Genomic DNA, 115,343 nt, shown 5'->3' with positions numbered 1-115,343 from the left:
TACTGTTAGTCTAAGTACTACACAGACTTTTATACATATGATGTTATTGTTTTAGGAGTATATAGGGGGAGAGAAAATGAGAAAGTTATTAACGGTAATTGGACTTACATTTTTAATGTTGGCTGGATGTAGTAATGGGAACTTTGAAAAAGCAATGGATGAGGGAAAGACTGCACTAACGAATAAAGAATATAAAACAGCCTTATCGTCATTTGAACGAGCGCTAGATGAGAAAAAAGATGATTCAGATGTAAAAGTACTTGTAGAACAAACGAAAGCAATGATTGAAGCAGTGAAGTTAAAAGAGGAAACAAAGGTAGAAGAGTCAATCAAGTCATTTGAAAAAGTAGAGAGCGTGAAGAATGGAAGTAATACGCTGTTAAAACAAGCGAAGGAAGAACGAACAGCATTACTAGCCATCTTAGAACAAAAAAAGAAATATAGCGAGCAACTGACGAAAAGTGAAGAGTTCATAAGTAAGAAAAATTATGCAGAAGCGAAAGAGATATTAGATAAGCTAGTTTCCGAAACGAAAGGTAACAAGAACTTTGAAGAATATAATAAAAAAGCTATAGGATTAGTTACTAAAATTGGTGAAGAGGAAAAAACTGCAAAGAGTGAAACAGCAGCACCGAAGGCACAAAAAACAGATGCAGGAACGAGTCAAAAAGTGGAGCCTGAAAAGAATCAAAAGGTAGCAACAGAAAAGAACCAAAAAACAGAGACAGAGAAGAATCAAAAGGTAGAGACAGGAAAGAATCAAGATGCATTTACTTTTGAGAAAGCTAAAGAATATATTAAAAATGAATATAAAGAAGAATATGATTACACGCTAGAGAATACGCAAGTAGAAAATGGAAAGAAATATTATCAAATAAGAGTGCGTACGACATATAAAATAGAAGGTGCAGCTGGATCAGGATTTACTGGTGTATTCAAAGTATTCGAAGATGGTACAATTGTTGAAGTGCACTAGATTGATGAAAAGAATATGATACAAAACAGTAATCTGTCAAAAATAGAGATAATAAAAAGGTATCCTTCAAGTACGAGGATACCTTTTTCCATTTTAAATCGTTCTTTATGACTAATCTTTAATTATTAATCCCAATAATGTTGCAAACTGAATAGCTTGATATGATGATACTTTACATCCTCTTAGATTGTTCACTGAAACGGTAAGTGTATCAAAATTAGAAGAACTAATATCTATTCCCTTCAGTGATGTTTGATCAAAATTTGCTTCGTCAAGGCTACATGAATTGAATTCAACTTTTTTTAGTTTACAGTCAAAAAAATCTGCATTATTTAATGAAGTTTCATTAAATATGATCTTTTCTAGTTTAGAATTTCCAAGTGAAGCTAAATTCAAAATTGAATTTTCAAATGTAACATTTCCTAAGCTAGATTCCGTAAAATTAACGCCAATTAATTTACTGTTTTTAAATTCGACTCTGTGAACAGAAGAGTTACTTAAATTAACATTTGATAAATCGCAGTTCTCAAAACAAACATCTGTAATATCAATATTGCTAAAGTCTGTATTGGTAAACTTACAATTTTTTATCACTGCATTATATAAACGCACTCTATCTACAGATTCATTTTCAAAAGTGGAATCGATGATTTCACACATTTCTAATGTTGAATCTTCTTCATAAAAAATATCATGAAAATTCTTTAAAGATAACTCTGGCGAAATTTTTGGTCTATCAATTTTCATATTATATCCTTCTTTCATTGAATTAGTTAGCTAGAAAAAGTGTATCATCTATTTTAACCTCTTTTTTAAATAAATTCGATGATTGTAATGGCACCTAGTAACTTTTCTAAGACTGCCAAGTTGATTTTTAAACTCACTTATTTATAATCTTTTCTTTTAAGATTTCCATATTTTACACGACCCATCTTTTATTATCCTTCCACTAACTTTAACGATAAAATAATAACGTCTCCCTTTAGAGGAGAGTCAAGAATAAGGGGGCAATATAAATTGGAAAATTTATTTTCTATTGGTGAAGTTGCTAATATGAAAGGCATTACAATAAAAGCTTTAAGATATTATCATCAAACAGGCATTCTTATCCCAGTATATATTGATGCAAAAACGGGTTATAGATACTATTCGGTAGATCAATTTGTTTATATTGATATAATTAAAGTTTGTAGAGCTTTGGGAACGAGTACGAAAGAACTGCAAAAAATTTTCACGGAAAAGAATATGGATGAATTATTAAAATTTTTAGCATTAAAAAGAGAAGAAACTGAGCAAAAGATAAAAGAGATGCAAGCAGTCATTCATACGATTGATAAACTAGATAATAGTGTACAAGTCGCTAAAAAGGTACTAGTACATAATCAAATAACAATACAGTATTTTGAGAAACGTTATATCGTCACTGCTCCATGCAAAGAAGTGGGTAATTTTAAAGAATTCCTTTATTATTCAGAGGTAGATAAAATTATTCAGGAGAGAAATTTAGAAACAACGATGGAGATTGGTATAGCATATACGGTTCATTCAAAATATAGATTTGAACCAAAGTATGCTTTTTCTGTGTTATGTAAATATGATTACACACAGAAAGAGCAAAATATAGATATCTTACCAGAAGGTAACTATTTAACGCTGGCCTATAAAAAGAATAATAAAGAAGAAAGTATGGAGAAATTAAAAGATTATATAGAGAAAAATAATGTAACAATTAAAAATTGCATTGAAGTGGAATTATTAGATGAGTTTTTTAGTACGGATTCTTACAGTTGCCAAATGCAATTGCTTATAGAGAATGAATGAATGAAAACGAACTTTAGAGTATACTCAGAAATAATATAAACTAGAAAATGAAGCTGGATTATGTAAGTACAATTGTTGAAAAGGTATCCTCACATACTTTGAGGATGCTTTTTTAGTATAAAAAAAGGCATCTAGCAAAAGTACTAGATGCAAATAAAAAACACAAGGGAAGACAAAATTCTTCCCTTTTCCCGTATGTAATTATATCAAAAAATTTATAAAAAACTAGCTTTATTTTTTATATAATTGATGTGTGAAGCCGTGAAAGGAAAAGATTACACTATTTTCGTAGTTTTTTGTTAAAAAAAGGAGCTGTATATATGATTAATTTTAAACCAGAAAATTTAAATCAATTATTAAAAGTGACGCTCATAAGTGCGAATAAGTCTTATGATGCGATTAAAGATTATGAGTTTACAAAAGAAGCAGTAGTATTCCGTATAGACTTCGAATATATTGACGTTTCTCTTATGATTGTAGATATGCTAGGAAGATCGGCGGCAAGATTTAACATTTTGCCATTTGCTAAACCAGATACGAATGAGATAGATTACATCCAGTTTCAAGTGTATTCGATTAATGAAGGGAATTTTAAAGAAATGCTTGATACGATGTAAAAAACTATAATTTTACAAAAATGTATATACCAACTAATATATAAGTAATACATTCATATAATTGGAGTGATGAGATGCAGCCGTTAGAAAGGGAGATTCATTCTAATATGCTGAAAGTGTGGCGAATTCACGCTTTAATTGGGGCGGCAGTTATACTAGCAGTCGTAATTGCGTATTTCTTTTTTATGATTAACTTTAACTGGTGGGGTTGGCTGTTCGGATTGTTAGTAACAGGCGCTATTACATTTATCCCGCTTGATTATTTTGTATTTCCAAATTTACGTCAACGCTATTATAGTTACAGATTAAATGAAGAAGAGATTGAGATTCAAAAGGGAATGTTCGTTGTAAAACGTGTACTTATTCCGATGATCCGTGTGCAGCACGTAACGATTGAGCAAGGGCCGATTATGAGAAAGTATAATTTAGCAGAATTACACATTTCAACAGCAGCAACTTCTCATAGTATTCCAGGTTTAACGAAAGAAGAAGCAGAACAGCTGAAAAGACAAATTGGAGAACTTGCGAAAGTGAGTTATAAGGATGTATAAGAGGCAGCATCCGATCACGATATTATTGGGCATTCGAATTTCGGGTTTATTTCCTTTTATCCTTCTTGTAATATTTCGCTCTGATGAAAATGAGCCTTGGTATTTATTTTATTTTGTTTTGTTGTTTCTTTTATTCGTGATGGCTATTTTCTCCGCTGTGAAATGGTATTTCAAAGTGTACTGGATTGAGAATAATATTTTACATATAAAGCATGGTGTGTTTGTAAAGAAAGAAAGCTACTTAAATAAAGAACGTGTGCAAAATGTTAGTACATCTTCTAATATCATTTATCAAATACTTGGACTGACAAAATTAAATATAGAAGTTGCAGGCGGCGGTAGTGAGCCAGAAGTGATGTTAGCTGGTATTAAAGAAGATGAAGCGAAGGAACTAATTGCTTTATTGCATAAAGAAAGAAGCGTTGTGGCTGAAGAGGTGCCTGCGGAAGAAGGTAGTAAGACAGTTTATCAGTTAAAAGCGAAAGAAATTTTATTCGCATCTATTACATCTGGTAGATTTGGATTAGTGTTTTCTATGTTAGTAATCCTTTACACAGAGTTTAATCAATTTCTACCAGAATGGCTCATCAATAAAGTGGAAGCGTATGTGATGGATAACGTTGTATATGAATTAATCGTTATGGCGGCAATTTTAATGGCAATTTCTTGGGTTATTTCAACAGCAGGCTATGCGTTAAAATATGCAAACTTTAAAATTGAGCGAAACGGAAATGAAATTCGCATCGTACAAGGGTTATTTGATAAGAAAGAGTTTGTGTTAAAATTGCACCGTATTCAAGCAATTACTGTGAAAGAAGGCATTCTCCGTCAGCCTTTCGGTTATTGTTCTGTGGAAGTAGAAGTCATTCAAAGTATAGAATCCGCTGGGAATGAAGTGATGCTACATCCTTTTATGAAGAAAAAGATGTGCAGCAGTTACTCGCATATTTACAGTTGCCGTATGAAATGGAAGAGGAAATCGTTCATTTACCGAAAGCGGCATTGCGCCGTTACATCATCATGGGCTGGATTACAACTGCTGTGCTCGCTGTGCCGATCGTTAGTGCGAGTATATATTTCAAACAATATATCGCGTTATTCACTCTTATCCCGCTATGTATCGGATTTACAATACTCGCATACGCTCGTTATACTAGTGGCGGTTATATGATGAGAGAAAATCAATTAACGATGGTGTACAGAGGTCTTGCGAAATATACAGGAATCATGCGTAGAAGGCATATTCAAGCGGTGGGGTACAATCAATCATATTTTCAAAAGAAAGACGAGTTATGTACAGCTGCCGTATCGGTAGCAGGGCATCGTTATAAAGTGAAGCACATGCGAAAAGAGGACACACTTCGTATATATAATTGGTACAAAGAAAAAGGAAACACCGGTGTGTAGTGGTGTTTCCTTTTTGTCATTAAATGGATATCTTTAGTCGAATCGTTGATATATTTCAAGATGTGATAGATATATTCGAAAAATCGTTGATATATTTCAAGATGTGATAGATATATTCGAAAAATCGTTAATATAATTTCACGCACTACTAGTGTTGTATTACTTTTTAATTAAACTAACACATCAAAAGTAGTCACAAAAGAAGGACGAGAGAAAATACTCTTTTGCTGTTCTGCATGTGGATGCACCTGAGCCTGGGCTTGTCCCTCTGCTTGTGCAGGACGTTTTTTATGAGCGTTTTCGAATGAACGTGATTCTGTCCAATCTTTAAAGTTTTGCTCTGTTTCCCACATTGTTAAGATGACATATGTATCGTTACTTAATGGGCGAAGAACACGGATTGCTTGGAAGCCAGGCTCATTTTCGATTAGGCCAGCGCGGTTTTTAAAACGATTTTCAAATACTGGTCGACCTTCGTCTGTTACAGAAATGTTGTTACAAACAATATAGCCAGGTTGTCCTTTAAATTCGCCAACAGCGTCTAACACGTCATACTGAAGTGCGGATTCTACAGATTCTTCTATATTTTCTTTATAAAACATATCTTTTTCATTATTTTTTGCAGTGAAATTTGCTTGTTCTAGAGGTGTTTCGTATGAAATAATAGCCTTCATTTTAATGCCCCCTTAATCGTTTTGTTTCTATTATATCAACTCTCGTAAAAAACTTCGAAGATTATATACATAAAGATACTTCTTTTTCAAATAATAAATGTACCATCATTTGGAAAGAAGGCCGATGTATGAAGAAAGTAAAGTGGACTTTATTAGGCGGCGTTGCAACGTTTTTAGTAGCAATTGTACTTTATAAACTTATTGTGTTAGCTGGTAGCTATATGATGGATGAAAAGCAGCTCGTTTTCCACTCTTCATCACGTATCGTTGACCAGAAAGGGAAAGAAATTACGAAATTATACGTAGAAAATAGAGAGCTTGTACCGATTGAGCAGATCCCAAAGTATGTGCAGCAGGCGTTTGTTGCGGTGGAAGATTCTCGCTTTTATGAGCATCAAGGAATTGATTATCCATCTATATTTCGGGCTCTCTATAAAGATACGTTAGCTGGAGAAAAGGTAGAGGGCGGTAGTACGATTACGCAGCAACTCGCTAAAAATGTCTTTTTAACTCGTGAAAAAACATTTACACGCAAATTGAAAGAAGTCGCAATTTCTCTTCAATTAGAGCAAAAATATACGAAACAGCAAATTCTTGAAATGTATATGAATCATATTTATTTTGGCCACGGGGCTTACGGTATTCAAGCGGCAGCAAAGTTGTATTTTAATAAAAATGTCGAGGATTTAACAGTAGAAGAAGGGGCAATGCTTGCAGGTCTTCCGAAATCACCAAACGGATATTCACCGTATTTCTCTCCAGAGAAGAGTAAGGAGCGCCGTGATCTCGTATTGTCACTTATGCATAGACAAGGTTATTTGACTGCCGAAGAAAGCGTTCGCTATCAAGGAAAGACAATTGCTCTATATAAAAACTTAGATGAGAATGAACTCGCATATATGCCGTATATTGATATGGTCATAGATGAAGCGGCTCGTTTATACGGATTGTCTCATCAAGAAGTACTTCGCGGAGGATATACGTTTGTCGTACCGATGGACGAAAAGGTTCAAAAGGTAGCGTATAACCAGTTCCAAGATGCAAGGAATTTCCCTGGTAAAGAAGAGGGGGCGCAAGGTGCATTTTTATTAATGGATAATCGTACGGGCGGGATTAAAGCTGCGATTGGCGGAAGAAAGTATGTCCCGAGAGGATTTAATCGTATTTTTGCAAAAAGGCAACCGGGCTCTGTTTTAAAACCACTTATCGTCTATGCACCAGCATTAGAAACGAAAAAGTATAATCCGTATTCGTTATTAACAAATGAAAAAGCTTCTTTTGAAGGTTATGAACCTCGAAATTACAATCGTCGATATACGAAAGAAATGACGATGTATGACGCGATTTTAGATTCAGCAAATGTACCGGCAGTTTCTTTATTAAATGAGTTAGGGATCGAAGAAGGAAAGCAATTTTTAGAGAAAGGAAATGTTCATATTGCAGATGCTGGGTTAAGTACAGCGCTTGGTGGGCTGAAAAACGGTGTTTCACCATTTGATCTTGTAAAAATGTATCGTGCATTTTTAGCAAACGGCAATATTATTGAGCCGCATGTTATTGATAAGGTGTTAAATAGACACGGCGCAGTCATTGGAGAATCGCCAAAAGTAGAGACGAAAATCTTCTCGAAACAAACAGCATGGTATATGACGAAAATGTTAGAAGGAGTTGTGAAGGAAGGGACAGCCAAAGTAGGTGTATATAACGGTGCGTTGGCTGGAAAAACGGGTACCACTTCAATTCCTAATGATGATAATGGAGCAAGGGATATGTGGTTTGTTGGATATACGCCGAATTTAGTGGGAGCAGTTTGGGTCGGCTATGATCACACGGATAAAGAGCACAAATTGCAAGGCGAAAGTGCAACTGCAACGAAGTTATTTAAGAAAATTTTAACGAAGGCAAATGTAGAACAGAAAGAAAAGTTTATGCAGCCAGAAGGTGTAGAAACGATTGGTGCCCCAATTCGTTTACGTAAGATTGAAGATGTAAAGATGAAACTATCATTTAGTCCTTTCGGTTTATTTAAAGCAAAATTAAGCTGGACACCACTTCCAGATGAAAGAATTATGTATCGAATTTATAGAGTGGAAAACGGAATTCATACGCATGTGAGTACTGTAACAGGTGTCGGAGAATATGAGGAAAAGTTTATTAACATATTCTCAAAACCGAGTTTTTACGTTGTGCCATTTAACACACAAACGAACCGTGAAGGAGAAAAGTCAAAAGTAGCTAAACCGTAGATTTTCTCTGTGTTATAATAAGAATGTTGTGAAAATAGTAAGCGGTTTTACGAATGTTTGTGTCAATTTCATGAACAACGTACATAATGTTATGCATTTTGTTTTTACAAGCTGTATAGTAAAAAAAGATAAATATCGGAATAGAACGTATTTAAAGCAAAAGCATTGGTAGGGAAGGGAGCAAGGGTCTTGGTAAGAACTATAAATGAGACATTTTTAAAAGCATGTAGGGGGGAACGTACAGAGTATGTACCAGCATGGTATATGCGTCAAGCAGGTCGTTCGCAGCCGGAATATAGAAAGATAAAAGAAAAATATTCTTTATTTGAAATTACACACAATCCAGAGTTATGTGCTTACGTTACAAAGTTACCAGTTGATCAATATAACGTAGACGCAGCAATTCTTTATAAAGATATTATGTCACCACTACCTGCAATTGGTGTGGATGTAGAAATTAAATCTGGTATTGGACCAGTAATCGATAATCCAATCCGTTCTTTACAAGACGTAGAAAAACTAGGGGAAATCAATCCAGAAGATGACGTACCGTACATATTAGATACGATTCGTTTATTAACGACAGAAATGTTAGACGTACCGTTAATCGGTTTTTCAGGAGCTCCATTTACGCTAGCGAGCTATATGATTGAAGGTGGTCCATCTCGTAACTACCATAATACGAAAGCGTTTATGTATGCAGAGCCGAAAGCTTGGTTCGCTTTAATGGATAAGCTTGCTGATATGGTTATTACATATTTAAAAGCGCAAATTAACGCAGGAGCAAAAGCAGTTCAAATTTTCGATTCATGGGTTGGAACAGTAAATGTAGCAGATTATCGCGTATTTATTAAACCAGCAATGGAACGTATTTTTGCAGAAGTTCGTACGATGGGTGTACCGATGATTATGCACGGCGTAGGAGCTGCACATTTAGTGAACGAATGGCATGATCTGCCTCTTGATGTAGTCGGTTTAGACTGGCGTTTACCGATTGAAGAAGCGCGTGCGCGTGGCGTACATAAGGCGGTACAAGGAAATATGGATCCTTCATTCTTATTAGCACCATGGTCAGTAATTGAAGAACATGTAAAAGCTATTTTAGATCAAGGGATGAAAGAGCCAGGTTACATCTTTAACTTAGGACATGGTGTATTCCCAGAAGTAAATCCAGATACATTAAAACGTTTAACTACATTTATTCATGAGTACTCTAAAGAACAGTTAGCGAAGTAAAGGAGATTGGCTGTATGAAAAAGAAAATCGGTTTGCTTGTAATGGCATACGGAACGCCATATAAAGAAGAAGATATTGAACGTTACTATACACATATTCGCAGAGGAAGAAAGCCAAGTCCTGAAATGCTAGAAGATTTAACAGAGCGTTACCGTGCAATTGGTGGTATTTCTCCTTTAGCTACTATTACATTAGAGCAAGCTAAAAAGTTAGAAATGAGTTTAAATGAACTGCAAGATGAAGTAGAGTACCACATGTATCTTGGTTTAAAACATATTGAACCGTTTATTGAAGATGCGGTACAAGCTATGCATAACGATGGAATAGAAGATGCAATTGCACTTGTTCTTGCGCCTCACTATTCTACATTTAGCGTGAAATCATATGTTGGACGAGCGCAAGAAGAAGCTGAGAAACTTGGAAACTTAACAATTCATGGCATTGATAGCTGGTATAAAGAACCAAAGTTTATCCAGTATTGGGTCGATGCAGTGAAAGGTATATATAACGGTATGTCAGAAGCAGAACGTGAAAAAGCAGTATTAATCGTATCTGCTCACAGCTTACCAGAGAAAATTATCGCACTCGGCGATCCATATCCAGATCAATTAAATGAAACAGCTGATTATATTGCAAGGGGCGCTGAAGTAGCGAACTATGCAGTAGGTTGGCAAAGTGCAGGAAACACGCCAGATCCTTGGATTGGTCCGGATGTACAAGATTTAACGAGAGAACTAAATGAAAAGTACGGATACAATTCATTCGTATATGCACCAGTTGGATTTGTTGCGGAACATTTAGAAGTTTTATATGACAATGACTTTGAGTGTAAAGTTGTAACGGATGAAATTGGCGCGAAATATTATCGTCCAGAAATGCCAAATGCTTCGGACGCATTTATTGACTGTTTAGCAGATGTTGTATTAAAGAAAAAAGAATCTGTATTGTAAGAAGAAAGGGGGAGCCTGCTTGAGGAAAAAAGTTGTGATCATCGGCGGTGGTATCACAGGATTAACAGCTATGTATCACTTACAAAAAGATATTCGTGAGAAGGACTTGCTGATAGATACATTACTTGTAGAAGCGTCGGGTAAACTTGGCGGGAAAATTCAAACCGTTCGAAAAGATGGATTTACAATTGAACGCGGACCGGATTCTTTTTTAGCACGAAAAGAAAGTGCGTCTAGATTGGTGAGAGAATTAGGTCTTGGCGATGAACTTGTAAATAATAAGGCCGGTCAATCATTTATTCTCGTAAACAATCGGTTACATAAAATGCCGAGTGGATCAATGATGGGAATTCCAACGCAAATTACGCCGTTTCTATTTTCCGGGTTGTTCTCCCCAATTGGTAAATTAAGAGCTGGTTTTGATCTGTTAATGCCTAGATCAAAACCAGTATCTGATCAATCACTCGGGCAGTTTTTCAGACATCGCCTCGGAAACGAAGTGGTTGAAAACTTAATAGAACCATTACTATCGGGTATTTATGCAGGGGATATTGATGAAATGAGCTTAATGTCGACATTCCCGCAAATGTATCAAATTGAGCAGAAACATCGCAGTATTTCACTCGGTATGCGTACGCTCGCTCCGAAAGAAGAGAAGGCTGAACCGAAAAAGGGAATCTTCCAAACGGTGAAAACAGGTTTAGAATCTATAGTAGAATCTCTCGAAGTAAAGATGCATGAAGGTACGATAATAAAGGGAACTCGCATTGAAAAAGTTGCAAAACTGGATGATGGTTACATGATTACTCTTAGTAACGGAAAAGAAATAGAAGCGGACGCCATCGTAGTGGCAAGCTCACATAAAGTATTGCCTTCTATGTTTGCGCAGTATAAACAATTTCGTTTCTTCCGCAACATTCCGTCCACATCAGTTGCGAATGTAGCACTTGCTTTCCCGAAATCAGCCATTCAGCGCGATATTGATGGAACGGGATTTGTCGTATCACGAAATAGTGACTTCTCCATTACAGCATGTACGTGGACACATAAAAAATGGCCGCATACAACGCCAGAAGGTAAGGTACTTCTTCGCTGTTACGTTGGACGCCCTGGTGATGAAGCGATTGTAGAACAAACAGAAGAGGAACTCGTTCAGCTCGTACTAGAAGACTTACGAAAGACGATGGATATTATAGAGGACCCGGAGTTTGCAATCGTAAGCCGCTGGAAAGAAGCGATGCCTCAATATACAGTAGGTCATAACGAGCGAATGAAAAAGCTTACAACATTTATGGAGAAAGAATTGCCAGGTGTGTACTTAGCTGGAAGTTCTTACGCTGGTTCTGGTCTGCCAGATTGTATTGGGCAAGGTGAGTTGGCAGCACAACGTGTGTTATCACATATTGAAAAAATAGTAGAATGTGAACGAGATGTTTTGAATGTATAAAAAACTACCACTTCTTAATGAAGTGGTAGTTTTTTTATTGGAAAATAGAAGTTTGTACCTTCCATATTCTATCTGTTTTTAGCATAAGTAATTTTTGTTTTAAACGTATAGCTGAGATTAATTTTTTGTAAAACTTGTCGAAATATAGTTCTATATAACGAATCATTTGTTATGATAGATATGCTGAGAAAATATGAAATAGGGAGAGGGAAATAGCTGTGAAGAAATTGTTAAGTGTCTTTTTATCATTATTACTATTGCTTTCATTTACTGGAACTTTAGCACAAGCAGAAGAAACTACTTCTATGTCGGTAGAAAAAGCAATTCAAGTATTCAAGCAGCAAGGGAAAACGAAGGGGATAGTGGAAGGATATATTGTCGGATATACGCAAAGTCCTTCTAAGTACACGAAGGATCCGGCTAAGTTTGACGACACAAATGTGGCAATTGCCGATTCACCAAACGAAACAAATCCAGATAAGATCATGCCTGTTCAGTTGCCAAAAGGCGATGTGAGATCGGCAGTGAATGTGAAAGATCATCCTGAAAATATTGGGAAGAAAGTTAAGTTGACTGGGACGCTTGAATTATATTTTAGTAGTCCAGGTTTAAAATCAGTAACAGCTCATAAGTTTCAAGGGGAAGAACAAAACCGTGTTAGCGATGTAGTGGCTTCACCTGACGGTGGGGAAGTTGCGAAAGGAACAGCGGTAACATTAACAACGAATACAGAAGGAGCAACAATTTACTATACGTTAGATGGTTCTAATCCTACAAATAAAAGTGTTCGCTATAACGGACAAATTGTAGTGAATGAAAGTAGTGTAGTGAAAGCAATCGCAGAAAAAGAAGGTCTTACTTCTTCAGAGATTTCGACATTTTCATTTATTATCGTAAACAATGAACCAGTTCGTATTCATGATATTCAAGGGAAATCACATATTTCTCCTTACAAAGGGAAGAAAGTAAACAATGTGGAAGGCGTTGTAACAGCGCTTGATAAAAATGGTTTTTATATAGAAGATAATAAACCGGATAATGATCCAGCTACTTCAGAAGGTATGTACGTATACAAAAAAGAGGAAAATGTAGCAGTTGGAGACCTTATTCAAGTTGATGGAGAAGTAGAAGAATATGTTGGCCCTGGATATGCAGAAAGGTTTGAAACAGACTTAACAACGACGGAAATTAAGGCGAGTCGCGTTGCTGTAATCGCAAAAGATCAACCTTTACCAGCACCAATAGTACTCGGAGAAAACGGTGTGAAAATTCCTGATCAAATTATCGATAATGATGCATTCGGTTTATTTGATCCAAATGAAGATGCAATCGACTTTTATGAAAGTATAGAAGGTATGCGCGTTACGATGCCAACACCAAAAATTATTGCACCTCAGAAAAACGGAAATTTATATGTAACAGTAAAAAATAGCGGGGATAAAGTAGTAACGAAATATGGTACACCTCTTTTAGATGAAAATCAATTAAACCCAGAGCGTCTTTCTGTAAAAGTATCTCGTGATTATGTAGCAAAAGTAGGAGATACTTTCAAAGGAGATATAACAGGGGTAGTAGGATATGATTACGGTTCGTTCCGTATTTCGCCAGTGACGGAATTACCATCTGTAGTGGACGGTGGATTTAAGCGAGTAGGGGCAAATATTCAGCCACGTCTTGATAAATTAACAGTTGCTACATATAACATTGAAAACTTCTCAGCAAATAAAAAAGAAACGACGGACGAAAAAGTAAAAGAGTTAGCGTATTCTATTAAATACAATTTAAAAATGCCAGATATTATCGGTGTAGAGGAAATGCAAGATAATAATGGATCAATTAATGATGGGACAACAGATGCTTCATTAAGCGCAAAACGTATCATTGATGCAGTTCTAGAAATTCGCGGACCGAAGTATGAGTATGTAGAAATTGCGCCAAGCAACAATCAAGACGGGGGAGCGCCTGGAGCTAACATTCGCGTCGGTTTCTTCTATAACCCATCACGTGTGAAATTAGCAGCAGTACCGAAGTTACTTGATAAAAATGTAGTTCGTATTGGAGACGAAAATGCATTATTTGATAGTACACGTAAACCGTTAGCAGCAGAATTTACATTCCAAGGACAAAACGTTGTTGTCGTTGCAAATCACTTAAACTCAAAACTAGGAGATGCAACGCCATTTGGAAAAGTGCAGCCGCTCGTATTAAAGAGTGAAGAAAAACGAATTCAATTAGCGCAAGAAGTAAATCATTTCGTACAAGGTATTCAGAAAAAGAATGCAAATGCACCTGTTGTTGTATTAGGTGATATGAACGATTTTGAATTCTCGAAACCACTAAAAGCACTAGAGGGAACAATCTTAAAAGATATGCTAAACACAGTGCCGAAAGAGAATCGTTACACGTACATTCATGAAGGGAATGCACAAGTGTTAGATCATATTTTAGTAACGAACAACATCGCACCGCACACAATTGTAGACCCAGTACACTTAAACTCAAACATTATGAAAGAGCATGGACGTGTAAGCGACCACGACCCAGTACTTGCTCAAATTGATTTGAAGAAAGCTTCTTAAAGTGAGAGAACGCTTAGGTAACTAAGCGTTCTTTTTTGTTTTTGCATCGTCATATAAATATAAAGAGGGGATTCTTTTTTTGTAATCTGACGATATAATTAATTGAATATTCTGTTTTATAGAAAGTGAGGTGTAGATATATGGTAGCCCAAATAAATGGGAAATTAATGAATCAACTAGCGATTTTTTTGAGTGTTTTTATATTGATTCAGTTTGTAGCTGATGTAACAGGTCTTACGCAATCACTAGGTATTCATTATTTAGGTACAATAAGGCAGAGCATCACTTATACAGCATTTGGTTTAGCTGTGATTTTTACTATATTGGGTATGAAAAAGGAATTAAGTAAGTATGCAATTATTTCTTTATGTTCGGCGATAGGAATACAAATAATTTATATAGTTGTTATTGTGGTTTTATGGATGTTGGCAGGGACACCGTAAAGTAGTGTTCGTTTTTTTATAGAAAAACCTATTATTATGAAGTGCACCTCCAATTGTTAGACACAGTCTAACAATTGGAGGTGCACTTTTATTCCGATTATTAGTCTTCACCAATCGGGCTTTTACGAGCAGTTGATTTCCCACCTGACTTCCTTGTATTCACTGAATTTTGAGGTGGGAATCTAGCTATTTAGAGCTTGATTTCTGTGGGGAATTTTAGGATTTCTTAAGCAAACTGTAGCGGTGATCATTTTATTTGGAAAATAGAGTGTAACTAATTGCAAAAGATTATATATAGAAACTCTTTTTTGTAAAATTCATGGTAAAATTAATTGAATATTCAGGTTTGTAAAAGGGGGGGCAACGATGCAGGTACAACTAAATGGAAAATTAATGAATCAAATCGCAATCTTTTTTAGTAGTATCGCCATGCTTCAGTTTATAGCTGAGGTAACAGGATTTACGCAAAATTTAGATATTACGTATAACTTAATAAATACAACAACGTCATATATAACATTTAGCTTGGCAGTGATTTTTACTTTAATAGGTGCAAGAAGAGAATTGAGTAAATATGCAATTATTTTATTATGTTTAGTAGTAGCTATTAAAGCGATTTATTTTGTAGCTGTTGTTATTTTATGGGGATTGGCTGGTACGCCGTAAATGAATAAAAAACCTAATTTCCAAGAAGACATGAGGAAATTAGGTTTTTATGCTTGAAACGCTTTTCTACACCGATCCCTTCTTTGCAATCTTCTTTTGTACCTTTTTCTATCACGCTGTACGCCTTTTATATACATGCATAGGCTGAAGAAGAAGAAGAAGGCACATTGTATCGTTAATATATACGATGACATGCCCTGTAACGGTTGCTTTGGATCATATAAATGAATAGGTGCTCCGCCTATTGAAGGGAGTATTGTATTTAGCAGGACGTAAGGAATGGAGGTAACTGCAAATGGAAACAGAATCGCCATATAGTCCTTTTGTGACCATGCAGATGCAGCAAGTCCTAAAAGAGCCATTAACCCTGCAAATAAAAAATTAATTCCGATATATACAATAATATAAGTGATGGGGGAGCCGTAATATAAGTTTGCGAACATCCCGTTGTCATTTATAATACCTGAACCCGCTGCGGGTGCTCCGTTTGGAATGGTTAATTTGCAAAATAATAATGATAAGATAAATGGAAACGTATAAAGAAGTCCTCCGCAAAAAAATGTAACGATATATTTCGTTACTGAATAAGGAAGTAACGAAATTTCTTTACTTATAAATGTCTTAAAACCATCTGATTTATCTGAGTTGTAACTTGTACTAAAGGGGAGACTTGCAATAACTGGCATTAATAATAAATAAACATCCATTTCATTGTCGCGAAATCCAATCCATTTAAAAGCCGTTGTTACAAACGCATCCGTTCCGTCTCCAATATAACGAATTACATAATAATAATGATAGATAGAGATAAGAGCTAATCCACTAAACATAATAATTAAAGAAACACGATTACAAAAAGCTTGCTTTATACTTAAACGAAGCGCACGCATCATGACTGAAAAAGCCTCCACTATTTTGATAAACTTGTCTATTTTCTATATTACTATTAATTGTAAAGATTTTCTTGTTTTTTTATTTGATTATTTGAAAAAGAGGAATTTTGTTGTTGCTAAGTAAGGTTTATCTATACATCTTAAGAACACCTTTTCTTTTTCTCTTTCCATCTGATACACTATGACAGTATTATATGAATGGACTGGAATTTTTTTATACTGGAAATAATAAAAAAGAGAACTTGTATAGAATGTAAGCGTGTGGTAATATCAAAGATGTACTGATTGACTATATTATCCAATTGGTCATTTTTGGAGGTGACGATGTGGCGATAGATCGAAAACGTTCTATTATTGAAGCTGCAACAAAGTCTTTTTCAGCGTTCGGTTATAAAGCAACAACGATGGATCAAGTAGCGAAGTTAGCGAATGTAGGAAAAGGAACGATTTATACTTTTTTCAAAAATAAAGAAGAGCTATTTGGCGAAATTATTTCTAATTTAATTACAGAAATGAAGCAAGTTGCAGAAAACGCAATTCGTTCAGATGTTTCATTTTTTGAAAATGTACATAAAGCATTATATAGCATCTTGGAATTTAGAAAAGAACATCAGCTCATGATTAAGTTAATTCAAGAAGAGCGCGATATGGGAACGAAAGAAGTACAAGAAGTGATGCAACAAGTAGATGTGGAAATCGTTTCTGTCATTCAATCGTATTTAAAGATTGCGATTGAAAAAGGTGAAATTAGCAAATGTGATCCAGAAATTACAGCATTTATTATGCTTCGCCTATACGTATCGCTCATTTTTGATTGGGAAAAAAATCATGAACCGCTAGAAAAAGAAAAAATTGCAGAATTATTTGAACTTTATTTATTAAAAGGATTGTCAAACTAAGATAATCCTTTTATTATTATAAAAAATGACCAATTTAACAAAATAGTCATATATTTATTTTAGGAGGGATAATATAAATATTCACTTCATAGTAAGGAACAGTTGCATAGTATAAATCCGGGGATAAGGCATATGTATGAATAAGTATAGCCTTTTTGTTTGGGTGAAAATGACTAAATGAACATTTTAGTCATTTTGATAAAGGGGGAGAAATGATGAAATGGAATCAGTTACTTCGTAAAGAGTTTACTGAAATTATAAAAAGTAAAAAAATATTAATTCCAATTATCGCGGTATTATTCGTACCAATTTTATATGCAGGTATGTTTTTATGGGCCTTTTGGGATCCGTATGAACAGTTAGATGATTTACCAGTTGCGGTAGTCAATTTAGATAAAGGTGCAGTATTTGATGGGAAACCAATTGAGGTCGGAAAAGGGCTCGTTGATAATTTAAAAGATAACACAAGTTTTAAATGGGAATTTGTAAGTGAAAAAGAAGCGGAAAAAGGAATGGAAGGCAGAAAATATTACATGTTAGTACGCATTCCTGATGACTTCTCAAATAACGCTACAACGTTATTAAAAGATGATCCGAAACCATTAAACTTAGAATACATTCCAAACGAAAGCTTAAACTTCTTATCTTCACAAATTGGTGGAACAGCCATTGAAAAAATTAAAGGTGAAGTAGCAAGTACGTTAACGAAAACATATGCAGAGAAAATGTTTGATTCCATTCAAGACGTCTCAAAAGGATTAGCAGATGGAGCGGAAGGTGCAAATAAACTGCACGACGGATCAAGTGAGCTGCATGATGGTTCAAGTAAAGTGACGGATGGCCTTCATACACTTCAAGGGAAGTCTGGGGAGATGAAGGATGGTGTAGGGAAACTATTTGATGGATCTGGAAGAGTGACAGTAGGTTTAAATACGTTAAACGGCAAAACAGGTGAGATGCAAATAGGTATCGGAAAATTAGTAGATGGCTCCGGAAAAGTAACAGATGGTTTACATGTATTAAATAGCAATGCAGGTATCGGAAAATTAGTAGATGGCTCTGGAATAGTAACAGATGGTTTACATGCACTAAATAGTAATGCGGGTATCGGGAAATTAGTAGACGGCTCCGGAAAAATAACAGATGGTTTACATCTATTAAATAGCAAAACAAGTGAATTGCGTGATGGATCTGAGAAAGTGACCGGTGGCTTGAACAAATTAGTAAGTAAATCCGGTGAATTAAAAACAGGAACAACTGATCTATCAAATGGTATGGGAAAACTTGCTGAAAGGAAAAGTCAATTAGAAAAAGGGTCTCAAGAAATTCAAAAGGGATTGCAAGATTTAAATAGTAACATACAAAAGTCTGCTGCAGGCTTAGAGGAAATGCAGTCGAAAGTTCCTTCTATATTGAATACAGTAAATGAGAAAATAGATGGAGCTGGGGCGAATGTAAATCAGTTAAATGAACTTACACAATCAACAGCAGGAGATGCCAAAAACGCAGCGCAAGAGGTAGCGAATTTACAAAAGCAAATTGAAAGTTTACCAAAAGAATATCAAGAGCAGTTACAACCATTCATAACAAGTGCTGTAAAAAGTACAGCGACAGTTCAGCAAAAAGCTGCCGTAGTAGCAGGTGGAACAAATAAATTAAATGAAGAAGTAAAACAATTAACAGGCGAAATAGATCAAAAAACAAGTGGATTGCAAAACACATTACCAAATCCAGCAGGGGTGAAAACTCTGGCGGGTGGTGTTGAGAAACTAACGAACGCACAAAATGAATTTGTTAGTAAGTTTCATGGATTTGGTGAGGGATTAGATAATGCAAAAATAGGTGCTGATAAATTAAAAGATGGATCGGTTCAATTAATTGATGGCGTAACGCAATTACAAAGCGGATCAGGAAAAGTGACAGCAGGATTAGGTCAATTATCTGCAGGAGTAAATCAATTAGCAGATGGCTCAAGCCAAGTAACAGGCGGTTTAGGTACATTATCTGTAGGCGTAACGAAATTAGCGGATGGCTCAAGCCAAGTAACAGGCGGTTTAGGTACATTATCTGTAGGCGTAACGAAATTAGCAGACGGCTCAAGCCAAGTAACAGGCGGTTTAGATACATTATCTGTAGGAGCGGGCCAAATGTCAGGCGGAATAACGCAATTAGCAAATGGTTCCGGTCAAGTGACAACAGGATTAAGTACATTATCAACCGGCTCAACCCAGCTAATCGACGGCGTAAATAAACTAGCAGATGGATCAGGAAAAGTAACAGATGGCCTCGTCAAAGTAAACGATGGTTCAGGTGAACTTGCTGAGAAACTTGGCGAAGGGGCAGAGAAAACTGGTGAAGTGAAAGGGACGGATAAAACGTATGATATGTTTGCAAACCCTGTAAAAGTAAAGACAGAGAAACTAGCGGAAGTTCCAAACTACGGAACTGGATTTACACCGTATTTCTTATCACTTGGTTTATTCGTTGGGGCATTACTATTATCTATCGTATATCCATTACGCGATACAGTAGGAGTTCCCAAATCAGGATTTAGCTGGTTTATTAGTAAGTTCGGCGTACTACTATCAGTCGGTATTATTCAAGCGATAGTAGCAGATGTCATATTACTGTTCGGATTAGGTGTAGAAGTGCAAAGCATTCCATACTTCATACTCTTTAGCATCGTTACAAGTTTAGCGTTTATCGCATTAATTCAATGTTTAGTAACAGCATTCGGTGATGCAGGGCGATTTATTGCCATCATCACATTAATTATTCAGCTTACAACAAGTGCTGGAACATTCCCACTAGAATTGATTCCGAAGTTTTTACAACCATTTAATACGTGGTTACCGATGACATACTCTGTATCAGGATTGAAAGCAGTCGTATCAAGCGGAGACTTTAACTTCATGTGGCAAAACATAGGAATACTCATGATCTTTATCGTCGTATTATCACTTGGAACAATCGCTTCCTTAACTTGGATGCACAAACGACAATTTAAAAATGTTGTTGAAAATCAATCGATTGAAGTTTAAAAAAAGCACCTTGTAGGTAAATATTTATAATAACGAAACATTGGAATGAAAAGCCTGTATCAATAATTACTCAGTGATTATCGATACAGGCTCTTTTTATTGGATCTGTTCATAAAGATTGTTGTTATTAGAGCATTTTTCTTTTCGTTCTTTCATTCCATTTTTATTCTTTTTAATGCTAATTCAGCTGCCATTTTCCCGTTATGTTGTCCGTGCTCTTTAACCCAATTTAGTTTTTCGCTAGCTGGCACGTATCTATGGAAACCTAGAATTTCAGCCGCTCTCTCTTGTATCCACATATCCGATTCGTCCAAGAGGGGAAGTGTTTCATGCAATTGTGTATAAGGAGTTAAAGCGATAATTGAAAATTAATATTGAGCTCTTTTTTCTTCCGTTAATTCAGGTTTTTTAAGAAGATTTTTCAATTCTTAAATGGCTTGTACATCTTGCTGTAGTTGCAGTTCATCCGTATTTTCTTTGGAACAAGGATAATCTTTAACTTCTAATTGCAGTCTAAACGAAAGAAAAGGACTTACAGCAATTTACAGAGAAAACTAGAATAGGGGAGTTGATATGATGAAACAAAAATCTCGCTTCTATTTTATAATATATCCACTAATCACCTTCTTGGTTTATACACTATATCCGATTTTATTTCACAAAAAAGAACATACGAGCATGAAGGATATACTGGGAATGATTGTAACGTATTACATTTTAATTAGTGGATATTACTTTATTGATTTTTTAAGTGAAAGAATAAAGAAAAACAGTAAAGTTTCACTATTTAAAAGCTGATGGAGGATAACAAAATGACCGAAAGCGAAATGAAATTTGGGGATACGAACATTCGTAACTTTTTCGATAAAGAGAATCGTTTAAAATCGATTCCAGGTCAAAAAAAGAAAAAGTTAGTGTTATTAGAACATTTGATTAGCAAGTTAAACGTTGAAAATCAATATACAGAGAAAGAAATAAATGTGTTCATAAAACAATATCATGATGATTTTTGTACGATTAGAAGAGAATTTATCGTGCATGGGTTTATGGATCGAGAGGATAATATGTACCATATAAATGGGAGAGAAGTTTGGACGAAGTGGGAGGAGTTATAAATGTAATGAGTAATTCTTAGTTTGCCTCTCTTATCTAAAGAAGGAACTATTATGGGCTTTGGTGGTAGTTGCGGTGAATTTGCTTTATTAGTTATATTGTTTATTTTATTAATCATCGTTGGAGCTGCTTGCTTTTGCTAAAAAACTATGGAAAAGACACTCTTATAAGAGTGTCTTTTCTTTATGAAGATGTAATCCCACAAAAACATTTATTTATGGGGGCTTGCCAAATACTCATCAACCTAAGAAAATAGATCACCCCATAATGAAAAATTCACGTTTTTACAGTTAGTACTGAAAATTCGGCTCATCCTTTTCGTTTTAGAAAAAGTAATATTTTAAGTTGATAGATGTGTAATATTACCTATATTGTAACGTATAAGTAAATTTAATGACGTTAACTATACTTTTGTGTCGTTTTATTTAAAAACATTACGATTATATTACAAAAACTATTGATTATATCTAAATAGCATAATATAATACTGTTTGTGGAAATAAAAACAAAAATTATTCATTATTTGGGGGATATGGAAAATGAAGAAAGTTATTTTACCAGTTTTAATGTCTGCTATGGTTATAGTTCCGGCAGTATCACATGCTGAAAAACAAGATAATGTGAAACAGACTACTGCAAAAGCAGAGCAGACAATTCAGCAAAGTGGTTGGGTAAAAGTAGGGGATACATGGTATTTCTATGACCAAAAAGGTATGAAGAAAACAGGCTGGTTACAAGATGGTGGAAAATGGTACTATTTTGATGGTAATGGAAAAATGAAAAAAGGATATATTCGAGATGAAGGTACAGGTACAGGCTATTTATTAGGAACAGATGGTGCCATGTATTCAAATAAAGGTTGGGTTCAGTACGAAGGAGATTGGTATTACGTTCAACAAGGTGGAAGTCTACATTATGGTACTCTTAAAGATAACGGTAAAACCTATCATTTGACCCCAGATGACGGGAAAATGTGGAAAAACAATTGGATAGGTGGATATCCTAATGGAAACTATTTCCTTGCAGATGGGTCGATGGCAACAGGGTGGAATTTAATTAATAATCAGTGGCATTACTTTGGTGATGGAGCTGCTTATAATGGTTGGCTAAACTATCAAGGAAGTTGGTATTATTTAGCGGGTGCTAAGATGCAAACAGGTTGGGTACAAGATAATGGAAAATGGTACTACATGAATACAAACGGCACAATGCAAACAGGCTGGGTAAAAGATAATGGGAAATGGTACTATCTGAACTCAAATGGCACGATGAAAAGTTCATTAAATGGTGGGAATGACTGTTGGTTAGATGAAGGAGGAAAGCGCTACTTTTTTGATGACAGTGGTGCTATGCGTACAGGGAAACTAGCTGAAGGTGGCACTTCATGGTATTTTAATCCAGATGGATCTATGGTGACTGGATGGGAAATAGTGGATGGTGACTGGTATTACTTTGATGAGAAAAGTGGAGCGAATCATGAAGGTTGGTTAAACTACAATGGCAAGTGGTATTACTTTTATGATGGCCCAATGACAACTGGTTGGGTACAAGTGAATGGCACATGGTACTACTTGAATGAAGATGGAACGATGAAAACAAATTGGTTACAAAAAGATGGAAAATGGTACTATTTACAATCCAATGGTGCAATGGCAGTGGGCAAACATTTCATTAATGGAAAATGGTATTCATTCAAAAATGATGGCGTTATGATGTAACAAAGATTTTTAATTGAATAAATGACAATAGATATCTATTTTAAGATATTTCTATAATGAAAAAAACACCTGTGAAGGTGTTTTTTTCATCTTTACAGTTAGTTATTACTTATTCCTCTTATTCTTGCACTTTTCGTTTTCACTAGTTTATTAGCGAGCATGGCTGGATTTATGCAGGAAATATCTAAACTGTAAGGATATGTGGGAAGTAGAATTATAAAACTTTTGTTTCCAATCTTTCTTTCTGACGAAGATGATGTGCAAAATGCATAGAAATGAGCTGAAACCATTCTGCCGCATTTAAGTAACCAAGCCCAGGGTGTTCGACTTTACAAGCACTTCGAATAGAAGTAATTGTTGGTTCAATGTCTTTAACAACTGTAATTAATTTCAGAAAACGCTCTTGTACTTCTTCTTTGTTAATTGGATTTTCTGGCGTATATCCAGGATGATTTGGTACTTTGATTTGTATGTCTGGGAAAGCACCAAGTTTATATACTTTTTCACCCATATCCGTTTTTTTGTTAGTTACTGATGGTGTTTCGCCTTTACATTTTGTGATTGCATCTAATTGCATGTATGTGGAAGCAATTAGATGATTATACATTTGACCGAGAGACCATTCCTCACTAGAAGGCTTCATCCTAAATTGTTCTATAGAGTACTTTTCTAATTCCCCTATGTAGTACGTTGCTAACTCTTCAAAATTCTTCATATCACTAACTCCTTTTTATGAAAATGTATTTGTTACTACCTACTATAAAGAAGTAATGCTGACAACATTATGTCAGTAGTGAAATATAAAAATTAAAGTTTTAACATTTTTTTTGCTTCATCACGGATTCTCTCAGAAAGAATTTTTGGCTCAAGTACTTGCACTTGGCTCCCAAAGCTTAATACCCACTGAAATACTTCGTCTATGCTTCTTGACTTCAAAAAGACATGGAAACCATTATCTTTATGCTCGTATGAATCTATAAAAAAGTATCGGGATTCAATAATTTTATGTGCAATATGAGATGGAAACAATAAATGAATCGTAACAATACGATTGTTTTCAGGTTGATAGTCTTGTAAAGAAAAGTCTTTCGGTTTTGTAAAAAATTCTTGTTTTTGCTGTAATGTATCCATACGGTCTAAACGAAAATTACGTATTTGTTTCCGAAGTAAGCAATGAGCAACGATGTACCAAATTCCTGAAATATTGACTAAACCGTAAGGATGAACAGTCCGCTCTATTTTTGTGGTTTCTCTTGGCTTACGATAAGAAAAAGAGATAGCTTGCTCGTTTTGAATTGCTTCTTGTAGCAAGAAAAGTTGGTTCTCTAGTTTTTCTTGCTCGGCTTGCTGGTTTGAAAATATAGGAGAAAGGAAACGGAAAGTACCTCGTAACCCCTCAACTTTCTTTTTTTGATCAGTAGGGAGGATAACCTCAAGTTTCTCTTTTGCCGATTGTGCATGTGCAGAAAAAGAAGAAGTGAAAGTTTTCTCGATATAATCACCGCCTAATAAAAGGGTAACAGCCTCTTCAGGGGTAAGCTGAATGGGTGGTAAGAAATATCCATCCATTAATGAGTAGCCGTGGCCGGGCATTGCAAAAATTGGGACACCAGATTCACTAAGTGCATCCATATCTCGATAAATAGTTCTTATACTTGTCTCAAATTTTCCAGCTAAACTTTGTGCTGTAACAGTTTGTTTTCTTTGTAATTCAATTAATATCGCTAATAAACGATCCGTTCGATTCATGAAATATCATCCTTTATTTTTATAAATATGATCACTGTAAATTTCTAAAAGTAATACATTTCCCCCTACTATTAACAGACTTTTCCCTATGTATAATATTAATATAGTAAAATCATAACAACCTATATTGCAGTTTCCAATAATATACTATATAATCAGGATAAGAAAACGTTTTCATGCAAAGGGGGAGAATTTCGTGTCGACTATCGAGGACGTGGCGAAATTAGCGGGGTTATCAAGGACAACGGTTTCTAGGGTGATCAATAATCATCCATATGTTTCAGATGAGAAGAAAAAAAGGGTTCAATTAGCAATGAAGCATTTAGGCTTCGTTCCTAATTCTGCGGCGAGAAGGCTTCGTAAACAAAAAACAGAAACAATTGCGGTGCTTGTTCCAAGGATTACAAATCCTTTTTTTAGTAGATTTATTGAAGCAATCGAGATTGCTGCTTCTGAGCATAAATATAAACTGATTATTTGTCAAACAAGATATTTACCAGAAAAAGAGATGGAGTATTTACAATTATTATCTACGAAACAAGTAGATGGGATTATTCTATGTTCACTAGAAAATCCGTGGGAAGATGTAGAGCCGTACTTACAGCACGGTCCAATCGTGTTATGTAATGAATATATTGAGGAAGCAAATGTTCCAACAGTGAAATTTGATCATGCACAAGGAGCATACATAGCTGCCAATCATGTATTAGAACAAGGATATCGTAATCTTATTTTTTGCCGTGGTAACGAAACCAAAGTTGTTAGCCAACAGCGGAAAATGGGCTTTTTACGTGCAATAACTGAGAAGAGCCGCCAAGTAGAAGCGATTGATTTTCTTGAAAACGCTTTCTCTTGGGATGATGGGAAGCGAATATTCCATGAAGTATTAAAGGACAAAAAAAATCCTACCGCGATTTTGGCAGGAGGCGACGAGGTTGCAGCTGGAATTATCTCAGAGGCGAAGCGCCATAACTGGAGTATTCCAGAGGATCTCGCTGTTATCGGTTTTGATAATCAAATTTTATCGCAGATTACAGAACCAGGTATTACGACAATTGAACAGCCAATTGATGAAATGGCTCGAAAAGTTGTCGACCTGATGATGGATAAAATCCATACGAAAAATTATCGTAAAAAAGAATTGTATGAGTTTGAACTGGAGCTCTTGGTGAAAGGTTCAACGATGAAGGATACGATGTTATTAGCCTAGTAGACTATGTCTGCTAGGTTTTTTTCTGTTCACAAACTACTATTCTTCGTGAACGCAATCGTCACATTTATTATGGTACGCTTCGTGTTGCTCATCAATTTCTTTCCCGCAGTGCGCACAAGTTTTCGTCGGTAAATTTCTGAAAAACTCCATTGGTTGATCGATCATGTCAATCCCTCCATTTCCATTTCTTACTATCATTGTATTAGTACAAAAAACAAAAGTCAACAACTGTTTTATAACAAAATTGAAAATTAATGAAAAAGTTTAGGAAATGGATTATAGTTAACAATGTAGGATGTAAGTAAAACATGCATTCCTACTCGGTTTTAGAAAGGATGGATACATATGAAAATGACTGTTGTCGGCTTTTGGGGCGGCTTTCCAGAAGCGGGAGAAGCAACGTCGGGGTATTTGTTTGAACACGATGGTTTTCGTTTACTTGTAGACTGTGGCAGTGGTGTACTAGCACAGCTTCAAAAATATATAACACCATCTCATATAGATGCAGTTGTACTGTCGCACTATCATCACGATCATGTTGCAGACATTGGGGTATTGCAATATGCGAGATTAATTACAAGTGCGACAAAGGGACAACTACCGGAATTGCCAATATACGGTCATACGTTTGACGAGAATGGATTCCATTCTTTAACGCATGCACCGCATACGAAAGGAATCGCGTACAACCCAGAAGAAACACTTCAAGTTGGACCGTTTTCTATTTCATTCTTAAAAACTGTTCATCCTGTTACATGCTTTGCGATGCGTATTACAGCTGGTAGTAACGCTGTAGTATATAGCGCAGATTCCAGTTATATTCCTGAATTTATTCCATTCACAAAAGATGCGGATCTTTTCATTTGTGAGTGTAATATGTATGCACATCAAGAGGCTGCAAAAGCAGGGCATATGAATAGTACAGAAGTAGCAAGTATTGCGAAAGATGCGAATGTAAAAGAACTTTTATTAACGCACTTACCACATACAGGCAACCCATCTGATTTAGTAACAGAAGCAAAACAAATTTTCAGTGGCCATATTACGCTATCACATAGTGGCTACGTATGGAACTCATGAGGTGATATGATGTTATTTATTGATAATAAAGGGATTACAGATCCTAGAATAAACTTAGCAATTGAAGAATATTGTGTGAAGAATTTAGATATTAACGAAACTTATTTACTGTTCTACATTAATGAGCCTTCGATTATCATTGGTAAAAACCAAAACACAGTAGAAGAAATTAATGCAGATTACGTAAAAGAAAAAGGTATTCATGTCGTTCGTCGTCTATCAGGCGGAGGTGCAGTATATCATGATTTAGGAAACTTAAACTTCAGCTTTATTACGAAGGATGATGGAGATAGTTTCAGCAACTTCAAAAAATTCACAGAGCCTGTAACGAAAGCGCTTGGTAAATTAGGCGTAAATGCAGAGCTAAGTGGTCGTAACGACATTTTAGCTGAAGGTAGAAAAATTTCAGGTAACGCGCAGTTCTCAACGAAAGGTCGTATGTTCAGTCACGGTACGTTACTATTTGACTCTGAAATCGATCACGTCGTATCAGCGTTAAAAGTAAAAATGGATAAGATTCAATCAAAAGGAATTAAATCAATCCGTAGCCGCGTTGCGAACATTACAGAATTCTTAAACGAAAAAATGACGACAGAAGAGTTTAGACAACTTCTTCTAGAAACCATTTTCGAAGGTGAAACAGAAATTCCAACGTACGAATTAACAGAAAATGATTGGAAAGAGATCCATAAACTTTCTGAAGAACGTTACCAAAATTGGGATTGGAACTACGGAAAATCTCCGAAGTTCAACTTACAACATTCACACCGCTTCCCAGTTGGACAAGTTGACGTTCGTCTTGAAGTGAAAAAAGGAACAGTAACAGAATGTAAAATTTACGGTGACTTCTTCGGATCACTAGATGTTCATGACATTGAAGAACGCTTAACAGGCGTACAGTTCGATAAAGATGCATTCACTGCAGCTTTAGAAGGCGTAGATATCGCACGCTACTTCGGTAATATTACAACAGAAGATTTCTTACATTTATTCTTCTAAAAATGGGGGAGGCTGTCATAAAGGGCAGCCTCTTTCTTTTTGTGTGGATTGTCACTTTTGGTTTTGAGTTGCGGCTAATATAATTTCACTTATCACAAATATCTTCCTCAAAACACCACTCACAAGTCATCTGCCTCTTATAAAGGAATATACATAATAAAAGGAGGTGGATCAAAATGAAAAGAATAATGTGTGTTGTATTATTGCTTAGCTTCCTCATCGGGATGACGGGGTGTAACGATGAAACCTCCTCAAGTCGTACAACTTTATCTATTGGAAAACCAGCGAAGGATAATGTTATATATTATACGCATACGGATAACAAACGAAAGATCGCTGATATACAAACTATGTTTCAAAATAAGAAATGGAAAAGAAATGAAACTTTTAGTACGGTGAATAAAACGCCAGATCTTGTCTTTTCGATAGATGAAAATAAAGGATTACCGATATTATATGTTACATTGTTTTTTCATGAAGATGGAGCGGACGTTCTTAACTTGTACGGGGAGTATACGAGCTTAAATAAAGAAGAACTTGCAATGCTGAGAGAAAAAATGAATGCATATTATCCTGAAATGATTTTAGCACTCGTTTCATAGTGTGCTAACAAATGAAATTACCTTATCCTTCCAAAGAGGGTCAACAGGAGGTGATCGTTGTATATGCAGTTAATAGGATATTACTTGCTACTTTAATTTTCTTTTAATATAATTAATTTAGAATTTTTAAATATTCTAAATTTTATAAAGGTGGGGTTTGTGTGAATCTCGTTCAATCTTTGGCTGAAACGGCAAAAAAGAAGGGGGATAAACCGGCTTATGTTTTTATGGATCAGTCGGTCTCATATGACCAATTAAACAAAATGGTCACAAGGTTTTCTAGCAATTTAGCAGAAATGGGCATTGGAAAAGGGGACAATGTCGCATTAGTTGTTGGGAATTCACCACATTTTTTAGTCGGTTTATACGGAACAATGAAAGCTGGGGCAACTGTTATACCAGTTAATCCAATTTATACAGCAGACGAAATGCATTATATTTTACAAAATGGAGATGTAAAAACAATCATCGTACTCGACGTCCTTCTACCTGTTATACAATCTCTTACAACAAGACTTCCTTCACTAGAGAACATCATCATATGCGAAACCTCATCAGATTTTAATCATATAGAAACCGAAAAAATGAAAACGTTTACTAGTTTTATAGGAACTGGAGATGCGACTTACGAAGGTCCGGAACTAGATGAAGAAGATGTAGCGGTTATCCTCTACACTTCAGGCACAACTGGAAAACCCAAAGGTGCTATGTTAACACATAAAAATTTATATAGTAACGCAAGCGATGTGGCGTCGTATTTACAATATACGGCCGATGATCGCGTCGTTGCGGCACTGCCGATGTTCCATGTATTCTGTTTAACAGTTGCGGTAAATGCACCGATTGTGAACGGGGCAACGATTTTAATGTTACCGAAGTTTAGTCCGAAAGAAGTGTTCCGTATTTGTCGTACGTATGAACCAACGATTTTTGCTGGTGTACCGACGATGTACAATTACTTATATTTATTTGAAGAAGCAAGCGCAGAAGACGTGAAGACACTTCGTCTTTGTATTTCAGGTGGTGCGTCAATGCCTGTTGCTCTTCTGCAAAACTTTGAAAAACGTTTTGACGTAATTGTTTCAGAAGGATACGGTTTATCAGAAGCATCACCAGTTACTTGTTTCAATCCGTTAGATCGCCCGCGTAAACCAGGGTCAATCGGCACAAATATTTGGCATGTAGAAAATAAAATTGTGAATGAACTTGGGGAAGACGTACCAGTCGGCGCAGTCGGTGAATTAATTGTTCGTGGACCTAACGTTATGAAGGGTTACTATAATGCACCAGAAGATACAGCTGCGACATTAAAAGATGGTTGGCTATATACAGGAGACTTAGCGAAAATGGATGAAGAAGGTTACTTCTATATCGTTGATCGTAAAAAAGATATCGTCCTAGTTGGTGGTTATAACGTCTACCCTCGTGAAGTAGAGGAGGTACTATATACGCACGAATCAGTAGCTGAAGTTGTCGTAATTGGTGTACCAGACGAAAACTTAGGAGAAGCAGTGCGTGCTTTCGTCGTTCTGAAACAAACGAACGTAACAGAAGAAGAGCTGATGCAGTATTGCACGTTACATTTAGCAAAATATAAAGTGCCAATGAGCATAGAGTTTTTAACAGAATTGCCGAAGAATACGACGGGTAAGTTGTTAAGAAGAGCTTTGAGAGAAAAAGCGATGCAAGTGTAAGAATGGGGGCAACCAGCTTTATGAAGTTGGTTGCCTCTATTTTTTTGCATTGGTTAAGCTATGACGCCATATATTTAAACCGTAATATGACTAGTAGGGAGGAGATATACATGGAGCAGAAGGAATTACGTTTGCGGCGAGTGCAATATCTTATTTGTGATATTATGGATGAAATGAACGCTGAAAATGAGAAGAAAAACTTAGAAACACTGCAAAAAGTAATTGACCAGCTTTCAGGAGCAATTGGTGATTTAGTAGATCCATCTGGTACGTATTCAATTGATTATTTGGAGAGGAAAGTTCATACAGCGCACTATTTATTATTTAAAAATGATCGTAAAGCATATTTGTGTAATAAATAAACATTCATCATTTGATGGGGTGTTTATTATTTTTGATATTTATTGATAATTATTATCAATAAAAGGATGAGTACAATGGGTTTAAGACGATAAATTAATCTGCTTATAATTGTACTTATAAATAATAAAGCTCGAAATAAAAGCCTTGCTACACGTTTGTAGTAAGGCTCTTTACAGTTGTTTTGTTCTTAATGAATGAAAGCACCTGCCACTTTTTAGTTGGAAAAGTTACTCATTAGAAGTGTTATTAATCGCTTGAATAGCAAGTTCCAAAGATTTAATCCTTCTTTCTAAAAGAGTTCTTTGAGGACTACCAACCTTTGACTTAACGTAAATTTTTTCAATTGATGGAAGCAAACCGATAAGAACATTGCGAGCTTCTGCTAAATCTTCCTGGTTGTAATGATGAGGTTTTTGATTCCAAACACTATCTAGCATTGCTAAGCCGATACAAGCTGCCTGGAGGCGTTTCTTTACTAACGTAGTATTTGAGCCTTTCTGAGTCATTTGTGACAAGGCACTTTCGAGTTTACGGATTGTTGACTGTAAGGATTTTATTGATTCCTCTTTATGTACATCTGATACGTTTTCCATGTTAGTACCATCCTTTCTTCGTTTTTAAATGATTTTGTTTAATACGTGATAAAATCGTTAAGGACAGAAACTTACTCGCAATATTTTAACATAAATAACGAACTTTCTTTGAGAGGGAGTCTTAAAGAGCTAGCTCAATTGTTGAAAGTAAGGTAACGAACTTTAAAAACCGAACCGTCATCTAAGTGGCAGTTCGGTTTTCTTTATTTTTTTCTACTAACTTTTTATTCTTCCAATCTAGTGTAAATGATTTATTAAATGTTTTTTGATCAACATCTTTTACGTTGTTTCCAACCCAACCTGCATCGCAACATATTCAATATCATTATCAATTTCACCTAACACGTAAGATTCTAAAATGCCCATTACAGCAGTTCCTAAAAATTTTAAAACGATGTGCTTATCAATGTTTTTATTGTGAAGATTGCTGTGCTTAATATTTACGTTAAACGTGCATAACAAGTTATAATAGAAGAAATCAATAAGGAGGCTAGCTGTGAAGAATCTTCGTTATTTCAATATATTTACTATGTTAATTATATACACGCTACTTATGTTTTATATCGGCTGGAACGGATGGGTTTGGCTTCATGCAGTATTTGGCTGGGAGTCCTGGGGGTATTATGCTTTCGTAGTCGGATTTATTTCTTATGCGTATATTCTCGTGCAAGTGTTTAAGTTTCTCCCATTCCTTCGAACGATTGGTTCAATTTGGTTTGCAGTCATACAATACGCCCTTATGTTATTGCCGTTAGCTGATATAACAGTCTTTGTTTTCCAGTTTTCGGTTGAGAAAGAAACAGCAATTATTTGGACAGGGGCGGCTGTGTTAGCTGCGTTTATCTTTATCTTTGCATATGGAGTATTTAATGCGTATAGTCCGGTAGTAAGAAAATATGAAGTGCACATACCGAAAAAGGTGAAGGGCCGCAAAAGTTTACGTATTGCGATGGCTTCTGATATGCATTTCGGTAAATTGTCTGGTGTTTCGCATTTAAAAAGACTTGTCCGTCACGTAAATGAAATGGAGCCTGATATTATTTTATTGCCAGGGGATATTATCGATGATCATCCAGGGGTATTTATTCAAAAAAACATGGGTCATATTATGAAACAAATGAAAGCTCCATTAGGCGTATATGGCGTTTTAGGAAACCATGAATACTACGGCAGAGCGGTTCCGGAGTTTTTACAAGAGATGGATAAGATTGATATTCGTATTCTTTTAGATGAAGGGATCACAATTGAAGATGACTTTTATCTCGTTGGAAGAAGAGATAAAACAGAGCGAGATCGCCAAAGCTTTGAACAACTTATGAATACAGTGGATAAATCGATGCCTGTTATAGCAATGGATCACCAGCCATTTGAGTTAAAACAAGCAGCAGCGGCAGGTGTAGACTTATTATTATCCGGTCACACGCACCGCGGACAAATGGCACCAAATCATATTGTAACGAGAAGAATGTACGAGCTAGACTGGGGATACGCACAAAAAGGCGCATTCCACGCAATTGTTTCTTCTGGATTTGGATTTTGGGGACCGCCGCTTAGACTTGGTAGTAGGTCGGAGATTGTGCAGGTAGAAGTTACGTTTGAATAAGGTTAAATAAAAGGGATTATACATGATTAATATGTATAATCCCTTTTATTTTTTATTTCGTAATCGCGACCTTTACTTGAATATAATCTCAATTAGTTGTTGTGGATGTGCATTAATTAATCCATGAACAATAATAATTACCCATACCTTGCGATAACGCGCCCACAAATATCCAAGGAATAGACCTACGATACCATGGTTCACAATAACCGTAGCTGTATCAATATCCCAATGACCAGAGCCGTGTAATGCAATATGCCAGCTTGCCCATAATAATGATGTAAGAAGTATAGCCGGCCAAGTGCCTAGTAATAGTTCCAAACGTGTTTGCAACCAAACTCTATAAAAAAGCTCTTCCAGTACACTATTTATAAGAAATCCTACAAGTAAAATTAAGATTAAAATCGTGGGTTCCATTCTCGCTGAAACAAATGGTGTAGAGAATGTAGAAAAGAAGTTGAAGTAACCCCAGACTATAATGACAATAAGTGGTGTAAACCGATACCATCTATTACCTCCCGTTGATTTTACAGGCTTTTGTCGTTCTTTTTCGGGGTTATTTTTATAAAACAAAAGAAGCATGAATGGAGTGAATAATAATAAAATAATTTTAAATATCATAAACCACAATTGTAATGTCATTCCTTCAAAGTTCGTGGTGAGGAGACAAATCGTGAAGAGGAAACCACTCGAGAATAAAATAACAGTTTGAATTATGATGCGCCTTAGTTCAAATTGTTGAAGGGGATTATAGTTTTTATGATGAGAGGGTAAGAAACGAACAAGGAGTATACCGACAATAACAGGAATCCATTTGTTCCAAAAAGGCAGTGTGCCCGTATGATCCCCACTGTAACGAATGTTTGTTTCTCCGATCCATATAAGCCAAAGAGATGAAAGTAAAATAAGAAGTATAATGATTCCACCAATGAGCTTCCCCGCTTTTGGAAAATAACTATCCATAGTTATCCGACCTTTCATACTATAATGGTGAAGCGATTTCCAATGATTTCTGTTTTTAAATGAGTATGCATTTATAAATCTATTAAAACAAAAAAGAAGAACTGTGGAAATATTTTAATTTTTATGATTTAACTTGATGAGAATAGAGGACCGCTTTTTTGAAAACAGAACGTTCATATTGGAATGACAGAATAGTATATTTACTCTTCTTCAAAAAAGAGATACTATAAAAAGACTCTGCTTGAAAAGGGGGACTGTAAGTGATCATATCAGAGGTCATATACGGTGAGTTTAAAGTAGATAAAGTGTTAGAAGAATTAATTTTAAGTAAATCAGTGCAAAGGTTGAAGGGGATTCATCAAGCTGGAGCAAGTTACTTAATGAATGAGAAATGGAATGTAACGCGATTTAATCATTCAGTTGGTGTTATGTTGTTAATAAAAAAACTAGGTGGTTCGGTAGAAGAGCAGATTGCTGGTTTACTGCATGACGTATCACATACTACTTTTTCTCATGTAATGGATTACGTTTTTGATAATATGAATGAAAGTTATCATGAAGAAATATTTAGTTCTGTTGTGAAAAACTCAGAAATTCCAGCAATTCTTTCAAAGTATGGTTATAACTATGAAGATATTTTGTTAGATGATTCGAAGTGGACGTTACTGGAAAGATCCGCGCCGGAATTATGTGCAGACCGGGTGGATTACACATTACGAGATATGTATACATACGGATATGTTTCTTTAGAAGAAGTTCACAATTTTTTATCGGATGTCATCGAAGTAGATGGGAAAATGGTTCTTCAAAATATCAAAATGGTTTACAGAAACGTATTACAAAGAAGTAATCGATTTCTTTATGCAACCAACTAATATTTACGGAAATGATATGTTAGCTAAGACGTTAAAGTTAGCTCTTCATAAACAAGTTATTCATGCAGATGATTTTCTTCTTGAAGATCATGAGCTTATAGTAAAATTGCAGCTATGTAACGATTCAGAAGTACATGCTTTATTAAGAAAAGTCCATCCAAATGTAAAAGTAAGAGAAGATAGAAGTGAGTATGATTTACATCAGAAAAATAAAGTCCGTCTTATTGATCCGCCATTACTTCGTGAAGGGAAAATCGTTCAGTCATCTGTCGTATCAGAAAAAATAAGAGAGATGAGCGATATCGCTTATGAAAAATCGGTGAGAGGGATGTATGTGAAAGTGATTTCTAATTAAAAAGAAGTAGAGCATCACTTTTGGATGCTCTACTTCTTTCCTGTTAATTATCAAACCAATTCCACATCTCAATATCTCCAAGAGTCGCATAACGTACGTGCGGGGAGTTTTGTAATTTTAATAATTCTTTCGACGGGCCGGTAATGACAATGCCATATACTTTTACGCCGTTATCTTTTACATATTTATAACGTTTATCTAAGTTTAGTTCGCTTTCAGGAAGCATAGCAACTTTACTTACAGTTTTTTTATGTGTCGAAAGAATACGCATCATTTCAATTACTTTACCCTCTTGCGTTTTCTGATTTTCTGTTTCATCATCAAGGAATCTTATGTGTTCTGGAAATCCAATAAAGTCGCTCCCAGATAGGATGAAATTTTCTTCATTTATTCTTTCTTGCCCTGTATCTAAAGCGTACCATACAGGAGTTGGAGGGAGTTCTTGTGCTTCAAATATGCTATATAAAAGCGGTTCTAATTCTTTTAAAGTGTAAGATTTATCAAAAGAAATTGCTACTTCTGCAACGGTTCCATCATGTACTTTTGCAAGTGTATCCCATACTTTTTTTGAGGAATCCTTTAAATAATCACCCTGCTTTGTTTTAGGATGAACAAAGAAAAACTTTGGTTGATAGAACGGATTCATCCAAGTTTGTTTCGTGACATCTACAGATGATAAGAAGCTTTTTGTTTTTACTGTACCGAGTGGCATTTCTTTTTTACCGACGGTTCTTACTAAATCAAAGCTGCTGTTCGTACGGAAAAAAGCTTCTACACTTGTTCCGCCCCCCATAACGCGGCTATTTGGGATCGTTGCTTCAAGTGCAAGTGAAGGAACCTCTCTAATTTCTTCTAGCCTTTTATTATTATTAGCTTGAAAATAAAAGGCTGATAATACCCCGCCGATTATATATATAACGATGCAAATGGATAATATAAAACCAAACGTTTGTAACCGATGTTTCCACTTAATTCTCCAAAAAGGAACTTTAAGATCTTTTGGCGGTAATTTTTTCTTTACGGGTTCACTCTTCGTAAGCAATTCATCTAAATGAGCTTCACATTCTGCACAAGTTTCTATATGACTTTCTAACTGTTCTTGCTCATCACGTGTGAGCGTTCCTTTTTCATATTTCTCCCAAAGTTTTTTAAACTCTGCACAACCCATCTGTATCACTCCTTTATGCTTTTTGCTTCTTTTCGTCCGCGGTGTAATTCAATTTTCACTTTCGCTAATGAGAGAACGGTCATTTCTGCTATTTCCTTATAAGAGAATCCGTAGTAATCTCGTAGTAGTAGCACGTTTCGTCTTTCGAGCGGAAGTGAGGATAAACGGTCTAACCAACTAGTAATCTCATGTTTTACGAAATATGCATGTTCTGTACTTGGCACGTTTGGTAAATGGAATTCTGCAACTTCAGTTGTTTTATATTTATTTTCTTTCCGATACCAATCGATAAAGGCGTTGTAGGCAATTGTAAATAACCACGGCCTAATTTCTTCTCCTTTATAGTAGTCAATATGGACGAGCATTCGGTAAAACGTTTCTTGCATGAGATCTTCCGCGTAGTGAGAATCTCCGGTTAGGGAGAGAAGATAGCGAAATAAATCTTGCATATGCTCTGAGTAAATTTCTTCTAATGACTGTTTGCGTTTCACTAATTTCCCTCCCTTCATACATAACAACGAAATACATATAAAAAAGTTACATTTGTTTTTAAAATTATAGTAAAAAACGTCAAGAATTGGATAGGATTCTCTTTTATCATAATACATATAAGGCGGGTGAACAGAGATGGAAAGCTATGAAACACAAATCCAAAGGTCCATTGATTATATTGAGGAAGATGTAATGGAAAAACAGACGCTGCGTAATTTAGCTCGCATTGCAGGTTTTTCTGAGTCGCATTTTCATCGTGTATTTCAGGCGTTAGTAGGTGATACAGTAATGGAGTATGTTCGAAAGAGGAGGTTAGCCCGGGCAGCTTATCAACTTTCTCATACGGATGAAAAAGTTATTGATATCGCGTTTGAGCATGGCTTTCAATCTCATGAAACGTTCACGAGGGCCTTTAAAAAATTATTTCAAATGACACCGAGTGAATATCGAAAACAAGAAATTGAAACACCGATGTATTACAGTGTGAATGTAAAACAAAGAAAATTAAATCCGTATTTAGGGGGCATACAAATGGAATATCGTATTGTAAATAAACCAGAATTTTTAATGGCAGGTTATGAACTGAAGACGACAAGTAAAGAAGGGAAAAACCATCAAGACATCCCAGCATTTTGGCAAGAATATTTACAAAAAGATCTTGGAACAACGATTCCGAATCGTAAAGATACGAGCCAATGGGTAGAACTTGGATTATGTACAGATTTTAATTTAGAAACAGGGGACTTCACTTATATTATCGGAATGGAAGTTACAGACTTTGAAAACGTACCAAATGAGGTTGCAAAGCGTACTTTCCCGGCAGCAACATATGCCGTATTTACAACACCGAAAGTTCCTCATGCAGAAATGGTGTCGTCTATTCATCAAACGTGGAATGCAGTATTCTCAGAATGGTTCCCGCATTCAGGATATGAACATTGCGGCGTTACAGAGTTTGAACTATATGATGAGCGTTGCCACGAAGATAAGAGTGAGTTCGCTCAAGTAGAGCTTTGGATACCGGTGAAGAAAAAATAATAATAGGGTAAAAGCGAATCATTGGGAGATGGTTCGCTTTTTAATAAAGGGGGAAATGGGAAGATGTTCAAAAAACTAGAATGTGTATCTATACATACGAAGGATATAGAGAAGTCGGTTTCTTTTTATAAAGAAATGGGAATGAAGCAAAACTGGATTATAGAAAGAGAACTAGAAGAAGGGGTTATTTGGATGTTAATAGGATTGAAGTTTCTAGATGAAAAAAGTTCGGAGTTAGTAATAAGTAATCATCCGGATATTAATTTTATGGAAGTCGAAGTATTAGTAGAAGATGTACAACAAACGTATGAAAGTTTAAAAGATAATAAAGATGTAAAATGGATTCGTGAACCATTTCCAACAGAATCAGGACATGTTGCGGTAATGGAAGCGCCTGATGAGAATGTGTTTGTGTTAGTAGGGAAATAGGAGAGAAGACATAGTAAAAATTAACATGGACTTCGTCAAAAGCTTGAATATTTAAAAGAAGAGTTAGAAATACCATACCCATCGGAAGATATAGAAAGAATTGAAGAGGAATATAAGACAGATTCTTTTGTGGATGATTTTTACAGTTATACGTCATTAATAGATGGGAATTTGAGTTATGTTCTTTTTTCTAAAAAAATTCTGGAATTACAATGAGAGTTGTTGTATAAAAGCTTTTTACAAGCGTATCCAGAATATTTATGTATAGGTATATGGAACAATATGTGGAATTGAATCGCCAACTAAGCATATATGAACAAACCCGGAAGTTATTAATTGTTATCATAGAAGAGTATTAAAGAAAAGGTGCTTTTGTAAAGCACCTTTTTTATGAACGAAACGGAAATACAAGAACAATCGTCGTTCCTTTCCCGAGTTCACTATCAATAGAAATTGTCCCGTTATGGGCATGAACGAGCTGTTTCGTAATGGCGAGACCAAGTCCAGTTCCGATGTTGCTTTCTTCTGTATTAGTCCCTCTGTAATATCGCTCGAATAAAAGTTCTTTCGTTTTATCGTCCATTCCTTTTCCGTTATCTGAAATAGATAGTGTAAATGAATTTACATCCTGCGAAAGCTTTACGATTACGTTTGTCGTTTCATTATTATGTTTCACAGCGTTTGCTAGTAAGTTTTCGATAATACGCTGGAACCATTTTTCTTCAATGAAATATTGAATTTTATTTGAGCTCGGTACAAATTCAATATTTTGATTTTGCAGTGTCGGATTATTAATAAATTGTAATAATACTTTTTGGACGAATTGATTCATTTCAATGTTTACGTGCTGGGCAGGAAGGCTATTATTTTTTAATTGATACGTTAAGCTTAAATCGTCAATTAGTGTAGTCATATATTGAGATTTCTCTTTCATAACGCTGCCGAATTGCTGAATGTCACGATCAGTCCAGTTATACTGCTTTGATTCTAGTAATAATGCGTAGCCATATATAGAGCTAAGTGGTGTTTTTAAATCGTGTGTGAGACCGGTAATCCATTCTTCACGTGTTTGCTGCAGTACTTGCCTCATCGCATCATTTTTTTTGAGTGTAATTGAAAGGTGCTCTAGTGAGCTAGTAACATCTCTAAATAAGCGAAATGACCATTTTTCTTTACCAGATCGCCTGAATCGAACTGGTTTTCCTTTTTTACTAACAGGCTCTTCATATTTTCCACCAGCGATATTTTTAAGCCAACGCATTGCGTGTAGTAACGGTTTCCCAAACTTATTTCCGTACCAAATAGATAGAATGACTAAATAAACAAAGACGATAAGAAGGATTAATCCACATCCGATTAGAAACTTCTTAGTAAATATATCCTCAATTTCATCATCTGGATAGTAGCGTTCATTTTTTGCGGTAATGACGAGAAGCTGACCGCTATTTGCATCGTAAAAGCTAGACGTGTTTTCTTTATGATTCCACGGTTCTTTTTCGTTAAGAGCAGTCTGTATTGTTGAAAGTGTTTTTTTCTTTCCAGTCGGATAGGAAAAAACCTCTTCGCCATTATGATTAAATATTTGCATTGTTGCTTTTTCTTTAGAGAGTAACTGTTTTTCTTGTTCCGTTAATGTGAACGAATCTGTAGAAACAGAAGGGTGTTCTTTCTGAATTGTTTTTAGTAATGCATTACTTTTTAACATACCGCCATAAATAACAAGTACGTTCTTTTCTTCTACTTCAATTTCCCAATATGTAAATGTATAAGGGCTTTCTATATGATTCTGTATATGTGCGAGTAAAGATGTTTTCGTATAAGAAGTTGGGACATCACTTGGTGTATTAAATTGATAGAGGACTTTGCCGTTTTCTTTTACAATCTGAATCCAATCATTTTTCTCTTTAATTAAATCTTTTACTTCCTTTTTTAACGTAATATCGCCATCTTCTGAAGAGATATATCTTGAAATTGTAAAACTATCAGAATCCGGAATATTAGGTTCGTATGAAATACTAGTAACAAGAAAAATTAAATAAGTGAAAGCAGCGACTACAGCAATAAGTAATGTAACTAAAACAAAAACGTGTTGCAGTATAAATTGGATGATAAGTCGTTTATTAAGATTCATATTGTCACCCTACTTTGTAACGAACTTATAGCCAAGTCCGCGAACAGTTTTTATGTATTCTGGTTTACTTGGGTCTTGTTCAATTTTTTCGCGTAGCTTTCGAATGTGGACCATAACAGTATTGTCATCGCCATTATAGGCGGGTGCTCCCCAAACTTTTTCGTATATTTCTTCTTTCGAAAATACGTAGTTCGGATTCTCACAAAAGAAGAGTAGTAGTTGAAACAGTTGAGCGGAACATTCGACAACGTGTCCATTTACTGTAAGTTCTGCGGAATGTTGATCAATTTCAAATCTCCCAAATGAAATGGAGTGTGCTTTTTGTTCGTGTGGTACGGTTTGTTTCATATGTCTTCGAAGTTGTGCTTTCATACGAGCTACGACTTCTAATGGATTAAATGGCTTCGTAATATAATCATCTGCACCGTATGAAAATCCAGATATTTTATCTAAATCAGATGCCTTCGCTGATAGGAAGAAAATTGGACAATCTGTTTGTTGGCGAATAATTGGACAAATATCAAAACCAGATTGTCCAGGAAGCATGACATCTAAAATAATTAAATCGTAATTGTTTTGTTCGGTGAGAGATAAAGCTAATTCAGCTGATGTTGCAGTTGTAATATGAGAAAAACCTTCTTTTTCAAGAATGGTAGTTAGTAGTTGTAAAATTGCTGTTTCATCATCGACGAGTAATATATTTGCTTGATACATAAGAATCCCCCTTAATTTCCTCGAATATCATATCATCTTTTTGTAACATATGGAATTTTTAAGGAAAATTTAAGGTTTTCTTTTATAAAAAATTAAGAATCAAATGATATGATAAAAGTAACATAGGGGAGGAGATGAGTGTGAATCCGTTTCAAATGATGCGAGCTAGATATTTTTTAATTGTATTTGCACTATTAATTTTAGTAGCGAGAAGTAGTGAAAAATTGCTAGAAAGTACATTTCATATACAAAATTCATCTTTTATAAATATACTTATATTTTATATCCTTCCGATTGCATGGATTTTTTATGAGTATAGAAAGCACCGTGTTTCATTTTCATTATTTCTTAATAAAAATGAAACATTTAACTTGGTGCAAGTTATATACATTACGATTATGTTGTGCATGTTCAGTTACGGGTATCTGATTTTATACATGTACAGCTTTGCATGGATTACACCAGATTTTATTATGAATGCTTTACACAAACCGATTGTAGATAGTGCCGGGGGATATATATATCAATTTATTATGGTTGTATTTATCGCACCTATTATTGGAGAATTTGTTTTTCGTGGATTTTTACTTCAGCGCTTTGCTGCGAAATGGGGAACGAGTATAGCGATGATTGCAGTGGCACTTTTATTTGCGATATTACATGTCGATTTTCTCGGTGCCGCCGTATTTAGTATCGTATTATCAATCGTATATATTCGTACGAAAAGCTTACTCATGCCAATTGCGATACATATGTTAAATAATACATTTGTACTTTGTGCATCGTTCCTAGTAAGTAGAGAAAAGATCATGAGTTTTGCAGATTTCTCAAACTATACGACGTTCTTTCCAGGACTGATTATTTTTATAACAGGATTAAATTTAGTACTCATCTTTTTATTTGTTAACCGCAAATACTGGAGTAAAGAAGTGCCAGTTATATACGCAGAGCAGGTAGAGAGTTTTGCAGATGTAGTGGGAGATAAATGAGACGAAGAAAACGATTGAAAAAATATTGAAAGACATTATAGATGCTACGTCTATTACAGATATGTGTGATAAAGGCTGTTGTCATTGGCTTTTTAACCTGTAGTAGATACAATTGTGTTTCCGGAGTATTACTTATTTTCTAGTACTCATTTAAAAGAAAATATTATTTCTCTTCTTATTGTATTAGGGATTTTAATAATATTCGGTCTAATGTTAGAAGTAATGATGAAGCGTATCTTCAGAAAAAATGAAGAGAAGTATGTGCGGGTTCATAAAGTATTCGTGAAAGTAATGGGAGCTTTCCTTTTGTTTTATGGTATGAAAACAATCATTTACTTTATAGCTTTGAGACATCATTAATTCTAAATTTGAAAGGAATGTATAAAATTATATGAATGAAACAATATCATCAAATAAGTTTTTTTATTTGATTTTACTTAGCATAGTGCTAATAACGACAGTAAATGTTATTCTCCGCTGGGAGGAAGCCTACTTTTTCATGTATTTAGCGCTCCATTTATTAGGGGTCTTATGTATAAGTGGTGGCATGGTTACTGAAAAAAAGGGTGACGAAAGTGTTAACTATATGTGTGTGATCGGTCTTGTTTTACTTTTAGCTGTACAAGGTATTATGAAATATAGTTCTTTTTCTGTACAAGATTTCAGTTTGTTAATAGATGTACTGCCTTAAGGGGGATAAGTATTTATGTTATCGAAGAAACAAATAGGGTATATATTTGTTTTAGTAGGTTTTTTTACGATTATTATAACGACGCTATTTTTTCAAGACTATGAATATGTAAAATATGTAAAAGGCGCTGGTTTAATGTGCTGGTTTGTAAGTGCTTTTCTTATTCCGAATTATGAACCGAGGAAAGTGTCTAAAAATAGGTAAAACTCTTCTTATGTAGAAGAGTTTTTTTTATCCCGCATTAACGGGCAGTAAGACTCCCACCTCAAAATTCAGTGACAGCAAAGAAGTTAGGCGAGGGATCAACTGCCCGTAAAAGCCCGATTGGTGAAGGCTAATAATCAGTGGGGGGATGAAGAAAACCCCCACTGATTAAAGTTTCACTTTATGTAAATAGAAGGCTCTCGAGCAATTCTCGTAATTAGCTTGTTCTAATTTAGCATGTACGAACTTACAATAATAATAGACAGGCAGCATAGAGGAGGGAATAACGTGAGGAAAGTTATTGGGTGGTCGCTTTTTTTGTACGTTGGATTTGCGTTATTTATATATTGGTATTTATTTGGATGGAATCATGAACTCATTCCGGACATGTATAAAGGAACGAGTGCAGATCCAGAAACCTTTATGAATGCGAAAGAGCTTACGCTAAGCCAAGATTATTCGCGCGTGAAAAATTTACTGTTCTTTTTAGCGACGCCTCTTGAATGGATTATTTTATTATTTGTACTCGTGCTCGGTATTTCAAAAAAGTTTGAGAAATGGTCAACGGAAACGACTAAAATAAGTGTCTTACAAGTTGCGATTTATTTCTTTTATTTATCATTACTCACAACGGTACTGGCATTACCAATGCAATGGATTGGGCGTAAAGTGTCGGTTGATTACGGTATTTCCACGCAAAGTACACAAAGCTGGATAAAAGATCACGTTATCGATTTTTGGGTTAATTATGCGACGATGTTACTCATTGTTACAGTTCTTTTATGGCTTATCCGTAAATTCCCGAAGAGATGGTGGCTAGCAGGATGGGCACTCTCTGTACCATTTACAATCTTTTTAACGTTCGTACAGCCTGTTATTATTGATCCACTTTACAATGACTTCTCGACGTTGAAAAATAAAGAGTTAGAAACGAAAATTTTAGCGATGGCAGACAAAGCTGACATTCCTGCTAAACACGTATATGAAGTAAATATGTCGGAAAAAACGAATTCGTTAAATGCATATGTAACAGGAATTGGCCTTAACTCGCGTATTGTAATGTGGGATACAACGCTTAAGCAATTAAAAGATAAAGAGATTTTATTTATTATGGCCCATGAAATGGGACATTACGTAATGAAACATATATATTGGGGCGTTGCGAGTTATATTTTCATATCGTTTATAGGTATGTATGTAATTAGTCGTATTTTAAATATGTGTATTCGAAAATGGGGAGATACGCTGCAAATTTCCAAAATGGCATGTTTTTCAATTTTACCTTTGTTTTTCTTAATTTCCTCTTTATTATCTTTTGCATCACAACCAGCAACAAACTACGTTTCACGAATAGAAGAACGAGCGGCAGATCAATATGCTTTAAATATGACGAAAGATGGGAAATCTGGTGTGAGAACTTTTCAATATTTATCAAAAACAAGCTTAAGCCAAGTGAATCCACCTGTGTTAGTCAAATTTTTCTTATACACACATCCACCAATTTTCGAAAGAATTCATACGTTTGAACAATATGAGGAACAAAAAAACAAGAAGTAGCGATTATGCTACTTCTTTTTTATAGAAATATAAGTTTGGTATTGGGAATATTTATCATTGCTTTTTATTGAGATTTTGTAAATAATAAGCTATAAAATTCTAAAAATCTATATATAAAGGAATAAAGGTGGAAATATGTATTTTTTACAAAATTTAAAAGTGAAACATAAATTATTCTTACTTATCTCATTAGCAGTTTTGGGCATGACAATTATGAGCTGTGTAGCAATTAATTCTATTAATAAGATTAAGCGCGATACAGAGATTGTAGTAGATGATTATCAAAATTCTGCAGTTATATTAGAAGGAATGCTTCGTACACAAAATTCACTAGAATATAACTTACTAGAATTAATTACAACGTCACAAAATGAGGGGACAAATAAAGAAGGGATTATTAGTAATGTTGAAAAGGATCTTAAAAAATATGATTCTTTATTAAAAGAATATGATGATGGCGTTAATTTAAGTAAGCAAGAGGATGAGCTGTTTCAGAAGATGAAGAAATCTTTGCCAAGTTATATGGAGACATATAAGAAGTTGTTTGACAAAGCGAAGGGAACAAATGAATCTCAAATGGTAAACGAATTTCAAAAGGACTTAAAACCGAAGGGAGTAGAGTTAGCTGGTTATGCTGTAGATTTAGAAACTTATGTTTCAAACTTAGCTGACCAAGTATTTAAAGATTCTCAAAAAATGATAGATCGGTCCGTTATTACCTTTATCATTCTTGCAGTAGTTACTACAATCATTATATGTATAGTAAGTTATATTATTAGCAAGCTTATAGTTGCTCCTTTACAAACGGTTAGTCGTATGATGGAAAGAGCAAAAGAGGGAGATTTAACTGTACATGGTGATTATAATGCTAAAGATGAATTAGGTATATTAGTAAGTGATTTTAACGAGATGATTGCAGGGCTAAGAACAAATATGCAAGAAGTAGAGAATAATATTCAGCTTTTATTCCAACATGCAGACGGAGTAGTATCTGCATCAGAAGTATCTAGCGGTGCAGCAAAGAAAATTACTATGGATATTGAAGAAGTTGCCAATGGCGCAGAGAGCCAAATGCAAGCAATGGAACAAACTGCGGGTGCGATGGAAGAGTTGACACAAGGAATGCAGAGTATAGTGAATACATCATCCTCTGTAAATGAATTGTCTGCTCAATCAGCACTAGATGCAGAGAGTGGTAACAAATTAATGAAACAAATGATTCAACAGATGGATACAATCCAAAATTCAGTACATAGCGGTGTGAAACAAGTAGAGACTATGAAAGAACAATCAGAAGAAATTGTTAAAATCATTGATGTTATGCAAGGTATTACCTCTCAGATTAACTTATTAGCATTAAACGCCGCAATTGAGGCTGCACGTGCTGGAGAAAGTGGTAGAGGATTTGCAATTGTGGCAGATGAAGTACGAAAATTAGCAGAACAATCTAGTGATTCTGCTAAACAAATTGAGAAGCTTATTACTCAAGTTATGGGAACAACGAATCATACGGTACATATGATGGGGAAAGTAGATAATGAGGTACAGGCAGGTACACAAGTAGTAATGCATACAGAAAAAGTATTTGGAACTATTACAGAAAAAGTGCAGCAAGTATCTGAGCAAATTCAAACGGTATCTATGTCTACAGATGAAATTGCAGCGAGTAGTGAGGAGATTTCTGCTTCTACAGAAGATATGGCGCAAATTTCTCAAAGATCATCTGATCGAACTGATAGGGTAAAAGAGTCTATTCAACAGCAAGAAAAATCTGTTCAAGAGATTTCGACTTCAATTGAACATCTGCACAACGTAGCAGGAGGACTAAAACAAATAGTTTCCCAATTTACTCTTCAAAAATAGTAGAGTATATGTAAGTCTTTATAAATATATAGACCTCTCAATACGTATAAAAAATCATCCTGTGGAATACAAAAGGATGATTTTTTATTATGAAAATTTTGTGTGGATGTCACTCGTTATATTCTAGTTTTTTACAATTTTTTGATTGTAATATATAATAATAAGTAATGTTTTTAGAATTTTTAGTTTTATAAGAGAGTGATTGTAGGAGGAGAGAAAGGGTGTACAATAAAAAATCAATGCCGGCTATAAAAATGATCCTTTCGATGTCTATTTTCGGATCAATTGGATTTTTTTCTGTCCAAACAGGTTTACCGTCTTTTGAATTAGTATTTGTTCGTTGTATTTGTGCAACTATATTTTTAGCGTTATGTTGGTTAGTGACAGGACAATATAAAAATGAAAAGTGGAATAAAAAAGAGATTGTGCAAATATTAGCGTGCGGCGTATTTCTCGTTTTTAACTGGGTATTTCTATTTAAAGCGTTTGAAGTTATGTCAATTACAATTGCAATTTCTGTCTATCATCTCGCTCCAATTATCGTATTAATGATTGGGAGTATCGTATTTAAAGAGAGGCTAACAGCGTTTGCCGTTATGTCCATTGTCATTTGTTTCCTCGGCACGGTTTTAGTAGCTGGAGTAGATGGAAGTGTGTCACTCGAGAAACTCATGTCATCTGGAATGGTATGGGCACTACTTGCAGCGTTATTTTATGCTTTTACGACTTTATTAGGAAAAGGAATCAAGCATACGAGTGCATATGCGATGACATTTGTACAAACGTTTTTAGGTATATTTTTATTGTTACCATTTGTGGATTTCGGACAGTTTCAAGGTTTAACAGAGACGAACTGGATGATGATAACGGCAACAGGACTTATACATACTGGGTTTGTATATTACTTGTTTTTTGACAGTTTAAGAGATTTATCGACGAGACTTATTTCTGTATTAGTGTTTTTAGATCCTGCTGTAGCAATTTTGTTAGATACGGTCTTTACCGGATTTAGACCGACTAGTATGCAAGTTGTAGGGATTGTCCTTATTTTTGTAGGAATGGCACTCACTTTTCGTAAAGGAAGAGAAAAGGAGCTATCGGTGAAGGGAAGTGCTACCTCTGAAATGTAAAGTTGTATTTGATATAATTTCATTTTTAATTTTGGAAGATGTTACGAAAAGGCCGTTGTTGTATAACAGTAGCCTTTTTTGTATGGAATAGAGCACGAAAGAACGGTGTTTTCAAAAAAAACTGAAATGAATTTTCAAAAAAAACTTCCTTTTCTGAAGATTTGTTATATAATATAAAACATAAAATCAAATCTGTTATAAAACAGTTTAAGAAGGGGATGCTAATATGTCGACGCGAACTTCACGGGTTACATTGCTCGGAGAAATGTTACCAGCGTACAACGAAATATTGACACCTGAGGTGCTTAGTTTTTTAAAGGAACTACATGAAAATTTCAATGAGCGCCGCACAGAACTATTACAAAAACGTGTAGAGAAACAAAAAAGAATTGATGCAGGGGAGTTTCCGAAGTTTTTAGAAGAAACAAAGCACATACGTGAAGCGGATTGGACAATCGCCAATCTTCCGAAAGATTTAGAGGATCGCCGCGTAGAGATTACTGGACCGGTAGATAGAAAGATGGTCATTAACGCTTTAAATTCAGGAGCTCATCTTTTTATGGCGGATTTTGAAGATTCGAATTCACCAACTTGGGAAAATGCGATTGAAGGCCAAATTAACTTACGAGATGCAGTAAAGGGAACGATCTCACACAAAAATGATAAAGGAAAAGAATATAGATTAAATGATAAAACAGCTGTACTCATTGTGCGTCCAAGAGGATGGCATTTAGAGGAAAAGCATATGCAAGTTGATGGGAAAAATATGTCCGGCAGCTTAGTGGATTTTGGTCTGTATTTTTTCCATAATGCGAAGGCGCTTTTAGAAAAAGGAAGTGGCCCGTACTTTTACTTACCGAAAATGGAAAGTTATTTAGAAGCGAGATTATGGAACGATGTATTCGTATTTGCTCAAAAATACATCGGTATTCCAAACGGAACAATTAAAGCGACTGTGCTATTGGAGACGATTCACGCTTCGTTTGAAATGGATGAAATTTTGTATGAGCTAAAAGATCATTCTGCTGGCTTAAACTGCGGAAGATGGGATTACATTTTCAGCTTCTTAAAGGGTTTCCGTAATCATAATGAATTTTTACTGCCAGATAGAGCGCAAGTCACGATGACGGCGCCGTTTATGCGCGCGTATTCTTTAAAAGTAATTCAAACATGTCATCGCCGTAATGCACCAGCAATCGGAGGAATGGCAGCACAAATTCCGATTAAAAATAATCCAGAAGCGAATGAAGCGGCTTTCGAAAAGGTGCGTGCTGATAAGGAGCGTGAAGCTTTAGACGGTCATGATGGGACTTGGGTTGCCCACCCGGGACTTGTACCGGTTGCAATGGAAGTATTTAATCACATTATGAAAACGCCGAATCAAATTTTTAGGAAACGTGAAGAAATACGTGTTACAGAAAAAGATTTATTAGAAGTACCAGTGGGAACGATTACAGAAGAAGGTCTTCGCACGAATATTAGTGTAGGTATTCAATATATTGCATCTTGGTTAAGTGGACGGGGAGCAGCGCCAATTTATAACTTAATGGAAGATGCAGCAACTGCGGAAATCTCCAGAGCACAAATATGGCAATGGATTCGTCATGAAGGCGGAAAGCTAAATGATGGCCGCAATATTACGCTCGAATTAATGGAAGAATGGAAAGAAGAAGAATTAGTAAAGATAGAAAGAGAGATTGGTAAAGAAGCCTTTAAGAAAGGGAGATTCCAAGAGGCGACAACATTGTTTACAAACCTCGTTCGGAATGATGAGTTCGTACCATTTTTAACATTACCGGGTTATGAAATTTTATAAAGTGAAAAGGGGATGGAATAAATGAAAAACGAAAGAATCGATAAATTACAAGAGAACTGGGAATTAGATACGAGATGGAAAGGAATAACACGTCCGTATTCAGCTGAAGATGTAATTCGTTTGCGCGGTTCGATTGATATTGAACATACACTAGCACGCCGCGGGGCTGAGAAGCTTTGGACATCGCTTCATACGGAAGATTATATTAACGCACTTGGTGCATTAACAGGAAACCAAGCGATGCAACAAGTGAAAGCGGGATTAAAAGCAATTTACTTAAGTGGTTGGCAAGTAGCGGCTGATGCAAACCTTTCTGGACATATGTATCCAGACCAAAGCTTATATCCAGCGAACAGCGTACCAGCTGTAGTAAAACGAATTAATCAAACACTTCAACGTGCGGATCAAATTCAGCATATGGAAGGAAGCGATGATACAGATTATTTCGTACCGATTGTAGCAGATGCAGAGGCTGGATTTGGCGGACAATTAAACGTATTCGAGCTTATGAAAGGTATGATTGAAGCGGGTGCATCAGGTGTACACTTTGAAGATCAATTATCTTCAGAGAAAAAATGCGGACATTTAGGTGGAAAAGTATTACTGCCGACACAAACAGCGGTACGTAATTTAATTTCCGCACGCCTTGCTGCGGACGTAATGGGAGTGCCGACAATTATCGTTGCAAGAACAGATGCAGATGCAGCCGATTTAATTACGAGTGATATCGATCCGGTTGATAAAGCGTTTATTACAGGAGAAAGAACACCAGAAGGATTTTATCGTACGAAAGCAGGACTGGATCAAGCAATTGCACGTGGTTTAGCGTATGCACCGTATGCAGACCTCGTTTGGTGTGAAACGTCTGAACCAAATTTAGAAGATGCAAAACGATTTGCAGACGCAATCCATAAAAAATATCCAGGGAAATTACTCGCTTATAACTGTTCACCGTCATTTAACTGGAAACAAAAATTAGATGAAAAAACGATTGCGAGCTTCCAAAAAGAAATCGCATCTTACGGTTACAAGTTCCAGTTCGTAACACTTGCTGGATTCCACTCATTAAACTACGGCATGTTTGAATTAGCACGTGGCTATAAAGACCGTGGTATGGCAGCATATTCTGAATTACAACAAGCGGAATTCGCAGCAGAGAAACACGGTTACTCTGCAACTCGCCATCAACGCGAAGTAGGAACAGGTTATTTTGATGAAGTAGCACAAGTCATTACAGGCGGTACTTCATCAACGACAGCGTTAAAAGGTTCTACAGAAGAAGCTCAGTTTACGAAATAAAAGGAAGGTGATCACAATTAAGTGATCACCTTTTTTATTACTCTTTATATAAACTGATAACATCTTCTCCCGTTAAATATATTACGGTTACTTTTTTATTATCCTTCTCATAAACTTTCATTCCACCCTCTGCAAAAGTTTTATCCCATCCCTTTAATTTTATATGTATTTGATACCATATAGATAAACCTGATTCAAAACAATTGCCTTTATATACATACTCACCTATCTCCTCAGTAGTATGAATTAATTTAGCTTCATAAGGTATAGGGAATCCTTTAATTTCAGAATCAATAGTCTTATTAAAAACTAGAAGGTATGTTAACGTAATAATAGTAGCCAATAACAAAAATAAAATCTTTTTCATGTATGTAAATCCCCCATGGCAAACGGCCTTGTAATTTTATCCCGCTATTTGCGGCAGTAAGACTCCCGTCTCAAAAGTTGGCTGGAGCAAAGAAGTTACGTGGGAGATGCACAAAACCCCACTGATTAAAGTTTCCCTTTAACTAGTTGTATTATAATATAATATTTTTATAATGTGATTTTAATTATTATAAAATTTTTGTGAAACGAAAAAATGGGCTGAATTCTCTTACATAACTATAGAAAGCTAAAATTTCGTTAGGGGGTATCTCGAGATTTTAGCTTGATAGTTCCGGTAGGAAAAGAAACGATATGAACAATTATTCGGATATATGTAACATAACTTAAAATATATTTACTAACAAAAATAGAAATAATATTAGATCCATTCTTTCCCATGCTTACGAATAAACGTCATATCTTTTTCATAATGATCTAGATGTCCTTCATCAATCATTCTTTGGAAATTTCCGTCTCCTTCTTGTGCTTGTCTTTTCACATATGTACATAACCCTTCTAAACGTAGTAACACCATTTCGAAGTAATTTTCGTCCATATCTTTATCGTAGGACTGAGCAAACAACTTTACTCTTTCTTTAATACGACCTGCGTGTTGCGATGAGTCGTAATGAACGGCTTCTCCTGATTCTGTATAATACACTCGACTTAAAGGTACACAAGTATAAAGCGTATAAGCGATATCCCACATTCTTGGACCAGGAGCAGCGACGTCAAAATCAATAATACCGACTGGCTTTTCATTATTGAAAATAATGTTATATATAGCAAAATCATTGTGGCATAAAACCTCAATGTTATGTGGGGTATGATCCATCGGTTTCCAATCATCTAATAACGGAAAGTCACTTACAGCATCATGGTACAGACGGAGCATCTTTGCGATTTCTTTCAGCACATCATTAGACCACATGTATTCTTTTAAAGGATAATTGCCTGCGTCGCCTTCTATAAATGATAAAATCTCTCTATCTTTTTCATCTATGCCCAAAAACTTTGGGGCATAATGAAATCCTTTGTTTTCTAGATGACGTAATAGCTTATGAATTTTTGTACTGTCTGGCTTTAATTCCCGCCGAACAGTATTTTCAGAACGATATACGTTTGAGACGTTTCCTCCTGTTAGCTTTTCTTCTTGTTCGTAGTTTGACATGTGAAAATTCCCCCTATAATTAAAAAATCCAATTCCAAATAGTGAATATACCGACAATAGCAGAGAAAAGAAGGAAAGTAAGGAATACTAGACACCCAAGAGGCATTAACTTATCTTCCCATGTTTCTTTATACTCATATACTAATTCCTCTGCTACTTTTTTTTGCACTGGAGATAAAGGCTGCTCTTTATATAATTTCTTTATCTTGCTAGAATCGCCTTTGAATTTTAAAGCACGCGCAATATGATAAGGATCATTTCCCATTGATTTTTCAAATAATAAACATGATTCATGCATAATATCTGTTTTATGCTCCTCTAGATACCAATAACGTCCAGCCATTTCTGGATATTGTAATTTATAATAAATGTCTCCGAGTTGTTTTCGAAGATGTAATTCATTTGGGTATGTAAAGATGAGACCGTGTAATCTTTCTCTTGCCTTTCCAAGATTATTATTTTCAATATCCTCTTCAATTCTCTTTAATGTTTTTTTAGGAATTTTGGTTGTCATGAATTCCTCCTTATATAGAATAGAGATAATTTTATTTTATAAGAAATACTAAAAATTAGAAATTCTATTTTCAAAAAAGATTGTACATTTTATTTTAAGTATGCTATGATGATGTCAGTTGAATAGTTAAATTAAGCAATCCATATATTATCAAGTGCCGAAAACGAACGAGAAAAAGTATGTGAGAACTAGTTTATGTTTCGTGTTTGATAATGTGTGGATTCTTTTTTTATACAGGAAGACTAAAATAATTTGTATTTTCTTAGGAGGAAATAATCATGGCAGTAACAGGACAAGTAAAATGGTTTAACAACGAAAAAGGCTTCGGTTTCATCGAAGTTCCAGGCGAAAACGATGTATTCGTACATTTCTCTGCAATCGAAACTGAAGGTTTCAAATCTTTAGAAGAAGGTCAAAAAGTTAGCTTCGAAATCGAAGAAGGCAACCGTGGACCTCAAGCTAAAAACGTAATCAAACTATAATTTTATAGTTGATGATGGAAAAAAGGATGGCTCATGCCATCCTTTTTTTGTTGTTGAGATATATGTAAATGAAGTTGTACTCGACGTTTATAGAGGCAATGAAGAAGAGTAAAAGGCTTTCCAAAAAGGAAGGCCTTTTACTCTTCTTTCCCTGCTTTTTTCTTCTCGCGTTTTTTACATTCAGGACATTTCGATTTACGAAATGGTTTAGCGAAGAATAGCAGAATGAAAAATAAACCGAATATAATACTAGCTGAGTTTTTCACGATAATGACGCTACTATTTTTCATTTGAATCGATGGTTGGATCTCTTTTTCTTCCATAAGGGCCCTCCATATATTGGATTTATATTTTAATTATAGCAAAGTTAATTGTTGTAATGATGTAAAAAGAGGAAGGGATAATAAATATTTATAGGTAGTATAAATGCTGTTTTTATGGTTATAAAACTACTTAATTTATATATTGTGATTTTATTGTTTGACAAATGTTTGATAAATGATAAAAAATTGTAAAAAAGCGGAACCTGTTACCTATTTCCTTTTCATAGGTGCTAAAATTATATATGCAGCTGCTAATATAAATAGAAAATGAAAAAAGGAGATAATAGGATATGGAAAGTAAAGTAGAACGCTATGTCGAAAATTATGTTGTAACTAAAAATACAATGGCCTTACTTCCTGTTATTCTAAGTGAAAAGAAAATTGTTACGCGAGTTGTTGAAATGGAAGATTCTTTTTTCGTATTTCAAAAGCCTCTAGATATTATAGAGAGAAGTTGTCGTAAGCATGGATCTAGTTTTTTGGGCAGAAAAGAAGGAACGAAAGAGTTAACGCACATTACACATAAAGCACCGATTGCAATCAGTCCGACAGATCAACTTTATTTTTTCCCTACTTATTCTTATTCTAGAAAAGAGTGCGCGTGGCTGTCGCATTTTTATATCGAAAGTAATCGAGAATTAAAAGATGGAAATCTTATTATTCGATTTATAAATGGCCTTGCTGTGAAATTAGAAATATCAAAAAATAGTTTTGAAAATCAACAAAATCGTACAGCGAAACTGCGTACAGAATATGAAGATCGAAAGAAGAAACAAGGAAATCCTTGTTTTAAAGAAATTGATAAAAGAGATGAATCAACATTAAGACCAGCTTATGAGAAAGTGTATTTTGTTAGGGAAGAAGATGTGTGAGAGGAAAAGGATGAGGAGACTCATCCTTTTTTTATTTCATTATATATACAGTTTACGCTGTAAGATTCATAAATAAAACGAGCGAGATGTACAAATATATTGTTCTTTAATGGAACAATATAATGGTAATTTCCTTATATATATTTAATGTAGTGTAAATATATATCATTTTATATTTGTGGCATACATGATACTTCTTTCTATATAGGTAGAAATACCCTTACGTGCAGTAAGGGTATTTTTTTGAAAAAGACGAATTATTACTTTCTGTAGTTTCTGCTTTTTCATCAAACGTAACCGATAAGTTACAATTTGTATATAGTGTCTAAATTATCTTCATATCCTGTCGAATATTGAAAGATTATCATAGCTAAATAATGAAGGAATTCTAATGAAGGACATGGAAACTTAATAATTACATCTCCATATGTCGTATCTACCATTTCCTCTTTCAGAAAAGCAATGATACAGTAGAGGTAGTAATTAGAGTAAAGGGGTAAAGTGTAGAATGGATTTTCAGTCAATCAAAGAGTATTTTTCACCAGAAAATATGGATCATATTGTTGAAAGCTATAAGGCGTTCGGACCGCTTCTTGGCATCGGTTTGCCGATGATAGAGGCGCTTATTCCAGCATTACCACTTATTGTGTTTGTACTAGCGAATGCTGTTGCATTTGGGTTTTGGCTGGGTTTCCTTTATTCATGGCTCGGATCAGTAATCGGTGCTATGCTTGTTTTTTTCATTATCCGCCATTTTGGACGAAGCCGTTTCTTTTCTTTTGTAAATAAGCATGAGAAAGTGCGCAAGGCAATGGGGTGGATTGAAAGGAAAGGATTCGCGCCAGTGTTTGTTATATTTTGTTTTCCGTTTACACCGTCTGCGCTTATAAACGTTGTAGCTGGTTTATCTCGCATTAGCGTAAAACAGTTCGGACTTGCGCTCGCATTCGGAAAGCTTGTGATGATTTTTATTTTAACGTACATCGGTCATGATTTAATGTCGTTTATTCATAAGCCGGTGAAATCAGTTATTGTAGCGATTGTTATTTTTATTTTATGGTATGTCGGTAAAAGAATTGAAGTAAAGTTAGAACTACATTAAGAATAGTCTTCTTTGTCCCACTATTTGAGGGCAGTAAAACTCCCTCCAAAAAATTCGGCTGAAGCAGAGAAGTTAGGTGGGGATCAAACTGCCCGATTGGTGCGGGATGAACAAAACCCCCACCGATTAAGTTTCACTTTATAAATGCAAGCTTCATTATTAAAGGGTAAGGGGAGAAGCGGATGAAGAAAACTTTGAAAAAAGAAGGCCTAGAGTGGATACGAACAATTTTAATTGGTGTACTATTAGCTGTATTTTTTCGAACGTTTTTCTTTTCAACGTACGTTGTAGAGGGGAAGTCAATGATGCCGACATTGCAAGATGGCAATATGCTCGTTGTAAATAAGGTGAGTTATCAAGTGGGGGACTTGAACAGGTTCGATGTCGTCGTTTTTCATGCGAATAAAAAAGAAGACTATGTAAAGCGAATTATCGGTTTACCTGGAGACCATGTTGAATATAAGCATGATAAGTTGTATATAAACGGTCAATTTATTGATGAGCCTTATTTAGAGAAGTACAAGAAAGAGATAAATGGAAGGCAACTAACAGGTGATTTTACATTAGAAGAGTTAACGAAAGAAAAGGTGGTGCCAGCTGGTCATATTTTTGTAATAGGCGATAACCGCCTTGGGAGCTGGGATAGTAGACACTTTGGCTTTGTGAAGGCTGATACAGTTGTCGGTAAAGTCGATTTACGATATTGGCCAATTCAAGAGGTGCAAACGAATTTTTCAAAAGGTTGATATAATGAAGTAGAAGTATAGAAAAGACAAACAACTCCGTTTGTCTTTTTTCGTGTACTATAATACAATTATAGTAGCAAACTAATGTTCGTTGTGTAAGTGAAAGGTGGGGTTACATGTCACTTCGATTGGTGATTGGTAGAGCGGGAAGTGGAAAGAGTACACTTTGTTTACGAGAAGTGCAAGAAGAGTTAAAACAGCGCCCGAGAGGCAAAACAATATTATATCTTGTGCCAGAACAGATGACATTCCAGACGCAGCAGGCGTTAATTGAAAGGGAGGATGTAAGAGGTTCTATTCGGGCACAAGTTTTTAGTTTTTCACGATTAGCTTGGAAGGTGTTGCAAGAAGTTGGCGGAGCGAGTCGTCTTCATATTGATGAAGCGGGTGTGCATATGTTACTTCGTAAAATTGTAGAATCTCGTAAAGATGGATTATCGGTGTTCCAAAAAGCAGCGGAGCAAAACGGTTTCTTTGAACATCTTGGCAGTATGATTGCGGAGTTTAAACGTTACAATGTGACGCCATCTAACGTATATGAAATGTGGCAACAATTAGATGCGCATAGTAGCAGTGCTGAGCAAAAGTTATTAGCGAATAAAGTATATGATTTACAGCTATTATATGATGATTTTGAACGTGCTTTAATCGGGAAATATTTAGATTCAGAAGACTATTTACAATTGCTAGTGGAAAAGCTTCCGCAGTCTGAGTATGTAAATGGTGCTGAAATTTATATAGATGGGTTTCATTCATTTTCTCCGCAAGAACTTGAAATTGTAAGACAGCTCATGATTTGTGGAGCGAGAGTCACAATTACGTTAACGATAGATGAAAAAACATTAGCGCAGCCAGTGAATGAACTGGATTTATTTTATGAAACGATGTTAACATATGAAAAAATAAAACAAGTAGCGCGGGAAGAGAAAATAGAAATTGAAAAAACAATTCCACTTATGGAACAACCGCGTTTTCATTCTCCGGCATTAGCTCATTTAGAAACGCATTATGAAGCGCGTCCGAATGAAAAGTATTATGATGAAGCAAGTGTAACAATTAGTACAGCGGCGAATTTACGAGCTGAAGTAGAAGGGGTTGCTCGTGAAATTCGTAGACTTGTCGCGGATGAAACGTATCGTTACCGAGATATTGCAGTACTTCTTCGTAACGGGGAAAGTTATTACGATGTGATGCGAACGTTATTTACAGATTATAATATTCCACACTTCATCGATGAAAAACGCCCGATGTCACATCATCCATTAGTAGAGTGTATTCGTTCTGCCTTAGAAATTATTAGCGGAAATTGGCGTTATGACGCGGTGTTTCGCTGCGTGAAAACAGAGCTTTTATATCCATTAGACGTAAGGAAAGAAATGATGCGTGAAGAGATGGATGAGTTCGAAAACTATTGTTTAGCGTACGGTGTACAAGGGAAGAGATGGACTTCTGAGGATCCGTGGATGTATCGCCGTTACCGTTCACTTGACGATACAAACGGAATGATAACAGATATTGAACGTGAAATGGAAGAGAAAATAAATCGACTGCGTGACGTTGTAAGAACGCCAGTTATTCGCATGCAAAAAAGGTTAAAGCGTGCGGGAACAGTGATGCAAATGTGCGAAGCGGTTTACTTATTTTTAGAAGAACTTGACGTTCCAAAGAAGTTAGAAGAATTACGTATACGTGCAGAAGAGAGCGGAGATTTCTTATTTGCAACAGACCATGAACAAGTATGGGAAGAAGTAATGAGCCTTCTTGATACGTTTGTAGAAATGCTTGGTGAGGAGAAAATGTCACTATCTATGTTCACGGACGTTATGTCGACAGGACTTGAGGCACTTCAATTCGCTAACATTCCGCCATCATTAGATCAAGTATTAGTTGCCAATATTGATCACTCCAGGTTATCAGATGTGAAAGCTACGTTTATTATCGGCGTAAATGAAGGAGTTATTCCAGCAGCACCGATGGATGAAGGGATGCTTTCTGATGAGGAAAGAGAAGTTCTTGGTGCGGCAGGAATTGAACTCGCGCCAACGACGAGACAAACTTTATTAGAAGAGCAGTTCGTTATGTATCAGATGGTAACGAGAGCGTCTGAGAAATTATATATTTCATGCCCACTTGCAGATGAAGAAGGAAAGACATTACTTGCATCTAGCTTTATTAAGAAAATAAAAAGAATGTTCCCTAATGTGAAAGACTCGTTTATTACGAATGACGTAAACGACTTATCGCGTTCGGAACAAATTTCATACGTAGCAACGCCAGAAGTGACGTTATCTTATGTCATGCAGCAACTACAAACGTGGAAGCGATACGGATTTGAAGGAAATCTAGATTTTTGGTGGGACGTCTATAACTTCTACGTCACTTCGGATGAATGGAAACAAAAAAGTAGTCGCGTGTTATCAAGTTTATTCTATCGAAATCGTGCGCAGAAACTAAGTACGGTAGTAAGTAGAGATTTATACGGAGATAAAATAAAAGGAAGCGTTTCTCGTATGGAACTCTTCAACCGTTGTGCGTACGCTCATTTCGCGCAGCACGGTTTATCGTTAAGAGAGCGTGATATTTTTAAACTAGATGCACCAGATATCGGTGAACTATTCCATGCAGCACTGAAGAGAATTGCAGACAGGCTATTACGCGAAAACCGTACTTGGGCGGATTTATCAATAAAAGAGTGTGAGCATCTTTCTGTTTTAGTAATAGAAGAAATCGCACCGTTATTACAAAGACAAATTTTATTAAGCTCAAATCGTCATTTCTATTTAAAACAAAAACTACAACAAATCATTTTCCGTACGTCAATCATTCTTCGTGAACACGCGAAGTCGAGCGGTTTCGTACCAGTTGATTTAGAAGTGCCATTCGGTATGGGCGGTACGGGATCGCTTCCGCCGATGGAATTCTCATTACCAAATGGTGTAAAGATGGAAGTTATCGGCCGTATTGACCGTGTGGATAAGGCTGAAGATGAAAACGGAACATTCCTTCGTATTATTGATTATAAATCAAGTTCAAAAGCGTTAGACTTAACGGAAGTGTATTACGGATTGGCACTTCAAATGTTAACGTATTTAGATGTCGTTACTACAAATGCACAAACGTGGATGAAAAAAGGCCACGCAGCATTACCTGCTGGTGTACTGTACTTTCATATTCATAATCCGATTGTTGAAATGAAAGGTGACGCATCTGAAGCTGAAATTGAAAAAGAAATTTTAAAGAAATTTAAAATGAAAGGCCTCGTACTAGGAGATGCTGACGTTGTTCGTTTAATGGATAACAAACTTTCAACAGGAAGTTCAGATATTATTTCTGCTGGTCTGAAAAAAGACGGTAGTTTTGGTGCGCGTTCTAGCATTGCAAGTGAGCAAGAGTTTAACGTACTGCAAAAATATGTACACCATACGTTTGAAAATATCGGAAAAGACATTACAGAAGGTGTTATTGATATTGCTCCTTACAAAAAGGGGAATAAAGCGGCATGTACGTTCTGTAACTTCAAATCTGTCTGTCAGTTTGATGAATCACTTGAAGATAATCAATTCCGTACGTTAAAAGATATGAAAGATAGTGAAGCGATGGAGAAAATTAGAGAGGAGGTTGACGGAGAATGATAGAAAATTGGCCTAAAAAACCAGAAGGTAGTCAATGGACAGATGACCAGTGGAAAGCCGTTGTAGCGAATGGACGTGACATTTTAGTCGCAGCAGCAGCTGGATCGGGAAAAACAGCAGTATTAGTTGAACGTATGATTAAAAAGATTATTAACGAGGAAAATCCAGTCGATGTCGACCGCCTGCTCGTTGTAACATTTACGAATGCAGCGGCGCAAGAGATGAAAAATCGAATTGGAGAAGCGTTAGAAAAAGTACTAATTGATGAGCCAGGATCTCAGCATGTAAGAAAACAGCTGAGCCTATTAAATAAAGCATCTATTTCAACGATCCATTCATTTTGTTTACAAGTAATTAGAGGGTATTACTACATGCTTGATGTTGATCCTCGTTTTCGTATTGCAAATCAAACAGAAAATGAGTTGTTAAAAGAAGAAGTGCTAGATGACATATTAGAAGAAGAGTATGGAATCGAAGATAATAGTATTTTCTTTGAATTAGTTGATCGCTATACGAGTGACCGTAGTGATGATGACTTACAAAGAATGATTTTAGCGCTTCATACAGAATCAAGAGCGCATCCAAATCCGGAAAAATGGCTTGATAAATTAGTAGAAGCATACGACGTGGAAGGAAAGACAATTGAAGATTTAGTGTATGCTTCTTACTTATTAGAAGATGTGAGATTCCAGCTTGAAACAGCGGAACAACATATTCGTAAAGCAACCGAACTCGCAATGCTTCCTGACGGCCCGGCGCCTCGCGTTGAAACCCTGCAAGCGGATGCAGCTTTACTTGGAATGTTATTATCAGCAGCTCGTGAATCGTGGACAAGCGTGTATGAAGCGATGCAAAACGTATCGTGGCAAACGTTAAAGCGCATTAAGAAAAGTGATTATAATGAAGATATTGTAAAACAAGTCGACTCTCTTCGTAATAAAGCGAAAGATGAAGTGAAGAAATTACAAGAAGAGCTATTTAGCCGCAGACCAGAAAGCTTCTTACGAGATTTTCAAGATATGCATCCTGTATTAGAAAAACTCGTACAGCTCGTAAAAGTATTTACAGAGCGTTTCCAAGCGATGAAGCGAGATAAAGGAATGGTCGATTTCACAGATTTAGAGCATTTCTGTTTACAAATTTTAAGCGAGCAAAGTGAAGACGGTGAAATGAAGCCGTCCGCAGTAGCGCTTCAATATCGTAATAAATTTGCTGAGGTATTAGTCGATGAATATCAAGATACGAACTTCGTACAGGAATCGATTATTAAATTTGTAACGAAAGATTCTGAGAGTGAAGGGAACTTGTTCATGGTTGGTGACGTAAAACAGTCAATCTACCGCTTCCGACTAGCAGAACCAGGCTTATTCTTAGGAAAGTATAAACGCTTCACGCAAGAAGGATCGGGCGGCGGAATGAAGATTGATTTAGCGAAAAACTTCCGTAGTCGTCATGAAGTACTAGCAGGTACGAACTTTATTTTTAAACAAATTATGGGCGAAGAAGTTGGAGAGATTGACTACGACGCTGACGCTGAATTAAAACTAGGCGCTAGTTATCCAGAAGGTGAAGATGTAGCGGCTGAATTATTATGCATTCAGCAAACGGAAGAAGAAGTGCTAGAGGGTGAAGAAGGTACGGAAGTCGAAAAGGCGCAACTGGAAGCTCGTCTTATGGCGCAGCGCATTAAAGCGATGGTCGATTCAGGTTATGAAGTGTATGACCGAAAAACGGATAGTATGCGACCAGTGCAATATCGTGATTTCGTTATTTTACTTCGCTCTATGCCGTGGGCACCGCAAATTATGGAAGAGTTAAAACTACAAGGAATTCCAGTATATGCAGACCTTGCGACTGGTTACTTTGAAGCGACAGAAGTAAATATTATGATGAACGTATTCCGCGTTATTGATAATCCGATGCAAGATATTCCACTTGCAGCAGTACTTCGTTCACCGATCGTTGGATTAAATGATGAAGAACTTGCGACGCTTCGTGCTCACGGAAAGAAAGGGTCATTTTATGAAGTAATGAGCTCATTCTTAAAAGATGCACCGCTTGAAGAAGAACAAGAACTTCATGAAAAACTAGAATGGTTTTATAACTTACTGCAAGGATGGCGTGAATTCGCGCGCCAACAATCACTTTCTGATTTAATTTGGAAAGTGTATGGTGAGACAGGGTATTATGACTTTGTCGGCGGTTTACCAGCTGGAAAGCAAAGGCAGGCAAACTTGCGCGTATTATATGACCGCGCAAGGCAATATGAAGCAACATCATTTAGAGGATTATTCCGCTTCTTACGTTTTATTGAACGTATTTTAGAACGCGGTGACGATATGGGGACGGCGAGAGCTCTTGGTGAACAAGAAGATGTTGTTCGCATTATGACGATTCATAAAAGTAAGGGACTTGAGTTCCCGGTCGTATTTGTAGCTGGACTCGGTCGTCGTTTTAATACACAAGATTTAATGAAACGTTTCTTACTGCATAAAGACTTCGGTTTCGGTTCACAGTTCATTGATCCGCGTAAACGAATTAAATATACGACATTATCACAGCTTGCAATTAAACGTAAAATGAAAATGGAATTAATTGCGGAAGAAATGCGCGTATTATACGTAGCTTTAACGCGTGCAAAAGAGAAGTTAATTTTAATCGGAACAGTTAAGGATGCAAATAAGGAAATGGAAAAATGGCTCGATGCGAGGGAACATAGTGAATGGTTATTACCAGATCACATACGTGCTGGAGCGTCTTGTTATTTAGACTGGATTGCACCTTCATTATATAGACACCGTGATAGTGAAATGCTTCTTGAATTAGGACAAGGAAGTATTCCAGATGAAATTTACGGGTATGACACTAGCTGGAAAGTAGAAGTTGTGGACGGTAACACGCTACTTGCACCAGAGCCAGTTCAAGAAGAGAAACAAGAATTGTTAGAAGCACTTCGTGAGAAAAAGGCTGTTCCGTTAGAAAGTGAACGAAAAGAAGAAGTGTACGACAGATTACTGTGGAAGTACGGATATGAGGAAGCAACCTCTCACCGTGCGAAGCAATCTGTTACAGAAATAAAGAGAAACTATCAATCAGAAGATGGTAGTGATAACGCCTTTATTAAAAAACTACGTGCACCAATTAAAACGCGTCCTCGTTTCATGGAGAAAAAAGGGTTAACGTACGCAGAGCGCGGAACAGCAGTCCATGCCGTTATGCAGCATGTAGATTTGAAGAAACCGATTACGGCCGAAACGCTACAAGAACAAATCGCAGGAATGGTAAATAAGGAATTATTAACATTCGAGCAGGCGGAAGAAATAGCCATTGAAAAAGTAATTTCATTCTTTGACAGTGACTTAGGTAAAAGGGTATTAGCGGCAAAAAGTGTAGAGCGCGAAGTACCATTTACGATGATGCTTGCAGCTGAAGAAGCGTATCAAGATTGGCAAGGGAAGAACGGCGAATCGATTCTTGTCCAAGGGGTTATTGACTGCATGATTGAAGAGGAAGACGGCATTACGTTAATCGACTTTAAAACGGATACGATTGAAGGAAAGTTCCCAGGGGGATTCGATCAAGCGAAACCAATTTTAGAGGATCGATATAAAGTGCAGCTTTCGTTATATGCAAAAGCACTCGAAAAAAGCTTACAACATCCTGTGAAAGAGAAATGCTTATACTTCTTTGATGGGAATCATGTTGTGAAAATTGAGGAATAGACAACAGAAAGGGGCTATAAAAAATGGCAACGTTAAGAACTTGTGAACAGGGACACGAGTACTATAAAAGTAGCGATTGTCCAACTTGCCCAACCTGTGAGAAAGAGAGAAAGCCAAAAGAAGGTTTTCTCTCTCTTCTTTCAGCACCAGCAAGAAGGGCATTAGAGCACCATGGTATTCACACTGTAGAAGAGCTCTCAAAATATAGTGAAAAAGAAATTTTAAAACTGCATGGTATGGGCCCAGCATCTTTACCAAAGCTTAGAAAGGCTTTGGAGGAGTGCGGATTATCATTTAAATAAATGGTGATGTGATGAATAATTTTCAAAGAAAAGATCCGTTACTATTTCATATAAAAAAGAGGTGTCACCTATAGGAGACACCTCTTTTTTATGCCGTTCCAATCTGGTCTTGATCTGCCACATCAGAATCAAACGTATTTGTTGCACTAACGCCGTTAAAAGTGTTGACGACAAATCCGACATTAGAAGCTCCGGATCCATTATACGCTTTCGTGTTTTCTTTCGGAGACACGTTATAAAAATCTCCTAAATTGAAAGAACCGTTACTGTTTTGAACGACGAGATTTCCAACAACAGAAGGCATATCATCCACCTACTTTACTAAGCTTTTTAATTACTATATGAATTATTGTGCGGAAGGTTCATCCGTAATATATTGGCGGATTTGCATAATCCGAGAGTTATTAAAAACATAATCAACATTTCCAATTTGAAAGCAACCAGAATTTAAAAGTGTGCGCAATTCAACGTTATTTACTTCAATAAAAGGGCATTCATTTATAATATTTAATTTGACATCTGTCGTTCGCTTTGGGATTGTAATGTGTTCATCTGTAAAGATTTCAAATGCATCTAAGCGCCCTTCACCTTTTATATAACAAGGGAATTCCCTGTGGACGGCAAGAGCTCTACTTTTTAATTCCATTTGATTTGCATCTCCAACTTGAAATACAGCAGTAATCCCTAAAGAAATAATAGAAACATTTTGGACAATAGACACATGATGTAACATAATTTCTCAGTCTCCTTAACCTGGAGTAGGAGGGACATCTGTTACTAATGGTACAAATGGACCCTCTGTAACAGTTTCAAACGGTGTATCAAGAATAGAAGATAAAATGAGGAAATTTGCATCCCCAATTAAAAAGAGAGCGGACGAAGATACACCGTTCATTTTAATCTGTCCGACTTTTAACTCACGATTTACAACGTTAAGATTCATACATACTTACTCCTTTCGGAAATTTCCCGGTATGTGCTGAATAAAGGATAGAAAGGCTTTGTCGATATCTTGTTTCATTGCTTGAATAATGAGGTCCCGTAAATAATCTGGATCTGTTGAAATACCTTCATATGATTGAGCTTGTGATAAATAATAAGGAAGTCTATGCTCCATCTGTTTTTTTATGTCATCAACCATCATTTGTCGATACATTTCATCAAGCGGTGTTCTCTCTTCTTGTTCAAAATGGAGAATTCGATTATATGCTTCTTCATCTAAGTAGCGATGCATTTCTTGAAGGATACCTTGATAAAAGTCAGGGTTGGTGTCAGTTTCAGGATTGACCTTCAATGTTTCTGTATCAACTTGAAAATCTTCAATTTGTTGTCCTTTTGTTGAAAATGGATTTAAACCAATATTTAAAGTGCCATTTAAATTTTCTACTTTTAATTGATCGAATTTGTATTCCACTTTTCCTATAGAAGAGGAGGGGCGACTTTTTAATTCATTAAGCTCTTCTTGTAATTGGCGGACTTGATCTTCTAGGCTAAGGATGGTTGCTTGTTGTATTTGGAGAGCTTGCTGAAGTTGGTGTAAGTAAGTATATATATCTTGATTCATTTTGTGAAACCTCCTTTTCAATAGGGAGGGTAAATATATTTCTGATATATATTTATGACAAGGATGCCTTAAGAAGAACTATTTGATGGTTTGATAGAAATAATTTGTCCTTTCGCCTGTAATGGACGAAGAGGCTCTGTAAATCCACCCGTATTTGAAAATTTAGATAGAGCTTTAATACTTCCGGCTGTACCAATTTGGAATACAGAAGAAGTCGTAATGCTATCGATTCTAATACTGTTAATGATAATACTTTGGTTCACGTAAAAATTCAATGCAATTGCCTCCTTTAAGTTGAACCAATTATCGCTTGATCGATTACATCTGAATCATTGACAGTCGTTGCGCTTTGATAATTGTAGACAGAAACATTATCTCCAACGTTAAAAGAGCCGGCCCCAGCGAAAGCACGTGAATAACTAATAGGCCTAATCGCAAATACATCTCCAATGTGAAAAATACCACTTGACCCAATATTGACGATACGAATATGTCCGACCATAGCTGGCATATAAAACACCTTTCGTTTTTAAAATTTTCTTTTCTACTATTGTATGGGCGTTTTCAATAAAATGTGTGTTTTTTTGAAATAAAAGAAACACACACGTTATTGCGTGTGTGTATCGAGTGTTTGATTATGGTGAAAATTCGTATGTACATGCCAAATTACATTTAAGAGCCTGTCCAGTTCTTGGCTACAATCCACTGTTTTTTGAGAAGTCATTCCGTAGCGTTCAGCAAAATAGATCATTTTTTCACGTTTTTTTTCAATAGCTTGCTCAAACATTGAAATCGGCTCCATCTCTAAATGAAATTTTTAGTATATATGTAGTACATATTATACAAAAATCGCATAAAAAAGAAACAACTTCGCTAAAAAAAGTAAAAATTCTACATTTTATGTCAAATAATGAATGAGTAACGAATAAGGCGTGGGAAGAATATTGTAAAAATTAGCGTGCATGAGAAGGTTTTTTTCTTATAGATGCGAATACAATTAAATGGTATGAGTTTTAGGATGGAGAGTGGAAATATTGCGTTTTGTAACGGCGAAGAAAGAGGAAAAGGTATTTGTAGGTATTGTAGACGAAGAGGAAGAAAAAGTACTGCACTTAAGAGAAGCGCAAAGACAAAAAGGGGAAAAGGTTACGATTCCGATTACAATGTTAGAGTGTATTGAAAGAGGGACTGAATGTCTTGAGAAAATATGTGAAATTGTAAATTGGGCAAAGGAAAATGAAGGGGTAGCGTATTATCCGTTAACAGAGGTGAAAATATTAGCACCAATTCCAAGGCCAAGAAAGAATATACTTTGTGTTGGGAAAAACTATCGTGAACATGCAATCGAGATGGGCGGAGTAGAGTCTATTCCGGAAAATATAATGATTTTTACGAAAGCACCAACAACAGTTATTGGAATTGATGAGAAAATCAATGGGCATTCCCACGCAACGAATGAACTAGATTATGAAGGGGAACTAGCTATTGTTATTGGTAAGCGAGGGAAGCAAATAAAAAAAGAAAAAGCGCTTGACCATGTTTTCGGATATACAGTTATAAATGATGTAACCGCTCGTGACATTCAAAGGAAACATAAACAGTTTTTCCTTGGGAAAAGCTTTGATACGTTTTGTCCGATGGGACCGTATTTAATGCATAAATCAATGGTTGAAACGCCGAACGCATTACACATCGAAACAGTAGTAAATGGAGAAGTAAGACAAACTTCAAACACAAATAAAATGATTTTTTCAATTGAAGAAATTATTTCAACGATAAGTAAAGGGATGACATTAGAACCAGGCGATATTATCGCAACAGGAACGCCGTCTGGTGTCGGAAAGGGCTTTACACCACCGAAGTTTTTACACGCTGGTGATGAAGTGGTCATTACAGTAGAGGGAATTGGTACTTTGCGAAATGTAGTGAAATGAAGAAAAAAGCTATCTTGTATAAAGATAGCTTTTTTCTATGGTCTTGGGTTATAGAGGTAATCGATAACGGCAAAAGTGTAAAGACTAATTAATGCAAGTGTACAAATGCCAAATAATATAACCGCAAGTGCGCTTTTTTCTCGTCCAAATCCAATAATAGTAAGAATAACAGCAGTCCAAAATGATGCTTTCAGTAGTGTGAGTGTAGTAGGAGTTGAGTAATGAAGCCATGTTGTGGAAAGGATGAAACCAAAGAATGTAACTAAAATAAAAGCTGTAGCTAAATAGTTAATATGTTTACCATATCTTAATAGCATGTCGCACCTCCTTCTATGAATGGAAATACAGAAAATTACAATTAAACTTTAATATAAATCACTATAAAAGGAAAGAGGTTGTCCTAACGTGTAGGACAACCTCTCTATCATTACGATAATACAGCTTTAATTTTTTGGAATGCCCACTCTAAATCTTCTTCAGAGATTACTAGAGGTGGTGCGATACGAATTACATTTTCGTGTGTTTCTTTACATAATAGACCAGCTGCTTTTAGTTGTTCACAGTAAGGACGAGCTGGCTCGTTTAATTCGATACCGATGAATAAACCTTTACCGCGAACGTCAGTAATCATTGGGTTATCAATTTCTTTTAATTGCCCAACTAATTTTTCTCCTAATTGAAGAGAACGCTCTGTTAATTTTTCTTCTTCTAACACTTCAAGAGCTGCGATAGAAACAGCACATGCAAGTGGGTTACCACCGAATGTAGAACCGTGAGAACCTGGCTCGAATACACCTAAAATGTCGCGGTTTGCTGCAACGCAAGAGATTGGGAATACGCCGCCACCAAGTGCTTTACCAAGTATGTACATGTCAGGAGTTACATCGTCCCAGTCGCAAGCAAATACTTTACCAGTACGGCCTAAGCCTGTTTGGATTTCATCTGCTACAAATAAAACGTTTTCTTTTTTACATACTTCAAGAGCTTCTTTTAAGAAACCAGCTGGTGGAATGTTAATTCCTGCTTCACCTTGAATTGGCTCTAAAATGAATGCTGCTGTATTTGGTGTAATTGCAGCTTTTAACGCTTCTAAATCACCGTAAGGAATTACAATAATGCCAGGAAGCATTGGACCGAAGCCACGCTTGTACTCTTCGTTTGATGACATAGAAACAGCACCCATCGTACGTCCGTGGAAGTTATCTTCACAAACGATGATTTCAGCGCGGTTTGCTTCTACTTTTTTCACATCATAAGCCCAGCGGCGAGCTGTTTTAATTGCAGTTTCAACAGCTTCTGCACCTGTATTCATTGGAAGTACCATTTCTTTATTAGTTAGTTTCGCAACTTTTTCGTACCAAGGGCCTAATTGATCACTATGGAAAGCACGAGAAGTTAACGTAACACGATTAGCTTGGTCAATTAAAGCGTTAATAATTTTGGGGTGACGATGACCTTGGTTAACTGCAGAATATGCACTTAATAAGTCCATATAGCGATTTCCTTCAGGATCTTCTACCCAAACGCCTTCTGCTTTAGAAATAACGATTGGAAGTGGGTGATAGTTATTTGCTCCGTATGTGTCTGTAAGTTCGATAATATCCTTAGTTTGAATCATGATTGTTCCCCCTTTTGTTATTACAAGAAGTTTGTAAATACTCTAAATATTATAGCATTTAAATGTAAAAAAGCGAAACATTTCCTGAAAATAAATGAACATGTTATCATATAGAGTGAAAAAGTGTGAAAAGAGGAGGTAGGGGATACGATGGTACATATGCATATTACAGCATGGGCGTTAGGTTTAATTTTATTCTTCGTTGCGTATTCACTTTATTCAGCAGGAAGAAAAGGGAAAGGTGTACATATGGGGCTTCGTCTTATGTACATTATCATTATTGTGACAGGTTTCATGTTGTACATGGGTATTATGAAGACTGCAACAAGTAACATGCACATGTGGTACGGTTTAAAAATGATAGCTGGTATTTTAGTTATCGGTGGAATGGAAATGGTTCTTGTGAAAATGAGCAAGAATAAGGCAACAGGGGCAGTTTGGGGATTATTTATTGTCGCACTAGTAGCGGTATTTTACCTTGGACTGAAATTACCGATTGGTTGGCAAGTATTCTAATAAAAAATAAAACCACCGTATCTCTCAAATGTTTGGGGGATACGGTGGTTTTATTTTTATGTCGCATCGATATGCAACTCTTCTCCATTTACTTTCGTAAAACGGAAAATATTTTTATTTGAAGAAGAGTGACGAACGAAATGGTGCTGCAGTGTACAGATCATCTCTTCATTATCAAATAAAAGAATATTTACTCCCTCGCATGCTTCCTCTTTCGGTAAGAAGGATAAATAATTATGGCAATACATGCAATCATATAGAGAGTAATGAAGTGATTGCAATGATTCTGTTAATAACGCAAAAACAGAATCGGGTAATTCCTCAAGCCATTCATGATAGCTAAGGAGTAATTTTTTACGAATGCGTATCATTTCCCCGTTTTGGAGGGGGTGTTGTTCATTTGCGATTTGCAATATGTTTTGTTCATAAAAACGAGCTGGTAGCCAGTTGTTGTTATATAAAACCTCAAAGCCATCTTCGGCAATATCTTCTAATAAAAATGCTTCGTCATTTTCATCATCAAAGAATACCCATTCATTGTTTATATATTCTACATTACCGACTGAATGAGCACGAGGCTGGTTATATAAAATATGTTTACGTTGTATCATACACGATTTCTCCTTTATGAAAAGTAGTTATTCTTGTTATAGACAGTTCGCGCGTTCTTTATAACTAGACACATCCGGACATAGGTGGGCATACAATAAAACACGTTTTACTGAGTGAAATTACTATTCCGTATACGGATGGTAGGTTATCGTCAAGTTTGTCATTTTTTTGTATCCGCACTTTTAGAGTGGGGATTACTGCACGTTCAGGAAAAGTAATAAGATGGAAGGATGATTTATATGTGCGGGATTACAGGATGGGTAGATTATAAACGCTCATTAGAAGGAGAAAGGGCCGTCGTTATGAAGATGGCTGAGACGTTAGCGAAGCGTGGCCCAGATGATAATAAAGTTTGGATTAAGGGTAATGTCGCGTTTGGGCATAAACGGTTAATCGTTGTTGACCCTGAGGGTGGTAAACAGCCGATGACTTGTTTAAAGGATGAAGCGAATTATGCAATTTGCTATAACGGCGAACTTTATAACACGGAAGACATTCGAAAGGAACTTTTAAGAAGAGGGTATACGTTCAAAGGTCATTCTGATACGGAAGTATTATTAGCATCGTATATTGAATGGAAAGAAGAATGTGTCGATCATTTAAACGGTATATATGCGTTTGCTGTATGGGACGAACGGAAAGAACAAGTATTTATTGCAAGAGATCGATTAGGTGTAAAACCGCTATTTTATAAATATGATAGTGGACGATTACTATTTGGCTCAGAGTTAAAAGCGATACTAGCGCATCCTGATGTGAAGGCTGAAGTAACGTTAGAAGGGTTATCAGAAATATTCGGCCTCGGACCATCTAGAACGCCTGGTCACGGTATTTATGCTGGTATAAAAGAATTACGACCGGGCCACGCAATGACATTTTCAAAAAATGGTTTATGTATATGGAGATATTGGAATGTAGAGAGCAAAAAACATGAAGATTCCTTTGAAGAAACAGTAGAGAAAACACGCTTTTTATTACAAGATGCTATTACAAGGCAACTCGTTTCTGATGTACCGTTATGCACTTTTTTATCAGGTGGTGTAGATTCAAGTGCTATAACAGCAATTGCCGCAAAAGAATATGAAAGATCAGGGAAAGGGCCATTACACACGTATTCTATTGACTATGAAGATAATGAAAAATATTTTAAAGCAAATGCATTCCAACCCAATTCAGATGCGCCGTTTATTAACTTAATGACTGAAACGTTTCAAACGACTCACCATCGTTGCGTCATTTCAAATGAACTGCTAGCAGAGTGTTTAACAGAAGCGGTGCTCGTTCGTGATTTGCCTGGTATGGCAGATATCGATTCCTCATTATTATGGTTTTGCCGCGAAATTAAACAAGACTTTGTCGTCGGTTTATCTGGAGAATGTGCAGATGAAATCTTCGGTGGGTATCCATGGTTTTATAGAGAAGATGATTTACAATCAAGTGCATTCCCATGGATGCGCTCTACAGAAGCACGTGAACAACTTCTGAAGAAAGAATGGAGAAGTAAATTAAATTTACAACAATATGTACAAAGGCGCTATGAAGAATCCATTCAAGAAGTTCCTATTTTAGAGGGAGAAAGCCCACTAGAAGCGAAGAGACGACAATTATTTTATTTAAACATGGTATGGTTTATGACAACATTATTAGACAGAAAAGACCGCATGAGTATGGGAGCGAGCTTAGAAGTGCGCGTTCCATTTGCGGACCACCGACTAGTCGAATATGCGTGGAATATTCCTTGGGAAATGAAAATGTATGAAAACCGCGAAAAAGGTCTATTGCGTAAAGCTTTAGAAGGGATACTTCCACATGACATTTTATATAGAAAGAAGAGTCCTTATCCGAAAACGCATAACCCGCATTATACAAAAGCGGTAACAGTATGGCTACAAGATTTATTAACGGATAAAGGCTCAATTTTGCATGAACTGTTTGATAAAGAGCAATTGAATGGATTAATCCACTCAGGCGGAAGTGCATTCCAAACACCTTGGTTCGGTCAATTAAACCCAATGTAACTACATTAAAAAAGTATAGTTGACTTGAGTTTAATATTTCCATTGTAAGTCCTTAATCTCTATTACTGGTGCAATAGGATTTTTTCCTGTTCTCGCTGGTTTTATTACCTCGACAGATATAGAAGATACAAATGAATTTACCGCTGCTTTCTTAGATTCATTGTTTAAATGAAACCATTCATCCTTCAATCGACTTAATAAATCTTTTATTTCAACAGAAGAAACGGTGTCTTCTGTATTAGCAAGTTGCTTTTGGATTGTGGTTTCTTCTTGTATAATTACAGCCATTTCTTTTTTATATTCATTTTGGGAAATGTCACCTTCTATGAATAAAAACTTTAAACGTGATTTTTTCTCTTGAATTCTATTATATTGTTCTTGTAAATTACTTAGTTCTACAGGTTGATCTACAGTGTCATCAAGGTCAATAATTACATCTTCTAATAAATTTAAAAACTCTTTTTCAATTACATCCTCTGAAATTTGAGGCATGTCACACATTCCTTTATGCTGTCGTGAACTACATCGATAAGACATTACAATTCTATTTTGAGCCCTTACCTGTTTATGTCCTAAAAAGTGTTTCCCACATCTTGCGCATCTTAAAACATTGGAGAATACGAAAAAATTTTGCAATCTAACTTTTCCTATCTTTCTACTATTTTGGATTTGTTGAATGGTATACCATGTGTTTTTATCAATAAATGTTTCAAAATCTTTCTGAGCTATATCCGTTAGGATGTCATCTCCCCAGCGGATTTTACCGATGTAAATAGGGTTGTTTATAATATAACGAACCGCATCATAATTAAATATTTTTCCTTGTTTGGTTTTAACACCACGACTGTTCAATGACTTGACAATACTTGTTACACCCTTAGTTTTATACATCTCGAATATGTATTTTACAATTTCAGATTCGGCATGATTTATATACAAGTTACCTTTCTTTTGGTCATATCCCATAGGTGATTTAGCTCCATTTCTAAGACCTAATTCAGCCTTTTTTTGCATGGAGTCTCTTACACGTTCTGCTGTTGTTTCACGCTCCCATTGTGCAAGTGTCGCAACTAATGTGATAAACATTCTTCCAGTAGCGGTTGTTGTATCAAATATTTCTGTACTACTCTTAAATTTAACATTATATTCATCCATTGTTTTTAGAATGGAATGTAAATCTGAAACGGAACGAGTGAATCGGTCTAATCTGTAAACGAGAATAATATCAAATTGTTTTTTCTTTATATCTTTTATCATTTGCTGAAAAGCAGGTCGTTCGGTATTTTTTGCACTGTATCCTTCGTCACAGTAATCATCTACAACTACCCAATCTTGTGATTTAGCATATTGTTCAAGACGAAGTTTTTGCATATCTAATGAAATACCTTCTTCAACTTGCATGTCGGTGGATACACGTCTATAAATGACACACTTCATTGTATATAACTCCTTTCTTACTAAATTTCTATAGCATATGTTTTTTTAAAAGCGATTAGACAAATGTTTTATAAAAAGTATTTGAGGTTTAATGTATGAATGGGTCAACTACTTGATTGACTTTCGGGCCCAGTGAGAAAATCTCACTGTTCATCCAACTGAATGAAATCATATAGTTCTTCCATACTTACATTAAGTTGAGAAGCGATATTTTTAGCGGTTTGATACGACATAACTCTATCGTTGTTCGCGTAAGAATGTATTTGTTGTTTAGCCATACCAAGTTTCAGTGCTAGATCTACTTGAGTTAATCTCTTCTCTTTTAATATTTCATTCAGCCGGCATTTGCCGACTACATACACCTTTTCACCGCCTAATTATTGAATTATAGGGCTTACGCTATATAAAAACTTTCCTATAATCTTTATATCTTCACAGTTATCTCGTGAGTATTGTTGGTCTTTAAAGCTTTCATCATGTGAACAAGGTTCTAAAACAATTAAATCCGTAAATTTATAAACTTTTTTTAAAGTTGCATAATGTCCATTTACAATTACAGCCGCTATTTCTCCATTTTCCACATCAGGTTGTTTTTTTAATACTGCGTAATGACCATCAGGAACAATTTTGTTCATGGATTCACCATGTACAACGAGTCCAAACATTTCATCAATGTTACCTATTTGATATGGAGGGGTAATTCTATCAACTATATCTTGTACAGCTTCTATTGGTGTACCAGCCGCTATTTTACCGATTACAGGTATTTCACGTTTTTTTCTTGGTCTATTTTTCGTGGTAGGTGCTTTATCGCTAACAAATTGAAGTTCTCCGTTCACAACCTCAACTTTAACGTTTCTATAAGTTGTATCAATATCAGCTTTTGTTACACCGAAGACAGCAGCCATTTTCTCTAAAACACCTGAGCTTGGTTTAGCCCTGTAATTCATATAATCACTTAATGTACTTCTTGCGATGCCGATTTGATTAGCTAAGTCAGATTGAGTCATATCTTTTTCTTTTAAAAACTTTTTTATGTTTCTTACTATAGTTTGTTTTTGTAAATCAGTCATAACGTCACCTCCTATATTGACTACGTGTTTAATATATCATATTACGAATTATTCGTAAAGTGTACGTTTTGTATGGTTTTTTCGTACTTTTGTGTTGAAATTACATAAATTTAGTAATACAATAAATCTCGAAGGAAGGGGGTCACACAATGGATTATTTCAAAAGAACATTAAACGAACTACGTGAAAGTGCAGGGTTCAATCAAACAGAACTTGCGGATATATTAGAAGTATCCCCAAAAACGTTATGGTTATATGAACAGGATTCAACTAACATGCCAGATGAATTAATCAAAAAGTATATGTACTTATTTGACATTCCTTACGAGGATATATTTTTTGGACCTAAGTACGAAAAATTCGTACAAGTAAAAGAACGCGTTAGAGAAAGAGCGAGCGTTTTAAAAAAAATCGTTTCATGAAGTTGTATTTTAAATGGATAGTCCAACTGTCCCACATACATATAAATGCATTGAGGTGATAGAGCATGAGTGGGGGACAAATCATTCGTGATGAAAAAGGAAATGTTGTGAAAATAATACCTACAAAAGAGCAATGGAAAAAGTTTTTAACACCGTTAATACCAGCTGCACGGGAGCTCATTTTACAAAGGAAATTGGAACAAAGGAATAAACAAAACGAAAGTAAATAATTTTTTTGAAATGGTTGCGAAATTTGACGATAAATTTTTGTTCTACAAATCCAAAGAGGAGAGTGAAGAGAAATGAACGGAGTATTATCCGCAAGTAGATTAATGAAAGCGTCAGAGGTTGTAAAAAGATGTGCTGAAGCGAAGAACAGCCCTGCGCAAATGTTCGTGGAAGAGATGAAAAGAAGGCGTGAATTAAGTGAAATGAACCGTAAGGTTTCATCTTGAAGGGAGGTGAGTTAATTGTTCAAAGGTTATTGCTTTATTGAAAAAGACGGACAGTTTTGTCCAGCGGTTAACCTTGCGAATGCACAAGAAACTTGGAACTACGTAAATTTACAAAAGCATATTTTCCCTGAAGTTCGAATTTGTGATGAAGATGATTTTACTGTAGTTCATGCACTCGATGGAAAGATTGTATTTCCACAAGAGTGGGTTGTAATGGAACAGAAAATGAATGAGGTGAGTTAATTGGCCAATCAAGAATACGCAGTTTACAAAGGAGAAAATCTTTTGTGTATGGGTACAGCATTTGAGTGTGCTCAAGTGTTAAAAGTGCAGCCGGATTATATTAAATGGCTTACTACTCCAACTGCAAAACGTAGATTGGCCAAACGAAAGAATCCGGATAAATGTACAGTAGGCGTTAAGTTATAATCTGAAATTTTGAGGTGAGTTAATTGAAGGAAGTAACATTGGTTTTTAAATCAGGTGCAAAGGTTAGTTTTACAGCTGAACAATTTAAAACAATTACAAATGGATTTGGTTCTTTAACGAAAATAGAATATACAGGTGCAACTCCGACAGTACCATTTCACATTAGTGTGAGTAATATCGATGCAATATTTGTGAAAGACATTGGTGGAAAGGAATCTACTAAAGAACCTGATCATCCAATTGAAGATTTCTATGGTTGTGAAATTAAGCAAGATGATAAGTATTTTATGTTCGGCCAGGATGCTGTACTTGAAGGAAATCTAACGAATTACTTAATTGCGGAACAAAATGTTGAATGCTTTCGAGCTGTATAAAAGTAGAAACCGCCAGTTGGGGCTGACGGTCTAATAAAAACACATGTTGAGGTCATTATAGCATGAATTGATTTCGTGTAAAGGAGTGTAAAAGGATGGATAAGCAATTAATGCCTAAAACTGCATATCTAGTAAGGGTAGGTAATTTATTTATTAGCAATCCAGGTCCATTGGTAGTAACGAAGTTACCAAAAGATGCAATGGAATTCGAATATGAAATATCAAAACAAGTAGCCAACAATGTTGGGGGAGAAGTTATCCGTAAAACAGTGGAATATGCCAGGGTGGTGGAATCCTAATGGATATTAAAGCGATTGAAGAACATGTACAGGCTATTAATACAGCAAGAGATATTGGGGTCTTGAATACCTTTGGAAATGAAGTGCAAGTAACTGATGAATTGTTTGAAGAACTTTTGAACGAAAAAGGAGATTTGGAAGTAGTAACACGTGAGTGTTCTGATTATCCTTTTCGAGCTAACTTCAAGCGAAACGGCATAACCTTTTATTCTATCCACACGGAAGAACAAATAAAAAATATCTTTGGAGGTAATATCGATGAACTCATTACAAGAAATTGAATTAGCGGAAGTTGATGAATTACAGGATGCGGAGAAGCAATTTGAAATTAGTGATTTGGAAGGCCTTAATTGGGCATTTCGTAAATTGACTGCACTTAAAGCGGAAGAAAAGAAAATTACAACGTTGGCAAATGTTGAACGTGATCGTATTGCACAATGGGAGCAAAAAGAATTAAAACCTATCCACGATAGTATTAGTTTCTTTGAAAGTCATATCCATCGTTACCATGCGGAACAACTTGCAGCGGATCCAAAACAGAAAACAATTAGTACGCCTTACGGTAAATCGAAAACTCGTAAGAGTAGTGAAGCGCCGGAACAAAAAGATAAAGCCCAGGTACTTCAATATGCTATTGAAAATCATCTTGATGATTGTCTAAAGACGGAAGTTAAATGGGGTGACTTGAAGAAGAAATTCAAGATTGCGGAAATCAGCGGTGAAAAAGTAGTTGTGGATGAGGATGGGCAAATTGTTCCAGGGGTTACTGTTAAGCCTGAATCTATTTCTTATAGTGTGGAAGTCTAGAAATGATTCAGTTTTACAAAGGAATAAGGTTAAAGCTTATTAATCGTAATTACAAAAATTATTCAGCAAAGCGATTTACATTAGGTGGAACAAATCAAAATGTATGGATTCCTAATAAACATTTAAATCCTGACGGATCTATAAAAGAAAACGAAAATATCGATTATGTATTTCGAAAAGCTAAAAGGCAGCTAGAGCTTGCTGGGTATACGGAGCCAATCATTGGCATAAAAAGACGTTCGATTGTGGAGGTTTAATAAAAATGGCTAAAGTAAAAATTGAAGTAGATGTAGATTGGTTAGAAGAAGGTGAAAACCTTGATGATTTAATCAAAAGTCAAGTTATCAGCGGCTTACAGGATAGATTGATTCAAAAAGCAGAACAAAAGGTCTTAGCGAAAATTGAACGTGAAGTTGAGGAAAAAGCAAAGGAAGTTGTAGATAGTTTTATTCATGGAGCATTAGAAAAGAAAATCGATGAATTAAAAATACCACATAAGAAAAGTGGTTGGGGTTCGGAAGTGGAATTAATACCGATTAGCGAGTTTATTGGTATGAGGTATGAACGATATCTAACAGAAAAAACACTTGATGAAAATGGACGGGAAGCTAAGTATTCAGGTGATAGAAAATTATCCATAAGCGAGTATTTCATTAAAAATTATCTTGCTAAGGAACTTACGTCTAAAGTTAGCACGATGATTCAAACTGCAAGAAAAGATGCAGAAGAAACGATAGTCAAGGCGCTTGAAAACAATCTAAAAGAACAATTATCCGTAGACATTATTCAAAGACTTAATATCCCGCAAATGTTGGAGAGTCTGCAAAATAAAGCTACAGAATTAGATATTAAAGAATAGGGGTGATTAAATGTTCCAAGTAACGGAAGCAAAACGTGAAAAGATGAAAGCTGTAATTGGTTTTATCGGCTGTAGTGGTTCAGGTAAAACAGGTAGTTCTTTACTTGTAGCTTTTGGGATGATGCAAGAAGCATACCCTAATTTATCAGAGGAAGAATTGTGGAAGAAGATTGGTGTTATTGATACAGAACATGAACGCTCAAAACTTCATGTAGGTCTTGTGTATGGAGAAACGAAAATAGGGAACTTCCTTCATATCAATTTCACTCCGCCGTACACAACTGAAAGATATAACGAAGCGGTTCAAGTTATGAAGAAGGCTGGTGCTGAAGTACTTATCATCGATTCCTTGTCACATAACTGGCAAGGAGAAGGCGGCATTATAGAAACACATGGTGAAATGTCTGGTAACTCATTTCAAAACTGGGGCAAGCTTTCATCTGAAACTACTAAATTAATAAAAACGTTAACTCAGAACAATGTTCATATATTAGCAACTTTACGAACTAAAACTGAGTATGTAGTAGAGCCTGATGCAAAAGGAAAAATGGCCCCACGTAAAGTTGGTACTAAGCCAGTGCAGAAGGATGAAATGGAATATGAATTCATGCTTAATTTTGTAATCGATATTGACCATATAGCGGATACTTCAAAGGATAATACGCAAATGTTCGAAGGACATCCACAGAAGATTACTGCTGAAGTAGGTCGCAAATTATACAAATGGCTTGAGTTGGGTGTTGATGTAAAAACCGAGGAAGAAAATGAAAGAAATACACTTATTGATCAAATTAAAGAAATTGCTAGTACAAGTGATGATGCAGCGAAGATGCTTTCTGAAATTGAATTTAAGACTAATCAAAAATTAGAAGATTTCAATATGAAATATTTAAAAGTTGCATTAGAAAGATTACAAGCTTTTAACAACAAGGAGGAAAAATAATGTTTAAAGTAGATCACAGTCAAGCGGTAGAATTTGAGGTAATTAAGCCAGGTGAATATGAAGTAATGGTTGTTAATTATGAATTAAAGCAAGCAGAGTCAGGCAATAACCGAGTAATCGTTGATTACGAGATTCGCAGCGATGTGGACCAACCATTCCAAGGTCAAAAGATTCTGTTTGATAATTTTACGGTTACAGAAAAAGCAATGTGGAGATTCCAAGCAGCATCAAAGGCAGCACAATTCCCGGATGGAATGCAATTTAGCAGCTATAAGGAATGGGCTGATACATTCCTGAATAAACCATTGCGATTAGTAGTAGGTGAGCGTGAATATAACGGTAAAAAATATCCGGAGGTAAAAGGATTTAAGGTTTCTGAAGTAGCAGCTCCAAGTACTAACGTTGAAATTTCAGATGATGATGTACCATTCTAAAAATTAATTAACAAGATTCAAATAGGAGGGAGCTACTAACGGCTCCCTTTTCCAAAGGGAGAAAATCAAATGAGATATAAATTTAATCAAATACCGGCAGAGCTTAAAAACACTCCTCATTGGATCTTATGGCGGTCAGAAGTAAGAAATGGTAAGAAAACAAAAGTTCCTTATCAAATCAATGGGGAAATGGCTCAATCGAATAATAAACGGAGCTGGTCAACGTTCCCAACGATCATAAAATTCTTTGAACAAGGAGATTATGACGGAATTGGATTCATGTTTTCAAAGGATGATCCATTCATTGGAATAGATATTGACCATTGTATTCAGGAAGGTGCTCTTACAAGTTTAGCTGAGGATGTTATTGAAATCGTAAATAGTTACACTGAATATTCACCAAGTGGTGATGGCATCCACATTATCGCAAAAGGTAAGCTGCCATTAAAAGGACCAGGTACAGGACGGAAAAATGTTGATATCGGATTAGAAGTATACAGGCATGGAAGGTATTTTACTTTCACTGGTGATTGTCTGGATCAAGTTCCTGTGGAGGATAGAACGGATGAATTAAAAGTTTTATTTGAGAAGTATTTGAAAGAAAAGCCAAAGCCTGAAAAGAAACAAAGTACTACTTCATTTGAACGAGAAGATATTACTAGTTTATCGAATGCAGAATTATGGGAGCGAATGTTTGATAGTAAAAGCGGTGCAGCCATTAAAGATTTATTCCAGGGCATGTTGATTAACGGAGATCATTCTTCAACTGATATGGCTTTATGCAATCATTTAGCGTTTTGGACAGATAAAGATGCTGCAAAGATGGATTCAATGTTTAGAGAGTCTTCCTTACTTCGGGAGAAGTGGGATAAACCACATTCAAGTGATGGCCGTACATATGGCCAAATGACAATTGATACAGCAATTCTTTCAACTCCTTCCACAATAGCTGATTATGAACCGCCTGAAGAGAAAAAGTATGAAGTTTACATTTCTGATAACTCAATTGAAGATACTGAGGAAATTATCGATGAAGCGCCAAAGTTTCATTTAACTGAGTTAGGAAATGCTGAACGTATCGCATATTATCATGGCGAAAATGTTCGGTACTGTAACGAGTTGGAATGGCTTATATGGAATGGTAAGCATTGGCATGAGGATAGTAAGAGACAAATTGAAGCTATCACGGCAAAAACGTTGAGAGCTATATATGGAGAAGCAAAGGCTACAGAAGATAAATATCAATCAAAGTTACTGCATGATTGGGCTAAGAAGTGTGAAAGACGGTCAATTAGGATAAATAGCATATTGGATGTAAGACCGATGGTATCAGTGAAAAAGAAAGAATTAGATGCTCATAACTTTTTATTTAACTGTGATAACGGAGTTATTGATTTAAAGACTGGTGAATTATTACCACATGACCGTAACTTGTTATTAACAAAGATTTCTCCAATCAAGTATGACAAAAATGCTGAGTGTCCAAACTGGAAAGCTTTCTTGGAAAGTATTTTTAAAACACCTACAGGTGAAGCGGATCATGAATTAATTAACTATCTGCAGAAAGCTATTGGTTATTCATTAACCGGTGTAACAAAAGAGCAAGTAATGTTTTTCTTATTTGGTAATGGCCGTAATGGTAAGTCTACTTTTATTAATATCATCCAGGATCTACTCGGTGATTATGGAAGACAGACAAACAGTGACACCTTCTTAAAAAAGAGAAATGATTCAGGAATCAATAACGATGTGGCTAGATTAGATGGAGCTCGTTTTGTATCGGCTGTTGAGAGTGAAGAAGGACAACAATTATCCGAAGCCCTGGTGAAACAAATCACCGGTGGTGAGAAAATGTCAGCTCGTTTCTTACGCCAGGAATACTTTGAATTTACACCAGAGTTTAAGGTGTTTTTCACTACCAATCATAAGCCAATTGTTAAAGGTTCGGATGAAGGTATTTGGAGAAGGATTATGCTTATTCCATTTACCGTAACGATACCAAAAGACAAGATTGATTATGATCTACCAGATAAATTAGCAAAAGAAATGCCAGGTGTTTTGCGTTGGGCAGTGGAAGGCTGCATGAAGTGGCAGACCGAAGGGTTGCGTGCTCCTGAAGCCGTGAAAGCAGCGACAGCTGAATATCGTGAAGATATGGATATACTTGGGCCATTTATTGATGAAAATTGTTCGGTTTATTCTACAGCAAGAATTGAAGCGAAGTTGCTGTATGAAAATTATACAAAATGGTGTTATCAAAATAACGAAATGGATTTAAAGAATCGTGCTTTTTATCGTCAGTTAGAAATACGTGGTTTTAAAAAAGAAAAGGGTTCAAAAAACAAAACGTATATTCATGGAATGACATTAAATGAATTTGCAGGAGCTAATTTATTTTCCAATGATGAAAAAGAGGAAAAAGGCAATGTAACTTCTATAAATAGGAAAAAAGTTTGATTTTGGGTTACTGAGGGTTACTGAACTATTTTTTTAATAACCCTTATAAATGTTGTTATATCAATGTTTATAGCTTATGGGTTACTGAGGGTTACTGAATTTTCTATAACAGCCTATAAGAAAATAAATAAATAAAAAAATAATATATATATAGGGCTTTAATAGAAACTCAGGTAATCTTAATAACCTTTATGATCAAAAATAGTCCTGAACCCTTGTTATGACTGGTTTTGTAGTGGGTTACTGAATAAAAAACTTAGTAACCCTTGATAACCCTTTTAGAAAAAGAGGTGTAATATGCATCCAAAACAGATATGTACTGATGTTCAATCGATGGGAGCGAAGCTTGTACTTGATGGAAATGATTTATACATTGAGAACCATGAAAAGATTGCTCCTGAAGTTGAAACGGTTATTAAAGAATACAAGCTACGGATTATTAAATATTTGCAAGGTAATTATTCAGAACAAGATCATGCGGTAAAACAAACGATAGATAAAATTATTAATTTTTTTATCGGTGTTGAGCAAGACATGAATCCAAAAATAAATGATTGGTTCAATCATGATGAAGCTGCTGCGAGGTTGATCATGGAATTAACATTAAATTTCTCACTTAATGGCTGGTTATATGTAAAAGAATCTGTGGCCAATTATGAAAATAAATTAACGGACGAGCTTTCACAAGAAATATTCAATCGTGCAATGTCGCACTTTAGGAAGGGGAAATAAATGCCAGCAATTCATTATCGATACTCAGAAAAAGAGTTGAAAGAAATCCTAGATACATTAGAAATCATGGTGGATACAAGGGAACAGAAAAACCAACACGTACTTGATTATTTCCGTAAAAAGGATGTTAAATTCAGACTTAGAAAAATTGATACGGCCGATTATTCAGCAGTAATTCCTAAGAATCCTGAGATGGGCATTACACGAGATATTTATCTTTGCGCCGGAGTAGAACGGAAAAATGGTGTAGATGAATTGGTTCAATCGATTAAAGACCGTACGCGATTTGAAAATGAATTGATTCGCGCTGCTAAACATCCATTTGTTTTACTTGTGGAAGATTTAAAAGGCTATCAAAAAATATTAAAAGGTGAGTATATAAGTCAATACAAACCAGAAGCGTTACTTGGTAGTTTAAAAACATTTGAAGTGAGATATGGCTTTTCAACAGTATTTATTGAGCCTGCTACAACCGGTAATTACATATATCATCATTTCTTATATATGGCTCGTGAATATCTGAAGAAGGGCGTCATATAAATAATGATTTATTCTCGTGAAGAACAAGAAACGATTATTAATTAGGGGGATTTATCAATGGCAAAAGTACAACTTAATCAAAAGGAACAACATTATGCAGATACACGTGAAGAAGCGGAGGAAATTATTTCAGCTGCTAAAGAAAATGACAACCTTCAAATGCACAAAATCGCAGAAAAATATAACAAATACGGTCAGTATTTCTTGATTGATTTAACTTTCGCTTATCAAACTCCTAAAGAAGTAATGGAGAGTCGTCCACAAAATGATGATGTTCCAGAAGGACAAATGAGTTTTGAAGAGCCGCATGAAGGTATGGAATACAACGTTAAACAGGATGGAACAACGGAAGTTGCTCCTGGTCAGTTGAAAATTGTTGATGAAGAAACGATTGCTGAATAAATTTTTGATGATAAATAAAAAGAGCGCTTTTCAAGGCGCTCTCTGACCAAAACTAATTATGAAATGAAATGAATTTTGAATACCTTTTCAATATTAAGGTATGACAAAACTGATTCGTTGGTGAAGCCGATATAAAAAAGAGCACTCGTTTACGGTGCTCTAAAGATAGAAGGTAACTAATTCTGTGAACATAACGAACTTACTAACAATGTATGTTGTATGTAAAAAATAAGAACAACAAAGAACAGTTTGATGTATTAACTGCTTTTTGTGATACAACCTGGGTAAAAAGCAGATTGTAATGTATTTAGTATTAGCGAAATATTAAATTTTATTAATTTTTTTAACAAAGTCCTTATTTAGTAACAAATAAAGAGCACCATAAAAGGTGCTCAACGACTAATTCTGAGCGGATCATGATTATTCTATGTACGTTTCTAATATATGTGCAGTTTTGTATAAAATCGTTAATTGAATACAGTCGACACGTTTCGACATAGAAATGAACATCAGAATTATAGTAATTTAAAGTTATATTTCTTTCTTAATACAAATAGATGTACAAGTGTTAAAACGTCTTAGAAAGGGAAAGGGACATGTTTTATGAGATTTAGAGTTTCTTAGTAGAAAGTAGGTGAATCGTCATTTGTTTAACTGGCTGAAGGTATATCAAGAATTAGAACAGGATATTGCGTATCTAGATTACAACTTAGACAAAACAAAAGCTGAATTAAAACGCTGGGTCAGTGGTGATTTGCGAGAAGTACGTTTAACTGCTGAATCGGAAGGTGCAAAAGTAGAAGAACGTATTGAAGCAATTGAATATGAATTAGCGCATAAAATGAATGATATGTATAAACTGAAAAAATTAATTAATACGTTCAAAGGATTGGAACATAGAATTGCATATTTCAAGTATGTGGAAGGCATGACATTGGAAAAGGTTGCTGAAGAACTTAACTACAGTCCACAGTATATTTATAACAAGCATGCTGCCATGCGAGAGAAGGTTGAGTATTCAAATAGAACTTAACATTTACTTAAGGTAAGGTATCATTATACAAACCATTGAAAATATCGATTATAGTAATAACATAAGAAATTGACGAAAGGGCAACTGGTGCACGGTTGCTCTTTTTAATAGTTTATTGTAGGAATATACGTTCTGCCTATGTTACAATTATATTGGTTTATAATTCCAATATTAATTGTAGAAAGGGTTGTTGCATAGGTGAGTAATTTAGATCAAACTATTAACAAATTCAAAGCATATTTGGGTGAAGATGCTGAGGAAAAAATGTTACGAGAAAAGTTTAACAAATTCCAATCTGTTTTCCATAAAATGCATAAAGAGTTAAATACGGCAGAGAAAAGCTCTTTTAACGCTAGTTGGATACTGGATACGAAGTTTGTAGAAGTTGAAGGTGTTAAGCTGGAATTGCATCTTAATAAAGAAACAAATGTAATTGAGGTTAGTAAGAAAGACGAATCGGGTTCTACTAAATTAGATGAAATTGTCTTAAAAGAAAACGAATTGTTTTGCGTAGGACGTGGAGTAAATTTCACAGAAGATGTATTCAATGAGTTTTTAAAAGAAGTCTTTGTAGAAATACTAGGTTAATAAGCAGTTACTAGAAGCATTCCTTATGGAGTGCTTTTTATTATGCAAAAATTACATAGGTGGTGTTGAGTAAATGATTACTGAAATTAGAAAAACAATATCAGGCACAGAGTATTGGGATAACAAAGAAAAGCGAAGCCTATTTGTACCAACTGGTGAAGAACCAGGATTCGAAGTAACTGTTAATCCTGAGAGTATGATCTTGGGCATGGACTTATCAAGTGAACCAGATACTACAGTAGTGACAGTACCCTTTAATGATATGACAGTTAAACAGTTACGTGAGTATGCTGATGAGTTAGGCATCGTGATTCCAGCCGATGTTAAAAAGAAAGAGGACATCATTGAATTACTATCATGAAGTACTGTGACTTTAACGGCTGCCGTAACAAGATAAGCAAAGGGCGTTATTGTGAAGAGCATAAGCGCAACAAACCAAGGAAGAAGAAAGATAAGAAGAACATCTACCATCATGAGAACAAACCATTCTATCGCACTGATGCATGGAAGTATGTAAGGTCAAAGGTATACGAAAGAGAGAATGGCTGCTGTCAACGATGTGGAAGGTTCGTCTTTGGCCGAAGTGCTCATGTTCATCATGTAATACCAATTAAAGAAGATGAAACACTTAAATTAGAAGAGAATAACTTAAGGTTACTTTGTCCAGTTTGTCATACAATCGAAGAAAATGAAGATAAACCCAAAAAAGTTTTTCCGAGTTATTTCGGAAGCCCCCCTATCAAAAATTAAAATTTGTCCTCTGGGAAGGATAGGTAGCGTAGGGGGCATTTCTATCGTTAGACAAGATTTTTAAAAAATAAAGGGGGGTGTGAAATGTCTACGAAAAAAGAGCGTCAAAAAATTGTTGCCGATAAAACAGAAGCTGAAAAAAATCGGATATTAAAAATCATGCGTGATGCAGATATTTACACCCTTACTTTAGATCCATTAATTGAATCGTATTTAGATATTTTCGAAGTTTATATGACGATGTTTATCGAATGGAAAGAGAAAGGATTTCCACCTACTCAGCGTCACACTAATAAGGCAGGAGCTACAAATAATTCAAAGCATCCATTGGCGCAGCAAGTAGAAACTTGGGCTGATAAAAAAACAAAAGCATTAGATTTGTTAGGGCTTACTAATAAGGCTAAACCAGGTAAATATGTTACTGGTGGTTCTACTGTTGGAAAAAATGAAGAGATTGAAAAGCCTAAAGCAAAGGTTAGTGAATTAGATAAACATCGTGCAAAATGGCGTGGTGCAAAATGATTGAACGTGGCGTTAACTATGCAGATATTTATGCAAAACAAGTAAGAAAGAATCCTAAAAAATATCCCGATACTATCAAAGCAATGATAGATCGTTATTATAAATGGAAAAAGCGTAAAGATATTTGGTTCGATGTGGACCGTGCTAATGAAATGATGGATTGGGTTGAAACATTTGTCCGTCATACTAAAGGTGATATGGCAGGAAAACCTTTTATTCTTGAGGATTGGGAAAAATTCGCTTATTCATGGATTTATGGATGGGTTCATGAGAATGAAAAAGGGCAAATTGTCCGCGTTACTCGGGAAGCTTACATTCAGGTTCCTAAGAAGAATGGTAAAACTTTAATCGGTGTTGGTGCTCTTGGTTATGCGATGTACGGTGAAGGAGTACTCAGTGCCGATTGTTATTGTTGTGCGAGCGATTTTAACCAGGCTCAATATGCAGCAAAGCCATTTGCAGCAACAATTATGAACCATGATGTATTAATGGATTGCTCACACATTTATAAAGGGCCAAAAGGTACCATTTCCAGTGTGACGTATGATTATATTCGCGATGATTTAGCTTATCAGAACCAATTCATTGTTATGAGTAAGAACATTCAATCCATTGAGGGTTCCAATCCACACTTTATCTTAAACGATGAGCTTCATGCTCAAGAAAATATGGATCAATACGATAACTTTAAATCAGCACAGGTTTCTCGTGCTGAGCCGATTATGTTTAATATATCAACGGCTGGTAAAGGTTCTTCATCGGTTGGTATGCGAGTCTATCGTGAAGCAAAAGAAGTATTGAAACGTGATGATAATGACTCAAGTTTCGTAATGATATACGAACCTAACAAGAATTATGACTGGACAGACCGTAATGTTTGGGCAATGGTTAATCCAAATATCGGTGTGTCTGTTACGATGAGTGCGCTTGAAACAGAATTTATCTCAGCATCACGTTCAGCGCATAAAAAAGCCGAATTTCTTTCTAAACATTTGAATGTATTCGTAAATGGAGCAGAAAACTTCTTTGAACAAGGACAAGTTGAGCATGTTCTTGTGGAAGACCTGGGGGATTTAACAGGTGAAACGTGCTATATCGGTTTAGATTTATCGAAAACAACCGATTTAACATGTGTAAGCTTAAATTTCCCTAATGCTGGTTATACCGAAGATGGAAAGTCAATTTTAAAGGTTAAACAAATGTATTTCGTACCAACTGAAGATATTGAACATCGTGAAAAAGAAGATAACGTTCCATATACTGATATGGCTGAGCGTGGCTTTGTTACTTTTTGTGATGGAAAGATGATAAATCAGGACCAGGTTATGGATTATATTGTGGAATGTTTAAACTTGTATGATGTACAACAAATAAACTACGATCCAGCCATGTCTCAAAAGTTAATTGAAAAACTTGAGAATCTTGGTATTGAATGTATTTCTGTAAGTCAGTTTCCTAACGTTATGAATGCAATGATGGATGATTCAGAAATACTCATTTATGAAAAACGTATAATGACCGATAATCCTTTGTTTGTTTATTGCGCTCTTAACGTTGTAGTTGTAACAAATATCAATGGAATGAAAGCCCCAAGTAAGCGACAGTCCAAAAAGAAGATTGATGGCTTTGTTGCTTTTTTATGTGCTCATAAAGAAACAATGATGGTTATGGATAGCATAACTGAAGAAGGAATGGATGAACTGATTGGTGATATTTATCGTTAGAGAGGTGGTGAGAAATTGGGTTTAAGGGATAGGTTTTCAAATTATTTATTTAAAAAGGCTGAAAAGCGTGGTTACCTTGATGATGTTTTAGGAAAGAGCATTCGTTATGGTGGCGTATATGTTACGGATTCAAACATCTTACAATCTAGTGATGTTTACGAGTTGTTGCAAGACATCAGTAATCAAATGGTACTGGCTGATATTGTTGTGGAAGATGAATTTGGAAATGAAATCAAAGATGATATTGCACTTCAAATATTAAGGAATCCGAACAATTATCTTACACAATCGGAATTCATTAAATTAATGACGAATACTTATTTACTCGAAGGCGAAACATTCCCAATATTAAATGGTGCTCAAATTCATTTAGCTTCAAATGTTTTCACAGAGTTAGATGATAATTTGATAGAGCACTTTAATATTGGCGGTCACGAAATTCCTCCATTTATGATTCGTCATGTGAAAAATATTGGCGCAGATCATTTAAGAGGAAAAGGTCTTCTTGATTTGGGAAGAGATACACTCGAGGGCGTTATGTCAGCTGAGAAAACTTTAACTGACAAATATAAAAAGGGTGGACTATTAGCATTCCTGTTAAATTTGGATGCTCATATCAATCCGCAGAATGGTGCACAGTCAAAGTTAATCAATGCAATTTTAGATCAATTAGAATCAATTGATGAATCTAGGTCTGTAAAAATGATTCCTCTTGGAAAAGGGTACTCAATTGATACGCTTAAAAGCCCGCTAGACGATGAAAAGACCTTAGCATACCTAAATGTATATAAAAAGGATTTAGGTAAGTATTTAGGCATAAATGTGGATACATACACAGAGCTAATCAAAGAAGATATTGAGAAAGCAATGATGTATATCCATAACAAAGCAGTTAGACCAATAATGAAAAATTTCGAAGACCATTTGAGTCTTCTTTTTTATGGTCAAAATTCGGGGAGACGAATTAAATTCAAGATTAATATTCTTGATTTTGTTACTTATAGCAACAAGACAAATATCGGTTATAACCTTGTGCGTACAGCTATTACTTCACCTGATAATGTCGCTGATATGCTTGGATTCCCTAAACAGAATACACCAGAGTCACAAGCTATATACATTTCAAATGATGTAACTGAAATCGGTAAGAAAGATGCGGTAGATGGTTCATTGAGAGGAGGTGAAGAGAATGAAAATTGAGGTCCGGGGGAATCAAGTTATTCTTGATGGATATGTGAATGTTGTGGACAGAGAAAGTCGAATGTTGCCTTCTCCGAGGGGATATTTCAAAGAGAGAATTGTGCCTAAGACGTTTGAAAAAGCCTTAAAGAAAGCAAAGAATGTGGACTTGCTGTTTAACCACAATAAGAATAGAAATCTTGGCTCTATTGAAAATGGAAATCTGGAATTGTATGAAGACAATATTGGTTTAAGAGCCATTGCTACAGTTACAGATGAACAAGTGATTGAAAAGGCAAGAAACAAAGAATTGCGTGGTTGGTCATTTGGATTTGTTGCCGAAAAGGATTCCTGGGAAGAGGGCGAAGCTGGTGTTCAAAAACGATCTATTGAAGAATTAGAACTCTTAGAAGTTTCTATTTTGGATATGACACCAGCCTACGTTGCGACTTCCATTGAAACCAGGGGTGAAAATACAGCCATGATTGAAATGAGAAGTGAAGCAGCAGTTGTAAAAACGGTTGTGGAAGATGATACAGAAGAAAGAAATAACATTATTAAACAAATAAAAAAAGTCCTGGAGGAAAATTAACATGAATTTAAAAGAAATCTTAAAAGCATCTCAAGCACGAAATAAAGCTCTATTAGCAGAATTACAAGGGAAAGTAGAGAAGGATGAAGTTCGTTCAGAAGAATTAGCAGCAGTTAAGGCTGAAGTAGAAGCATTAACGAAAGAAGCGAAAACCCTTGCTGATGAAATTGCGAAATTAGAAGAGGAAGAAAAAGAAGAAGATCCAGACAAAAAGAAAGATGATAATCCAGAGAAAAAAGAAGATCCGGCAGCAAAAGAAAATCCGGATACTAAAACGGAACTTTCAGAAGAACAACGTTCAGCTATTTCAGCATCTATCGCAACCGCCCTTTCTACTAAAGGTCATAAATCTACTAAAAACAAAGAAAAGGAAACTCGCTCAGCTTTTGCTAACTACATTGTAGGTAACATTGATGAAACGGAAGCGCGTGCGTTAGGTTTAGTTACGGGTAATGGTTCTGTTACGATTCCAGATTTCTTAAGTAAAGAAATTATTACGTATGCTCAGGAAGAAAACTTCTTACGCCGATTAGGAACAGGAGTAAAAACAAAAGAAAATATTAAGTATCCTGTATTAGTTAAAAAGGCAGAAGCTCAAGGTCATAAAACTGAGCGAACAAATAATGAAATCCCAGAAACAGATATTGAGTTCGATGAAATTGAATTATCACCAACGGAATTTGATGCGCTTGCTACTGTAACGAAAAAATTATTAGCACGTACAGGTTTACCGATTGAACAAATCGTTATGGACGAGTTGAAAAAAGCCTATGTTCGTAAAGAAACTCAATATATGGTTAATGGTGATGAAGCTAATAACATCAATGATGGTGCATTAGCAAAGAAAGCTGTTGAGTTTAAAACAGATGAAAAAAATCTTTATGATGCATTAGTAAAAATGAAAAATACACCTGTTAAAGAAGTACGTAAAAAAGCACGATGGGTATTAAATACAGCAGCGTTAACAAAAATTGAAACTATGAAAACAGATGACGGTTTCCCATTACTTCGTCCGTTTAATCAAGCGGAAGGTGGAATTGGTTATACGTTATTAGGCTTCCCTGTTGAGGAAGAAGATGCAATTGACATTGCAGGTGAACCAGATACACCAGTTTTCTACTTTGGTGACTTTTCTAAATTCTATATTCAAGATGTTATTGGCTCATTAGAAGTACAAAAATTAGTTGAGTTATTCTCACGTACAAACCGTGTAGGTTTCCGTATTTGGAATCTATTAGATGCACAACTGATTCATTCACCATTTGAAAATCCAGTTTACAAGTATGTTTTAAAAGAAACAACTGGAGCTTAATATGGATGAATTAATTGAGAGATTAAAATCTCATATTCATTGGGAAGAGGGTATGGATGGTTCTATGCTCTCTTTTTATATTAAGCAAGGTCAACGATATGTAAAAAAAGCATGTGGAAGAGAAGTAGAATACTTGGTCATTATGTGTGCTGGTATTTTTTATGAATATCGTGTAGCTGAAAAAGAATTAGAACAAGCTTTGGATGCTTTGACACCATTCTTTGTCCAGGAGGTTTATGATGCCGAAGAGGAAGACGAATAAACTCAAATGGATGGGTGATTTACTCAAATTAGGAGAGACGATTGATCCAGTAACAGACCGTGTTGTTATGGGATATCCATTAGAACGGAAAATTCGATATAACAACATTGGAGTTACGGCCACTGATAAATTCACAACAAAAGATACGAATGAAATTGTAAAGAAAATTGAAGTTCGTATTGATCGTGACATTGAAAACAATCAAAAGGATTACCGTGTAAAAGTTGGTGGCCGTATTTACAATATTGAACGCATTTATGTAAAAGAAGAAGACCGGTTGATGGAGGTGTCACTGTCTTATGCAAATTAATTTTGAGCAGTTACGAGATATCATGAAGAAGTCAGGCATTCCAGTTTATCGTGATAGTGCACCCACAACAGCAAGCTATCCTTATATTGTGTATGAATTTGTGAATGAGCAGCATAAACGTGCATCATCAAAAGTTATAAAGTCAATGCCGCTTTATCAGATTGCAGTTATCACAGATGGTACTGAAAAAGACTATGAGCCATTAAAGGTTGTTTTTAACGATGCAGGCGTGTCTTACTCTCAATTTGATGGAATGGGTTATGATGAGAACGACGACACCATAACGCAGTTTATAACATATGTGAGGTGTGTGAATTAATGGCAGCTAACAACAATGGTTTTGCTGATGCTTTGGAAGATATTAATACGTTGCTTAGAGTTAATAAACAAGTAGAAAAGAAGTTTTTAGAAGAAGCAGCAGAGTATTTCATAAGCAAGTTAAAACCAAAAATTAAATTATCCAATAAGAACAAGCAAACGCATTTAAAAGAAAGTTTGAAGGTTGTTGTGAAAAATGATCGTGTATCTGTGGAATTCGAAGATGAAGCTTGGTATTGGTATCTATACGAAAATGGTCATAAAAAAGTAAATGGCAAAGGTCGTGTGAAAGGAAAACACTTTGTACAGAATACCTTTGATGCAGAAGGCGACAAGATAGCAGAAATCTTAGCTCAAAAAATAGTAGATAAAATGGGAGGATGATAGAAATGGCAGCAACAAAAGAAAAAGAACTATTGTATCCAGTAGGTATTGAGTCATTGTATATTGCTATGATGGAAGGCGGTAAAGATACGAAAGCTCAGATTCCTACTTATGATAAAGAAATCTATCAAATGGATAATATCGTTGAGATTGGTATTGCTGGTAATAGTACAGTAACTCAAAAGTGGGCATCTAATAAATTATTCGTTAATGCAAGTAAAAACTCAAAGTATACATTATCTTTAAGTCATGTAGCTTTACCACAAATCGTTAAAGATGCAATTTACGGTTATCTTGCTGAAAAAGGTGTTGTATTCAATAAAGCAACGTTAAAAGAGTTTCCAATGTTTGCAGTTGGTTTTGTAGCCCCTTTAAGTGACGGTTCACGTATCGGCCGTTGGTATCCTCGTGTACAAGTTACACCAGGTGAAGAGAAATTTACTACCACAACGGAAGAAGCAGAAATTCAAGATCAAGCGTTAGCTATGGAAGCTACTCCTTTGCTATTCAATGATGTAACAGAAGTAGACTTTTCAGAAGCTCGTTCTTCAGCAACAGGTATTACTGTTGAAGATTTCATGAAACAAGTAATCTGTGATAAATCGCAATTAGCAGAATTAGGTGGAACTACAGGACAATAGGAGGGATATTATGGCACGTTTAAGTGATTTAGTTAACGTTGAAATAAATTTAAATAAAATCAAAATACAGGGCGTTGATATCCCTGTCATTTTTACATTTGAATCATTTCCTCATGTGGAAGAATCTTACGGGAAGCCGTATCATGAGTTTGAAAAAGAAATGAATACTATGATGGCAAAAGGAGAATTCAGTTTAGGAGAAAACGAAGCAAAACTGATGCGCTCGTTGATTTATGCAATGGTACGTAGCGGTGGAACAGAGTGTACACCGACTGAAATTAAAAATGCCATTCCACTTTATGATGTACCTGGTATTTTCGAAGTGGTATTCGAAATTTTTCAAGGGCAAAACTTCCAACACTCTGATATGGAGAAGTTGAAGAAAGAAAAAAAGTAAAGAACATACTGAATGAAAATGAAGAATCTCAGTCCGAGTTGGACTGGGATTTTTATTTTTATGTCGGTAATACGTTGCTTGGTTTGAGTATGAATGACTTTTGGAAAATCACTCCTAATCATTTTTTAAAGCAATACATTATGCATCTTAGATACAACAATCCTGATGCACTTGAAGAGAAAGCGGCAAAACCACAAAGAGTTTATTTAGATCAGACTCCATTCTATTAAGAAATGAGGTGAAAATATGCCAGGGAATAAAGAAAGAAACGTTGTTCTTAATTTCAAGATGGATGGTCAAGTCCAGTATGCTCAGACATTGAAGCAAATTAACATGGTTATGAATAATGCAGCAAAAGAATACAAGAATCATATTGCGGCAATGGGTCAAGATGCCACAATGACTGATAAATTAGCAGCTGAAAAGAAAAAATTAGAAATTCAAATGGAAGCAGCTAAGAAACGTACATCAATGTTACGTGCTGAATATGAAGCAATGTCTAAGGATACTAATACAACCGCCGAACAGCTCAATAAAATGTACGGTAAATTACTAGATGCTGAACGTGCCGAGACATCTTTAAATAATGCAATGAAAAGAGTAAATGAAGGTCTTTCAGAACAAGCGATTGAAGCACGAGAAGTACGTGGAGATATGGAAAAACTTGAAGCTAATACTAAACAACTTGAAGCGGAGCAAAAACGCCTGACAAGCTCATTTAAGCTTCAAAATGCCGAACTAGGAGCGAATGCTAGTGAAGCTGATAAGTTAGAATTAGCACAGAAACAGTTACGTCAGCAAATGGAAATGACTGATAGAGTCGTCCACAACTTAGAACAACAATTAAGTGCAGCAAAGCGTGTGTATGGTGAGAATTCCACAGAAGTACAACAGCTTGAAACGAAATTAAATCAAGCAAAAACTACATTGAAGCAGTTTGAGAATTCATTGCATAGTGTTGGGCAAAGTGGTTCTCAAGCCGCAGATGGTATGGAGCAACTAGGTAAGAAGTTAGATTTGCAAAACATGATGGAAGCTACAGAAGTATTGCAAGGGATGTCAGAGAAACTGATTGAACTTGGTAAGGCAGCTATGGATATAGCCATAGATTTTGATAGATCTCAACGTAAAATTCAATCTTCATTAGGATTGACTCAAAAAGGAGCGGAAAATCTCGGTAAGATTTCGAAAGACGTGTGGAAAAAGGGGTTTGGTGAAAGTCTTGAAGAGGTAGATACCGCACTTATTAAAGTCTATCAAAATATGAGGGACGTTCCGTATGATGAGTTGCAAATGGCATCAGAAGATGTTTTAACATTGGCGAAGGTTTATGATGTTGATTTAAACGAGGCTACGAGAGGCGCAGGACAGTTAATGTCGCAGTTTGGTTTATCTACACAAGAAACATTTGATTTACTTGCTGCAGGTGCTCAAGAAGGTCTAAATTATTCAGATGAACTTTTTGACAATCTTTCAGAGTATGCGCCTTTATTTAAACAAGGTGGTTTTAGCGCTCAAGAAATGTTTACCATTCTTGCGAATGGTACTCGTGACGGTGCTTATAATTTGGATTATATCAATGACACAGTTGCCGAATTCGGAAAGAAAGTACAAGATGGCTCAAAAGGAACCGCGGATGCTTTTGCTGGGCTTTCAAAAGAGACTCAAGACGTTTGGCAAGCTTTTAACGATGGTAAAGCAACAGCCGCCGACGTTTTCAAAGCTGTAATAGGCGATTTGGGAAGTATGGACGACAAAGTTAAGCAAAATCAAATTGGAGTTGGCTTGTTTGCTACTCGTTGGGAAGACATGGGTGCTGCTGCTGTATTAGGGCTTACCGATGTAAACGGTGGTCTTGGTGATGTAAATGGTCGTATGGATGAAATGAAAAAGCTTCAAGAAGAATCCCTTGGTCAACAATTCCAAAGTGCCTTACGTGAAACGCAAGCAGCCATTGAACCGCTTGGAGCAAAGCTTGCTGAACTAGCTAAAGATGTTTTACCTCCGGTAGTAGAGGGGATTAAAACCTTAGTTGATGGGTTTACTAAATTGCCAGAACCAATTCAAAATTTTACTTTTATTTTTCTAGGGTTAACTGCTGTAGTTGGTCTTTTAGCTCCTATTATTGCGGCTGTAGTTATATCTTGTTTAGCACTAGGTACGACGATTGGAACAGTTATGCTTATTATCGCTGGGATATCTGCAGTAATAGCAGGAGTTATTTGGGCTATAAAAAATTGGGGTACCATAACCGATTGGCTTTCTGAAAAGTGGTCTGAATTTAAAGATTGGTTTGGTGAATTGTGGGATAGCATAGTTCAAACTTGTGAAGATGCTTGGTCTTCCACAGTTGAGTATTTCTCAGAAGCCTGGTCTTCTTTTGTAGAAATGATGCATGAATTTTTTGACCCTATAGGTCAGTTCTTTAGTGATTTATGGTCGGGAATTGTTGAAACAGCATCTTCTTGGTGGTCGTCATTAGTTACAACAGCTTCTGAATTATGGGGGACATTAGTACAAGCTTGGCAAGATACTTGGAATACGATCCTTACTGTTTTAGATCCAATTATTTCATTGATTTCTACAGTTTTAGAAGCTGGTTGGCTACTTATTCAAGCTGGTACACAAATTGCCTGGGCTGCCATAAGTAAGTACATTATTGATCCGATTACCGAAGCGTATAATTGGTGTAAAGAACAGCTTGGTGATCTTGTCTCCTGGTTAAATTCACAGTGGGAAACAGTGAAATCTTATACACTCGCAGCATGGAATTTGGTAAAACAGTATGTCATTCAACCAGTTCAAGAATTGTGGAATGCGACAAAAGAAAAACTTGGTGAATTGAAAACTTGGATATTAGCAAATTGGGAAACTATAAAATCTTATACACTTACGGCTTGGAATGCAGTAAAAAAATACGTTATCGATCCAGTAACAGAGGCTTACAATTCAGCTAAGCAAAAATTTACTGACTTATATAATTCAGCTAAAGAAAAATTTGATTCAGTAAAGAATGCAGCACAAGAAAAATTTGAAGCAGCAAAACGATTCATTATTGACCCAATTAAAGATGCAGTTGACAGTGTAGAAAAATTTATTGGGAAGATTAAGGGATTCTTTAACGATTTGAAGTTGAAAATTCCTAAACCTGAAATGCCTAAAATGCCACACTTTAGTCTGCAGACTAGTACGAAAAATGTTTTGGGTAAAGAAATTGAATACCCATCAGGTATTGGTGTAGAGTGGCGTGCTAAAGGTGGTATCTTTACTCGTCCGACTATTTTCGGGATGAACGGTGGTAACTTACAAGGTGCAGGTGAAGCTGGACCGGAGGGTGTTTTACCGCTGAATGAGAAAACACTTGGTGCAATTGGTAAAGGTATCGCTGATACCATGCCGCAATCAAATGGTGATGTGGTAGTCCATGTTTATTTAGATGTGGATGAAGTGAATACAAGACTTGCTCCTGGTATGAGTAAGCAGCTAAATCAGAACAATAGAATTAGTGCTCGTGGTCAAGGAGTGATTTTATGATTACATTAGATGATAAATATAGGTTAGAAGACTTTGGTTTCATTTGTGAGCCAGGATACGATGACTCAATTACACCTATTTTTGATCGTAAGACTTATAGTATTCCTGGTATAGAAGGTGTTATTCCATTTGGAACTGAAGTGAAGGAGAAACCTTTCGCATATCCATTGATGATTATGGAAAGGTTTCATATAGAAATGCAGCGTAAGTTTGAGAAGTTCACTGACTTTTTCTTTGATCAATATGGAAACCCAAGAAAAGTTAAGATGATACGTGATTATGATCCAAGTAAATTTTATTATGTGGAATTAGCACAACAAATTACTCCAGATAGGCTACCTGAAGATGGGAAGTTTGTATTACCTTTGGTAGCATACGATCCACGCGCTTATTCTGTTGTAAAAAGTACAGATAAAATAACTTGGGGGACTCGTATCCCGTTTACAACCAAGATTCCTTTTTCATATAGATCAGGCCAATCTGTATATGATGTAACTGTATCGCAAAATTTAATCATTAATAATATAGGGACAATAGTTGTTCGCCCTGCTGTAGAAATTATAGGGACTGCTAAAGATTTAACTCTCACGATAAATGGTGAGAGTTTTTCTTTTGGCGATTTAAATAATGAAAAATTATTAATTGATACTGCAACTTATACTGTTATAAAAAATGGTAAAAACCATCTATTTAATACGGTGGGAAATCTTGAGAAACTGGAACTTTTTCCTGGTAAAAATACAGCAAGAATAGGTGGGACAAATTTGAACGTAAAAATAACATTTAATTTTAGAGGGAAATATAAATAGACAGGTGGTGAGATTGTTGGCAGATGCACCTTTAGTTTTATTATCAGATGACTTACCAGAAGGTACGGAGAAAATTAATAAGGGTATTAGCAATGCAAACGAAGCGTTAAAAAAATCATATGAGGCTGGAAAGATTTCTAATAATGCTGTAAACATAGCGAATGGCGCTGTAAATACATCTAACAGCGCAGTTGAATCAGCTGAAGTTGCAAAGCAAAAAGCACAAAATGTACAAGATCAATTAGATCAAATTGTTATTGAAGGAGATTCAAGTGTAGAAGCAGCGCAAGCAAGACCAGATGAAAATGGAAATAGCCATTTATCACTAAAAGATAGATTAGATACCCAATTCACGAATATTGCTGTAAACATAAGTAACTATGGGGTTTTAGGCGATGGCACGAACGAATCAGATAAAATATTGAATGCTTTCACAATGTCTAGAGCGCGAAATAAAATTTTAGAATTGAATCCGAAAGGTGTTTATGTTTTACAAAGTTCGAGTGATGTTTACATCCCTACTATAAAAGGAAATGGAGCTACTATTCGGCTAAAAGGGAACTTCGCATTACGTATATATGATAATTTTGTAGCATCAGATTTGAATATAGAAACCGAGAATGTATATCCAAATAATTCATCTACACTGACTCCAATTTTTAGAGGGGATAATGCGAAAAACATTCTCTTTAATAACTTAAATTTCAAAGCAATTGGTGGCATGGAAGACGGTAGTAAACGAGCAACAATCGCTATTAAATTAAATTCGGTTGAAAACGCGTCCTTTAAGAATATTAGTGGAGATTGCTTTGCTCGAGGGATTGTTGTGGAAGGTAAGTCTAAAGGTCTTTTATATGATAATATTACTTTCATGAATACGGAACAAATGTTATATTGCACTGGCTCTAAACCAGATTCAACTGAAAAGATTTACGTAGAAGACATTACGTTCCGTAATATTACTCATACCAATACGAAAGTACAAAGTGAAAACTACATTATTCATAAAGGTGCGGATACAATACTTTTAGAAAAGTGTAAGCATATTACATTCGAAAATATAGTTAGTACTTATGCAAGCGAACGGGTAATTTACATGAGTGTTTGCTATGACGTTACTGGTTCTAACATTCGCATGTATGAATCATGGGGTATCAAGTTCTCTGGTATCCTAAGATACGATTTGCAAATTAATAACGTTTCAGATCAATGTCAGCTTAACAATATTTCAATGACCACTAAGGTTAGACCAGAAGGGTATTTAGTTGAAATTTACAATGCGAAAAATGTTAAGGTTGATAATGGAGTCTTTTTTGGAAACGGAATTGGAGATTCGGTTATTAAAACACAAAGATACGTCGAGAATGTTGAGTTTAATAACGTAACTGGATACGATTTAAAACGTTCGATTTTTGAATACGCTCATTGGGGAGATATCCCAGGAGTTCCAGAAGTCGGAGTTCCTCCATTATTAGAAAAAGACTATCTAAGACTTATAAACACTTTAAGTTTTAATAACGTAAAAGGTTACAATATAGGGATTGTTGGTTATGAAGCAATTCGATTTGTAAACTATGGTTCAGCAATGCCGACTGATTCATATTGCTTCAAGAACTTAAAATACAACAACATCAAGATTGATAATACGAAAGGTAACTATGATGTTGTCGGTGAAGTGACAGGTACAGCAAATACAACCAACTGTTCAGGTCTAACTAACATCAATGATGTCGTGAACTTGCGTATCGATTCGTGCGAAGTGAAAGGATATAAAGGTACACAAATCAACGGATCTCCTGTACAGATACCAATTCAAATTGGGGCTAACTCTTTAGACGTGATTGTTAATCATACAGAAATCGTTAGAAATACAGGCAAAAATAAGTATAATTTAGGACGTTTATTTTTAAGTTCAGGGAGTAAATTGATTTTCAAAAGCGTAGAAAGAGTGTATGGACTAGATGAGGAAATTGTTGTAACACCACAGCCAAATGCCAGCTCAGTAACTAGTACAACTGATGTTACTAAGAAATTCAATATGAGTGGAAGAATCACAATTAGAACGACGGGAAATGATGCAATCAACATCGTTGGGTTCGATAATGCTGCTTTTACATTACCAGAAATGATTGGAAGATTAGAAGTATTTGATAGTATCGGAAATTATGCTTTGTATACCATTTCAAAATCTGTCATACAAAAGAAAAGCGGCGATGATAAATTCACTACAACAATTACTGATGGGAAAATAGCTTTAATTAAAGATTCATCCCTACCTCGTTTTATTCTTAGGGATAAAACAGCAGCCACAGGAGATTTGATCATAAATTACAGTTTGTCAGTTGCTTAATTGATAGTTTCGATGAATAAAATGAGGTGATACATTGTTAAAACTCTACAACAAAAAAATGCAACTCAAGGCTTATCTTGAAAATGCATATAAAATAAAGTACAACCCGCCACTCAATGAACTTTGGACGGCGGGTTTTTCATTGCCATTCAATGATCCAAAGAGAGAAGAAATTGAAACATTTGATTATGTGGAGATATTTGATAACGGAAAGCGTATAGGGATGTTCCGTATCATGGATAGCAAGGAAAATCGAGATGCAGATGAAAAAAATATAACGTATGAATGTGAGCACGTCTTATCTACATTGTTAGATGGCGTGCTTTTTGGTTATCATCAATTATCTAATTATACGACAAAAGATGTTCTCGAATATTTATTAAGTAAGCAACGTATTAAACATTGGAAAATGGGGAAATGCGAATTCACTCGATATTTTCATTATGCATGGGAAAATGAAAATACATTACTTGGACCTTTATTAAGTATTCCTAAACCATTTGATGAAAGGTATCAATGGACATGGGATGATTCTTCTTATCCTTGGACATTGAATCTAGTGAAAATAACCGATGAAGTGACTGCGGAACTTCGGTACAGGAAGAATATGAAGGGTATTAAACGATATACTGATCCAACTAATGTAATGACAAGGATTTATCCATATGGTTATGGGGAAGGGGTTAATCAATTAACAATAAAAGATGTGAATAATGGAGTGCCTTATATAGATGCTCCAGGGTTTATTCGAGATTTGTATGACGGGTTCGATTATATTTGGGTCGATAAACGATTCCAAGATGCACAATCACTTTATGATTCTGCTAGGTCGTTATTAATCAAAAGATGTACGCCGAAGATAAGTTATGAAGTTGATGTTATAGATTATGAATTAATAGATCCATACAAGATAGAAAAATTTGAGACAGGAAAGTTGGTTCGACTTTTCGATGAAGATTTAGATATATGGCTTGATCTAAGAGTGATGGACCGTCCAAAAGGTGATGTTACTGGTAATCCACTTGATGTGAAATTAAAGTTAGAAAATAAGGTTGCTGATTTGGGGACAACCCAAGCTGATATTGAAAAAAGACAGCAGATTAATGAACTCTATTCACAAGGGGCTTCTAACATCCTTAATTACTCTTATAATGACAACTGTGATCCAGCTAATCCAGCCGTTGTTAAATTCTATCTACCTGATGACTTGGTAAATATTAATACATTAGATTTAACTTTTGAAACAGAGGAGTTCCGTGCATATAGTGGGGTAACACATGACGGTGGTGCTCTTGTGGAATCAACAAGCTCTGGTGGAGCAATCGTGACAAGTACAAGTGCTGGCGGTGCTGTAGTAAATTCTACAAGTGCTGGTGGAGCTGTGGTTAAATCAACAAGCTCTGGTGGTGGAAGTACACAAACATCTAGTTCTGGCGGTGGTATTGCGAAGTCAACTGCTAGTGGCGGTAATTCAACACAAACCAGTAGTGCAGGTGGTAGTACAACACAAAGTACGACAACATCAGCGTTTGCTGAGTTACATCTTATGTCTGGTGTTCCAGAGAATAGTATTGGTTCAGAGAACTGGGGAAACCATTTGCATGAAACAGTTATACCTGGTGAGTATTTTTCACATGCTCATAGTGTTACAATACCATCTCATTCTCATAGCGTATCTATTCCAGCCCATACACATAATTTTGATATACCAAATCATATGCATACTGTGAATATTCCTGATCATGCACATGAAATTAATATACCAAATCATACACATGAGATTAGTATTCCGAATCATACGCATACAGTGGAAATTAAAGATCATGTTCATACTATTACAATACCTGATCATACACACGAGATTAAACATGGTATTTATAAACTTTCAGAAAAACCAAGTAAAGTATCAATTAAAGTGGATGGAAATGAGGTACCTATTAATTCTACTTCAGCAGAAAATGTTAATCTTATTCCTTATCTTTCAAAGGATGGTGGAGGAAAGATTGAGAGAGGGAAATGGCATGAAATCACTATTACACCGGACAAGCTCGGAAGAGTGAATGCTAACGTTATTTCACGTTTATTTATACAATCACGTACAGGAGGTACATTCTAATGAAAACAATTGAAATTTATACAGGTAGTGAAAAAATATCAGTTCAAACAGACGATTACAACCCAGTATCACTTAATGAACAACTGAACAATGGGGAGCTTAACACAGTATTGATTGGTGACTTTATTAGTGCTCGTCTTGATGTTAAAAGAGTTGTTGTCCCTATAGAAAATGTAGATAATGCATCCAAAAAAGTGAAAGTATTATTAAGAAATGGACAATCTGTAGAAATCCCAGTGGATAATGATTTTGATATTAAGTTTTTAAATGCACAATTAAACAGTTCTTCTGTAACCACAGTTTTGATTGGATGTAATATTTATCAAAAATATGAAGTTGCACAAGTTGGTTTAATTAAAGAAGAGCCGAAAGAGTCAGAAAAACCATCAGTAACAGAACCGTCAACAACTGAAGAACTAGGAGAAACAGAAGTTGAAATAGAGTTAACAAAAATTGAACCTTTAGATCAGAAATAAGTTGGTCTTTTTATTTTGTAAAAGAGCCTAGAACGATGGATTTTATACTTGTTTTGATAGACCTCTCTGACAAAAAACATTACAATAAAACAAAATATTACAATCAGTTATTGTCAATTGTAATATTTGTATGATAACGTTATAAGGTCGAGGAGGGAAACTGATTGTACTTAATAGAAAAAAATAAAAAAATAAATTTGCAAGCTTCCTTATTTATAGCATTGTTAATTATATCGTTAGGCGTAATAGGATCCTTATACGCTAAAATTTTGTTACTAGGGATAGTAGTAATAATAGGATTATTTTTATCTTTAGTTAATTGGAAAGCTATTTTATGTATAGGATTAGCAGGGATATTGATCGTTCCATTTGGAAAGTATGAATTTTTTAATTTGAAAATTCCCTATGTGAATGTTGATGTCTTTACTTTGTTGTTATATTTCATTTTTTCTGTGATTATAATGAAATATGTTGTAGATAAGCAAAGTATGGGGATAAAATTCGATGTAAACTACAGTTTACTTATAAGTATTATTTTTATATATACTCTTATCGGATTTTTCAAGTCTAATACATTTGTCGTAGCTGAATTTAAAGTGTATTTGTTTTATATTGTATATCCATTATCATTATGCTTGTTTTACAAGTCAAAAGACGCTCTGAAATTGTTATTGAAATTATCAATTGTTTCTTGTTTCTTATTATCATGTTTAGTTGTATTTATGTACTTTTTTAAGTCGACAATATTTTACGAGTTTTTCGATGGTAGCTTTTACACGGAAGGTACACGAGTAGCGGTAAGTAATCTTTCAATTTTTATTATATGTATGCCAATCTTCATGGTCGCATTGGTATTACGAGTACTAAATAGTTATTGGAATATGTTTATACTGATTACTATTCCTCTTATGGCGGTAAGCTCTATTATGGGAGAAAGTCGTACCCTTATGGGGGCTATAGCAGTTAATATGTTACTAGTATTTTTATTAATACCGTTTGTTATTAGTAAACGCCAATTAGGAAGTTGGGTTAAGGTATCGCTATTATTTTCTTGTGTTTTCGTTTTGGCGATCATCGCCCTTAATTTTGTTTCTTTAGGAGATAAATTGCTCGTTGCGTTCGAACGATTTAGTGAAATCATAACCACAGGTACAGCTGACTCTTATCAAACAAGAAACATGACAAACGAATACACACTTGAGTTAATCAAAGAAAACCTATTAGGTTATGGAGTAGGTTCAGGGATGTGGCTGTATAACTCAGTTGGCATTCCTGTTCAAGAAGGGTATTTCATAGATAATGGATTTCTAACAATCCTATTCAAATTCGGAGTTCCAGGAATTCTAATTTTCATGATTTTTTACTTTAAGAATATCTTTAATGTTCTTAAATGTTACCGTGATAACAAGAGAAGTAGCCATGGTATAGTGGCGTTAATGATTTTGATATGTCTTCCGGTTTACTTCTTCAGTGGTTTGTATATGTCAGCACAGTTAGTTGCCAATGGTACTATATTCGGTTTTCTTCTTATGATATTTGCTTTTTACAAAACATATATGTCTAAAAACCAGGCTATTAAATAGTCTGGTTTTTTATTTCAAATCAAAATACAGATTTTATAATCAAAACGAAGCGTGCTTTAGCAGGCTTTTTTATTTTATAAAAAGGAGAATGAGAACAGTGGAGGAACAGATTTTCAATTCAATGATTCAACAAGGAGCATTCGCAGCGTTATTTGTGTGGATGCTTTTTACTACACAAAAAAAGAATGAGCAGCGTGAAGAAAAGTATCAACAAGTAATTGATAAAAACCAACAAGTTATTGAGGAACAGGCAAAGGCTTTTGGATCTATTTCTAAAGATGTAACAGAAATCAAACAAAAACTATTTGAAGGAGATGTTCAATAATGAGACACATTGTAGATTTATCAAAATGGAACAATAAAATGAATTGGCCAGTTGCAGCACCACAAATTGAATTGGCTATTTGCCGTGTGCAATATGGCTCAAATTTAATAGATCACTTGTATAATGACCATGTAGCGAATTTAGAGAGATATTGCATTCCACATGCTGCATATGCTTATGGATGTTTTGTATCAGTAGCGGATGCAATTGTGGAAGCTAAGGACTTTCTAGCAAGGGTAAATCCTAATGCTAAATTCCTTGTATTAGATGTGGAAGACGATACAGTAAAGTCAATGAAAAGCAAGGGCAATCTTAATGATTTAGCTAAAGCATCACAAGCTTTCATTGATACATGTAAAGCTGCAGGTTGGAAAGTGGGATTTTATGTAGCTCATCATATGTACGGTGATTACAATTTACAAAGTGTACAAGCCGATTTCATTTGGTTACCAAGATACGGAACAAATGATGGTACACCACAGAAGAAGCCTTCTTATCCATGTGATATCTGGCAATACACAGATAACGGTTCTATTGATGGTATTGGAAAAGTGGATATTAACCTGTTAGAAGGGGATAAGGATTTAGAGTGGTTTACTGGAATAGAGGAAACAATTGCAACTAGTCAATATGATTCTAGTTGGTTTACCAAACAAGACGGTGTATTAACGTTAAATGCATCTATTAAACTTCGTACTAAACCATTCACTGATGCTCCTGTTATTGCTACGTTGAATGCAGGCGATGAAGTAAAGTATGATGCATTCGGTTATGAAAAAGATGGATATGTTTGGTTACGTCAAAAACGTTTGGATGGTTATGGTTATATTGCAAGTGGTGAGACTAGTAATGGAAAACGTATTAGTAGTTGGGGTTCATTTAAATAAAATAATGACTAGAGCCGGTTCTTAAATTGAGCCGGCTTTTTTTATTACAAGTCAGATATTCTTCTAACTTGTTTTTCCTTCTTCTTAAAATCCTTCTTATATCGTTTGAATTCCTGTTTATCGACATAAAACTTTTCACCAGTAGCTATATTCTTTACTAATCGTGTGTTCATGAGAAAGAATTTTGTATAATAGTAAACTAAAAATGCCACTAAAGAAAAAGTGAAGGTTGGAATAAATAGAATAACTGCAAGAACAATTAACGCTGTGTCTAAAGAAGAGTATATTGGCTTTAACATTATACGTTTCCCGTTTGCAGCTTGAGCTTGTTCTAATTGTTGCATACGTTGTAGCGATGCTACAGTATCATAACTCATGAAATAACCTCCTTGAAGTAATAAGTAAATCATACCAATTTTACGTAATAACTGTAAATATTACATCCCCATAAACTCTTTATCAAAGTAGAACTTGTCCATTAAGTTATTCACAATACCATTGAAATAAGCAAATTTACCCTTATTCATTTTGGTGCCGGACTTAATTTTCATAACAAACTCTTTAATAGCTTTTAAGCCAATAGTAAGCTCCTGGTCTTTAGTAAATGCTTTATCACCTGTAGAGAAGTCTGTAACTTTATTGCACTGTCTTACGACCTTCCACAGTTCTTGAATTGTTTTAGATTTACTGTAAAAAGAGCTAGTTAAAGAAACAAAACGTTGTGGGACCCAGTGAGCAACAAAATCAGCTTGTTCAATATTATCTTCTGGAGTATTGCTATTCTCATTACTATTACGTTTGTTTATATCTTTTATATTTTGTTTTAAGGTTTTTGTAGTTGTTTTATTGGTGTGACACTTTTTATCATTTTTAATAGATGCTTGTGTGACAACCTGTTCTTCCACAATGATTGGTTGAATAACAATTGCATTACTTGTTTGTCTCATATCGCTATTACGCTTCATTTCTAGCTGTTTAATAATACCTAAAGACTCTAAGTGTAGGCATACTCTAATAACCGTTCTACGGCTAATATTAAGGTCCTCAGCGATGTTCTTTTTCGTTCTAAAAGATACACCAAAGAATTTAGAAGAATAGTTGTGTAATTTATTTAATACAGCTAATTGAGTTTTATTTAACTGATCTGCGAATTTCTCTTTGTATGCACGAACAGTATTGTTTAATTCATCGATTGTTTTGAATGTTGCTAGGTTTTCGTATGTTTCATTGCCTGCGATAATTGTAATTCCTTTTTTCTTTTCCATCATTAATTAGCCCCTTTGTGAAACAAAAAAGCAACAGAATGCCAAGTGTAAGCAAACTGTTGCTAAGGAGCCCTTACGTACTGTAAAATAGTCCGTAAGAGTACAGCAAGTGTTTGCCTATCTAGAGTAGGCGGACGGTATATAGAGTGTTGGTCGCACTTTATACACACGCTGTGCTCTTTTATTTTTGTTGTAGTTAAATGGTGTTTGGTCAATTAATGACTGGGCCGCAACTTCTAGCTCATTTAGCGCAAATTCACGTTTGGTTTAAAGAGTATGGGGTAAATATTAAAGAATAGCAGAAAAGCGGCTTACACGTACGTGAGCCGCTTTTTTTATTAAATAAATTGTCATATAAAATTAAAAACCACCTTATAAATAATATTTATTTAGAATTATTATTTTGACGTACTTATTATTGCTTGTTATAATTGGAAACAAATGTTCTTGAAAAAGATTCTCATTTTCAAAAATTGAGGTGTGAAATAGATGACAAAGAAAAAAATAGGTTTACTCGTAATGGCGTATGGAACGCCGGAGTCATTGGATGATATAGAAGCGTATTATACACATATCCGTCATGGGCGTAAGCCAACAGAAGAAGCACTCCAAGATTTAATCGGGCGTTATAAAGCAATTGGTGGAATATCACCGCTTGCGAAAATTACGAAAGAGCAAGCGCATAAATTAACGGATTCAATGAATAATATATTTACAGAGTATGAATTTACTTGTTACTTAGGATTAAAACATATTGCACCATTTATAGAAGACGCAGTAGAAGAGATGAAGAAAGATGGGATTGAGCATGCGATTAGTATCGTATTAGCACCGCATTACTCTACATTCAGCATTAAAGCGTATAATGAGCGCGCGATTCGTCTTTCAAAAGAAATCGGTGGTCCTGTTATTGAACCTATTGAACAATGGTACGATGAGCCGAAATTTATTTCCTATTGGGCAGATCAAATAAAAGAAACGTTTACAAAAGTTAAAGATAAAGAAAAAGCAGTCGTAATTTTTTCAGCGCATAGTTTACCAGAAAAAATTATTGCAGCAGGTGATCCATATGTAGAGCAATTGCGGCAAACAGCAGATTTAATTGCTACAGAAGCACGCATAAAGCACTATACAATTGGTTGGCAAAGTGCAGGAAATACTCCAGATCCATGGATTGGACCGGATGTGCAAGATTTAACGAGAGATTTGTTTGAAGAGTATGGATATGAATCTTTCATATATTGCCCAGTTGGATTTGTGGCAGAGCATTTGGAAGTTTTATATGACAACGACTATGAATGTAAGGTTGCAACGGATAAATTAAAAGTCCAATATTTTAGACCGAATATGCCGAATGCACAACCTGTATTTATTGATTGTTTAGCTGAAATTGTTTCCAAAAAAATGAAGGAAATGGTTGACAAAGATTTAGTTTTGAATAATAATTAATTTATAATAATTTTAAATAAATAATAATTACTATGAAAGAAAGAGGAGGATCCCCCAGATGAATCCAAATAATCGCTTAACAACAAACCAAGGTGCTCCAGTTGGAGATAACCAAAACTCTCGTACAGCTGGTCGCCGTGGGCCGGTATTGTTAGAGGACTACCATTTAGTAGAAAAACTTGCACATTTTGATCGTGAACGTATTCCAGAGCGTGTTGTGCATGCGCGTGGTGCAGGTGCTCACGGTGTATTCGTAACGAAAAACAGCATGAAGCAATATACGAAAGCCGCATTTTTACAAAATGAAGGAACTGAAACGCCTGTATTTGTTCGTTTCTCAACGGTTATTCATGGTCAAGGTTCTCCGGAAACAGCTCGTGATCCACGTGGATTCGCTGTTAAATTTTATACAGAAGAAGGAAATTACGATATCGTAGGTAACCACTTACCAGTCTTCTTCATTCGTGATGCAATTAAATTCCCTGATATGGTGCATTCTTTAAAACCAGCACCTGATACAAACATTCAAACGCCAGATCGTTACTGGGATTTCATGACGTTAAGTCCGGAATCTACACATATGATGACGTGGGTATTTTCTGATTACGGTACACCAGCGAGTTATCGTGAAATGGAAGGGTTCGGTGTCCATTCATTTAAATGGATTAATGCAGAAGGTAAAATCGTCTATATTAAATATCACTGGAAACCACAGCAAGGTGTACGTAACTTAAGTGCAAAAGAAGTGCAAGAAGTACAAGGAACAGACTTCAACCATGCAACTCGTGACTTGTTCGATGCAATCGAAAAAGGAAATTATCCGAAGTGGGATTTACACGTACAAGTGATGCAACTAGATGAAACGGATTCTTTAGACTTTGATCCACTAGATCCAACGAAAGTATGGCCAGAAGATCGTTTCCCATTAATGGAAGTAGGGACAATGACGTTAAATCGTAATCCGAAAAATTTCTTCGCGGAAGTAGAACAAGTGGCGTTCTCTCCGAGTGCAACTGTAAATGGTATTGAACCATCTGAAGATAAATTATTACAAGGACGTTTATTCTCTTACCCAGATACACAGCGTTATCGCCTTGGTGCAAACTACTTACAAATTCCTGTAAACTGCCCATATGCAGCTGTTCATAATCAACAACGTGATGGTGCGATGCAAATGAATCAAAACCCATCTACAATCAACTACGAACCGAGCCGTCATGCTGAAAATCCGGTTGAAGATCCAACTTACCGCGATTCAACTATGAAAGTAGAAGGCTACGTATCTCGTGAAAAAATTGAGAAACCAAATGACTTCAAACAAGCAGGTGAGCGTTACCGTTCATTTTCTAAAGAAGAGCAAGATAACTTAATTGCAAACTTAACAAACGACTTAAAAGACGTAAATGAGCGCACGAAATTATTAGCTGTTTGTAACTTCTTCCGTGCAGACCAAGGGTACGGTATGCGTTTAGCTCAAGCGTTAAATGTTGATATTACGCAATATGTAGGGAATGCTCCGAAATAAATAGAAAAAGACGACCGGTTTTCGGTCGTCTTTTTATGTGTAAAATAAGCTTTACACGGGGTGTTTTTCGTTTTCGTCATGTCGGAATTTGTTGGTAAATCGATATTTTGTGTCGAAACGTCGATATATCCGAATAATCGCTGATATATTCATGAATATACCAACTAGGGTATACCACCGACAGTATAATAAAAAGAGATGCAATCTACTAGTAGTAGATTGCATCTCTTTTTTAATTCACTCGCTCAGTATACTCATAAGCCTTCTCACCGTGCATCGAAATATCAAGTCCCATATGTTCTTCGTGCTCATCTACCCGAACAGGGAGGAAGTAGTTGATCGCTTTAATAATGGCGTATGTCATTATAATTGTGAATGCATATGTTGCTCCGATTGCGACAAGTTGTTTAAATAGTAAAGCTGCGTTTCCGTAAAACAGACCGTTAGCGCCATCACCGTTTACAGTAGTAGTTGCGAAAAGTCCAGTTGCAATACCGCCCCAAGTTCCTCCGATGCCGTGACATCCGAATGCATCAAGTGTATCGTCGTACCCAAATTTCGTTTTCAAGAAGAAGACAGCACCGAAACATAATACGCCGCCGATTGCTCCGATAAGAAGGGCGGAAAAAGGTGTAACGAATCCGCAAGCTGGCGTAATTGCGACTAAACCGGAAACAACCCCGCAAGCAGCTCCCATCGCAGTCGGTTTCGATTGGAAGAACCATTCAGATAGCATCCAAGTTAGAGCAGAGGCAGCGGCGGCTATATTTGTATTAATAAATGCAGTTAAAGCGACGTCGTTTAATGATAATGCACTCCCGACGTTAAAACCGAACCACCCGAACCATAGTAAACCTGCACCTAACATCGTAAATGGTAAATGGTGAGGAGAGGTACCGTTTATGTTTTTTCGTTTTCCGAGGAAAATCGCTAATACAAGACCGGCAACGCCAGAAGTGATATGAACGACATTACCACCAGCGAAGTCTAACGCGCCAAGTTCTCTTAGCCATCCGCCAACGCCCCATACCCAATGAGCGACGGGATTGTAAACGAGTGTTGTCCATAGAAGAATAAAAATAAGAAAGGCAGAAAAACGCATTCTTTCAGCGAATGCACCTGAAATTAAAGCTGGAGTTAAAATAGCGAACATGAGTTGGAACATCATAAATAAATTGTGAGGAATAGTAGATGAGTAGTCTGGATTTGGTGCGTAGGTAATTCCGTTTAAGCCGAACCAATCGAGATTGCCTATAAGTCCGTGCCAATCTGGTCCGAAAGATAAAGAATAACCGATTACAATCCACTGAATTGAGACGATAGCCATTGCGCTGTAGCTGTGCATCGTTGTGCTCAATACATTTTTACTACGAACCATGCCTCCGTAAAAAAGTGCTAATCCTGGTGTCATTAACATGACCATTACTGTCGTTACAAACATAAAAACTGTATCTCCCGTATTCATTCAATCCCCTCCTGTAATGTTAGAAAATATTACATTGTTTGTTATGTTTCATATCATATTCGAAATTGAGGTGGAAATCAACTGAATTTTTAGAAAATTTTATTAATCATGTAAGAAAATCTAACATTATGTATTTTTGAAGGAATGAAATCAGCGTATGCGATTTGCTTGGATAATTGGTATAATATTCTTACAATTAAAAAACTTGGGGGATGCGTGTGGAAAAAATACGGACTAGGAACCTATTCATTTGTTTTTGTTTAGCTGTCGTTTTGTTTGTACCAATACACACTTTTGCAGATGAAAAAAGAGAGTGGCGAGATGAAGTCATATATTCGATTATGATTGATCGCTTCAATAATGGAGAACCGAAAAATGACAAGCAGTTAGACGTTGGTAATTTAGAAGGTTATCAGGGCGGAGATATAAGAGGGATTATAAAAAGGCTGGATTATATAAAAGAAATGGGTTTTACGACTGTTATGCTTTCGCCGCTTTTTGAAAGTGGACAGTATGATGGATTAGACGTGCGAAATTTTCAAAAAGTAAATGAACATTTCGGAACAGAAAATGATGTGAAAGAGCTTGTAAAAGAAGCTCACGAAAAAGGAATGAAAGTTGTATTTCAATTTCCATTTGGAGAAAACGAACAACAAGTAATCGACTCGATGAAATGGTGGGTAAAAGAAGTCGATTTAGATGGAAGTTATGTAATACATAGTGAAAAAAAGCCGCGTTCTTTCTGGGATGACGTTCAAAAGGATATGCAAGTGATAAAGAAAGATTTTCATATTATGACAAAGGAAGATAGTGAATATAACGAAAAAATAGTAGAATCGTTTTCCGAAGCGGATGTATCGGTGAAATCGTTATATGGTGTGAGTAAAAAAGAAGGGGAGTTTGTTACGTTTTTAGATAATCAAGAAACAAAAAGGTTTGCACGTATCGCAAAAGAAAATATGTATTATCCGCCATCACGTTTGAAACTAGCTCTTACCTATTTATTAATATCACCAGGAATTCCGAATTTTTATTACGGAACTGAAATTGCATTAGATGGAGGAAGTGTACCGGATAATCGCCGATTAATGGATTTTAAATCAGATGAAAAGTTTATGCAGCACATAACAAAGCTTGGCGAACTTAGACAAATGAGACCATCTTTACGACGTGGTACGTTTGAACTTTTATATGATAAAGATGGAATGAGTATATTAAAACGAAAGTACAAAGATGAAGTAACATTAGTAGCAATTAATAATACGAAAGAAACACAAAAAGTTTCCTTACCTGCAAGTGCAATTGGTGAAAAACAACAGTTAAGAGGATTGTTAGAAGACGAAATTATAAGAGAAGAAAACGGGAAGTTCTATCTCGTTTTAAAGCGTGAAGAATCGAATGTGTATACTGTTAGTAAAGAAACAGGTGTGAATTGGTTATTTATCTCCTTAATCGTCGGTGTGAACGTATTATTTATTGCGTTTTTAATTGCGGTTAAAAGGAAACGCAGATGAGGTGAGATATTTGCAGAAAAAGAAGTTGCTCTCTCTATGTTCATGTCTTCTTATCGTATTTGTAAGTTTGTATTTTGGGGACATCGGTGACGATAGGGAATTTGTTCGGTGGGGTGATAGTATTCATTCTGTTGACACAGCAGTTCTTAAGAAAAATAATATTCAATACAAAATCGAAAATGATAAAGTGTATATTCCGAAAAAATCATTTGATAAAGCGATATGGTGCTGCTCTTAATAAATACAAAAACTCCTCTAATTAAGAGGAGTTTTCTTTTTAGCGATAGTTAATGAATTGTACGTCAATCGGTAAGTCAGCACTGCGAACGGCTGCGATTACTGCTTGTAAGTCATCACGGCTTTTCGCTGTAACACGTACTTGATCATCTTGTACTTGTGTTTTCACTTTTAATTTCATTTCTTTAATGATGTTGTTAATTTTTTTCGCGTTATCTTTATCGATACCTTGTTGTAACGTTGCGCGTTGGCGAACAGTGTTACCAGTCGCAGCTTCCACTTTTCCATAGTCCAAGTTTTTAATTGGAACGTTACGTTTTACAAGTTTAGAAATTAAAACGTCTTTTACTTGGTCTAATTTGAACTCGTCGTCAGAAGTTAAAACAAGTACTTCTTTTTCTAGTTTAATATCACTTTTACTTCCTTTAAAGTCATATCGGTTTTGGATTTCCTTTAATGCGATGTTAATTGCGTTTGTTACTTCAGGTAATTCTACTTTCGAAACGATGTCAAAAGAACTATCTTTTGCCATAGTTAGCACCTCCAAATAAATTTCTAATCTTTTTATGTACTGTACATACTAAAGTATAGCTGAAAACGAGCTTAGACTTAAGTGTTTTCATACTTATATTCATGTAACCTCACTTTATTATAGTGAATTTTGGGCAGTTGGACAAATAAAGGAAAAATCGTGTTATAATTAACTTTTGTTTGGAATGATAAAAAAGATAACTTTATATATAGAGAAGGGAATTAAAAAATATGTATTTGCAATTAGGATCGATTGAACAGGTAACTGTTTTACGCGAAACGGAAATCGGATATATGGTTGGGAATGAAGAGGAAGAAATCTTCCTACATAAAAACGAAGTAGCTGGAGAAATTGCAGAAGGCGATACAATTGATGTATTCTTATACCTTGATCACCAAAATCGTATTTCAGCAACAATGAAGGAGCCAATTATTACAACACATGATTGGAATTGGGTAAAGGTTGTAGAAGTTATTCCTAGTTTAGGTGTGTTTGTTGATATTGGTGTATCAAAAGATATACTAATTCCACTTGATGAGTTCCCGATTTATATGCCAGTATGGCCAGAAGTAGGCGACGAATTATATTGTACGTTAAAATTAACGAATCGTGATCGTTTAATCGCTCTTCCAGCAAGAGACAGTGATATGCAAGAAATTATCGTAGATGCGACGCCATCTATGCGTAATAAAAACGTCAATGGACGTGTGTATCGTTCACTTCAAGTTGGTTCATTCATACTAACTGATGAGCATTTCCGTGCTTTCTTACACCATACAGAAAGAAAAGAACAAGTCCGCATCGGTGAACGTGTAACAGGTCGTATTATTGACGTGAAAGATGACGGTACAATCAACATTTCACTTCTTCCTCGTAAAGAAGAAGGAATGGAAGATGATGCTGCAGTAATTTATGAATATATGGAAGAAAGAGGCGGAGCAATGCCGTTTTGGGATAAGAGCCACCCAGAAGACATTAAAGAACGTTTCAATATGAGTAAAGCTGCGTTTAAGCGTGCGCTTGGTAAAATGATGAAAGAAGAAAAGATTTACCAAGAAGAAGGTTGGACTTACTTTAAGAAATAAAGTGAATGAAAAAGAACTATTTTTTCTCTAAATTTTTAAGAGAAAAAATAGTTCTTTTTTTATTATAAAGTAGATAAAAAGTAAACAAGGTGTAATAAAACGTTTAATCTACAAATATTTTACTGTATTTATAAG

124 protein-coding genes and 6 pseudogenes are annotated in these 115,343 nt (G+C 35.6%); 95 read left to right on the top strand and 35 right to left on the bottom strand.

What is annotated here, in order from left to right:
* Positions 1-76 precede the first annotated feature (76 nt).
* Complete coding sequence (locus JDS95_RS11730; protein ID WP_085450080.1) at positions 77-976, top strand: hypothetical protein; 900 nt, start codon at positions 77-79, stop codon at positions 974-976.
* 111 nt (positions 977-1,087) lie between these two features.
* On the opposite strand, the gene JDS95_RS11725 is transcribed toward JDS95_RS11730, so the two are convergent.
* Positions 1,088-1,723, bottom strand: a complete 636-nt coding sequence (locus tag JDS95_RS11725) for a pentapeptide repeat-containing protein (protein ID WP_000687251.1) — start codon at positions 1,721-1,723, stop codon at positions 1,088-1,090.
* A 270-nt stretch (positions 1,724-1,993) separates the two neighbouring features.
* On the opposite strand from JDS95_RS11725, the gene JDS95_RS11720 reads away from it, so the two are divergent.
* From JDS95_RS11720 to JDS95_RS11705, 4 genes and pseudogenes are all read left to right on the top strand, one after another.
* Positions 1,994-2,797: a MerR family transcriptional regulator gene (locus JDS95_RS11720; protein ID WP_000429187.1), complete on the top strand. Its 804-nt coding sequence runs from the start codon at positions 1,994-1,996 to the stop codon at positions 2,795-2,797.
* A gap of 320 nt (positions 2,798-3,117) precedes the next feature.
* Positions 3,118-3,414, top strand: a complete 297-nt coding sequence (locus JDS95_RS11715; protein ID WP_000606830.1) for a hypothetical protein — start codon at positions 3,118-3,120, stop codon at positions 3,412-3,414.
* A 74-nt stretch (positions 3,415-3,488) separates the two neighbouring features.
* On the top strand, positions 3,489-3,965 hold the full coding sequence (locus JDS95_RS11710; RefSeq protein WP_001182714.1) for a PH domain-containing protein: 477 nt from the start codon (positions 3,489-3,491) through the stop codon (positions 3,963-3,965).
* Positions 3,958-5,372, top strand: a pseudogene (locus tag JDS95_RS11705) (PH domain-containing protein). The gene JDS95_RS11710 and the pseudogene JDS95_RS11705 overlap by 8 nt, the downstream one beginning before the upstream one ends.
* A 170-nt stretch (positions 5,373-5,542) precedes the next feature.
* Here JDS95_RS11705 and hmoB read toward each other — a convergent pair.
* Positions 5,543-6,046, bottom strand: a complete 504-nt coding sequence (hmoB, locus tag JDS95_RS11700; protein WP_085450078.1) for a heme-degrading monooxygenase HmoB — start codon at positions 6,044-6,046, stop codon at positions 5,543-5,545.
* 128 nt (positions 6,047-6,174) lie between these two features.
* Here hmoB and JDS95_RS11695 point away from each other — a divergent pair, with 128 nt between their 5' ends.
* From JDS95_RS11695 to JDS95_RS11665, 7 genes are all read left to right on the top strand, one after another.
* On the top strand, positions 6,175-8,292 hold the full coding sequence (locus JDS95_RS11695) for a transglycosylase domain-containing protein (protein ID WP_000756279.1): 2,118 nt from the start codon (positions 6,175-6,177) through the stop codon (positions 8,290-8,292).
* A gap of 189 nt (positions 8,293-8,481) precedes the next feature.
* Positions 8,482-9,528: a uroporphyrinogen decarboxylase gene (gene hemE / locus JDS95_RS11690; RefSeq protein WP_000252623.1), complete on the top strand. Its 1,047-nt coding sequence runs from the start codon at positions 8,482-8,484 to the stop codon at positions 9,526-9,528.
* 14 nt (positions 9,529-9,542) lie between these two features.
* Complete coding sequence (gene hemH, locus JDS95_RS11685) at positions 9,543-10,478, top strand: ferrochelatase (protein WP_000726797.1); 936 nt, start codon at positions 9,543-9,545, stop codon at positions 10,476-10,478.
* A 19-nt stretch (positions 10,479-10,497) separates the two neighbouring features.
* Positions 10,498-11,925, top strand: a complete 1,428-nt coding sequence (gene hemY, locus JDS95_RS11680; protein ID WP_001228056.1) for a protoporphyrinogen oxidase — start codon at positions 10,498-10,500, stop codon at positions 11,923-11,925.
* A 212-nt stretch (positions 11,926-12,137) separates the two neighbouring features.
* The gene (locus JDS95_RS11675) at positions 12,138-14,504 is read left to right on the top strand and encodes a DUF6359 domain-containing protein (RefSeq protein WP_085450076.1); all 2,367 of its coding nucleotides are present in this window, start codon (positions 12,138-12,140) and stop codon (positions 14,502-14,504) included.
* Between the two features lie 140 nt (positions 14,505-14,644).
* Positions 14,645-14,947, top strand: a complete 303-nt coding sequence (locus JDS95_RS11670; RefSeq protein WP_000226508.1) for a hypothetical protein — start codon at positions 14,645-14,647, stop codon at positions 14,945-14,947.
* A gap of 366 nt (positions 14,948-15,313) precedes the next feature.
* Positions 15,314-15,613, top strand: coding sequence for a hypothetical protein (locus tag JDS95_RS11665; RefSeq protein ID WP_001198065.1), 300 nt, complete (start codon positions 15,314-15,316; stop codon positions 15,611-15,613).
* A gap of 47 nt (positions 15,614-15,660) precedes the next feature.
* Here JDS95_RS11665 and JDS95_RS11660 read toward each other — a convergent pair whose 3' ends face one another.
* Positions 15,661-16,506: a hypothetical protein gene (locus JDS95_RS11660; protein ID WP_000984183.1), complete on the bottom strand. Its 846-nt coding sequence runs from the start codon at positions 16,504-16,506 to the stop codon at positions 15,661-15,663.
* A gap of 326 nt (positions 16,507-16,832) precedes the next feature.
* On the opposite strand from JDS95_RS11660, the gene JDS95_RS11655 reads away from it, so the two are divergent.
* Positions 16,833-17,405 carry a TetR/AcrR family transcriptional regulator gene (locus JDS95_RS11655; protein WP_000963370.1) on the top strand — a complete coding sequence of 191 codons (573 nt, stop codon included), beginning with the start codon at positions 16,833-16,835 and terminating at the stop codon, positions 17,403-17,405.
* Positions 17,406-17,620: 215 nt separating this feature from the next.
* A complete protein-coding gene (locus tag JDS95_RS11650) occupies positions 17,621-20,446 on the top strand; it encodes a YhgE/Pip domain-containing protein (RefSeq protein ID WP_085450075.1) in 2,826 nt (941 codons plus the stop codon).
* A 152-nt stretch (positions 20,447-20,598) separates the two neighbouring features.
* Here the strand turns inward: JDS95_RS11650 and JDS95_RS11645 are convergent, their stop codons facing one another.
* Positions 20,599-20,745: a hypothetical protein gene (locus JDS95_RS11645; protein ID WP_000264964.1), complete on the bottom strand. Its 147-nt coding sequence runs from the start codon at positions 20,743-20,745 to the stop codon at positions 20,599-20,601.
* A 274-nt stretch (positions 20,746-21,019) separates the two neighbouring features.
* Between JDS95_RS11645 and JDS95_RS11640 the strand changes: the two genes are divergently transcribed.
* The 5 genes and pseudogenes from JDS95_RS11640 to JDS95_RS11620 all read left to right on the top strand — a co-directional run.
* Positions 21,020-21,244, top strand: a complete 225-nt coding sequence (locus JDS95_RS11640) for a hypothetical protein (RefSeq protein ID WP_085450074.1) — start codon at positions 21,020-21,022, stop codon at positions 21,242-21,244.
* Between the two features lie 14 nt (positions 21,245-21,258).
* Positions 21,259-21,561, top strand: coding sequence for a DUF2087 domain-containing protein (locus JDS95_RS11635; RefSeq protein ID WP_139823469.1), 303 nt, complete (start codon positions 21,259-21,261; stop codon positions 21,559-21,561).
* Positions 21,562-21,612: 51 nt separating this feature from the next.
* Positions 21,613-21,702, top strand: a complete 90-nt coding sequence (locus JDS95_RS11630; protein WP_000505668.1) for a YjcZ family sporulation protein — start codon at positions 21,613-21,615, stop codon at positions 21,700-21,702.
* 396 nt (positions 21,703-22,098) lie between these two features.
* The gene (locus JDS95_RS11625; RefSeq protein ID WP_085450072.1) at positions 22,099-23,277 is read left to right on the top strand and encodes a collagenolytic protease; all 1,179 of its coding nucleotides are present in this window, start codon (positions 22,099-22,101) and stop codon (positions 23,275-23,277) included.
* 108 nt (positions 23,278-23,385) lie between these two features.
* Positions 23,386-23,472: pseudogene (locus JDS95_RS11620) on the top strand (YknW family membrane protein); the annotation flags it as partial.
* A 19-nt stretch (positions 23,473-23,491) separates the two neighbouring features.
* On the opposite strand, the gene JDS95_RS11615 reads toward JDS95_RS11620, so the two are convergent.
* Together JDS95_RS11615 and JDS95_RS11610 are read right to left on the bottom strand one after the other, a co-directional pair.
* A complete protein-coding gene (locus JDS95_RS11615; protein ID WP_000787586.1) occupies positions 23,492-23,992 on the bottom strand; it encodes a DinB family protein in 501 nt (166 codons plus the stop codon).
* Between the two features lie 92 nt (positions 23,993-24,084).
* A complete protein-coding gene (locus JDS95_RS11610) occupies positions 24,085-25,026 on the bottom strand; it encodes a helix-turn-helix transcriptional regulator (RefSeq protein ID WP_001082253.1) in 942 nt (313 codons plus the stop codon).
* Positions 25,027-25,222: 196 nt separating this feature from the next.
* Between JDS95_RS11610 and JDS95_RS11605 the strand changes: the two genes are divergently transcribed.
* The gene (locus JDS95_RS11605) at positions 25,223-26,236 is read left to right on the top strand and encodes a LacI family DNA-binding transcriptional regulator (protein WP_000103728.1); all 1,014 of its coding nucleotides are present in this window, start codon (positions 25,223-25,225) and stop codon (positions 26,234-26,236) included.
* A 39-nt stretch (positions 26,237-26,275) separates the two neighbouring features.
* On the opposite strand, the gene yhfH is transcribed toward JDS95_RS11605, so the two are convergent.
* Positions 26,276-26,404, bottom strand: a complete 129-nt coding sequence (yhfH, locus tag JDS95_RS11600; RefSeq protein WP_000567010.1) for a protein YhfH — start codon at positions 26,402-26,404, stop codon at positions 26,276-26,278.
* A 180-nt stretch (positions 26,405-26,584) separates the two neighbouring features.
* On the opposite strand from yhfH, the gene JDS95_RS11595 reads away from it, so the two are divergent.
* The 5 genes from JDS95_RS11595 (at position 26,585) to JDS95_RS11575 (ending at position 30,976) form a co-directional block, all read left to right on the top strand.
* Positions 26,585-27,319 carry an MBL fold metallo-hydrolase gene (locus tag JDS95_RS11595; protein WP_000784685.1) on the top strand — a complete coding sequence of 245 codons (735 nt, stop codon included), beginning with the start codon at positions 26,585-26,587 and terminating at the stop codon, positions 27,317-27,319.
* A gap of 9 nt (positions 27,320-27,328) precedes the next feature.
* Complete coding sequence (locus tag JDS95_RS11590; RefSeq protein ID WP_000897267.1) at positions 27,329-28,318, top strand: lipoate--protein ligase; 990 nt, start codon at positions 27,329-27,331, stop codon at positions 28,316-28,318.
* Between the two features lie 176 nt (positions 28,319-28,494).
* On the top strand, positions 28,495-28,920 hold the full coding sequence (locus JDS95_RS11585) for a hypothetical protein (RefSeq protein WP_085450071.1): 426 nt from the start codon (positions 28,495-28,497) through the stop codon (positions 28,918-28,920).
* Positions 28,921-29,081: 161 nt separating this feature from the next.
* Positions 29,082-30,614 carry a fatty acid--CoA ligase family protein gene (locus JDS95_RS11580; protein ID WP_001055193.1) on the top strand — a complete coding sequence of 511 codons (1,533 nt, stop codon included), beginning with the start codon at positions 29,082-29,084 and terminating at the stop codon, positions 30,612-30,614.
* 110 nt (positions 30,615-30,724) lie between these two features.
* Entirely contained in the window at positions 30,725-30,976 is a 252-nt protein-coding gene (locus JDS95_RS11575) for a hypothetical protein (RefSeq protein ID WP_000435466.1), read from the top strand.
* 228 nt (positions 30,977-31,204) lie between these two features.
* Here the strand turns inward: JDS95_RS11575 and JDS95_RS11570 are convergent, their stop codons facing one another.
* Positions 31,205-31,570, bottom strand: coding sequence for a hypothetical protein (locus JDS95_RS11570; RefSeq protein ID WP_000432654.1), 366 nt, complete (start codon positions 31,568-31,570; stop codon positions 31,205-31,207).
* Between the two features lie 279 nt (positions 31,571-31,849).
* On the bottom strand, positions 31,850-32,032 hold the full coding sequence (locus tag JDS95_RS11565) for a hypothetical protein (protein WP_002042824.1): 183 nt from the start codon (positions 32,030-32,032) through the stop codon (positions 31,850-31,852).
* Between the two features lie 34 nt (positions 32,033-32,066).
* Here JDS95_RS11565 and JDS95_RS11560 point away from each other — a divergent pair, with 34 nt between their 5' ends.
* Positions 32,067-33,173, top strand: coding sequence for a metallophosphoesterase (locus JDS95_RS11560; protein WP_085450070.1), 1,107 nt, complete (start codon positions 32,067-32,069; stop codon positions 33,171-33,173).
* A 72-nt stretch (positions 33,174-33,245) separates the two neighbouring features.
* Here the strand turns inward: JDS95_RS11560 and JDS95_RS11555 are convergent, their stop codons facing one another.
* Positions 33,246-34,136, bottom strand: coding sequence for a CPBP family intramembrane glutamic endopeptidase (locus JDS95_RS11555; RefSeq protein ID WP_085450069.1), 891 nt, complete (start codon positions 34,134-34,136; stop codon positions 33,246-33,248).
* Positions 34,137-34,396: 260 nt separating this feature from the next.
* Between JDS95_RS11555 and JDS95_RS11550 the strand changes: the two are divergent.
* A pseudogene (locus JDS95_RS11550) lies at positions 34,397-35,366 on the top strand (HD domain-containing protein).
* Between the two features lie 43 nt (positions 35,367-35,409).
* Here JDS95_RS11550 and JDS95_RS11545 read toward each other — a convergent pair.
* Both JDS95_RS11545 and JDS95_RS11540 read right to left on the bottom strand, forming a co-directional pair.
* Complete coding sequence (locus JDS95_RS11545) at positions 35,410-36,534, bottom strand: anti-sigma factor (RefSeq protein WP_000501644.1); 1,125 nt, start codon at positions 36,532-36,534, stop codon at positions 35,410-35,412.
* Between the two features lie 5 nt (positions 36,535-36,539).
* Positions 36,540-37,025 carry an RNA polymerase sigma factor gene (locus JDS95_RS11540; protein WP_085450068.1) on the bottom strand — a complete coding sequence of 162 codons (486 nt, stop codon included), beginning with the start codon at positions 37,023-37,025 and terminating at the stop codon, positions 36,540-36,542.
* A 136-nt stretch (positions 37,026-37,161) separates the two neighbouring features.
* Here JDS95_RS11540 and JDS95_RS11535 point away from each other — a divergent pair, with 136 nt between their 5' ends.
* Positions 37,162-38,064 (top strand): AraC family transcriptional regulator, encoded by a 903-nt coding sequence (locus JDS95_RS11535; RefSeq protein WP_000446845.1) that lies wholly within the window; start codon positions 37,162-37,164, stop codon positions 38,062-38,064.
* 63 nt (positions 38,065-38,127) lie between these two features.
* Positions 38,128-38,493: a VOC family protein gene (locus JDS95_RS11530; RefSeq protein WP_085450067.1), complete on the top strand. Its 366-nt coding sequence runs from the start codon at positions 38,128-38,130 to the stop codon at positions 38,491-38,493.
* Positions 38,494-38,881: 388 nt separating this feature from the next.
* On the opposite strand, the gene JDS95_RS11520 is transcribed toward JDS95_RS11530, so the two are convergent.
* Positions 38,882-40,624 carry an ATP-binding response regulator gene (locus tag JDS95_RS11520; protein WP_001052533.1) on the bottom strand — a complete coding sequence of 581 codons (1,743 nt, stop codon included), beginning with the start codon at positions 40,622-40,624 and terminating at the stop codon, positions 38,882-38,884.
* Between the two features lie 9 nt (positions 40,625-40,633).
* Positions 40,634-41,338 carry a response regulator transcription factor gene (locus JDS95_RS11515; RefSeq protein ID WP_000283868.1) on the bottom strand — a complete coding sequence of 235 codons (705 nt, stop codon included), beginning with the start codon at positions 41,336-41,338 and terminating at the stop codon, positions 40,634-40,636.
* 140 nt (positions 41,339-41,478) lie between these two features.
* On the opposite strand from JDS95_RS11515, the gene JDS95_RS11510 reads away from it, so the two are divergent.
* From JDS95_RS11510 to aceA, 10 genes and pseudogenes are all read left to right on the top strand, one after another.
* On the top strand, positions 41,479-42,327 hold the full coding sequence (locus tag JDS95_RS11510) for a CPBP family intramembrane glutamic endopeptidase (protein ID WP_001067942.1): 849 nt from the start codon (positions 41,479-41,481) through the stop codon (positions 42,325-42,327).
* Positions 42,328-42,388: 61 nt separating this feature from the next.
* Positions 42,389-42,687 (top strand): annotated as a pseudogene (locus JDS95_RS11505) (malate synthase).
* A gap of 31 nt (positions 42,688-42,718) precedes the next feature.
* Complete coding sequence (locus JDS95_RS11500) at positions 42,719-43,018, top strand: hypothetical protein (protein ID WP_002105543.1); 300 nt, start codon at positions 42,719-42,721, stop codon at positions 43,016-43,018.
* 15 nt (positions 43,019-43,033) lie between these two features.
* Entirely contained in the window at positions 43,034-43,222 is a 189-nt protein-coding gene (locus tag JDS95_RS11495; RefSeq protein WP_000949414.1) for a hypothetical protein, read from the top strand.
* A gap of 288 nt (positions 43,223-43,510) precedes the next feature.
* Entirely contained in the window at positions 43,511-44,779 is a 1,269-nt protein-coding gene (locus tag JDS95_RS11490) for a M48 family metallopeptidase (RefSeq protein ID WP_001233277.1), read from the top strand.
* A gap of 135 nt (positions 44,780-44,914) precedes the next feature.
* Positions 44,915-45,694: pseudogene (locus JDS95_RS32130) on the top strand (MCP four helix bundle domain-containing protein); the annotation flags it as partial.
* Positions 45,689-46,642, top strand: coding sequence for a methyl-accepting chemotaxis protein (locus JDS95_RS32125; protein WP_406565830.1), 954 nt, complete (start codon positions 45,689-45,691; stop codon positions 46,640-46,642). The pseudogene JDS95_RS32130 and the gene JDS95_RS32125, both read left to right, overlap by 6 nt.
* A gap of 221 nt (positions 46,643-46,863) precedes the next feature.
* Entirely contained in the window at positions 46,864-47,772 is a 909-nt protein-coding gene (locus tag JDS95_RS11480; protein WP_000282398.1) for a DMT family transporter, read from the top strand.
* A 226-nt stretch (positions 47,773-47,998) separates the two neighbouring features.
* On the top strand, positions 47,999-49,588 hold the full coding sequence (gene aceB, locus JDS95_RS11475; RefSeq protein ID WP_000107646.1) for a malate synthase A: 1,590 nt from the start codon (positions 47,999-48,001) through the stop codon (positions 49,586-49,588).
* A gap of 21 nt (positions 49,589-49,609) precedes the next feature.
* Positions 49,610-50,887, top strand: a complete 1,278-nt coding sequence (aceA, locus tag JDS95_RS11470) for an isocitrate lyase (RefSeq protein WP_000787335.1) — start codon at positions 49,610-49,612, stop codon at positions 50,885-50,887.
* A gap of 37 nt (positions 50,888-50,924) precedes the next feature.
* On the opposite strand, the gene JDS95_RS11465 is transcribed toward aceA, so the two are convergent.
* The 3 genes from JDS95_RS11465 to JDS95_RS11455 form a co-directional block, all read right to left on the bottom strand.
* Positions 50,925-51,254 (bottom strand): hypothetical protein, encoded by a 330-nt coding sequence (locus JDS95_RS11465; RefSeq protein WP_000721809.1) that lies wholly within the window; start codon positions 51,252-51,254, stop codon positions 50,925-50,927.
* Between the two features lie 378 nt (positions 51,255-51,632).
* Positions 51,633-52,424, bottom strand: a complete 792-nt coding sequence (locus JDS95_RS11460) for a phosphotransferase (RefSeq protein WP_000073823.1) — start codon at positions 52,422-52,424, stop codon at positions 51,633-51,635.
* Between the two features lie 19 nt (positions 52,425-52,443).
* The gene (locus tag JDS95_RS11455; protein WP_000208490.1) at positions 52,444-52,938 is read right to left on the bottom strand and encodes a DUF6584 family protein; all 495 of its coding nucleotides are present in this window, start codon (positions 52,936-52,938) and stop codon (positions 52,444-52,446) included.
* Positions 52,939-53,216: 278 nt separating this feature from the next.
* Here JDS95_RS11455 and cspA point away from each other — a divergent pair, with 278 nt between their 5' ends.
* Positions 53,217-53,420 (top strand): RNA chaperone/antiterminator CspA, encoded by a 204-nt coding sequence (gene cspA, locus JDS95_RS11450; RefSeq protein WP_000301522.1) that lies wholly within the window; start codon positions 53,217-53,219, stop codon positions 53,418-53,420.
* 137 nt (positions 53,421-53,557) lie between these two features.
* Here cspA and JDS95_RS11445 read toward each other — a convergent pair whose 3' ends face one another.
* Positions 53,558-53,743, bottom strand: coding sequence for a hypothetical protein (locus tag JDS95_RS11445; RefSeq protein ID WP_000391370.1), 186 nt, complete (start codon positions 53,741-53,743; stop codon positions 53,558-53,560).
* 290 nt (positions 53,744-54,033) lie between these two features.
* Here JDS95_RS11445 and JDS95_RS11440 point away from each other — a divergent pair, with 290 nt between their 5' ends.
* The 6 genes from JDS95_RS11440 (at position 54,034) to JDS95_RS11415 (ending at position 64,119) form a co-directional block, all read left to right on the top strand.
* Entirely contained in the window at positions 54,034-54,615 is a 582-nt protein-coding gene (locus tag JDS95_RS11440; RefSeq protein WP_000444436.1) for a competence protein ComK, read from the top strand.
* A gap of 508 nt (positions 54,616-55,123) precedes the next feature.
* Entirely contained in the window at positions 55,124-55,717 is a 594-nt protein-coding gene (locus tag JDS95_RS11435; RefSeq protein ID WP_000347508.1) for a TVP38/TMEM64 family protein, read from the top strand.
* A gap of 182 nt (positions 55,718-55,899) precedes the next feature.
* A complete protein-coding gene (gene lepB, locus JDS95_RS11430; protein WP_000751916.1) occupies positions 55,900-56,463 on the top strand; it encodes a signal peptidase I in 564 nt (187 codons plus the stop codon).
* A 116-nt stretch (positions 56,464-56,579) separates the two neighbouring features.
* Complete coding sequence (addB, locus tag JDS95_RS11425; RefSeq protein ID WP_199690517.1) at positions 56,580-60,095, top strand: helicase-exonuclease AddAB subunit AddB; 3,516 nt, start codon at positions 56,580-56,582, stop codon at positions 60,093-60,095.
* Entirely contained in the window at positions 60,092-63,817 is a 3,726-nt protein-coding gene (gene addA, locus JDS95_RS11420) for a helicase-exonuclease AddAB subunit AddA (protein WP_085450062.1), read from the top strand. Before addB ends, addA begins: the two co-directional genes overlap by 4 nt.
* A gap of 23 nt (positions 63,818-63,840) precedes the next feature.
* On the top strand, positions 63,841-64,119 hold the full coding sequence (locus JDS95_RS11415; protein ID WP_085450061.1) for an RNA polymerase alpha subunit C-terminal domain-containing protein: 279 nt from the start codon (positions 63,841-63,843) through the stop codon (positions 64,117-64,119).
* Between the two features lie 88 nt (positions 64,120-64,207).
* Here the strand turns inward: JDS95_RS11415 and gerPF are convergent, their stop codons facing one another.
* The 7 genes from gerPF to JDS95_RS11380 all read right to left on the bottom strand — a co-directional run bounded on the left by gerPF (position 64,208) and on the right by JDS95_RS11380 (position 66,470).
* Complete coding sequence (gene gerPF / locus JDS95_RS11410) at positions 64,208-64,423, bottom strand: spore germination protein GerPF (protein ID WP_001141566.1); 216 nt, start codon at positions 64,421-64,423, stop codon at positions 64,208-64,210.
* Positions 64,424-64,465: 42 nt separating this feature from the next.
* Complete coding sequence (locus JDS95_RS11405) at positions 64,466-64,852, bottom strand: spore germination protein GerPE (RefSeq protein ID WP_000902325.1); 387 nt, start codon at positions 64,850-64,852, stop codon at positions 64,466-64,468.
* A 15-nt stretch (positions 64,853-64,867) separates the two neighbouring features.
* Positions 64,868-65,062 carry a spore germination protein GerPD gene (gene gerPD / locus JDS95_RS11400; protein WP_001052804.1) on the bottom strand — a complete coding sequence of 65 codons (195 nt, stop codon included), beginning with the start codon at positions 65,060-65,062 and terminating at the stop codon, positions 64,868-64,870.
* 6 nt (positions 65,063-65,068) lie between these two features.
* On the bottom strand, positions 65,069-65,683 hold the full coding sequence (gene gerPC / locus JDS95_RS11395) for a spore germination protein GerPC (RefSeq protein WP_001070753.1): 615 nt from the start codon (positions 65,681-65,683) through the stop codon (positions 65,069-65,071).
* A gap of 68 nt (positions 65,684-65,751) precedes the next feature.
* Complete coding sequence (gerPB, locus tag JDS95_RS11390; RefSeq protein ID WP_001012514.1) at positions 65,752-65,958, bottom strand: spore germination protein GerPB; 207 nt, start codon at positions 65,956-65,958, stop codon at positions 65,752-65,754.
* Between the two features lie 14 nt (positions 65,959-65,972).
* Positions 65,973-66,194 carry a spore germination protein GerPA gene (gene gerPA, locus JDS95_RS11385; protein WP_001111187.1) on the bottom strand — a complete coding sequence of 74 codons (222 nt, stop codon included), beginning with the start codon at positions 66,192-66,194 and terminating at the stop codon, positions 65,973-65,975.
* 96 nt (positions 66,195-66,290) lie between these two features.
* Positions 66,291-66,470, bottom strand: coding sequence for an aspartyl-phosphate phosphatase Spo0E family protein (locus tag JDS95_RS11380; protein WP_000462852.1), 180 nt, complete (start codon positions 66,468-66,470; stop codon positions 66,291-66,293).
* Positions 66,471-66,717: 247 nt separating this feature from the next.
* On the opposite strand from JDS95_RS11380, the gene JDS95_RS11375 reads away from it, so the two are divergent.
* Positions 66,718-67,617 (top strand): fumarylacetoacetate hydrolase family protein, encoded by a 900-nt coding sequence (locus JDS95_RS11375; RefSeq protein WP_001213082.1) that lies wholly within the window; start codon positions 66,718-66,720, stop codon positions 67,615-67,617.
* Between the two features lie 35 nt (positions 67,618-67,652).
* Here the strand turns inward: JDS95_RS11375 and JDS95_RS11370 are convergent, their stop codons facing one another.
* Together JDS95_RS11370 and rocD are read right to left on the bottom strand one after the other, a co-directional pair.
* The gene (locus JDS95_RS11370; RefSeq protein WP_199690516.1) at positions 67,653-67,934 is read right to left on the bottom strand and encodes a hypothetical protein; all 282 of its coding nucleotides are present in this window, start codon (positions 67,932-67,934) and stop codon (positions 67,653-67,655) included.
* A gap of 110 nt (positions 67,935-68,044) precedes the next feature.
* The gene (rocD, locus tag JDS95_RS11365) at positions 68,045-69,235 is read right to left on the bottom strand and encodes an ornithine aminotransferase (RefSeq protein ID WP_000616647.1); all 1,191 of its coding nucleotides are present in this window, start codon (positions 69,233-69,235) and stop codon (positions 68,045-68,047) included.
* 150 nt (positions 69,236-69,385) lie between these two features.
* Here rocD and JDS95_RS11360 point away from each other — a divergent pair, with 150 nt between their 5' ends.
* Complete coding sequence (locus tag JDS95_RS11360) at positions 69,386-69,751, top strand: YisL family protein (RefSeq protein ID WP_000233490.1); 366 nt, start codon at positions 69,386-69,388, stop codon at positions 69,749-69,751.
* A 56-nt stretch (positions 69,752-69,807) separates the two neighbouring features.
* On the opposite strand, the gene JDS95_RS11355 is transcribed toward JDS95_RS11360, so the two are convergent.
* On the bottom strand, positions 69,808-70,362 hold the full coding sequence (locus JDS95_RS11355; protein WP_000616037.1) for a DUF2777 domain-containing protein: 555 nt from the start codon (positions 70,360-70,362) through the stop codon (positions 69,808-69,810).
* A 240-nt stretch (positions 70,363-70,602) separates the two neighbouring features.
* On the opposite strand from JDS95_RS11355, the gene asnB reads away from it, so the two are divergent.
* Positions 70,603-72,381 carry an asparagine synthase (glutamine-hydrolyzing) gene (gene asnB, locus JDS95_RS11350; RefSeq protein ID WP_199690515.1) on the top strand — a complete coding sequence of 593 codons (1,779 nt, stop codon included), beginning with the start codon at positions 70,603-70,605 and terminating at the stop codon, positions 72,379-72,381.
* Between the two features lie 30 nt (positions 72,382-72,411).
* Here asnB and JDS95_RS11345 read toward each other — a convergent pair whose 3' ends face one another.
* From JDS95_RS11345 to JDS95_RS11335, 3 genes are all read right to left on the bottom strand, one after another.
* Complete coding sequence (locus JDS95_RS11345) at positions 72,412-73,818, bottom strand: recombinase family protein (RefSeq protein ID WP_086421001.1); 1,407 nt, start codon at positions 73,816-73,818, stop codon at positions 72,412-72,414.
* A 143-nt stretch (positions 73,819-73,961) separates the two neighbouring features.
* A complete protein-coding gene (locus tag JDS95_RS11340; protein ID WP_086421000.1) occupies positions 73,962-74,180 on the bottom strand; it encodes a helix-turn-helix domain-containing protein in 219 nt (72 codons plus the stop codon).
* Positions 74,181-74,195: 15 nt separating this feature from the next.
* Positions 74,196-74,891: a LexA family protein gene (locus JDS95_RS11335; RefSeq protein ID WP_006919336.1), complete on the bottom strand. Its 696-nt coding sequence runs from the start codon at positions 74,889-74,891 to the stop codon at positions 74,196-74,198.
* 149 nt (positions 74,892-75,040) lie between these two features.
* On the opposite strand from JDS95_RS11335, the gene JDS95_RS11330 reads away from it, so the two are divergent.
* From JDS95_RS11330 to JDS95_RS11135, 40 genes are all read left to right on the top strand, one after another.
* Complete coding sequence (locus tag JDS95_RS11330; RefSeq protein WP_086420999.1) at positions 75,041-75,313, top strand: helix-turn-helix transcriptional regulator; 273 nt, start codon at positions 75,041-75,043, stop codon at positions 75,311-75,313.
* Between the two features lie 65 nt (positions 75,314-75,378).
* A complete protein-coding gene (locus tag JDS95_RS11325) occupies positions 75,379-75,543 on the top strand; it encodes a hypothetical protein (RefSeq protein WP_194792534.1) in 165 nt (54 codons plus the stop codon).
* A 72-nt stretch (positions 75,544-75,615) separates the two neighbouring features.
* Positions 75,616-75,768, top strand: coding sequence for a hypothetical protein (locus tag JDS95_RS11320; protein ID WP_199690514.1), 153 nt, complete (start codon positions 75,616-75,618; stop codon positions 75,766-75,768).
* A gap of 15 nt (positions 75,769-75,783) precedes the next feature.
* Positions 75,784-76,011, top strand: a complete 228-nt coding sequence (locus JDS95_RS11315) for a hypothetical protein (RefSeq protein ID WP_199690513.1) — start codon at positions 75,784-75,786, stop codon at positions 76,009-76,011.
* The gene (locus JDS95_RS11310; protein ID WP_199690512.1) at positions 76,012-76,197 is read left to right on the top strand and encodes a hypothetical protein; all 186 of its coding nucleotides are present in this window, start codon (positions 76,012-76,014) and stop codon (positions 76,195-76,197) included.
* A 23-nt stretch (positions 76,198-76,220) separates the two neighbouring features.
* The gene (locus tag JDS95_RS11305; RefSeq protein WP_199690511.1) at positions 76,221-76,571 is read left to right on the top strand and encodes a YqaI family protein; all 351 of its coding nucleotides are present in this window, start codon (positions 76,221-76,223) and stop codon (positions 76,569-76,571) included.
* Between the two features lie 95 nt (positions 76,572-76,666).
* Positions 76,667-76,870, top strand: a complete 204-nt coding sequence (locus tag JDS95_RS11300; protein WP_030028350.1) for a hypothetical protein — start codon at positions 76,667-76,669, stop codon at positions 76,868-76,870.
* Positions 76,870-77,151 (top strand): hypothetical protein, encoded by a 282-nt coding sequence (locus JDS95_RS11295; RefSeq protein WP_137000181.1) that lies wholly within the window; start codon positions 76,870-76,872, stop codon positions 77,149-77,151. Before JDS95_RS11300 ends, JDS95_RS11295 begins: the two co-directional genes overlap by 1 nt.
* A complete protein-coding gene (locus JDS95_RS11290; RefSeq protein WP_199690510.1) occupies positions 77,129-77,677 on the top strand; it encodes a host-nuclease inhibitor Gam family protein in 549 nt (182 codons plus the stop codon). The genes JDS95_RS11295 and JDS95_RS11290 overlap by 23 nt, the downstream gene beginning before the upstream one ends.
* A 2-nt stretch (positions 77,678-77,679) precedes the next feature.
* Positions 77,680-77,934 (top strand): hypothetical protein, encoded by a 255-nt coding sequence (locus JDS95_RS11285; RefSeq protein WP_087949494.1) that lies wholly within the window; start codon positions 77,680-77,682, stop codon positions 77,932-77,934.
* Positions 77,935-77,939: 5 nt separating this feature from the next.
* Positions 77,940-78,536 (top strand): hypothetical protein, encoded by a 597-nt coding sequence (locus tag JDS95_RS11280; RefSeq protein ID WP_199690509.1) that lies wholly within the window; start codon positions 77,940-77,942, stop codon positions 78,534-78,536.
* Between the two features lie 10 nt (positions 78,537-78,546).
* The gene (locus JDS95_RS11275; RefSeq protein WP_199690508.1) at positions 78,547-79,479 is read left to right on the top strand and encodes a DEAD/DEAH box helicase family protein; all 933 of its coding nucleotides are present in this window, start codon (positions 78,547-78,549) and stop codon (positions 79,477-79,479) included.
* Positions 79,479-79,913: a DUF669 domain-containing protein gene (locus JDS95_RS11270; RefSeq protein WP_199690507.1), complete on the top strand. Its 435-nt coding sequence runs from the start codon at positions 79,479-79,481 to the stop codon at positions 79,911-79,913. The genes JDS95_RS11275 and JDS95_RS11270 overlap by 1 nt, the downstream gene beginning before the upstream one ends.
* Before the next feature lie 69 nt (positions 79,914-79,982).
* The gene (locus JDS95_RS11265; protein ID WP_199690506.1) at positions 79,983-82,370 is read left to right on the top strand and encodes a phage/plasmid primase, P4 family; all 2,388 of its coding nucleotides are present in this window, start codon (positions 79,983-79,985) and stop codon (positions 82,368-82,370) included.
* 297 nt (positions 82,371-82,667) lie between these two features.
* Positions 82,668-83,102, top strand: coding sequence for a hypothetical protein (locus JDS95_RS11260; protein WP_199690505.1), 435 nt, complete (start codon positions 82,668-82,670; stop codon positions 83,100-83,102).
* Entirely contained in the window at positions 83,103-83,642 is a 540-nt protein-coding gene (locus JDS95_RS11255) for an ERCC4 domain-containing protein (RefSeq protein WP_061531698.1), read from the top strand.
* A gap of 57 nt (positions 83,643-83,699) precedes the next feature.
* Positions 83,700-84,044, top strand: a complete 345-nt coding sequence (locus tag JDS95_RS11250) for an organic solvent tolerance protein OstA (RefSeq protein ID WP_199690504.1) — start codon at positions 83,700-83,702, stop codon at positions 84,042-84,044.
* A 646-nt stretch (positions 84,045-84,690) separates the two neighbouring features.
* On the top strand, positions 84,691-85,077 hold the full coding sequence (locus JDS95_RS11245; protein ID WP_199690503.1) for a hypothetical protein: 387 nt from the start codon (positions 84,691-84,693) through the stop codon (positions 85,075-85,077).
* Positions 85,078-85,275: 198 nt separating this feature from the next.
* Positions 85,276-85,665: a DUF3942 family protein gene (locus JDS95_RS11240; RefSeq protein ID WP_199690502.1), complete on the top strand. Its 390-nt coding sequence runs from the start codon at positions 85,276-85,278 to the stop codon at positions 85,663-85,665.
* A gap of 73 nt (positions 85,666-85,738) precedes the next feature.
* Complete coding sequence (locus tag JDS95_RS11235; RefSeq protein ID WP_199690501.1) at positions 85,739-86,026, top strand: hypothetical protein; 288 nt, start codon at positions 85,739-85,741, stop codon at positions 86,024-86,026.
* The gene (locus JDS95_RS11230) at positions 86,023-86,415 is read left to right on the top strand and encodes an HNH endonuclease (protein ID WP_199690500.1); all 393 of its coding nucleotides are present in this window, start codon (positions 86,023-86,025) and stop codon (positions 86,413-86,415) included. The genes JDS95_RS11235 and JDS95_RS11230 overlap by 4 nt, the downstream gene beginning before the upstream one ends.
* An 84-nt stretch (positions 86,416-86,499) precedes the next feature.
* Complete coding sequence (locus JDS95_RS11225) at positions 86,500-86,937, top strand: P27 family phage terminase small subunit (protein ID WP_199690499.1); 438 nt, start codon at positions 86,500-86,502, stop codon at positions 86,935-86,937.
* Complete coding sequence (locus JDS95_RS11220; RefSeq protein WP_199690498.1) at positions 86,934-88,661, top strand: terminase large subunit; 1,728 nt, start codon at positions 86,934-86,936, stop codon at positions 88,659-88,661. Before JDS95_RS11225 ends, JDS95_RS11220 begins: the two co-directional genes overlap by 4 nt.
* A gap of 15 nt (positions 88,662-88,676) precedes the next feature.
* Positions 88,677-89,861 carry a phage portal protein gene (locus JDS95_RS11215; protein ID WP_199690497.1) on the top strand — a complete coding sequence of 395 codons (1,185 nt, stop codon included), beginning with the start codon at positions 88,677-88,679 and terminating at the stop codon, positions 89,859-89,861.
* Positions 89,851-90,432 carry an HK97 family phage prohead protease gene (locus JDS95_RS11210; protein WP_199690496.1) on the top strand — a complete coding sequence of 194 codons (582 nt, stop codon included), beginning with the start codon at positions 89,851-89,853 and terminating at the stop codon, positions 90,430-90,432. The genes JDS95_RS11215 and JDS95_RS11210 overlap by 11 nt, the downstream gene beginning before the upstream one ends.
* A 1-nt stretch (position 90,433) precedes the next feature.
* Complete coding sequence (locus tag JDS95_RS11205; protein WP_199690495.1) at positions 90,434-91,744, top strand: phage major capsid protein; 1,311 nt, start codon at positions 90,434-90,436, stop codon at positions 91,742-91,744.
* 1 nt (position 91,745) lies between these two features.
* Entirely contained in the window at positions 91,746-92,006 is a 261-nt protein-coding gene (locus JDS95_RS11200) for a head-tail connector protein (protein WP_199690494.1), read from the top strand.
* Complete coding sequence (locus JDS95_RS11195; protein WP_133059571.1) at positions 91,984-92,316, top strand: hypothetical protein; 333 nt, start codon at positions 91,984-91,986, stop codon at positions 92,314-92,316. The genes JDS95_RS11200 and JDS95_RS11195 overlap by 23 nt, the downstream gene beginning before the upstream one ends.
* The gene (locus JDS95_RS11190) at positions 92,306-92,635 is read left to right on the top strand and encodes a hypothetical protein (RefSeq protein ID WP_199690493.1); all 330 of its coding nucleotides are present in this window, start codon (positions 92,306-92,308) and stop codon (positions 92,633-92,635) included. Before JDS95_RS11195 ends, JDS95_RS11190 begins: the two co-directional genes overlap by 11 nt.
* A complete protein-coding gene (locus tag JDS95_RS11185) occupies positions 92,635-93,018 on the top strand; it encodes an HK97-gp10 family putative phage morphogenesis protein (protein WP_199690492.1) in 384 nt (127 codons plus the stop codon). Before JDS95_RS11190 ends, JDS95_RS11185 begins: the two co-directional genes overlap by 1 nt.
* A 5-nt stretch (positions 93,019-93,023) precedes the next feature.
* Positions 93,024-93,659 (top strand): major tail protein, encoded by a 636-nt coding sequence (locus JDS95_RS11180; RefSeq protein WP_199690491.1) that lies wholly within the window; start codon positions 93,024-93,026, stop codon positions 93,657-93,659.
* A gap of 10 nt (positions 93,660-93,669) precedes the next feature.
* Positions 93,670-94,056 (top strand): hypothetical protein, encoded by a 387-nt coding sequence (locus tag JDS95_RS11175; RefSeq protein ID WP_199690490.1) that lies wholly within the window; start codon positions 93,670-93,672, stop codon positions 94,054-94,056.
* A 246-nt stretch (positions 94,057-94,302) separates the two neighbouring features.
* Positions 94,303-97,590, top strand: coding sequence for a phage tail tape measure protein (locus tag JDS95_RS11170; protein WP_199690489.1), 3,288 nt, complete (start codon positions 94,303-94,305; stop codon positions 97,588-97,590).
* Positions 97,587-98,399: a phage tail domain-containing protein gene (locus JDS95_RS11165; RefSeq protein WP_199690488.1), complete on the top strand. Its 813-nt coding sequence runs from the start codon at positions 97,587-97,589 to the stop codon at positions 98,397-98,399. The genes JDS95_RS11170 and JDS95_RS11165 overlap by 4 nt, the downstream gene beginning before the upstream one ends.
* Positions 98,400-98,415: 16 nt before the next feature.
* Positions 98,416-100,749: a hypothetical protein gene (locus JDS95_RS11160; RefSeq protein WP_199690486.1), complete on the top strand. Its 2,334-nt coding sequence runs from the start codon at positions 98,416-98,418 to the stop codon at positions 100,747-100,749.
* Positions 100,750-100,807: 58 nt separating this feature from the next.
* Complete coding sequence (locus JDS95_RS11155; RefSeq protein WP_199690530.1) at positions 100,808-102,865, top strand: phage tail spike protein; 2,058 nt, start codon at positions 100,808-100,810, stop codon at positions 102,863-102,865.
* The gene (locus JDS95_RS11150) at positions 102,865-103,341 is read left to right on the top strand and encodes a hypothetical protein (protein WP_199690484.1); all 477 of its coding nucleotides are present in this window, start codon (positions 102,865-102,867) and stop codon (positions 103,339-103,341) included. Before JDS95_RS11155 ends, JDS95_RS11150 begins: the two co-directional genes overlap by 1 nt.
* 164 nt (positions 103,342-103,505) lie before the next feature.
* Positions 103,506-104,924: an O-antigen ligase family protein gene (locus JDS95_RS11145; protein WP_199690482.1), complete on the top strand. Its 1,419-nt coding sequence runs from the start codon at positions 103,506-103,508 to the stop codon at positions 104,922-104,924.
* An 88-nt stretch (positions 104,925-105,012) separates the two neighbouring features.
* The gene (locus JDS95_RS11140) at positions 105,013-105,249 is read left to right on the top strand and encodes a BhlA/UviB family holin-like peptide (RefSeq protein ID WP_199690480.1); all 237 of its coding nucleotides are present in this window, start codon (positions 105,013-105,015) and stop codon (positions 105,247-105,249) included.
* Positions 105,249-106,136: a GH25 family lysozyme gene (locus JDS95_RS11135; RefSeq protein WP_199690478.1), complete on the top strand. Its 888-nt coding sequence runs from the start codon at positions 105,249-105,251 to the stop codon at positions 106,134-106,136. The genes JDS95_RS11140 and JDS95_RS11135 overlap by 1 nt, the downstream gene beginning before the upstream one ends.
* A gap of 44 nt (positions 106,137-106,180) precedes the next feature.
* Here JDS95_RS11135 and JDS95_RS11130 read toward each other — a convergent pair whose 3' ends face one another.
* Together JDS95_RS11130 and JDS95_RS11125 are read right to left on the bottom strand one after the other, a co-directional pair.
* A complete protein-coding gene (locus JDS95_RS11130; RefSeq protein ID WP_199690476.1) occupies positions 106,181-106,513 on the bottom strand; it encodes a hypothetical protein in 333 nt (110 codons plus the stop codon).
* Between the two features lie 60 nt (positions 106,514-106,573).
* On the bottom strand, positions 106,574-107,401 hold the full coding sequence (locus tag JDS95_RS11125; protein WP_199690529.1) for a helix-turn-helix domain-containing protein: 828 nt from the start codon (positions 107,399-107,401) through the stop codon (positions 106,574-106,576).
* Between the two features lie 206 nt (positions 107,402-107,607).
* Here JDS95_RS11125 and JDS95_RS32120 point away from each other — a divergent pair.
* The 3 genes and pseudogenes from JDS95_RS32120 to katB form a co-directional block, all read left to right on the top strand.
* Positions 107,608-107,700, top strand: a pseudogene (locus JDS95_RS32120) (aspartate--ammonia ligase); the annotation flags it as partial.
* A 190-nt stretch (positions 107,701-107,890) separates the two neighbouring features.
* Positions 107,891-108,850, top strand: coding sequence for a ferrochelatase (gene hemH / locus JDS95_RS11120; RefSeq protein WP_000162614.1), 960 nt, complete (start codon positions 107,891-107,893; stop codon positions 108,848-108,850).
* Positions 108,851-108,908: 58 nt separating this feature from the next.
* The gene (gene katB / locus JDS95_RS11115; protein WP_199690474.1) at positions 108,909-110,375 is read left to right on the top strand and encodes a catalase KatB; all 1,467 of its coding nucleotides are present in this window, start codon (positions 108,909-108,911) and stop codon (positions 110,373-110,375) included.
* Positions 110,376-110,607: 232 nt separating this feature from the next.
* Here the strand turns inward: katB and JDS95_RS11110 are convergent, their stop codons facing one another.
* Positions 110,608-111,840 carry an ammonium transporter gene (locus tag JDS95_RS11110; protein WP_001091654.1) on the bottom strand — a complete coding sequence of 411 codons (1,233 nt, stop codon included), beginning with the start codon at positions 111,838-111,840 and terminating at the stop codon, positions 110,608-110,610.
* A gap of 218 nt (positions 111,841-112,058) precedes the next feature.
* Here JDS95_RS11110 and JDS95_RS11105 point away from each other — a divergent pair, with 218 nt between their 5' ends.
* Both JDS95_RS11105 and JDS95_RS11100 read left to right on the top strand, forming a co-directional pair.
* A complete protein-coding gene (locus JDS95_RS11105) occupies positions 112,059-113,354 on the top strand; it encodes an alpha-amylase family glycosyl hydrolase (protein WP_307837978.1) in 1,296 nt (431 codons plus the stop codon).
* 10 nt (positions 113,355-113,364) lie between these two features.
* On the top strand, positions 113,365-113,592 hold the full coding sequence (locus tag JDS95_RS11100; protein ID WP_001169970.1) for a hypothetical protein: 228 nt from the start codon (positions 113,365-113,367) through the stop codon (positions 113,590-113,592).
* A gap of 39 nt (positions 113,593-113,631) precedes the next feature.
* Here JDS95_RS11100 and JDS95_RS11095 read toward each other — a convergent pair whose 3' ends face one another.
* Positions 113,632-114,123 (bottom strand): YajQ family cyclic di-GMP-binding protein, encoded by a 492-nt coding sequence (locus JDS95_RS11095; protein WP_001040146.1) that lies wholly within the window; start codon positions 114,121-114,123, stop codon positions 113,632-113,634.
* A 230-nt stretch (positions 114,124-114,353) separates the two neighbouring features.
* Here JDS95_RS11095 and JDS95_RS11090 point away from each other — a divergent pair, with 230 nt between their 5' ends.
* Positions 114,354-115,208, top strand: a complete 855-nt coding sequence (locus JDS95_RS11090) for a CvfB family protein (protein ID WP_000281280.1) — start codon at positions 114,354-114,356, stop codon at positions 115,206-115,208.
* Positions 115,209-115,343 lie beyond the last annotated feature (135 nt).

This window comes from Bacillus cereus group sp. N24 (assembly GCF_016483345.1).
Lineage (GTDB): Bacteria > Bacillota > Bacilli > Bacillales > Bacillaceae_G > Bacillus_A > Bacillus_A toyonensis.
Note: the sequence above shows the minus strand (reverse complement) of the source record. Positions and strands in the feature narration are given on the sequence as shown.

Bases quoted from the DNA above. Each gene is read 5' to 3' on its own strand.
- JDS95_RS11730 (WP_085450080.1), top strand. From the start codon at position 77: ATGAGAAAGTTATTAACGGTAATTGGACTTACATTTTTAATGTTGGCT.
- JDS95_RS11725 (WP_000687251.1), bottom strand. From the start codon at position 1,723: ATGAAAATTGATAGACCAAAAATTTCGCCAGAGTTATCTTTAAAGAAT.
- JDS95_RS11715 (WP_000606830.1), top strand. From the start codon at position 3,118: ATGATTAATTTTAAACCAGAAAATTTAAATCAATTATTAAAAGTGACG.
- JDS95_RS11710 (WP_001182714.1), top strand. From the start codon at position 3,489: ATGCAGCCGTTAGAAAGGGAGATTCATTCTAATATGCTGAAAGTGTGG.
- hmoB (WP_085450078.1), bottom strand. From the start codon at position 6,046: ATGAAGGCTATTATTTCATACGAAACACCTCTAGAACAAGCAAATTTC.
- JDS95_RS11695 (WP_000756279.1), top strand. From the start codon at position 6,175: ATGAAGAAAGTAAAGTGGACTTTATTAGGCGGCGTTGCAACGTTTTTA.
- hemH (WP_000726797.1), top strand. From the start codon at position 9,543: ATGAAAAAGAAAATCGGTTTGCTTGTAATGGCATACGGAACGCCATAT.
- JDS95_RS11670 (WP_000226508.1), top strand. From the start codon at position 14,645: ATGGTAGCCCAAATAAATGGGAAATTAATGAATCAACTAGCGATTTTT.
- JDS95_RS11665 (WP_001198065.1), top strand. From the start codon at position 15,314: ATGCAGGTACAACTAAATGGAAAATTAATGAATCAAATCGCAATCTTT.
- JDS95_RS11660 (WP_000984183.1), bottom strand. From the start codon at position 16,506: ATGATGCGTGCGCTTCGTTTAAGTATAAAGCAAGCTTTTTGTAATCGT.
- JDS95_RS11650 (WP_085450075.1), top strand. From the start codon at position 17,621: ATGAAATGGAATCAGTTACTTCGTAAAGAGTTTACTGAAATTATAAAA.
- JDS95_RS11645 (WP_000264964.1), bottom strand. From the start codon at position 20,745: ATGTGGATACAAGAGAGAGCGGCTGAAATTCTAGGTTTCCATAGATAC.
- JDS95_RS11640 (WP_085450074.1), top strand. From the start codon at position 21,020: ATGATGAAACAAAAATCTCGCTTCTATTTTATAATATATCCACTAATC.
- JDS95_RS11635 (WP_139823469.1), top strand. From the start codon at position 21,259: ATGACCGAAAGCGAAATGAAATTTGGGGATACGAACATTCGTAACTTT.
- JDS95_RS11630 (WP_000505668.1), top strand. From the start codon at position 21,613: ATGGGCTTTGGTGGTAGTTGCGGTGAATTTGCTTTATTAGTTATATTG.
- JDS95_RS11625 (WP_085450072.1), top strand. From the start codon at position 22,099: ATGAAGAAAGTTATTTTACCAGTTTTAATGTCTGCTATGGTTATAGTT.
- JDS95_RS11615 (WP_000787586.1), bottom strand. From the start codon at position 23,992: ATGAAGAATTTTGAAGAGTTAGCAACGTACTACATAGGGGAATTAGAA.
- JDS95_RS11610 (WP_001082253.1), bottom strand. From the start codon at position 25,026: ATGAATCGAACGGATCGTTTATTAGCGATATTAATTGAATTACAAAGA.
- yhfH (WP_000567010.1), bottom strand. From the start codon at position 26,404: ATGATCGATCAACCAATGGAGTTTTTCAGAAATTTACCGACGAAAACT.
- JDS95_RS11595 (WP_000784685.1), top strand. From the start codon at position 26,585: ATGAAAATGACTGTTGTCGGCTTTTGGGGCGGCTTTCCAGAAGCGGGA.
- JDS95_RS11590 (WP_000897267.1), top strand. From the start codon at position 27,329: ATGTTATTTATTGATAATAAAGGGATTACAGATCCTAGAATAAACTTA.
- JDS95_RS11585 (WP_085450071.1), top strand. From the start codon at position 28,495: ATGAAAAGAATAATGTGTGTTGTATTATTGCTTAGCTTCCTCATCGGG.
- JDS95_RS11575 (WP_000435466.1), top strand. From the start codon at position 30,725: ATGGAGCAGAAGGAATTACGTTTGCGGCGAGTGCAATATCTTATTTGT.
- JDS95_RS11570 (WP_000432654.1), bottom strand. From the start codon at position 31,570: ATGGAAAACGTATCAGATGTACATAAAGAGGAATCAATAAAATCCTTA.
- JDS95_RS11555 (WP_085450069.1), bottom strand. From the start codon at position 34,136: ATGGATAGTTATTTTCCAAAAGCGGGGAAGCTCATTGGTGGAATCATT.
- JDS95_RS11545 (WP_000501644.1), bottom strand. From the start codon at position 36,534: ATGGGTTGTGCAGAGTTTAAAAAACTTTGGGAGAAATATGAAAAAGGA.
- JDS95_RS11535 (WP_000446845.1), top strand. From the start codon at position 37,162: ATGGAAAGCTATGAAACACAAATCCAAAGGTCCATTGATTATATTGAG.
- JDS95_RS11530 (WP_085450067.1), top strand. From the start codon at position 38,128: ATGTTCAAAAAACTAGAATGTGTATCTATACATACGAAGGATATAGAG.
- JDS95_RS11520 (WP_001052533.1), bottom strand. From the start codon at position 40,624: ATGAATCTTAATAAACGACTTATCATCCAATTTATACTGCAACACGTT.
- JDS95_RS11515 (WP_000283868.1), bottom strand. From the start codon at position 41,338: ATGTATCAAGCAAATATATTACTCGTCGATGATGAAACAGCAATTTTA.
- JDS95_RS11500 (WP_002105543.1), top strand. From the start codon at position 42,719: ATGAATGAAACAATATCATCAAATAAGTTTTTTTATTTGATTTTACTT.
- JDS95_RS11495 (WP_000949414.1), top strand. From the start codon at position 43,034: ATGTTATCGAAGAAACAAATAGGGTATATATTTGTTTTAGTAGGTTTT.
- JDS95_RS32125 (WP_406565830.1), top strand. From the start codon at position 45,689: ATGATTGCAGGGCTAAGAACAAATATGCAAGAAGTAGAGAATAATATT.
- aceB (WP_000107646.1), top strand. From the start codon at position 47,999: ATGTCGACGCGAACTTCACGGGTTACATTGCTCGGAGAAATGTTACCA.
- aceA (WP_000787335.1), top strand. From the start codon at position 49,610: ATGAAAAACGAAAGAATCGATAAATTACAAGAGAACTGGGAATTAGAT.
- JDS95_RS11465 (WP_000721809.1), bottom strand. From the start codon at position 51,254: ATGAAAAAGATTTTATTTTTGTTATTGGCTACTATTATTACGTTAACA.
- JDS95_RS11460 (WP_000073823.1), bottom strand. From the start codon at position 52,424: ATGTCAAACTACGAACAAGAAGAAAAGCTAACAGGAGGAAACGTCTCA.
- JDS95_RS11455 (WP_000208490.1), bottom strand. From the start codon at position 52,938: ATGACAACCAAAATTCCTAAAAAAACATTAAAGAGAATTGAAGAGGAT.
- cspA (WP_000301522.1), top strand. From the start codon at position 53,217: ATGGCAGTAACAGGACAAGTAAAATGGTTTAACAACGAAAAAGGCTTC.
- JDS95_RS11445 (WP_000391370.1), bottom strand. From the start codon at position 53,743: ATGGAAGAAAAAGAGATCCAACCATCGATTCAAATGAAAAATAGTAGC.
- JDS95_RS11440 (WP_000444436.1), top strand. From the start codon at position 54,034: ATGGAAAGTAAAGTAGAACGCTATGTCGAAAATTATGTTGTAACTAAA.
- JDS95_RS11435 (WP_000347508.1), top strand. From the start codon at position 55,124: ATGGATTTTCAGTCAATCAAAGAGTATTTTTCACCAGAAAATATGGAT.
- lepB (WP_000751916.1), top strand. From the start codon at position 55,900: ATGAAGAAAACTTTGAAAAAAGAAGGCCTAGAGTGGATACGAACAATT.
- addB (WP_199690517.1), top strand. From the start codon at position 56,580: ATGTCACTTCGATTGGTGATTGGTAGAGCGGGAAGTGGAAAGAGTACA.
- addA (WP_085450062.1), top strand. From the start codon at position 60,092: ATGATAGAAAATTGGCCTAAAAAACCAGAAGGTAGTCAATGGACAGAT.
- JDS95_RS11415 (WP_085450061.1), top strand. From the start codon at position 63,841: ATGGCAACGTTAAGAACTTGTGAACAGGGACACGAGTACTATAAAAGT.
- gerPF (WP_001141566.1), bottom strand. From the start codon at position 64,423: ATGCCTTCTGTTGTTGGAAATCTCGTCGTTCAAAACAGTAACGGTTCT.
- JDS95_RS11405 (WP_000902325.1), bottom strand. From the start codon at position 64,852: ATGTTACATCATGTGTCTATTGTCCAAAATGTTTCTATTATTTCTTTA.
- gerPD (WP_001052804.1), bottom strand. From the start codon at position 65,062: ATGAATCTTAACGTTGTAAATCGTGAGTTAAAAGTCGGACAGATTAAA.
- gerPC (WP_001070753.1), bottom strand. From the start codon at position 65,683: ATGAATCAAGATATATATACTTACTTACACCAACTTCAGCAAGCTCTC.
- gerPA (WP_001111187.1), bottom strand. From the start codon at position 66,194: ATGCCAGCTATGGTCGGACATATTCGTATCGTCAATATTGGGTCAAGT.
- JDS95_RS11380 (WP_000462852.1), bottom strand. From the start codon at position 66,470: ATGTTTGAGCAAGCTATTGAAAAAAAACGTGAAAAAATGATCTATTTT.
- JDS95_RS11370 (WP_199690516.1), bottom strand. From the start codon at position 67,934: ATGCTATTAAGATATGGTAAACATATTAACTATTTAGCTACAGCTTTT.
- rocD (WP_000616647.1), bottom strand. From the start codon at position 69,235: ATGATTCAAACTAAGGATATTATCGAACTTACAGACACATACGGAGCA.
- JDS95_RS11360 (WP_000233490.1), top strand. From the start codon at position 69,386: ATGGTACATATGCATATTACAGCATGGGCGTTAGGTTTAATTTTATTC.
- JDS95_RS11355 (WP_000616037.1), bottom strand. From the start codon at position 70,362: ATGATACAACGTAAACATATTTTATATAACCAGCCTCGTGCTCATTCA.
- asnB (WP_199690515.1), top strand. From the start codon at position 70,603: ATGTGCGGGATTACAGGATGGGTAGATTATAAACGCTCATTAGAAGGA.
- JDS95_RS11345 (WP_086421001.1), bottom strand. From the start codon at position 73,818: ATGAAGTGTGTCATTTATAGACGTGTATCCACCGACATGCAAGTTGAA.
- JDS95_RS11335 (WP_006919336.1), bottom strand. From the start codon at position 74,891: ATGACTGATTTACAAAAACAAACTATAGTAAGAAACATAAAAAAGTTT.
- JDS95_RS11330 (WP_086420999.1), top strand. From the start codon at position 75,041: ATGGATTATTTCAAAAGAACATTAAACGAACTACGTGAAAGTGCAGGG.
- JDS95_RS11325 (WP_194792534.1), top strand. From the start codon at position 75,379: ATGAGTGGGGGACAAATCATTCGTGATGAAAAAGGAAATGTTGTGAAA.
- JDS95_RS11320 (WP_199690514.1), top strand. From the start codon at position 75,616: ATGAACGGAGTATTATCCGCAAGTAGATTAATGAAAGCGTCAGAGGTT.
- JDS95_RS11300 (WP_030028350.1), top strand. From the start codon at position 76,667: ATGGATAAGCAATTAATGCCTAAAACTGCATATCTAGTAAGGGTAGGT.
- JDS95_RS11295 (WP_137000181.1), top strand. From the start codon at position 76,870: ATGGATATTAAAGCGATTGAAGAACATGTACAGGCTATTAATACAGCA.
- JDS95_RS11290 (WP_199690510.1), top strand. From the start codon at position 77,129: ATGAACTCATTACAAGAAATTGAATTAGCGGAAGTTGATGAATTACAG.
- JDS95_RS11285 (WP_087949494.1), top strand. From the start codon at position 77,680: ATGATTCAGTTTTACAAAGGAATAAGGTTAAAGCTTATTAATCGTAAT.
- JDS95_RS11280 (WP_199690509.1), top strand. From the start codon at position 77,940: ATGGCTAAAGTAAAAATTGAAGTAGATGTAGATTGGTTAGAAGAAGGT.
- JDS95_RS11275 (WP_199690508.1), top strand. From the start codon at position 78,547: ATGTTCCAAGTAACGGAAGCAAAACGTGAAAAGATGAAAGCTGTAATT.
- JDS95_RS11270 (WP_199690507.1), top strand. From the start codon at position 79,479: ATGTTTAAAGTAGATCACAGTCAAGCGGTAGAATTTGAGGTAATTAAG.
- JDS95_RS11265 (WP_199690506.1), top strand. From the start codon at position 79,983: ATGAGATATAAATTTAATCAAATACCGGCAGAGCTTAAAAACACTCCT.
- JDS95_RS11260 (WP_199690505.1), top strand. From the start codon at position 82,668: ATGCATCCAAAACAGATATGTACTGATGTTCAATCGATGGGAGCGAAG.
- JDS95_RS11255 (WP_061531698.1), top strand. From the start codon at position 83,103: ATGCCAGCAATTCATTATCGATACTCAGAAAAAGAGTTGAAAGAAATC.
- JDS95_RS11250 (WP_199690504.1), top strand. From the start codon at position 83,700: ATGGCAAAAGTACAACTTAATCAAAAGGAACAACATTATGCAGATACA.
- JDS95_RS11235 (WP_199690501.1), top strand. From the start codon at position 85,739: ATGATTACTGAAATTAGAAAAACAATATCAGGCACAGAGTATTGGGAT.
- JDS95_RS11230 (WP_199690500.1), top strand. From the start codon at position 86,023: ATGAAGTACTGTGACTTTAACGGCTGCCGTAACAAGATAAGCAAAGGG.
- JDS95_RS11225 (WP_199690499.1), top strand. From the start codon at position 86,500: ATGTCTACGAAAAAAGAGCGTCAAAAAATTGTTGCCGATAAAACAGAA.
- JDS95_RS11220 (WP_199690498.1), top strand. From the start codon at position 86,934: ATGATTGAACGTGGCGTTAACTATGCAGATATTTATGCAAAACAAGTA.
- JDS95_RS11210 (WP_199690496.1), top strand. From the start codon at position 89,851: ATGAAAATTGAGGTCCGGGGGAATCAAGTTATTCTTGATGGATATGTG.
- JDS95_RS11205 (WP_199690495.1), top strand. From the start codon at position 90,434: ATGAATTTAAAAGAAATCTTAAAAGCATCTCAAGCACGAAATAAAGCT.
- JDS95_RS11200 (WP_199690494.1), top strand. From the start codon at position 91,746: ATGGATGAATTAATTGAGAGATTAAAATCTCATATTCATTGGGAAGAG.
- JDS95_RS11195 (WP_133059571.1), top strand. From the start codon at position 91,984: ATGCCGAAGAGGAAGACGAATAAACTCAAATGGATGGGTGATTTACTC.
- JDS95_RS11190 (WP_199690493.1), top strand. From the start codon at position 92,306: ATGCAAATTAATTTTGAGCAGTTACGAGATATCATGAAGAAGTCAGGC.
- JDS95_RS11185 (WP_199690492.1), top strand. From the start codon at position 92,635: ATGGCAGCTAACAACAATGGTTTTGCTGATGCTTTGGAAGATATTAAT.
- JDS95_RS11180 (WP_199690491.1), top strand. From the start codon at position 93,024: ATGGCAGCAACAAAAGAAAAAGAACTATTGTATCCAGTAGGTATTGAG.
- JDS95_RS11175 (WP_199690490.1), top strand. From the start codon at position 93,670: ATGGCACGTTTAAGTGATTTAGTTAACGTTGAAATAAATTTAAATAAA.
- JDS95_RS11170 (WP_199690489.1), top strand. From the start codon at position 94,303: ATGCCAGGGAATAAAGAAAGAAACGTTGTTCTTAATTTCAAGATGGAT.
- JDS95_RS11165 (WP_199690488.1), top strand. From the start codon at position 97,587: ATGATTACATTAGATGATAAATATAGGTTAGAAGACTTTGGTTTCATT.
- JDS95_RS11155 (WP_199690530.1), top strand. From the start codon at position 100,808: ATGCAACTCAAGGCTTATCTTGAAAATGCATATAAAATAAAGTACAAC.
- JDS95_RS11150 (WP_199690484.1), top strand. From the start codon at position 102,865: ATGAAAACAATTGAAATTTATACAGGTAGTGAAAAAATATCAGTTCAA.
- JDS95_RS11140 (WP_199690480.1), top strand. From the start codon at position 105,013: ATGAGAACAGTGGAGGAACAGATTTTCAATTCAATGATTCAACAAGGA.
- JDS95_RS11135 (WP_199690478.1), top strand. From the start codon at position 105,249: ATGAGACACATTGTAGATTTATCAAAATGGAACAATAAAATGAATTGG.
- JDS95_RS11130 (WP_199690476.1), bottom strand. From the start codon at position 106,513: ATGAGTTATGATACTGTAGCATCGCTACAACGTATGCAACAATTAGAA.
- JDS95_RS11125 (WP_199690529.1), bottom strand. From the start codon at position 107,401: ATGGAAAAGAAAAAAGGAATTACAATTATCGCAGGCAATGAAACATAC.
- hemH (WP_000162614.1), top strand. From the start codon at position 107,891: ATGACAAAGAAAAAAATAGGTTTACTCGTAATGGCGTATGGAACGCCG.
- katB (WP_199690474.1), top strand. From the start codon at position 108,909: ATGAATCCAAATAATCGCTTAACAACAAACCAAGGTGCTCCAGTTGGA.
- JDS95_RS11110 (WP_001091654.1), bottom strand. From the start codon at position 111,840: ATGAATACGGGAGATACAGTTTTTATGTTTGTAACGACAGTAATGGTC.
- JDS95_RS11095 (WP_001040146.1), bottom strand. From the start codon at position 114,123: ATGGCAAAAGATAGTTCTTTTGACATCGTTTCGAAAGTAGAATTACCT.
- JDS95_RS11090 (WP_000281280.1), top strand. From the start codon at position 114,354: ATGTATTTGCAATTAGGATCGATTGAACAGGTAACTGTTTTACGCGAA.